This window comes from Pseudomonas sp. GP01-A4, from assembly GCF_058780865.1.
The window spans coordinates 1-94,116 of sequence record NZ_JBYSWF010000020.1 but is presented as its reverse complement, the minus strand read 5'-3'; the positions used below and the strand labels follow the sequence as shown (position 1 = coordinate 94,116).

93 protein-coding genes, 2 tRNA genes, 1 pseudogene and 1 riboswitch are annotated in these 94,116 nt (G+C 59.4%); of the genes and pseudogenes, 51 read left to right on the top strand and 45 right to left on the bottom strand.

Annotated elements, in window-relative coordinates; all coding sequences use genetic code 11:
• Nucleotides 1-98 precede the first annotated feature (98 nt).
• From AC3WKX_RS14405 to gntR, 6 genes are all read right to left on the bottom strand, one after another.
• Nucleotides 99-608 carry a hypothetical protein gene (locus AC3WKX_RS14405; protein ID WP_008431614.1) on the bottom strand — a complete coding sequence of 170 codons (510 nt, stop codon included), beginning with the start codon at nt 606-608 and terminating at the stop codon, nt 99-101.
• Between the two features lie 135 nt (nt 609-743).
• Entirely contained in the window at nt 744-2,153 is a 1,410-nt protein-coding gene (locus AC3WKX_RS14400; RefSeq protein ID WP_003213083.1) for an MFS transporter, read from the bottom strand.
• 11 nt (nt 2,154-2,164) lie between these two features.
• Nucleotides 2,165-2,902 (bottom strand): NAD-dependent epimerase/dehydratase family protein, encoded by a 738-nt coding sequence (locus AC3WKX_RS14395; RefSeq protein WP_102369751.1) that lies wholly within the window; start codon nt 2,900-2,902, stop codon nt 2,165-2,167.
• Nucleotides 2,903-2,918: 16 nt separating this feature from the next.
• Nucleotides 2,919-3,551, bottom strand: a complete 633-nt coding sequence (locus AC3WKX_RS14390; protein WP_102605213.1) for a glutathione S-transferase family protein — start codon at nt 3,549-3,551, stop codon at nt 2,919-2,921.
• Nucleotides 3,552-3,750: 199 nt separating this feature from the next.
• Complete coding sequence (locus tag AC3WKX_RS14385) at nt 3,751-3,987, bottom strand: DUF6124 family protein (protein WP_003213089.1); 237 nt, start codon at nt 3,985-3,987, stop codon at nt 3,751-3,753.
• A gap of 337 nt (nt 3,988-4,324) precedes the next feature.
• Nucleotides 4,325-5,356, bottom strand: a complete 1,032-nt coding sequence (gntR, locus tag AC3WKX_RS14380; protein WP_173883063.1) for an HTH-type transcriptional regulator GntR — start codon at nt 5,354-5,356, stop codon at nt 4,325-4,327.
• A 212-nt stretch (nt 5,357-5,568) separates the two neighbouring features.
• Here gntR and AC3WKX_RS14375 point away from each other — a divergent pair, with 212 nt between their 5' ends.
• Both AC3WKX_RS14375 and AC3WKX_RS14370 read left to right on the top strand, forming a co-directional pair.
• Nucleotides 5,569-6,102, top strand: a complete 534-nt coding sequence (locus tag AC3WKX_RS14375; RefSeq protein WP_008431624.1) for a gluconokinase — start codon at nt 5,569-5,571, stop codon at nt 6,100-6,102.
• A gap of 84 nt (nt 6,103-6,186) precedes the next feature.
• Complete coding sequence (locus tag AC3WKX_RS14370; RefSeq protein WP_003213094.1) at nt 6,187-7,542, top strand: GntP family permease; 1,356 nt, start codon at nt 6,187-6,189, stop codon at nt 7,540-7,542.
• Nucleotides 7,543-7,676: 134 nt separating this feature from the next.
• Here AC3WKX_RS14370 and alaC read toward each other — a convergent pair whose 3' ends face one another.
• A complete protein-coding gene (gene alaC / locus AC3WKX_RS14365) occupies nt 7,677-8,894 on the bottom strand; it encodes an alanine transaminase (protein ID WP_102605211.1) in 1,218 nt (405 codons plus the stop codon).
• A 196-nt stretch (nt 8,895-9,090) separates the two neighbouring features.
• Here alaC and AC3WKX_RS14360 point away from each other — a divergent pair, with 196 nt between their 5' ends.
• Nucleotides 9,091-9,576, top strand: a complete 486-nt coding sequence (locus AC3WKX_RS14360; RefSeq protein ID WP_003213098.1) for a GyrI-like domain-containing protein — start codon at nt 9,091-9,093, stop codon at nt 9,574-9,576.
• 46 nt (nt 9,577-9,622) lie between these two features.
• On the opposite strand, the gene AC3WKX_RS14355 is transcribed toward AC3WKX_RS14360, so the two are convergent.
• Both AC3WKX_RS14355 and AC3WKX_RS14350 read right to left on the bottom strand, forming a co-directional pair.
• A complete protein-coding gene (locus AC3WKX_RS14355) occupies nt 9,623-10,228 on the bottom strand; it encodes a pyridoxamine 5'-phosphate oxidase family protein (protein WP_063027754.1) in 606 nt (201 codons plus the stop codon).
• Nucleotides 10,229-10,248: 20 nt separating this feature from the next.
• Nucleotides 10,249-10,733: pseudogene (locus AC3WKX_RS14350) on the bottom strand (GNAT family N-acetyltransferase).
• Nucleotides 10,734-10,879: 146 nt separating this feature from the next.
• Here AC3WKX_RS14350 and AC3WKX_RS14345 point away from each other — a divergent pair.
• From AC3WKX_RS14345 to AC3WKX_RS14330, 4 genes are read left to right on the top strand one after another with little or no spacing between them, the layout of a single operon-like run.
• The gene (locus AC3WKX_RS14345; protein WP_003213104.1) at nt 10,880-11,299 is read left to right on the top strand and encodes a YybH family protein; all 420 of its coding nucleotides are present in this window, start codon (nt 10,880-10,882) and stop codon (nt 11,297-11,299) included.
• Nucleotides 11,300-11,341: 42 nt separating this feature from the next.
• Nucleotides 11,342-11,686 (top strand): YciI family protein, encoded by a 345-nt coding sequence (locus AC3WKX_RS14340; protein WP_003213107.1) that lies wholly within the window; start codon nt 11,342-11,344, stop codon nt 11,684-11,686.
• 29 nt (nt 11,687-11,715) lie between these two features.
• Nucleotides 11,716-12,198 carry an SRPBCC family protein gene (locus AC3WKX_RS14335; protein ID WP_003213108.1) on the top strand — a complete coding sequence of 161 codons (483 nt, stop codon included), beginning with the start codon at nt 11,716-11,718 and terminating at the stop codon, nt 12,196-12,198.
• Between the two features lie 2 nt (nt 12,199-12,200).
• Nucleotides 12,201-13,412, top strand: a complete 1,212-nt coding sequence (locus AC3WKX_RS14330; RefSeq protein WP_102370297.1) for an RNA polymerase sigma factor — start codon at nt 12,201-12,203, stop codon at nt 13,410-13,412.
• Between the two features lie 138 nt (nt 13,413-13,550).
• Here AC3WKX_RS14330 and AC3WKX_RS14325 read toward each other — a convergent pair whose 3' ends face one another.
• Nucleotides 13,551-14,276 carry an SDR family oxidoreductase gene (locus AC3WKX_RS14325; protein ID WP_008431641.1) on the bottom strand — a complete coding sequence of 242 codons (726 nt, stop codon included), beginning with the start codon at nt 14,274-14,276 and terminating at the stop codon, nt 13,551-13,553.
• A 111-nt stretch (nt 14,277-14,387) separates the two neighbouring features.
• Between AC3WKX_RS14325 and AC3WKX_RS14320 the strand changes: the two genes are divergently transcribed.
• A complete protein-coding gene (locus AC3WKX_RS14320) occupies nt 14,388-15,230 on the top strand; it encodes a LysR family transcriptional regulator (RefSeq protein ID WP_008431643.1) in 843 nt (280 codons plus the stop codon).
• A gap of 135 nt (nt 15,231-15,365) precedes the next feature.
• Here the strand turns inward: AC3WKX_RS14320 and AC3WKX_RS14315 are convergent, their stop codons facing one another.
• The gene (locus AC3WKX_RS14315) at nt 15,366-16,220 is read right to left on the bottom strand and encodes a LysR family transcriptional regulator (RefSeq protein WP_087693158.1); all 855 of its coding nucleotides are present in this window, start codon (nt 16,218-16,220) and stop codon (nt 15,366-15,368) included.
• A gap of 89 nt (nt 16,221-16,309) precedes the next feature.
• Between AC3WKX_RS14315 and AC3WKX_RS14310 the strand changes: the two genes are divergently transcribed.
• Entirely contained in the window at nt 16,310-16,747 is a 438-nt protein-coding gene (locus tag AC3WKX_RS14310) for a multidrug/biocide efflux PACE transporter (RefSeq protein WP_102605210.1), read from the top strand.
• Nucleotides 16,748-16,804: 57 nt separating this feature from the next.
• Here the strand turns inward: AC3WKX_RS14310 and AC3WKX_RS14305 are convergent, their stop codons facing one another.
• Both AC3WKX_RS14305 and AC3WKX_RS14300 read right to left on the bottom strand, forming a co-directional pair.
• Nucleotides 16,805-17,713, bottom strand: coding sequence for a LysR family transcriptional regulator (locus AC3WKX_RS14305; RefSeq protein ID WP_102605209.1), 909 nt, complete (start codon nt 17,711-17,713; stop codon nt 16,805-16,807).
• 57 nt (nt 17,714-17,770) lie between these two features.
• A complete protein-coding gene (locus AC3WKX_RS14300) occupies nt 17,771-18,529 on the bottom strand; it encodes an SDR family NAD(P)-dependent oxidoreductase (protein WP_003211435.1) in 759 nt (252 codons plus the stop codon).
• A gap of 111 nt (nt 18,530-18,640) precedes the next feature.
• On the opposite strand from AC3WKX_RS14300, the gene AC3WKX_RS14295 reads away from it, so the two are divergent.
• Nucleotides 18,641-19,612, top strand: coding sequence for a LysR family transcriptional regulator (locus tag AC3WKX_RS14295; protein ID WP_102605208.1), 972 nt, complete (start codon nt 18,641-18,643; stop codon nt 19,610-19,612).
• Here the strand turns inward: AC3WKX_RS14295 and AC3WKX_RS14290 are convergent.
• The gene (locus tag AC3WKX_RS14290) at nt 19,533-20,450 is read right to left on the bottom strand and encodes a LysR family transcriptional regulator (protein ID WP_017475938.1); all 918 of its coding nucleotides are present in this window, start codon (nt 20,448-20,450) and stop codon (nt 19,533-19,535) included. The genes AC3WKX_RS14295 and AC3WKX_RS14290 overlap by 80 nt on opposite strands.
• A gap of 232 nt (nt 20,451-20,682) precedes the next feature.
• On the opposite strand from AC3WKX_RS14290, the gene AC3WKX_RS14285 reads away from it, so the two are divergent.
• The 3 genes from AC3WKX_RS14285 (at nt 20,683) to AC3WKX_RS14275 (ending at nt 23,367) form a co-directional block, all read left to right on the top strand.
• Entirely contained in the window at nt 20,683-21,441 is a 759-nt protein-coding gene (locus AC3WKX_RS14285; protein WP_003211441.1) for a 5-oxoprolinase subunit PxpA, read from the top strand.
• A 76-nt stretch (nt 21,442-21,517) separates the two neighbouring features.
• On the top strand, nt 21,518-22,396 hold the full coding sequence (locus tag AC3WKX_RS14280; RefSeq protein WP_008432967.1) for a 5-oxoprolinase subunit B family protein: 879 nt from the start codon (nt 21,518-21,520) through the stop codon (nt 22,394-22,396).
• Nucleotides 22,393-23,367, top strand: coding sequence for a 5-oxoprolinase subunit C family protein (locus AC3WKX_RS14275; protein ID WP_102605206.1), 975 nt, complete (start codon nt 22,393-22,395; stop codon nt 23,365-23,367). Before AC3WKX_RS14280 ends, AC3WKX_RS14275 begins: the two co-directional genes overlap by 4 nt.
• 123 nt (nt 23,368-23,490) lie before the next feature.
• Here the strand turns inward: AC3WKX_RS14275 and AC3WKX_RS14270 are convergent, their stop codons facing one another.
• The 4 genes from AC3WKX_RS14270 to AC3WKX_RS14255 all read right to left on the bottom strand — a co-directional run bounded on the left by AC3WKX_RS14270 (nt 23,491) and on the right by AC3WKX_RS14255 (nt 28,114).
• Nucleotides 23,491-25,107, bottom strand: coding sequence for an inorganic phosphate transporter (locus AC3WKX_RS14270; RefSeq protein WP_008432964.1), 1,617 nt, complete (start codon nt 25,105-25,107; stop codon nt 23,491-23,493).
• Between the two features lie 217 nt (nt 25,108-25,324).
• A complete protein-coding gene (locus tag AC3WKX_RS14265; RefSeq protein ID WP_102369741.1) occupies nt 25,325-26,347 on the bottom strand; it encodes a transporter in 1,023 nt (340 codons plus the stop codon).
• Nucleotides 26,348-26,447: 100 nt separating this feature from the next.
• On the bottom strand, nt 26,448-27,623 hold the full coding sequence (locus AC3WKX_RS14260) for a GAF domain-containing sensor histidine kinase (protein ID WP_102369740.1): 1,176 nt from the start codon (nt 27,621-27,623) through the stop codon (nt 26,448-26,450).
• Between the two features lie 185 nt (nt 27,624-27,808).
• On the bottom strand, nt 27,809-28,114 hold the full coding sequence (locus AC3WKX_RS14255) for a PepSY domain-containing protein (protein WP_102605205.1): 306 nt from the start codon (nt 28,112-28,114) through the stop codon (nt 27,809-27,811).
• Nucleotides 28,115-28,254: 140 nt separating this feature from the next.
• Between AC3WKX_RS14255 and AC3WKX_RS14250 the strand changes: the two genes are divergently transcribed.
• Nucleotides 28,255-29,184, top strand: a complete 930-nt coding sequence (locus AC3WKX_RS14250) for a sterol desaturase family protein (protein ID WP_102605204.1) — start codon at nt 28,255-28,257, stop codon at nt 29,182-29,184.
• Here AC3WKX_RS14250 and AC3WKX_RS14245 read toward each other — a convergent pair.
• Together AC3WKX_RS14245 and AC3WKX_RS14240 are read right to left on the bottom strand one after the other, a co-directional pair.
• Nucleotides 29,125-29,802 carry a helix-turn-helix domain-containing protein gene (locus AC3WKX_RS14245; protein WP_102605203.1) on the bottom strand — a complete coding sequence of 226 codons (678 nt, stop codon included), beginning with the start codon at nt 29,800-29,802 and terminating at the stop codon, nt 29,125-29,127. The genes AC3WKX_RS14250 and AC3WKX_RS14245 overlap by 60 nt on opposite strands.
• Nucleotides 29,803-30,930 carry a glycerophosphodiester phosphodiesterase gene (locus AC3WKX_RS14240; protein ID WP_008432958.1) on the bottom strand — a complete coding sequence of 376 codons (1,128 nt, stop codon included), beginning with the start codon at nt 30,928-30,930 and terminating at the stop codon, nt 29,803-29,805.
• 232 nt (nt 30,931-31,162) lie between these two features.
• On the opposite strand from AC3WKX_RS14240, the gene AC3WKX_RS14235 reads away from it, so the two are divergent.
• Nucleotides 31,163-31,486: a DUF2025 family protein gene (locus tag AC3WKX_RS14235; protein WP_008432956.1), complete on the top strand. Its 324-nt coding sequence runs from the start codon at nt 31,163-31,165 to the stop codon at nt 31,484-31,486.
• 294 nt (nt 31,487-31,780) lie between these two features.
• Here the strand turns inward: AC3WKX_RS14235 and AC3WKX_RS14230 are convergent, their stop codons facing one another.
• Complete coding sequence (locus AC3WKX_RS14230; protein ID WP_102605202.1) at nt 31,781-32,104, bottom strand: antibiotic biosynthesis monooxygenase family protein; 324 nt, start codon at nt 32,102-32,104, stop codon at nt 31,781-31,783.
• The gene (locus AC3WKX_RS14225; RefSeq protein ID WP_102605201.1) at nt 32,101-32,796 is read right to left on the bottom strand and encodes a CTP synthase C-terminal region-related (seleno)protein; all 696 of its coding nucleotides are present in this window, start codon (nt 32,794-32,796) and stop codon (nt 32,101-32,103) included. Before AC3WKX_RS14225 ends, AC3WKX_RS14230 begins: the two co-directional genes overlap by 4 nt.
• Before the next feature lie 79 nt (nt 32,797-32,875).
• Here AC3WKX_RS14225 and AC3WKX_RS14220 point away from each other — a divergent pair, with 79 nt between their 5' ends.
• Nucleotides 32,876-33,760, top strand: coding sequence for a LysR family transcriptional regulator (locus tag AC3WKX_RS14220; protein WP_087693145.1), 885 nt, complete (start codon nt 32,876-32,878; stop codon nt 33,758-33,760).
• 38 nt (nt 33,761-33,798) lie between these two features.
• Here the strand turns inward: AC3WKX_RS14220 and AC3WKX_RS14215 are convergent, their stop codons facing one another.
• From AC3WKX_RS14215 to AC3WKX_RS14200, 4 genes are all read right to left on the bottom strand, one after another.
• The gene (locus AC3WKX_RS14215) at nt 33,799-34,314 is read right to left on the bottom strand and encodes a DUF1003 domain-containing protein (protein WP_003211469.1); all 516 of its coding nucleotides are present in this window, start codon (nt 34,312-34,314) and stop codon (nt 33,799-33,801) included.
• 80 nt (nt 34,315-34,394) lie between these two features.
• Complete coding sequence (locus tag AC3WKX_RS14210) at nt 34,395-35,714, bottom strand: methyl-accepting chemotaxis protein (RefSeq protein ID WP_102605200.1); 1,320 nt, start codon at nt 35,712-35,714, stop codon at nt 34,395-34,397.
• Nucleotides 35,715-35,953: 239 nt separating this feature from the next.
• Entirely contained in the window at nt 35,954-37,012 is a 1,059-nt protein-coding gene (locus AC3WKX_RS14205; protein WP_003211472.1) for a diguanylate cyclase, read from the bottom strand.
• A gap of 188 nt (nt 37,013-37,200) precedes the next feature.
• Complete coding sequence (locus AC3WKX_RS14200) at nt 37,201-37,821, bottom strand: TetR/AcrR family transcriptional regulator (protein ID WP_003211473.1); 621 nt, start codon at nt 37,819-37,821, stop codon at nt 37,201-37,203.
• Nucleotides 37,822-37,945: 124 nt separating this feature from the next.
• On the opposite strand from AC3WKX_RS14200, the gene AC3WKX_RS14195 reads away from it, so the two are divergent.
• The 3 genes from AC3WKX_RS14195 to AC3WKX_RS14185 all read left to right on the top strand — a co-directional run bounded on the left by AC3WKX_RS14195 (nt 37,946) and on the right by AC3WKX_RS14185 (nt 41,510).
• Entirely contained in the window at nt 37,946-39,004 is a 1,059-nt protein-coding gene (locus tag AC3WKX_RS14195) for an MBL fold metallo-hydrolase (RefSeq protein ID WP_003211475.1), read from the top strand.
• 123 nt (nt 39,005-39,127) lie between these two features.
• The gene (locus AC3WKX_RS14190; protein WP_102605199.1) at nt 39,128-39,892 is read left to right on the top strand and encodes a hypothetical protein; all 765 of its coding nucleotides are present in this window, start codon (nt 39,128-39,130) and stop codon (nt 39,890-39,892) included.
• 235 nt (nt 39,893-40,127) lie between these two features.
• Nucleotides 40,128-41,510, top strand: a complete 1,383-nt coding sequence (locus tag AC3WKX_RS14185; RefSeq protein WP_256579803.1) for an amidase family protein — start codon at nt 40,128-40,130, stop codon at nt 41,508-41,510.
• Nucleotides 41,511-41,516: 6 nt separating this feature from the next.
• Here the strand turns inward: AC3WKX_RS14185 and AC3WKX_RS14180 are convergent, their stop codons facing one another.
• Nucleotides 41,517-42,311, bottom strand: coding sequence for an SDR family NAD(P)-dependent oxidoreductase (locus AC3WKX_RS14180; protein ID WP_008432939.1), 795 nt, complete (start codon nt 42,309-42,311; stop codon nt 41,517-41,519).
• A gap of 116 nt (nt 42,312-42,427) precedes the next feature.
• Between AC3WKX_RS14180 and AC3WKX_RS14175 the strand changes: the two genes are divergently transcribed.
• A complete protein-coding gene (locus AC3WKX_RS14175) occupies nt 42,428-43,366 on the top strand; it encodes a GlxA family transcriptional regulator (protein WP_008432938.1) in 939 nt (312 codons plus the stop codon).
• Nucleotides 43,367-43,383: 17 nt separating this feature from the next.
• Here the strand turns inward: AC3WKX_RS14175 and AC3WKX_RS14170 are convergent, their stop codons facing one another.
• Together AC3WKX_RS14170 and AC3WKX_RS14165 are read right to left on the bottom strand one after the other, a co-directional pair.
• The gene (locus AC3WKX_RS14170) at nt 43,384-43,764 is read right to left on the bottom strand and encodes a helix-turn-helix domain-containing protein (protein ID WP_008432936.1); all 381 of its coding nucleotides are present in this window, start codon (nt 43,762-43,764) and stop codon (nt 43,384-43,386) included.
• 103 nt (nt 43,765-43,867) lie between these two features.
• Nucleotides 43,868-44,638 (bottom strand): AraC family transcriptional regulator, encoded by a 771-nt coding sequence (locus tag AC3WKX_RS14165; RefSeq protein WP_102605214.1) that lies wholly within the window; start codon nt 44,636-44,638, stop codon nt 43,868-43,870.
• Between the two features lie 115 nt (nt 44,639-44,753).
• On the opposite strand from AC3WKX_RS14165, the gene AC3WKX_RS14160 reads away from it, so the two are divergent.
• The 3 genes from AC3WKX_RS14160 (at nt 44,754) to AC3WKX_RS14150 (ending at nt 46,701) form a co-directional block, all read left to right on the top strand.
• Nucleotides 44,754-45,560 carry a sulfite exporter TauE/SafE family protein gene (locus AC3WKX_RS14160; RefSeq protein ID WP_102605196.1) on the top strand — a complete coding sequence of 269 codons (807 nt, stop codon included), beginning with the start codon at nt 44,754-44,756 and terminating at the stop codon, nt 45,558-45,560.
• 78 nt (nt 45,561-45,638) lie between these two features.
• The gene (locus tag AC3WKX_RS14155) at nt 45,639-46,001 is read left to right on the top strand and encodes a hypothetical protein (RefSeq protein WP_003211495.1); all 363 of its coding nucleotides are present in this window, start codon (nt 45,639-45,641) and stop codon (nt 45,999-46,001) included.
• Nucleotides 46,002-46,044: 43 nt separating this feature from the next.
• Nucleotides 46,045-46,701 (top strand): DUF6933 domain-containing protein, encoded by a 657-nt coding sequence (locus tag AC3WKX_RS14150; RefSeq protein ID WP_023659241.1) that lies wholly within the window; start codon nt 46,045-46,047, stop codon nt 46,699-46,701.
• 12 nt (nt 46,702-46,713) lie between these two features.
• Here AC3WKX_RS14150 and AC3WKX_RS14145 read toward each other — a convergent pair whose 3' ends face one another.
• From AC3WKX_RS14145 to argH, 6 genes are all read right to left on the bottom strand, one after another.
• Entirely contained in the window at nt 46,714-47,664 is a 951-nt protein-coding gene (locus AC3WKX_RS14145; RefSeq protein ID WP_102605195.1) for a hypothetical protein, read from the bottom strand.
• Nucleotides 47,665-47,728: 64 nt separating this feature from the next.
• Nucleotides 47,729-48,898, bottom strand: coding sequence for an MFS transporter (locus tag AC3WKX_RS14140; protein WP_102605194.1), 1,170 nt, complete (start codon nt 48,896-48,898; stop codon nt 47,729-47,731).
• A gap of 147 nt (nt 48,899-49,045) precedes the next feature.
• Entirely contained in the window at nt 49,046-49,867 is an 822-nt protein-coding gene (locus tag AC3WKX_RS14135) for an ABC transporter substrate-binding protein (RefSeq protein WP_102605193.1), read from the bottom strand.
• A 25-nt stretch (nt 49,868-49,892) separates the two neighbouring features.
• The gene (locus AC3WKX_RS14130; RefSeq protein ID WP_003211502.1) at nt 49,893-50,657 is read right to left on the bottom strand and encodes an amino acid ABC transporter ATP-binding protein; all 765 of its coding nucleotides are present in this window, start codon (nt 50,655-50,657) and stop codon (nt 49,893-49,895) included.
• 23 nt (nt 50,658-50,680) lie between these two features.
• Nucleotides 50,681-51,559, bottom strand: coding sequence for an amino acid ABC transporter permease (locus AC3WKX_RS14125; RefSeq protein ID WP_003211504.1), 879 nt, complete (start codon nt 51,557-51,559; stop codon nt 50,681-50,683).
• Nucleotides 51,560-51,829: 270 nt separating this feature from the next.
• Nucleotides 51,830-53,257 carry an argininosuccinate lyase gene (gene argH, locus AC3WKX_RS14120; protein ID WP_102605192.1) on the bottom strand — a complete coding sequence of 476 codons (1,428 nt, stop codon included), beginning with the start codon at nt 53,255-53,257 and terminating at the stop codon, nt 51,830-51,832.
• A gap of 262 nt (nt 53,258-53,519) precedes the next feature.
• On the opposite strand from argH, the gene AC3WKX_RS14115 reads away from it, so the two are divergent.
• The 3 genes from AC3WKX_RS14115 (at nt 53,520) to vapC (ending at nt 55,427) form a co-directional block, all read left to right on the top strand.
• Nucleotides 53,520-54,479, top strand: a complete 960-nt coding sequence (locus AC3WKX_RS14115; RefSeq protein WP_087693116.1) for a LysR family transcriptional regulator — start codon at nt 53,520-53,522, stop codon at nt 54,477-54,479.
• A gap of 284 nt (nt 54,480-54,763) precedes the next feature.
• Nucleotides 54,764-55,003: a type II toxin-antitoxin system VapB family antitoxin gene (gene vapB, locus AC3WKX_RS14110; RefSeq protein ID WP_003211510.1), complete on the top strand. Its 240-nt coding sequence runs from the start codon at nt 54,764-54,766 to the stop codon at nt 55,001-55,003.
• Nucleotides 54,996-55,427 carry a type II toxin-antitoxin system tRNA(fMet)-specific endonuclease VapC gene (gene vapC, locus AC3WKX_RS14105; protein WP_003211512.1) on the top strand — a complete coding sequence of 144 codons (432 nt, stop codon included), beginning with the start codon at nt 54,996-54,998 and terminating at the stop codon, nt 55,425-55,427. Before vapB ends, vapC begins: the two co-directional genes overlap by 8 nt.
• A 14-nt stretch (nt 55,428-55,441) precedes the next feature.
• Here vapC and AC3WKX_RS14100 read toward each other — a convergent pair whose 3' ends face one another.
• The 3 genes from AC3WKX_RS14100 to AC3WKX_RS14090 form a co-directional block, all read right to left on the bottom strand.
• Nucleotides 55,442-56,083: an HAD-IB family hydrolase gene (locus AC3WKX_RS14100; RefSeq protein ID WP_003211514.1), complete on the bottom strand. Its 642-nt coding sequence runs from the start codon at nt 56,081-56,083 to the stop codon at nt 55,442-55,444.
• Nucleotides 56,084-56,156: 73 nt separating this feature from the next.
• Nucleotides 56,157-56,873, bottom strand: coding sequence for an HNH endonuclease (locus tag AC3WKX_RS14095; RefSeq protein WP_102605191.1), 717 nt, complete (start codon nt 56,871-56,873; stop codon nt 56,157-56,159).
• 99 nt (nt 56,874-56,972) lie between these two features.
• Complete coding sequence (locus AC3WKX_RS14090) at nt 56,973-57,503, bottom strand: BRO-N domain-containing protein (protein WP_102605190.1); 531 nt, start codon at nt 57,501-57,503, stop codon at nt 56,973-56,975.
• 492 nt (nt 57,504-57,995) lie between these two features.
• Between AC3WKX_RS14090 and AC3WKX_RS14085 the strand changes: the two genes are divergently transcribed.
• From AC3WKX_RS14085 to AC3WKX_RS14070, 4 genes are read left to right on the top strand one after another with little or no spacing between them, the layout of a single operon-like run.
• Nucleotides 57,996-59,099: a DNA adenine methylase gene (locus AC3WKX_RS14085; RefSeq protein ID WP_102605189.1), complete on the top strand. Its 1,104-nt coding sequence runs from the start codon at nt 57,996-57,998 to the stop codon at nt 59,097-59,099.
• A 2-nt stretch (nt 59,100-59,101) separates the two neighbouring features.
• Entirely contained in the window at nt 59,102-59,827 is a 726-nt protein-coding gene (locus AC3WKX_RS14080) for a hypothetical protein (RefSeq protein WP_102605188.1), read from the top strand.
• A complete protein-coding gene (locus AC3WKX_RS14075) occupies nt 59,820-60,797 on the top strand; it encodes a beta-ribofuranosylaminobenzene 5'-phosphate synthase family protein (protein ID WP_158244090.1) in 978 nt (325 codons plus the stop codon). The genes AC3WKX_RS14080 and AC3WKX_RS14075 overlap by 8 nt, the downstream gene beginning before the upstream one ends.
• Nucleotides 60,790-62,472: a non-canonical purine NTP pyrophosphatase gene (locus AC3WKX_RS14070; protein ID WP_146014439.1), complete on the top strand. Its 1,683-nt coding sequence runs from the start codon at nt 60,790-60,792 to the stop codon at nt 62,470-62,472. The genes AC3WKX_RS14075 and AC3WKX_RS14070 overlap by 8 nt, the downstream gene beginning before the upstream one ends.
• A 113-nt stretch (nt 62,473-62,585) precedes the next feature.
• Here AC3WKX_RS14070 and AC3WKX_RS14065 read toward each other — a convergent pair whose 3' ends face one another.
• From AC3WKX_RS14065 to AC3WKX_RS14045, 5 genes are all read right to left on the bottom strand, one after another.
• A complete protein-coding gene (locus AC3WKX_RS14065) occupies nt 62,586-63,836 on the bottom strand; it encodes a ribonucleotide-diphosphate reductase subunit beta (protein ID WP_102651166.1) in 1,251 nt (416 codons plus the stop codon).
• Between the two features lie 470 nt (nt 63,837-64,306).
• A complete protein-coding gene (locus AC3WKX_RS14060; protein WP_003214355.1) occupies nt 64,307-65,590 on the bottom strand; it encodes an ABC transporter substrate-binding protein in 1,284 nt (427 codons plus the stop codon).
• A gap of 37 nt (nt 65,591-65,627) precedes the next feature.
• Nucleotides 65,628-66,884 (bottom strand): DUF1479 domain-containing protein, encoded by a 1,257-nt coding sequence (locus tag AC3WKX_RS14055; RefSeq protein WP_003214353.1) that lies wholly within the window; start codon nt 66,882-66,884, stop codon nt 65,628-65,630.
• Between the two features lie 127 nt (nt 66,885-67,011).
• The gene (locus tag AC3WKX_RS14050) at nt 67,012-67,875 is read right to left on the bottom strand and encodes a helix-turn-helix domain-containing protein (RefSeq protein ID WP_003214350.1); all 864 of its coding nucleotides are present in this window, start codon (nt 67,873-67,875) and stop codon (nt 67,012-67,014) included.
• A gap of 143 nt (nt 67,876-68,018) precedes the next feature.
• On the bottom strand, nt 68,019-68,288 hold the full coding sequence (locus AC3WKX_RS14045; protein ID WP_003214348.1) for a DUF2790 domain-containing protein: 270 nt from the start codon (nt 68,286-68,288) through the stop codon (nt 68,019-68,021).
• Between the two features lie 394 nt (nt 68,289-68,682).
• Here AC3WKX_RS14045 and acs point away from each other — a divergent pair, with 394 nt between their 5' ends.
• The 14 genes from acs to astE all read left to right on the top strand — a co-directional run bounded on the left by acs (nt 68,683) and on the right by astE (nt 84,889).
• Nucleotides 68,683-70,638 carry an acetate--CoA ligase gene (acs, locus tag AC3WKX_RS14040; protein WP_003214346.1) on the top strand — a complete coding sequence of 652 codons (1,956 nt, stop codon included), beginning with the start codon at nt 68,683-68,685 and terminating at the stop codon, nt 70,636-70,638.
• A gap of 683 nt (nt 70,639-71,321) precedes the next feature.
• A complete protein-coding gene (locus tag AC3WKX_RS14035; protein ID WP_003214343.1) occupies nt 71,322-72,107 on the top strand; it encodes an ABC transporter substrate-binding protein in 786 nt (261 codons plus the stop codon).
• Nucleotides 72,108-72,198: 91 nt separating this feature from the next.
• Nucleotides 72,199-72,888: an ABC transporter permease gene (locus AC3WKX_RS14030; protein ID WP_003214341.1), complete on the top strand. Its 690-nt coding sequence runs from the start codon at nt 72,199-72,201 to the stop codon at nt 72,886-72,888.
• Nucleotides 72,885-73,583, top strand: a complete 699-nt coding sequence (locus AC3WKX_RS14025; RefSeq protein ID WP_008435252.1) for an ABC transporter permease — start codon at nt 72,885-72,887, stop codon at nt 73,581-73,583. Before AC3WKX_RS14030 ends, AC3WKX_RS14025 begins: the two co-directional genes overlap by 4 nt.
• Nucleotide 73,584: 1 nt before the next feature.
• The gene (locus tag AC3WKX_RS14020) at nt 73,585-74,697 is read left to right on the top strand and encodes a succinylglutamate desuccinylase/aspartoacylase family protein (RefSeq protein WP_008435255.1); all 1,113 of its coding nucleotides are present in this window, start codon (nt 73,585-73,587) and stop codon (nt 74,695-74,697) included.
• Nucleotides 74,698-74,724: 27 nt separating this feature from the next.
• Nucleotides 74,725-75,489, top strand: a complete 765-nt coding sequence (locus AC3WKX_RS14015; protein WP_003214336.1) for an ABC transporter ATP-binding protein — start codon at nt 74,725-74,727, stop codon at nt 75,487-75,489.
• Nucleotides 75,490-75,737: 248 nt separating this feature from the next.
• On the top strand, nt 75,738-76,718 hold the full coding sequence (locus AC3WKX_RS14010; RefSeq protein ID WP_003214334.1) for a GlxA family transcriptional regulator: 981 nt from the start codon (nt 75,738-75,740) through the stop codon (nt 76,716-76,718).
• Nucleotides 76,719-77,027: 309 nt separating this feature from the next.
• Entirely contained in the window at nt 77,028-78,248 is a 1,221-nt protein-coding gene (locus AC3WKX_RS14005) for an aspartate aminotransferase family protein (RefSeq protein WP_003214332.1), read from the top strand.
• Nucleotides 78,249-78,493: 245 nt separating this feature from the next.
• Nucleotides 78,494-79,513, top strand: coding sequence for an arginine/ornithine succinyltransferase subunit alpha (aruF, locus tag AC3WKX_RS14000; protein ID WP_003214328.1), 1,020 nt, complete (start codon nt 78,494-78,496; stop codon nt 79,511-79,513).
• Nucleotides 79,514-79,562: 49 nt separating this feature from the next.
• On the top strand, nt 79,563-80,588 hold the full coding sequence (gene astA / locus AC3WKX_RS13995; RefSeq protein ID WP_102606423.1) for an arginine N-succinyltransferase: 1,026 nt from the start codon (nt 79,563-79,565) through the stop codon (nt 80,586-80,588).
• Nucleotides 80,585-82,054, top strand: a complete 1,470-nt coding sequence (astD, locus tag AC3WKX_RS13990; protein WP_168197533.1) for a succinylglutamate-semialdehyde dehydrogenase — start codon at nt 80,585-80,587, stop codon at nt 82,052-82,054. The genes astA and astD overlap by 4 nt, the downstream gene beginning before the upstream one ends.
• Nucleotides 82,055-82,212: 158 nt before the next feature.
• Nucleotides 82,213-83,559 (top strand): N-succinylarginine dihydrolase, encoded by a 1,347-nt coding sequence (astB, locus tag AC3WKX_RS13985; protein ID WP_102606410.1) that lies wholly within the window; start codon nt 82,213-82,215, stop codon nt 83,557-83,559.
• Between the two features lie 23 nt (nt 83,560-83,582).
• On the top strand, nt 83,583-83,873 hold the full coding sequence (locus tag AC3WKX_RS13980; protein ID WP_003214319.1) for a hypothetical protein: 291 nt from the start codon (nt 83,583-83,585) through the stop codon (nt 83,871-83,873).
• 11 nt (nt 83,874-83,884) lie between these two features.
• Nucleotides 83,885-84,889, top strand: coding sequence for a succinylglutamate desuccinylase (astE, locus tag AC3WKX_RS13975; protein WP_003214315.1), 1,005 nt, complete (start codon nt 83,885-83,887; stop codon nt 84,887-84,889).
• A 130-nt stretch (nt 84,890-85,019) separates the two neighbouring features.
• Here the strand turns inward: astE and AC3WKX_RS13970 are convergent, their stop codons facing one another.
• The gene (locus AC3WKX_RS13970) at nt 85,020-85,529 is read right to left on the bottom strand and encodes a 6,7-dimethyl-8-ribityllumazine synthase (protein WP_003214313.1); all 510 of its coding nucleotides are present in this window, start codon (nt 85,527-85,529) and stop codon (nt 85,020-85,022) included.
• A gap of 111 nt (nt 85,530-85,640) precedes the next feature.
• Nucleotides 85,641-85,810, bottom strand: a riboswitch (FMN riboswitch).
• Between the two features lie 190 nt (nt 85,811-86,000).
• Between AC3WKX_RS13970 and ltaE the strand changes: the two genes are divergently transcribed.
• The 7 genes from ltaE to mgtE all read left to right on the top strand — a co-directional run bounded on the left by ltaE (nt 86,001) and on the right by mgtE (nt 93,602).
• A complete protein-coding gene (gene ltaE / locus AC3WKX_RS13965) occupies nt 86,001-87,005 on the top strand; it encodes a low-specificity L-threonine aldolase (RefSeq protein ID WP_102606409.1) in 1,005 nt (334 codons plus the stop codon).
• 146 nt (nt 87,006-87,151) lie between these two features.
• Nucleotides 87,152-89,770 (top strand): alanine--tRNA ligase, encoded by a 2,619-nt coding sequence (gene alaS, locus AC3WKX_RS13960; RefSeq protein WP_102606408.1) that lies wholly within the window; start codon nt 87,152-87,154, stop codon nt 89,768-89,770.
• Between the two features lie 95 nt (nt 89,771-89,865).
• Nucleotides 89,866-91,107 (top strand): aspartate kinase, encoded by a 1,242-nt coding sequence (locus AC3WKX_RS13955; RefSeq protein WP_003214308.1) that lies wholly within the window; start codon nt 89,866-89,868, stop codon nt 91,105-91,107.
• 186 nt (nt 91,108-91,293) lie between these two features.
• Nucleotides 91,294-91,482: a carbon storage regulator CsrA gene (gene csrA, locus AC3WKX_RS13950; protein ID WP_002554426.1), complete on the top strand. Its 189-nt coding sequence runs from the start codon at nt 91,294-91,296 to the stop codon at nt 91,480-91,482.
• Between the two features lie 62 nt (nt 91,483-91,544).
• Nucleotides 91,545-91,635, top strand: a tRNA-Ser gene (locus tag AC3WKX_RS13945).
• Between the two features lie 108 nt (nt 91,636-91,743).
• Nucleotides 91,744-91,820, top strand: a tRNA-Arg gene (locus tag AC3WKX_RS13940).
• A gap of 339 nt (nt 91,821-92,159) precedes the next feature.
• Nucleotides 92,160-93,602: a magnesium transporter gene (mgtE, locus tag AC3WKX_RS13935; RefSeq protein WP_003214265.1), complete on the top strand. Its 1,443-nt coding sequence runs from the start codon at nt 92,160-92,162 to the stop codon at nt 93,600-93,602.
• Between the two features lie 103 nt (nt 93,603-93,705).
• On the opposite strand, the gene AC3WKX_RS13930 is transcribed toward mgtE, so the two are convergent.
• Nucleotides 93,706-94,032: an Arc family DNA-binding protein gene (locus AC3WKX_RS13930; protein WP_003175643.1), complete on the bottom strand. Its 327-nt coding sequence runs from the start codon at nt 94,030-94,032 to the stop codon at nt 93,706-93,708.
• Between the last annotated feature and the right edge of the window lie 84 nt (nt 94,033-94,116).

Below are 94,116 nucleotides of genomic sequence, written 5' to 3'. Positions count from 1 at the left end.
GGCTTGCTCGCGAATGCGGTGTGTCAGTCAGCACATGGATTGACTGACACACCGCATTCGCGAGCAAGCCCGCTCCCACATTTGGTTTGTGGTGTGGCTTAGATCGCAGCCAGGGTCTCTTTCACGTTCTGCGCCTGCGGGTCAGCGGTCTTCGCCGCTACCTGCTGCGCCTGCTGCTCCTTCAGGCGTTCTGCAACTTCCTTGGAAATAGCATCCTGCTTGTCCTGAGGCATGTTCTTCACATCATCCTCGGTCAAACCCTGTTCCTTGAGCAGTTGCTCGCGGATGCGCTCAGCCGGGCTTTTCTTCATGTAGTCGGTGAAGTCACTGCGGGCCGACGTGGTGGAGTCAGTCTTGGCCGTATCGGTGGTCGAGGCGGTTGCGGTGGTGGCTTGCAACTGCACACGGGTCTTGGCGAAGGCGGCATTGATGTTGTCGGCAGTGGCGTCGGCCGCTGCCTGTGTGGTCGATACAGTGGTAGTGCCCTGTTGCACGTTTTGCGCAGCACCGCTGTACAGCGCGCTGGCCGCGGCGTTGGCCGGGTCCATGTCTGCGCGCTTGATGCGTTGGATCGTCGACTGAGCCTGGGGGTTGTTGTTGATCAGCATGATCAGGACACCTGTGGATGTGGGCGGTGCCACAGGTGGAGCAATTAGCGTGCCCAGTGGTATGGCCCCGTGTTTACGGGGCTTTGGGCCGCTACCGTCGGCAAGCGTTGGCGTGCCGCCGGCCATTGTTTGCCGCTAGTGGGCAATGTTCTCCAGCGCCAGGTTGCGGGTGCGCGGGCCGAACCAACTGATGGTGATCATCACGATCAACATGCTGCTGGCGATAAACGCCAACACGCCGGGCGTGCCGAGGTGTTCGAGGATCACGCCGATCAACAGGCTGCTGAACACCGTCGACAACCGGCTGAACGAATAGCAGAAACCCACCGCCCGGGCGCGGATGTTGGTGGGGAACAGTTCGCTCTGGTAGGAGTGATAACTGAAACTCAGCCAGGCGTTGCAGAAGGTGATCATCACTCCGCAGATCACCAGGCCCACGGCGGTGGTTTGCAGCGCGAACAAACTGCCGAAGATCACGGCGCCGAGCGCCGAGCCGACAATCTGCCATTTGTTCTCAAACCGGTTCGCCACCTTCACAAACAGCAGCGGCCCCAGCGGGTAGGCGAGGGTGATGATGAAGGCATAGCCCAGGCTGTGAGTGACGCTCACGCCCTGGCCCGAGAGCAGCGCCGGCAGCCAGTTGCCGAAGCCAAAAAAACCGATGGCCTGGAACACATGAAACACAATCAGCATCAACGCCCGGCGCCGGTACGGCGGTTGCCAGATATCGGCGAAGCGCCCTTGGCCCTGCACGCTGACGGCTTGCGGTTCCGGCTCATCGAGTGGCTTGCCGTGGTCTTTCCGGCAGCGCGCTTCGAGGCTGTCCATGATCTGCCCGGCTTCGTCGAAACGGCCTTTTTGTGCGAGCCAGCGCGGCGATTCCGGCAGGCGCTTGCGCAGTTGCCAGATAAACAGCGCAAACACCGCACTGCTCACCACTACCCAGCGCCAGCCGGAAATCCCGAACGGTGCCTGGGGTACCAGCCACCACGACATCAACGCCACCGCCGGCACCGACAGGAACTGGATGAAAAACGCAAAGGCAAACGCCGAGCTGCGCATGCGCTTGGGCACCAGTTCCGAGAGGTAGGCGTCGATGGTCACCAGCTCGATGCCCAAACCAATGCCCACCAGGAAGCGCATGCAGATGATGCCCAGGGCGGAGGTCTGGATACCCATCAACACGGTGGCGACGGTGTACCAGATCAACGCAAAGGTGAAGATCGCCCGGCGCCCGTAGCGGTCGGCAATCGGGCTGAGCAGGCTGGCGCCGAGGAACAGGCCGAGAAAGGTCGCCGAGGCAAAGGCCGCCTGGTCGGAGAAGCCGAATACGCCCTGGCTGCCGGTGTGGAAAATTCCGTCACTGATCAGGCCGGGGCTGATATAGGCAGTCTGGAACAAGTCATACAGCTCGAAAAAGCCGCCAATCGACAGCAGCGCCACCAGGCGCCAGACGGTGGCGACGGCGGGCAACCGATCAATGCGCGCGCTGATGTGCGCGGCGCGGATCGGGTCGATACCGTCTGCAAGAGAGGGTGAAGACATGGGCAGAAGACTCAATAAGTGATCGGGATCTCGAATTCCTGGAACGCATCATCCACCGGTTGGTAACCCAGCACACGGGTTGTTTCGCTGAGGTCCAGGCGTTTGAAACGGTTATTGGAAATGCCATGGGCGATCAGGTGTTTCACCCCGATGGTTTCCACCGAGCGTTGCAGCAGTTGCACGGCGTCGCGGGGGCTGAGCCAGGCGCTGAGGTCGCGGGCGTTGTTCAGGTCGTGGGTTTCGGGGAATTCAAACGCACCGATGCGCAGGGCGATGGTGGAGAGCGGGGTTTTGGCCGCGTAAAAACCGCACAGGGCTTCGCCGTAGCATTTGCTCACGCCGTACAGGTTGGCGGGCAATACAGGCATGCCCGGCGTGATCTGCCGGTCTACCGGGTAGCCTTCGATGGTCTGGGCGCTGCTGGCGAACACCAGGCGCTTCACACCTGCGGCCACGGCGGCTTCGAACAGGTAGGTGGTGGCCAGGATATTGTTGGGCAACAACTCGTCGAAGGTCGCGCTGGCGTGGGGGATGCCCGACAGGTGCACGATCACGTCAATCCCGTCGAGCAGGGCGGCGAGGGCGGTTTTGTCGCTCAGGTCGGCGGGGATGAAACGGTGTTCGCCGAGGGCGAAATCCGGCTCGATGCGGTCGGTGAGGGTGAAGCGGTAGCGGTCTTTCGAGGCTTGGAAAAACGTCTTGCCGATGCGGCCGCAGGCGCCGGTGAGTAGTACGTTGAGTCCGTTCATTGGGTAGTCCTTGTTTTTAGTTGTGGCCGTCGAGGGCGAAGGTTTTGAAGCCGGGGCGTTGGCTGAGGGTTTCGTAGTAGGCGCTGACCGCCGGGTAGGACGGATGCTCCATGGGCGTCATCCACCAGCGGTGCACCGACAGGCCGATGAGGATGTCGGCGAGTGTGAAGTTGTTACCGGCGACGTAGGCGCCGGTTTTGATCAGTTGCTCTTCAAGCAGGCCCATCTTGTCGTTCCAGTTTTTTACCCCGGCTTTGATGCGTTGCGGGTCCTGGTAGTCCGGGTTCTTGCGTACCAGAGCGTGGAAGGCGTAGCCCCACGACGGGTTGAGTTCGGTGGCTTGCCAGTCCATCCATTGCTCGACCCTCGCACGGGCGACCGGCTCGGTGGGCAACAGGTCGTGGCGTTGGTGCAGGCCCACGAGGTAGCGGCAGATGGTATTGGATTCCCACAGCACGCCGTTGTCGTCGATGATCACCGGGACTTGGGCGTTGGGGTTCAGGGCCAGGAATTCGGGGGACTGGGTGGAGGCGAAGCCGATGCCCCAGTCTTCGCGGTCGTAGGGGATATCCAGTTCCTGGCAGGTCCACAGGACTTTTCGCACGTTGATGGAAGAAGTGCGACCGAGGATTTTCAGCGAATGGCCCATGGTGCTTTCCTGACGAGGGTGAGAAGGCAGGGGGCAATTTAGCAGGGGCCAGAAGGCACGGCGAGGTTGTTAAGTGGGCAGGATCAAAAATGTGGGAGCGGGCTTGCTCGCGAATGCGGTGTATCAGTGATGGAAAGCTCGGCTGACACACCGCATTCGCGAGCAAGCCCGCTCCCACAGTTTGACCGCGTGCGGTCTGTTAGATCAGTGGTGATTCCTGGTCCATCAGCTTGCCCATCAGCAATACGCCCAACTCACTCAACTGGTGAATCGCCAATGCGGTGTCGCGGTCTTTGCCGGTGAGTTCATCAGACAGGTCGAGCAATAACGTGCTGACCGAGGAAAACGTCTCGTAGCTGTTGGCGATCAGGCTTTCGCTGCTGGCGTCGGGGCTGACGGTGAATAAGGCGGGAGGATTTGGAGTTGCTTTGAACATAGTAAGTGCCCGGTATTAGGCCACCCCCATATCGCTACTAAACAATAAAGGAGGCAGCTGCGCGCAGGTTAGTAGACCGGTGGACACTCATAGCCGGCGCACCCGAAGGTGCCCTACGCACAGCCGCCATCAAGCACAGACAAAATCGTCTGACAGATGAAGCTCATGCACTAAGAGTGAACCAGTTCGGGCTACTAAACCCGATCACTGAGAAATTCAGCGACCGGGCAACCTTAGAGAGCCCTACCCAGGCGCACAAGCCGGCGGATTCTGACGTACCTGTAGGTAACGGAGCAAGGCGCTGCCATCAACACCAGCCACTTCCTACAGCTACCGCCTAGGTACTCTCGCGCACCTTCAACTCAAACCCCATGTCCACCACCGGCCGGGCGATCTTGTTGCCGGCCATCACCGTCAGCAAATGCTCTGCCGCGCGCCGGCCAATGGCTTCACGCGGCGTACTGATGCTGCTCAGTCGCGGCACCATGAACGAGGAGGAGGGCAGGTCGTTGAAGCCCAGCACCGAGATCTGGTCCGGCACCTTGATGCCATGGCGCAGCGCTTCCAGCAACGCACCCTGAGCCAGGTCGTCGTTGCCAAAGAAGATCGCGTCCACGTCCGGATGGCTGGCCAGCAGTTGCAGGAACAATTCACCACCCAGGCCCAGCGACGATGGCCGTGGCGTCAGCACTTCGAGTGCCGGGTCGTACAACCCCGCCTGCTGCAACGCCCGGCGAAAGCCTTCACCGCGCAACAACGTGCGCTGGTCCAGTTGCGCGCCAATGTAGGCCAGGCGCTTGCGACCCCGTGAGATCAAATGCGCGGCCGCCGTTTCCCCGGCGTTCAACTGCGAGAATCCTACGCAGTTCAGGCCAGCACTCGGGTCCAGGTCCATCATGTACACACACGGCACATTGCTCGATTCCACCATGCGCCGGGCGCTTTCCGTACGGTCAAACCCGGTCAGCAGCAGCCCCCGTGGCTGGTAGGCCATGTAGTTGCGCAGCAGGTCTTCTTCTTCGTCGCGGGAATAGTGGGTGTTGCCGATCAGCACTTCAAAGCCCTTGGGCCGCAGCACCTGGTGGATGGCTTCCAGGGTTTCGATAAACAGCAGGTTGGACAGCGACGGCACCAACACCACCACCGACTGGCTCTGGGCAGATGCCAGGGCACGGGCGGCCGGGTTGACCACGTAGCTCAGTTCGGCGGCGGCTTTTTGCACTTTTTCCACCAGTTCGGTGGCCACGGTGCTGATGCCGCGCAAGGCCCGGGAGGCGGTAATCGGGCTCACGCCAGCCAGGCGGGCCACTTCATTGAGGGTGGGGCGGCCCGTGGTGCGGGTATTTTTATCGTTCTTGGGAGTCATCAGGCGGCTTGCCAAACAAAAATCGAGGCACTAAGGTAGCGCTGTCTCCAAGACCCTGCAAATTCTTGAACGTCGGGATGCCTGTTCCCGTTCAAACCTTTGGAGCAGATGCACGCGTCACTCCATAAAAATGACAAGACGGCGCGGGAAAAGCCTGTTTTTGCACTAGCCTTACAGCGTGCAAAGGTAGCGCTATCTGCGTCTTGAGGTGTTTCATGAGTCAACCTGTTACTGCCCTCGTGATCATGGGTGTTTCCGGCTGTGGCAAGTCCAGCGTCAGCGAGGCCCTGTGCCTGCTGAACGGCGCCACTGCCATCGAAGGCGACAGCTTTCACCCCGCCGCGAACATCGAGAAGATGAGCGCCGGCCATCCCCTTAACGACGAAGACCGCGCCGGCTGGCTCGACATCCTGTGCGATGAGCTGCGCCGCTCGCTCAAGGCCGGCGAGCATCCGGTGCTCACCTGTTCGGCCCTGAAGAAGAAATACCGCGACCACCTGCGCGAAGCCGCGCCGGGCCTGGGGTTTGTGTTTCTGGAGCTGACCCGCGAAGTCGCCGCCGACCGTGTATCCCATCGCCCCGGCCATTTCATGCCGGCCAGCCTGATCGACAGCCAGTTCGCCACTCTTGAATCGCCGGTGGGCGAGCCGTTGACCCTGGCCCTCAACGCCAGCGTAGACAGCGTCGAGGAACTGGCCGAGCAAACCAATGCCTGGTGGCTCGAACACGGCTTTGAACCAAACAAATAATTTTTTGCCGGACAAGATAGCGCTGTCCGCCTGCACTGAATTTTTTACCGGCTTTAATAACAACAACAAACAGGAGAGACCCCCATGTTTGGCTTGTCCCACGATACCTATCTGCTGCTCGATGCAGTGGTGACCATCATCGGCCTGATCGTGTTGATCACCCGGTTCAAAGTCCACCCGTTCATTGCCCTGATCATCGCCGCAGGCTTTCTCGGCCTGACCTCGGGCATGCCCGTGGACAAGATCATCAAGGCCTTCCAGGACGGCTTCGGCGGGGTGCTCGGCTTTGTCGGGATTATCCTCGCGCTGGGTACGATGCTCGGCAAGATGATGGCCGATTCCGGCGGTGCCGATCAGATCGCGCAAACCCTGGTGCGAGCCTTCGGCAAGGAGAAGGTGCAGTGGGCAATGATGTTCGCCGCGTTCCTGGTGGGCATTCCGCTGTTCTTCGAGATCGGTTTTGTGTTGCTGATCCCGCTGGTGTTTATCGTCGCGCGCCGTACCGGTGTGTCGCTGATCAAGATCGGCATTCCGCTGCTGGCCGGCCTGTCGGCGGTACACGGCCTGGTGCCACCGCACCCGGGCCCGCTGCTGGCGATCGGCGTGTTCGGTGCCGACATCGGCAAGACCATTCTCTACGGCCTGATCGTCGCGCTGCCTACGGCGATCATCGCCGGCCCGCTCTACGGTTCGTTTATCGCCAAGTACATCCCGGGCAACCCGTCCCAGGAACTGGTAGACCAACTGGCCAGTGAGCAACCGGAATCCAAGACCCTGCCGAGCTTCAGCATCACCCTGATCACCGTGCTGTTGCCGGTGTTCCTGATGCTGCTGAAAACCTTCGCCGACGTCGCCCTGCCGGACGGCCACGTGATCCGCAACTGGATGGACATGATCGGTCACCCGATCACCGCCTTGCTGCTGGCTTTGCTGCTGTCGCTGTACACCTTTGGCCGTCGCCAGGGCATCGGCTCCAAGCAAATCCTCAAGCTGCTCGACGCCAGCCTGGCGCCGACGGCTGCGATCATCCTGATCATCGGTGCCGGTGGTGGTTTCAAGCAGATGCTGGTGACCAGCGGCGTAGGTGATGTGATCGGCCATATGGCGGTGACCGCGCAGATCAACCCGATCCTGCTGGCCTGGCTGGTAGCGGCGGTGATTCGTGTGGCTACCGGTTCTGCCACCGTGGCGACCATTACCGGTGCAGGCATTGTGGTGCCGGTGGTGGGGATGATCCCAGGGGTGAACCGCGAGTTGCTGGTATTGGCGACGGGGGCGGGCTCGCTGGTGCTGTCTCACGTCAACGATGCGGGGTTCTGGCTGGTGAAGCAGTACTTCAATATGACCGTAGCCGAGACGTTCAAGACCTGGACGGCGATGGAGACCATCCTGTCGGTGGTGGCGTTGGGCTTTATCATGTTGCTGTCGCTGGTGGTCTAGGCGGTAAGTGATCGTTCCCACGCTCCGCGTGGGAACGCATCCTGTGACGCTCCGCGTCACAAGCGGACGCAGAGCGTCCAAGGCGGCATTCCCACGCAGAGCGTGGGAACGATCATTCCTGCCGTTGGATCGGGTCAGGCGTCAGCTTTCTTGACCAGCCCATCCGCCCGGAACATCGCCCGGATGCCCCGCACCGCCTGGCGAATCCGGTCCTGGTTTTCGATCAGTGCAAAGCGCACGTGGTCGTCACCATACTCACCAAAGCCAATCCCCGGCGACACACACACCTTCGCCTCAAGCAGCAGCTTCTTGGCAAACTCCAGCGAACCCATTGCGGCGTACGCCTCGGGGATCTTTGCCCAGACGTACATCGACGCCTTCGGGTTCTCCACCATCCAGCCCAGCTCATGCAGGCCTTTCACCAGCACGTTACGGCGCTGGCGGTACTGCTCGGCAATGTCTTTCACGCACTGCTGATCGCCTTCCAGCGCCGCAATCGCCGCGACTTGCAGCGGGGTGAAGGTGCCGTAGTCGTGGTAGCTCTTGATCCGCGCCAGGGCGTTGACCAGTTCCGGGTTGCCCACCATGAAACCGATGCGCCAGCCGGCCATGTTGTAGCTCTTGGACAGGGTGAAAAACTCCACCGCGATGTCCTTGGCCCCCGGTACTTGCATGATCGACGGAGCTTTCCAGCCGTCGTAGACGATGTCGGCGTAGGCCAGGTCATGCACCACCAGCACGTCGTACTGCTTGGCCAGGGCGATCACCCGTTCGAAGAAGTCCAGCTCCACGCACTGTGCGGTGGGGTTGGACGGGAAGCCGAGAATCATCATCTTCGGCTTGGGGATCGAGCCACGAATCGCACGTTCCAGTTCAGCGAAGAAGTCCACCCCCGGAATCAGCGGCACCGAACGCACCTGGGCGCCGGCAATCACGGCACCGTAGATGTGAATCGGGTAGCTGGGGTTGGGCACCAGCACCGTGTCGCCCTGGTCCAGGGTGGCCAGCATCAAGTGCGCCAGGCCTTCCTTGGAACCGATGGTCACGATGGCTTCGGTTTCCGGGTCGATGTCCACTTCGTAGCGGTCTTTGTACCAGCGCGAAATCGCCCGGCGCAGCCGCGGAATGCCTTTGGAAGTGGAGTAACCGTGGGTGTCTTCGCGTTGGGCAACGGTGACCATTTTTTCCACGATGTGCGGTGGAGTGGCGCCGTCCGGGTTACCCATGCTCAAGTCGATGATGTCTTCGCCGCGCCGACGCGCAGCCATCTTCAGCTCGGCAGTGATATTGAACACGTAAGGGGGGAGTCGATCTATGCGCGCAAAGCGGCGCGGCGAATGGGGTTCGGCCATTGTTGCCTCGAAATACGTAAGCGCCCGGAACCGTCCGAGCGACGTCGGCCACTGCGGTGGCCTGCGGGGCAGACAATACGGTCGGTGATGGCCAATTGTCCAGATGCTGTGGGAAAAATTTCTGCTTGGAGTGCGACGGGGATATGCCCCTATACTCGACGCGGGTTTGTTCCCTCATAAGAAGGAGACTGTTCAGATGGATCAACAGACAAAACTGCCGTTACAGCCGCGCATGGAAGAGGGCAAGGCCCTGGTGATCGCGGGTGTGCAAGGGCGTTATTCAAAGGCCACGATTGGCGATATTCCCAAGTTGTGGGAGCTGTTCGACAGCTGCTTCAAAGAGATCAAGAAACGCGTCGGCGGCGTGACCTATGGCGTGTGCTACAACGCCAAACACGATGAATTTGACTACCTGGCCGGCGTTGAAGTCCCGGCCAAGGGCGATGTACCGAGCAACTTCCAGTCGATTGAAATCCCGGCCCATCGCTATGCCGTGTTCCCGCATTTTGGCCCGGTGCAGGCGCTGGCGCAGACCTATGAACGCATCATGTTCGAATGGCTGCCGGCCTCCGGGTACAAGGTGGTCGGGGCTGATTTTGAGCGCTACAGCGCCGATTTCGATGTGGGTAAAGGCACGGGCTCCGTGGAAATCTGGATCCCCATCAACGCCGAATCCGCCTGACCGCGCCACCGGCAGGAGCGAGCACGTTCGCTCCTGCAGTGGCCTCTCAATACAGCGTGGCCTTGACCCGCTCCGGCATCTCGCGGTCATAGGCTTCGGCGTCGAACGCCCCATCATTCAAGCGCTTGTGAAACGCCCCGGCGGAGGGCAGTGCCGAGCGATCCAGATGCTTTTCCGGGTTCCAGCAATCGGAGCGCACAAAGGCTTTGGAGCAATGGAAATACGCCGCCTCTACCTGCACCAGAATCACCGAACGGGCCGCTTTGCCATTTACCGCAAAGCTCTCCAGCAACTCAGGCTCGATGGAAATCTGCGCCCGGCCATTGACCCGCAACGTCTCGCCAATGCCCGGGATGATGAACAGCAACGCTATGCGCGGGTCCACCACCAGATTGCGCAGGGTGTCGAGGCGGTTATTCCCCGGCCGATCCGGAATCGCCAACGTGCGCTCGTCGATAATTCGTACAAAACCTGGAACATCGCCACGGGGCGAACCGTCGATGCCGTCCGGGCCGGATGAACTCACCACTACCAAGGGTGACGCGCGGACCATGGCCTGGTAATCCTCGTTGAGAAACGGGATTTCCTTGCGCACGGCCCGTTCGTGGGGCAGGCCGTAGAGGGATTCGAGTTGTTCCAGGGTTGTTAGCATCTTCACCAGCTCCTTATTGTTTAAAACACCCACGCCAACCGGCGCTCATACCCAATCCGCCCCTTATACGCCTCCCCCTGTCCACCCAGCCCTGCTGCAAATACAGCCCCATCGCCGCCACATTATCCGTGTCCACCGACAGCTCCAGCGCCTTGATCTGCGGCCAAACCAGGCGCGCGGCGGCGGGGAGGGCTTGCAGGCAGGCTTTGCCAAACCCCAGGCCTTGCTGATGGCGATCGACTTGCAACGCGTGCAGCGTGGCGCTGTGTTCATCCGCCCAATGGGGCAGGCAGGGTGGGCGTTTGAGCAGCAGGAAGGCCACGGGAATCTCGTCGGCGAGTAACGCAAAGCCTGCCACGCCGGGATTCGGATTGACCAGCAGGGTGTTCAGCGCACAGTAGATATCGCCGGAAAAACCCAGTTGTTCGGGATGCACTTCCAGGGCGTTGAGTTGCTGTTGTTGCAGGGCAGTCAACATCTGATAGGCGACGAGGCGGGTTTCCATCGGCGTAGCATCCGAAATCCTACAAAGAAGCGCGGATTCTAGCGGGTTTGCGGTAGTCGCAATTATTTTTTGCGGGACTGTCGATTGGCCCGGGGCTCAGTCGACTAAGGGGGTCTTCAGTGATTTTTCCCGCAAGGAGTATTGCCATGAGCACCGCAATCAGCAGCTTGATCGAACAATGGAAACAGGCGGTCACCGCCAAGGATGTCGAGAAGATTGTCAGCTTTTACGCCGACGATATCGTCGCGTTCGACGCCGTCAGCGCCCTGCAGTTCAAGGGCAAGGCCGCCTATCAGGCGCACTGGAAGGCGTGCATGGAGTTCTGCCCGGGCCCAGGGGTCTTTGACTTCCATGAGATGCGTATCGTCGCCGGCGATAACAGCGCCTTTGCCCACTGGCTCGCGCACTGTGGCGGCACCGGGCCCGACGGCGTACTCAAGACCTGCTGGATGCGCGTCAGCGCCGGCTACCAGCGCGTTGGCGGCGAGTGGAAAGTGGTGCATGAACATTGGTCGGCACCGTTCGACATGGAAACCGGCGCCGGTCTGTTCGACCTGAAACCTTGAGCGCCGCGAACTATAGTCAGTTGTCCGAAAACGGAGAATCCCATGAAATACCTCTGCCTGATCTATAGCAACGAACAGGTGCTGCACGATTCGCCCGACAGCCCCAAGGACCCGGAATGTTTCGCCTATGGCCAGTCCGTGCAGGCCAGCGGGCGCATGCTCGCCGCCGAACCGCTGGAGTCGGTGAGCACCGCCACCACCGTGCGCATGCGCAACGGCAAGTTGTCGATCACCGACGGGCCGTTTGCCGAAACCAAGGAGCAGCTCGCCGGGTTTTACCTGATCGAAGCCAAGGACCTGAATGAAGCGATCCAGGTGGCCGGTGGCATACCGGCGGCCCGGGTCGGCAGTGTGGAAGTGCGCCCCGTGCGTGAATTGAATCTCTGATCACAACAATAAAACCCAGGAGGTTTCCCATGAGCATTCAACCCAAACCCGCCGAATTTGAACTGTCCATCAGTCGCTTGATCGATGCCCCTCGCAGCCGCGTGTTTCGCGCCTGGACCGAGCCGGCCTTGTTGCAGCAGTGGTGGGGCCCACACGGCATGACCACTCCCGAGTGCGAAATGGACCTTTGGGTGGGTGGGCAATTTCGCACGCTGATGCGCGCGCCGGACGGCAGCGAATACCCGACCCAGGGCGTATTCCTGGAGATTACCGCCCCCAGTCGGCTGGTGTTTACCGACGCCTTCACCCCCGGCTGGATCCCTTCGGGCCAGCCATTCATGACCGCAGAAGTTACCTTTGAAGACGTCGACGGCAAAACCCTCTATACCGCCCGCGCCATGCACTGGAGCGCCGAAACCAAGCAGGCCCACGAAGCCATGGGCTTTCACGAAGGCTGGGGGCAGAGCCTCGACCGGCTGGTGACGCTGGTGACCGAAGGCCTGCGCGATTGACGGTGCAGGCTCGGGTTGAAGCGGTTTATCGCAGCGAATCGCGGCGCATCCTGGCGACCCTGATTCGCTTGCTTGGCGATTTCGACCTGGCTGAAGAAGCCTTGCACGAGGCGTTCTTCGTCGCAGTCGAGCGCTGGGGGCAGGACGGTGTGCCGGATAACCCCCGGGCCTGGCTGGTCTCGACCGGGCGCTTCAAGGCCATCGACCGTTTACGTCGCCAGGCGCGTTTTACCCCGTTGTTGCAGGCGCAAGCTGATGCGCTGGAAGCGGCAGACTGGAGCGTTGAAGACGTGGAAGACGACCGCTTGCGCCTGATCTTCACCTGCTGCCACCCGGCGCTGGCGGCGGATGCCCAGGCGGCGCTGACCTTGCGTGAGATCTGCGACCTCACCACCGAGGAAATCGCCCGGGCGTTTCTCGCCACGCCCACTAGCATCGCCCAGCGCATCGTGCGGGCCAAGGGCAAGATCCGCGAAGCGAAGATCCCCTATCAGGTGCCATCCCTGGCGGAGTTGCCCGAGCGCCTGGACAGTGTGCTGCGGGTGATTTACCTGGTGTTCAACGAAGGCTATTCGGCGTCAATGGGCGCCGACCTGACCCGTGAAGACCTGACCCGCGAAGCGATTCGCCTGGGCCGCTTGCTGATGGAGTTGTTGCCGGAGCCGGAAGTGATGGGCTTGCTGGCGCTGATGTTGCTCCACCAATCCCGGCGCCCGGCACGCACTTCGGCCGGCGGTGAGTTGGTGTTGCTGGATGAGCAGGACCGTTCGCTGTGGGATGCGTCGTTGATTGCTGAAGGATGCGCCCTGGTGGAGAAATCCCTGACCACACGCCGCTTCGGGCCCTACAGCCTGCAGGCAGCGATTGCGGCGGTACACGCTGAAGCCGTGAGCGCCGATGAGACTGATTGGCCGCAGATCGTCGGGCTGTATGACGTGTTGCTTGGAGCGATGCCATCGCCGGTGATCGAGCTGAATCGCGCGGTGGCCGTTGCGATGCGCGATGGAGCGCAGGCCGGTTTGCAATTGGTGGACGGCATTCTGGCGCGGGGGGAGTTGGTGGACTATCACCTGGCGTACTCGGCGCGGGGCGAGTTTTGTCGGCGATTGGGCCGAGTGGAGGACGCGCGGCGGGCGTTTGAACGGGCGCTGGCATTGACCCAGCAAGTGCCCGAAAAGCGCTTTATCGAGCGGCGATTGGCCGAACTCAAATAGTGCAGGCGCCGGAGATCCAAATGTGGGAGCGGGCTTGCTCGCGAATGCGGTGTGTCAGTCAACATTTCAGTGACTGATCCACCGCATTCGCGAGCAAGCCCGCTCCCACATTTGTTCGATGTTGTCTTGATGAATGAGTTACGGCTGCTGACGCGTCGCCGCCAACACGATCTCGCGAATGCACACATGCTGCGGCTGCTGGTAGGCATAGGCAATCGCCGAAGCCACATCATCGGCGCTCAGCACGGTGCCGCCCATGTCCTGTTTCCACGCCTGGTAGCCGGTCTTGATGGCTTCGTCGGTGGTGTGGCTCAGCAGTTCGGTTTCCACCGCGCCCGGCGCAATGGTGATCACGCGCACGTTGTGTGGCGACATTTCTTCCCGCAGGTTTTCCGAAATTCCATGCACGGCGAACTTGGTGCCTACATAGGCGACGTGGTTGGGGAAGGTCTTGCGCCCGGCCACCGAGCTGACGTTGATGATGGTGCCACCCTTGCGCTCGACCATGCTGCCGGCCACCGCATGGATGCCGTTCAGCAGGCCCTTTACGTTGACGTCGAGCATCTGCTCCCACTGTGCCGGGTCCTGTTCGCTGACCGCGCCCAGCAGCATCACGCCGGCATTGTTGATGAGTGCATCGGCCGGGCCGAATTGCGCTTCGGCTTCTTTCACCGCTGCCACCAGCGCAGCGCGATCGGTGATGTCGACACCGCGACTCAAGGTGTTCGGCAACTCCAGCGCATTCAGCCGGTCGATGCGGCGGGCCAGCAGCAACAGCGGGTGGCCGGCGGCCGACAGCAAGCGCGCAGTCGCTTCGCCAATGCCCGAACTGGCACCGGTGATGATGATCAATGGCTTGCTCATGGTGGAACTCCTGAAATAAGAAAAACAAATAACTGAACGTGGAGCGCAGTATATTTAGCCCTCGGCTGGCTGAAAAATGCCTTATTCCTCTGTCTGTCATCGGTATTAACTATGGATGTGCGTCATCTCAAGGCGTTTCTCGCGGTATTCGAGGAACGCAATATCACCGCCGCCGCCCAGCGCCTGTTCATCAGCCAGCCGACGTTGTCGGTGACCATCAAGCAACTGGAAGAAGAACTGGGCGTGGCGCTGTTTCTGCGCCAGCCTCGTGGGGTCGAGGTCAGTGACGAGGCGCGGGTGCTGTACCCGCAAGCCCGGCGCATGGTGGCCGAGGCCGATGCGTTGAGCCGCTTGTTTCGCGGGCGCGAAAACCGCATCGCCCTGGAACTGGGTGTGGAAGGCGATATTGCCGACAGCCAGATCGAAACCTTCCTGCGCATGGCGCACCAGGGCCTGCCGGGTTTGCTGCTGACCTTGCAGGAAGGCTGCGAAGGAGAAGGGCGCCTGGCGGTAGAGGAAATGTGCTGCGAGGACGAATTATTCCTGCCGCTTTGGGAAGAGTCCTACGTGATGGCACTGCCGATTGCGCACCCGATGGCGGCGGGCGGCAAGGAGCAGGCCTGGGCGCCGATCGAAGACTGGATCACCTGCCCGCAGCATGATTCCCACCAACGGCTGATGGCCTTGTACGGCCGCTCGCCCCAGGCGGTGGCCGGGCATGCCGGTTCGTTGACCCAGGCATTGCACATGGTGGCGGCCGGTGTCGGCGTGGCGATGTTGCCGCAGTCGCTGGCGACGGAGCGGGCCGGGGTGGTGATTCGCCCTTGGCACCTGCCGGCACCGACGCGCCGGGTGGGGTTGTGCTTTGCCGCCCAGGCCCTGGAGTTGCCGGCGTTGCGGGCCTTGCATGAGTATTTCCAGAACAACCGCCCGCCGCAGATTGAAGCGGCCTGACGGCGCCTTTGAATTCACCGCAAATTCAATGTAGGAGCTGGCTTGCCTGCGATAGCGGTGGTGATTGACACCGCTATCGCAGGCAAGCCAGCTCCCACATTTGATCTTCATTGTTGCGAATAGTGTGTTCCGCCGTTATTCCAGCATCTTGCCCAGCAACCAACTGCCGGCCGGGCCGGGCGGATGCTGGCGTGACCACAACGCGTCCACCGCCACCGAGCGCGGCCAGCCCCGGGCCTTGATTTCACACAGGTGGTCGCCGCCGAACCGCTCCACCAGCCAGCGCGGCAGAGGTGCCCAGCCAAAACCCAGCTGCGCCATTTCCATCAGCATCAGGTAACTGGGCGCTGACCACACTCGGCCCAGGCCGCGGGTTTCATTCGGGTTGATGATGCTCGCCAGGCGCAGTTCGCGGTGTTGTTCCAGGGTTTGCTGGTCGATGTCCGCAAGGTTCGCCAGCGGATGTCTGGGTGAGACAAACAGCGCGATTTCCGTGCGCTCTTCCACGGTGGTGCTGGTGAGGTCCGGCGGGTAAACCTCCTGCATCTCGATAAACGCAATCTGCGCCCGGCCACTTTGCACCAGGGCGATCAAGTCCTCGCATTCGGCGATCAGGCATTCCAGTTCCAGGTCCGGGTAGCGCTGCTCGAAGGCGCTGAGGGCGGTTTCGAAACGGTCCGACTGGTACGTATCGGACATCGCGATACTCAACTTCGGCTCCAACCCCTGGGATAACTGGCTGGCCGCCAGCTCCAGGCGGCTGCTGGCTTCCAGCACCTGCTCGGCGCGTTGCAGCAGCACATGCCCGGCCGGGGTCAGCGTCGGCTTGCGGCTGCTGCGATCAAACAGCACCACATCCAGGTCAATCTCCAGGCTGGCCACCGCCGCGCTGACGGTGGACTGGCTCTTGCCCAGCTTGCGCGCCGCCGCTGAAAACGAACCGTGGGTCGCCGCCTGCACAAACGCCTGAAGCACTTCGTGGGATGCCATGACTATCGCCTTGATCGATGGTTACTGGTTATGAAGTATCGAGTCAAAGGGTAATGATGGCAACCATCGTCACTCACGGAGAACGGGTCATGACACCCACCAAGTCGATTACTGAACGCGTTTGGCAGGCCATTGGTTTTGAAGGTTTGGCCTTGTTGATCTGTACACCGCTGCTGGCGTGGATCATGGATAAACCGGCCCTGGAGATGGGCATGGTGACCTTGGCCATCAGCCTTATGGCGCTGGCCTGGAACGTGATTTTCAACGGCCTGTTCGACCGTCTCAAGGCGCGCCTGCAACTGTCCGGCGGGGTGTGGACCCGCGTGCTGCATGCGTTGATGTTTGAAGGCGGCCTGGTGGCGATCTGTGTGCCGCTGATTGCCTGGTGGCTGAACATCAGCCTGATGCAGGCGTTTATCCTCGACATCGGCGTGTTGCTGTTTTTCCTGCCGTACACCTATGTGTATCACTGGGGGTATGACGCGGTGCGGGAGCGGAGCATGCAGAAACGGATGCGCACCGCGTAGGAGTCCGGCTTGCCGGCGATGGCGATTTTGGATACGTCATCGCCGGCAAGCCAGCTCCTACAGGGGTTGTAGGGCGGCCACAAAATCGAGGAACGCCCGCACCTTGGCCGCTGGCAAGTGCCGCGACGGGTAGAAGGCATACAACGGGAAGCGCTCGTCGGGCCAGTCGGGAAACAACTCGATCAACGCGCCGGATTCCAGCGCCGGTGCCAGCCCAAGGTCGAGCATTTGCGCCACTGCATGGCCGTGTTCGCACACGCTGTACAAGGTCCCGGCATCGTTGACCACCAGCCGCCCGCTGGTGGCGATGTTGACCTGCTCGCCCGGCCGGTGGAATTCCCAGCCAAACGGCCGGCCGGTCTGGGAGTCGCGAAAGTCGATGCACACGTGCTGGCCGTCTTCCAGGTCCTTGGGGTGTGAAGGGCGACCATGCCGCTCGAGATAAGCTGGCGAGGCCAACGTCAGCACCCGCACTTCCATCAGCTTGCGGGCGATCAGCGAGGACGATTGCGGAATGCCAAAACGGATGGCCAGGTCAAAGCCATCCGCCACCAGGTCCCCGAGTTGATCCCGCGTGTGCAGGTCCAACTGCAGCTGCGGGTATTGGCTCATGAATTCACCCAGCACCGGCCCCAGCACCAGCCGCGAAAAGTACGGGTCGATGTTCACCCGCAACCGCCCGCGAACCGTCAGGGCGCTGTCGGCCGCCGAGCTGGCGGCTTCTTCCAGGCCGGCCAGCAGCGGGGCGATTTCCTGGTAGAAACGCCGGCCCTCGTCGGTCAATTGCACCGAGCGGGTGGTGCGGTCGAACAGGCGGATTCCCAGGCGTTTTTCCAGCCGCGAAATGGCCCGGCTGACCCCCGAAGGCGTCATCTCCAGGCTGTCGGCGGCGCGGGCGAAACTGCCGCTGTCGACCACGGCGGCCAGTACGCCCATGCCACCGGCCAGTCCTGGATCAAAACTCATGGGTGATTGCCTGTCAGGTATCCGAAAGCATTGATGCTAGCGGAGAATCCGAGCGCGTTACAGAAACATCCCGCCCGAGGCCTCGACCCGTTGCCCGGTGATCCAGTTGCTGCCGTCGGCCAGCAGGGTGGAAATCGCCCCGCCGATATCATCCGGCAAGCCTGCGCGACCGAGGGCGGTGTTGTTGGCGACCATCGCGTTCACGTCCGGATTGTCGCGCACCACGCCGCCGCTGAAGTCGGTGGCGATCGCGCCGGGGGCCAGGGTGTTGACGGTGATGCCACGGGCACCCAGTTCCTTGGCCTGGTAGCGGGTCAGCACTTCCACCGCGCCTTTCATCGAGGCATAGGCCGAATAACCCGGCAGGCTGAAGCGCGCCAGGCCGCTGGAGATATTGATGATGCGGCCACCGTCGCTGATCAGCGGCAGCAGTTTCTGGGTCAGGAAAAACGGGCCCTTGAAGTGGATCGCCACCAGTTGGTCGAACTGCGCTTCGGTGGTGTCGGCGAAGCTGGCGTGGGCGCCGATCCCGGCGTTGTTGATCAGGAAGTTGAAGTGCGCCTGGCCGAACACGTCCTTCAATACCGAGCCGACCTGGGCGGTGAACGCCTCGAAGGTGGAACTCTGGCTGACGTCCAGTTGCAGCATGGCCGCCTTGCCGCCCAGCGCTTCGACTTGGGCGACCACGGCCTGGGCTTCGTCCGCTGCGCTGTTGTAGGTACCGATAATGTCGACGCCTTGTGCCGCCAGGTGCAGCGCAGCGCTTTTGCCCAGGCCGCGGCTGGCGCCGGTGATGAGTGCGATTTTACGGGTCATGGTGAAGTCCTCGAGCGTGTGATGGTTCGTGGGACTGAGTGTATTTGTCCGGCCATAACGTGATAAACAGAGCTATGCCGGAATCACTGGCCGGATAAGGCGAACAATCCCATGAACAAACTAGAGTTGCTGCGTACCTTCGTGCGCGTTGCCGAACTGTCGAGTTTCACCCAGGCGGGCGAGAGCCTGGGCTTGCCGCGCTCCACGGTTTCCGAGCATGTGCAGGCGCTGGAAGAGTTGCTGGGCGCGCGCCTGTTGCAGCGCACCACGCGCAAGGTCCAAGCGACCCAGGACGGGCGCGTGCTGTATGAGCGCAGCAAGGATTTGCTGTCGCACATGGAAGAGCTGGAAGGCTTGTTTCGCCAGGATGAAGCGCAGCTGGCGGGGCGCATTCGGGTGGACATGCCCAATGTCATGGCCCGGGAATTGATCCTGCCGCGCCTGCCCGAGTTCATGGACCTGCACCCGCTGATCGAGCTGGAAATCAGCAGCACCGACCGCCAGGTTGATTTGCTGGCGGAAGGTTTCGACTGCGTCTTGCGCGTCGGTGCGCAGCCGGACCAGTCGGTGGTGGCCCGCTTGTTGTGCAGCATGCCGATGATCAACTGCGCCAGTGCTGCGTACCTGAAGCGTTACGGCGTACCCAGGACGCTCGCTGATTTGGCTCACCATCAACTGGTGCATTACGTACGCCCGCTGGGCTCACGCTCCCCAGGGTTTGAATACGTACAAGGCAACAAGGTGCAGCGGATTCCCATGGCCGGGCGCGTCACGGTCAACAGCACCGACGCTTACCGGGCGGCGTGCATCGGTGGCTTTGGCCTGACCCAGGTGCCCGCCCTGGGCATTCACGATCAACTGGCCAGCGGCGAGTTGGTGGCGGTGCTGCCGGACTATCCGGCGCCGGCACTGGACGTGTCCCTGCTGTACGCCGGCCAACGGCATTTGCCGCTGCGGGTGCGGGTGTTCATGGATTGGCTGGCCGCCACCTTGCAGGCTGCTTTCAACGCCGGGCAGACAACTGCTGCGGCGCCAGGAATGCATCATGGAAGTAATCCCGAAACGCCTGCATCGCCGGAGTGAAATCGCGCTCGCGGTGCCAGGCCAGGCCGACGCTCATGGGCGTGACCTTGTCGGTGACGCTCACGGTTTCGATGCGTTTGCCTTCCAGTGACCACGGGCGATGCACCAGGTCTGACAAGATCGCCACGCCGCTGCCGTTGGCGACCATGCTGCGCACTGCCTCCACCGAACTGGTGCGCAGCCGCACCTTGGGGGTTTGCCCGGCCTGTTCCCAGTAGCGCATGGCGCTTTGTTCGGCTTCGTCGACGGTGAGGAAAATGTACGGCTCCCTGGCCACATCGGCGAGGCTCACGGCGGGGCGTTCGCACAACGGGTGATGGCTGGGCAGCCACAGGCGGCGTTCGGAGTTGAAGAGGATTTCCGAGACGATGTCCGGGTGGGTGAGGTTGGCGGTGAGCACCACGGCCATGTCGAACTGGCCGTTGAGCAGGCCGTGTTCGATGGCCTGGCGTTCCTGTTCGAACACCTCGATGGTCACGTCCGGGTGCCAGTGTTCCATGCGCTGCAAGTGGTGCGGCAGGAAGTAACCGAGCACGGTGTAGCTGGCGGCCACCCGCAATACGCCGCTGGCGCGGTAGTCCGGCAGCGGGCTGTTCAGGGCATCGTCGACGCTGCGCACAATCACATACGCCCGGTTGAGGAAATGCCGCCCGGCGTCGGTCAGGCTCATGCCCTGGGCCGAGCGCACGAATAGCTGCGCGCCGAGCATCGCTTCCAGCTCCTTGATCGCGGTGGTCACCGCCGATTGGGAGATGTTCAGGTGAATCGCCGCCTGGGAGATCTGGCCGATTTCGGCGGTGGCGACGAAGTAGCGGATTTGGCGCAGGGTCAGGGACATTGGTTTCTCCGCTCGTTCCCACGCTCTGCGTGGGAACGCATCCTGTGACGCTCCGCGTCACGATTTTAAAAGCGGACGCAGAGCGTCCAGGGCGGCATTCCCGCGCGGAGCGTGGGAACGATCAGTATCGTGTATCTGATTTTCAGAAGATGGGCCATCTGATAATAGATCTTCCCAAGGGGTCAAGCCGCAGCCTAATTTCCATCGCAAGAACTTCAACGGAGCGACCCCGATGCAGGCAGTGGATTTCAATTCGGACATGGGCGAAGGCTTCGGCCCCTGGACCATCGGCGACGGCGTCGACAGCGAACTGATGGCCTACATCAGCTCGGCCAACATCGCCACCGGCTTTCACGCCGGCGACCCGGGCACCATGCGCCGTACCGTCGAACGCGCCAAGCAGTTGGGCGTGGCGATTGGCGCGCACCCGGGTTTTCGCGACCTCGTCGGTTTCGGCCGACGCCATATCAACGCCCCGGCCCAGGAGCTGGTGGACGACATGCTCTATCAACTCGGCGCCCTGCGGGAAATCGCCCGGGTGCAGGGCCTCACGCTGCAACACATCAAGCCCCACGGCGCGCTGTATATGCACCTGGCGCGGGATGAAGAAGCGGCGCGGCTGCTCGTGGAAAACCTGCAACGGCTGGAGCCGACGCTGCTGCTGTATTGCATGCCGAATTCGGTGATCTGGCGTATCGCCAAGGAACTCGGCCAGCCGGTGGTGCGGGAGTTTTATGCCGACCGTGAGTACGATCTCACCGGCTCCATCGTGTTTACCCGCAATGTGCGGGCGCTGGATCCGGCAACGGTTGCGGCGCGTGTCCTGCGTGCCTGCCAGACCGGCCTGGTGCGCACGGTTGAAGGCGAAGACCTGTTTATCGAATTCGATTCCATTTGCCTGCACAGCGACACCCCCGGCGCCCTTGAACTGGTGGAAGCCACCCGTGAAGCGCTGGATCAGGCGGGCATCGAAGTACGCACACCCCGCTGACCGACACCGGTGCGCAGACACCGGGTCTGATTGATTTTTTGCCTGCCTTTCTACAATGATTCCAAGAGGAACAGACATGGCTGAATCTTCCCCGATCCGCTACAGCTTTGGCGGTGATGAACACCTGTTTGCCGAGGTCAGCGAGAGCATGTCCCTGGAGGCTTTCTTCAAGGGCATGGCCGTCACCCGCGCGGTGGAACGCCTGGCCCTGGACGGTGTGCTGGACGTCTGCCTGGCAAATGCCTCGTTCCAGATTCGTTTCGACCCGGACCGCATCGCGCCCCACGTGCTGCTCGACGCGGTACAAAGCGCCGAAGCCCAGGCCGTGGCCGAACGCACCTTGCACACCCGCATCATCGAAATCCCGGTGCTGTACAACGACCCCTGGACCCATGAAACCCTGATGCGCTTTCGCGACCGTCATCAGGACCCGACCGGTACCGACCTGGAATACGCAGCGCGGATCAACGGCCTGGCGGATGTGGACGCGTTTATCGCGGCCCACAGTGGCGCGCCGTGGTTTGTCTCGATGGTGGGGTTTGTGGCGGGCTTGCCGTTCATGTTCCAGATGGTGGAACGCGAGCGGCAGTTGCAGGTGCCCAAGTACCTGCGCCCACGCACCGACACGCCGAAATTGACCCTCGGCCACGGCGGCTGCTTCGGCTGTATCTATTCGGTACGCGGCGCCGGTGGCTACCAGATGTTCGGCGTCACCCCGGCGCCGATCTACGACCCGCAACAGCAGTTGGCCTACCTGAAAGAGCACATGGTGTTCTTCCGCCCCGGCGACATCGTGCAGTTCAAACCCATGGACCGCGACGCCTATGACCTGGCCGTGGCAGAAGTGGACGCAGGGCGCTTCGACCTGCGCATCCGCCCGGTGGAGTTTTCCCTCGACGCCTTTCTCGCCGACCCCATCGGCTACCCGAAAACCTTGCAGGAGGCGCTGGCATGATCAAGGTACTCAAACCCGGCCTCGCCACCTCCGTGCAGGATCTTGGCCGCGAAGGTTATTACCACCTCGGCATCCCGCCATCCGGCGCCCTGGACCAATACGCGTTGAGCGCGGCCAACCACCTGGTGGGCAACCCCATCGGCGCTGCCGGGCTGGAATGCACGTTGATCGGGCCGGAGCTGGAGTTTCAGCAGGATGCGTTGGTGGCGTTGTGCGGGGCGCTGATGTCGCCGCGCCTGGACGGCGTGGTGGTGCATCAGGACACCGCGTTTGAAGTGCGGGCCGGGCAAGTGCTGCGCTTTGAATTTCCCAGGGCCGGCGCGCGGACTTACCTGGCGGTGGCCGGTGGCATCGATGTGCCACTGGTGTTGGGCAGTCGCTCGACTTACACCCTCGGCGCATTGGGCGGGTTTCAGGGGCGGCGGCTGGTGGAGGGTGATGAACTGCCCGTGGGCGAGCCCAGCGGCAAAGGCCGGGCGGGGAACAGTTTGCCCATGGCGTTGCGCCAATCGGTGGGTGGGGACGTGACCCTGCGGGTGGTGCCGGGGCTGTACTACGAGCGCCTGACGCCCGCCGCCAAGAGCAGCTTTTTTGCCGAGCCCTGGACGGTAGGGTCGGAGGCCGACCGCATCGGCTATCGCTTCAAGGGCGGCAATGCCTTGAGCTTTCAGCCACGGGAACAGCCGTTTGGCGCCGGGTCCGATCCGTCGAACATCGTCGACAGTTGCTACCCCATCGGTTCGATCCAGGTGCCGGCGGGTCTGGAGCCGATCGTGCTGCACCGGGACGCGGTGTCGGGCGGGGGCTACGCGATGATTGGCACGGTGATCAGTGCCGACCTGGATCTGATCGGGCAGATGCAACCGAACCAGCGGGCGGGGTTTGTGTCGGTGACGCTGGAGGAAGCGTTGGAGGCGCGGCGGGTGTACAAGAAGCGGTTGAAGCTGATGGGCGGGTTGTTTAGCACCTGAACTCACCACTGAACCCAATGTGGGAGCGGGCTTGCTCGCGAAAGCGGAGTGTCAGTCAATAAGTCTGTGACTGAGCCACCGCATTCGCGAGCAAGCCCGCTCCCACATTTTTATCGGGTTGTGTCAGAACAATTGGGTGAATAGCCAGTACAGGCTACCCGACAACAGAATCGCCGCCGGCAAGGTCAGCACCCAGGCCATCAGCAAGTTGCGGATGGTCTTCATCTGCAAGCCACCGCCGTTCGCCACCATGGTCCCGGCCACACCCGACGACAACACATGGGTGGTGGACACCGGCAAGCCATACATGTCCGCCGCGCCGATGGTCAGCATTGCCACCATCTCGGCGGATGCGCCCTGGGCGTAGGTCAGGTGGGTCTTGCCGATCTTCTCGCCCACGGTCACCACGATACGTTTCCAGCCGACCATGGTGCCGAGCCCGAGGGCGATGGCCACGGCGATCTTGACCCACAGCGGGATAAACCGTGTGGCGTTGTCGATCTGTTGCTTGAACAGTTGCAGCTTGTTCTGGGTGTCGGCATCGAAGTTGCCGACCTTGCCCTTGTCCATCAGGCGGATGGTTTCGCTGGTCAGGTACATGTCGTTACGCACGTTGCCCACGGCCTCGGCCGGAACGGCGGCGAGGGAGCCGTAGCTCTTCACTTCCTCACCGATATGCCCGGTGATGGCGGCCAGGGCGGGCACCAGTTCCGGGGTGGCTTCCTTGGTGCGTACGTAGGTCGACAAGGTGCCGCGAGAGTCGGCGGGGGCCAGTTGCGGCGCCGCTTTTACCAGGGCTGCCTGGGTGACTTCGGCCACCGCGGCAAACTGCAACGACTCACCGGCCGGCATGGTGCGGTTCAACGCGTAGGCCATCGGCAGGGTGCCCACCAGGATCAACATGATCAGGCCCATGCCCTTCTGGCCATCGTTGGAACCATGGGCAAACGACACACCGGTGCAGGTGGCGATCAGCATGCCGCGAATCCACCACGGCGGCGGGGTATCGCCTTTCGGCGCTTTGTACAGCGAGCGATTTTTCACGAAGGCCCGCAGCGCCAGCAACAGCAGGGCAGCGAAGGCGAAGCCGATCAGCGGCGACAGCAGCAGCGCATAACCGATCTTGATCGCCTGGCCCCAGTCCACACCGCTGGTGCCGTCGCGGCCATGCATCAGTGCGTTGGCCACGCCCACGCCGATGATCGAGCCGATCAAGGTGTGGGACGACGACGCCGGCAACCCCAGCCACCAGGTGCCGAGGTTCCACAGGATCGCGGCGATCAACAGCGCGAAGATCATCGCAAAGCCGGCGGAGGAGCCGACCTGCAAAATCAGCTCTACCGGCAGCAGGGCGATGATGCCGAACGCCACCGCGCCGCTGGATAGCAGCACGCCGAGGAAGTTGAAAAAGCCCGACCACACCACCGCGAAATGCGGTGGCAATGAGTTGGTGTAAATCACCGTGGCCACCGCGTTGGCGGTGTCGTGGAAGCCGTTGACGAACTCGAAGCCCAGGGCGATCAACAGCGCCACGCCCAGCAGCAGGAACGGCGTCCAGGTGGTGACCACCGTGCCCAGCTCGTGCATGTCGTGCATCAGGCTGTAGGCGGTGAACAACAGGCCCATGGCGAGTACGGCGAAGAAAATGATCACCGTCACCAGGCCCGGTTTTTTGTCCAGGCGCGGTTTGGGATCGTTGGTGACGGAGGCGGTGGAGGCGGTCAGCGAAGGGGTTGCCATGCCGGAACATCCAGTGTTGAGGGAGGATATCCGTCATGATCGTTGCAGAATGTTACAGAGATGCTGCGGTAAATCAGTGTTTAGGGAATTGAAGTTGCCGCCGGTCTATAAAACACCGCCGATAAAATGTGGGAGCTGGCTTGCCTGCGATAGCGGTGTATCAGTCACCACCGCTATCGCAGGCAAGCCAGCTCCCACACTTGATCGCATTTCAAATTCAATAATCCTTGCGCTTGCGAAACGCCCAGCGTCCGGCAATCAGGGTGAATGTCGCCACCAGCGCCACCAGAATCCAGAAGCCTTCCGGGTCTGTGGAGAGCGGCACGCCACCAACGTTCATGCCAAAAAAACCGGCAATGATGTTGATCGGCAACGCCAGCACCGTGACCACGGTCAGGGTGAACAACGTGCGGTTGCTCTGTTCGTTGAGGTTGGCGGCGATCTCTTCCTGCAGCAGCTTGATCCGCTCACCCAACGCCATCAGGTCGTTGATGATCAGCGCAAACTCCTCGGTGGATTTGCGCAGCTCTTTCACGTCTTCCTTCTGCAGCCACTGGGGCGGACGATTGAGCAGCCGCAGCAACGAGCCGGGCTCCAGCGCCAGCAGCCGTTGCAGGCGCACCAGCACCCGGCGCGCGGCACCCAATTCGGCGCGGTTGGTGGACAGGCGTGACGACAGCAACTGGTCCTCGATCTGGTCGACGCTGAGGCTGGTCTTGCGCACGATCTGTGTCAGCACCTCGCCCTGGTCCCGCAGCAAATGCACCAGCAGTTCCAGCGGCGAGCGAAAGTGTTCACCGGCCTTAACCGACGAGCGCAGCTTGTCCACCGAATGCAGCGGTTGCAGGCGCGCGCTGATCAGCAGCCGACTGCGGGCGCACACCCATAAGGTGGAAATGTCTGAAGACACCATGCTGCTGAAGTTGAAGACCACGTCGTTGACCACCGCCAGCAAGGCTGAGTCCACGTGTTCGATGCGGGTGGAGCGTGAGCCTTCGTGCAAGGCTTCGAAGAATTCTTCCGGCAGGTTCAGGTGCGCCTGCATCCAGCGCTCACAGGCGGCGTGGGCCAGGTTCAAATGCAGCCAGAGAAATTCGTTGGGGTCTCCGGGTTGCTGCAAGGCCGCAAGGGCAGTGGCTGAATCTATCTGTTCGCCCTTTTCACCGGGGCGGAAACGAAAACCGTAGAGCAAGCCAAACAGGTCTGAGTCCTGGTGGCTGTGGTCGATGCTGTGGTTCATGGAGGCTCGCAGGGAAAGTGCCTGTAGGAAATTTCACAGGTTCACTTGAGCGCATCATGGCAACAGGATTTGACGGTTTTGTGACGGTTTGAGGTGGCCGTCAATCGCCTGCGGGCAAACTGAAGCTGAAGACCGTGCCGCCCTGCTCGCTGGAAGACACTTCCAGCCGCCCGCCATGGGCGTCGGCAATCTGTTTGACGATGTACAAACCCAGGCCCAGCCCGGCCTGGGGCAAGGCGCCCGTCGGTCGGGAGTAGGGCTGGAACAGCAGCGGCATGGCTTGCTCACTGATCAGCCCAAGGTTTTTCACCGTTAACTCAAACGTGCCGGCGTTGACCTGCGCACTGACCTCAACCGGCCCTTCGGGACTGCCGTGGCTGATGGCGTTGGCCACCAGGTTGGAGAGCAGTTGCGCCAGCCGCTCGCGGTCGCCTTTCACACCCTTGAGATTGCCGATGCGGGCGTGAATCAGCCGCTTTGGATGGACGTGCTGCACCTCTTCCACCACATGCTGCAAAGTGTCTTCAAGCCCAGTGCATTCACTGATGTTGACCGGGATGCCGCTGCCCATTCGCCCGCGGGCAAAGTCCAGTACGTCCTCCACCAGTTGCGAGGCGCGGCGGCCGCTGGCCAGCATGTGCCGCACCAGGGTGTCGGTGGCCGGGTCCGGGTGTTTGCGCAGCAGGCGTTCGGCGCCGACGTTGATGGCGAACAGCGGGTTGCGCAGGTCGTGGCCGAGCACGGCGATGAATTGTTCGCGCAGTTCGGCGGTTTCCCGCTCCTGCTGCAGGTCGGCTTCGGTCTGCTGGAGGCTTTCTTCGGCTTCGATCTGCAGCGACAGCACCCGGGCAAACGACTCCATGGTCGACTGGATGGTGCTGCTGCGCAGTTGCGCCGGGTTCGGGTCCAGGGCACAGATGGTTCCGAAGAAACGCCCGTCGGTGCGGAACACCGGCACCGAGATGTAGCTTTCAAAGTGGTAGATGCGCGGCGTGTGGTGGTCGCGGTACAGCGGGTCTTCGCTGGCTTTGTCGATCACGATCGAGACGTGGGAGTCGCGTATTTCGTGGCACAGGGTGGTGGTCAGGTCCAGCTCGCCACCCACGGGCAGGCCAAAGTCCAGTTGGTCGCGCACGGCGCAGGCGGTCCAGGAATCGTCGGTGACCCGGGCCACGGCCGCAAAACGCAAGCCGGTCATCTCGCTGACTACCTGGAGAATCGCCGGGACGGCGCTGATTCTGCCAATGGTGGCAATGTCGACGGCTTTTTGCCCCATGGCGAACGGTTCCGGTCCTGATGCTGCTGGCGTTGTGCCTTGGCTGATGGTTGGGATTCTAGCGAGCTTGGCGGCGTAAGGTACAAATTCGTTCACGCTAATTAGACTAATTGCTCTTCTGGGCGACGAGCGCGCATAAAAAAGCCGCGCGGCCCGAAGGCGGCGCGGCGTTTTTGCGGTTCAACTCAAGTGTCTTGCTTGTTTTCCAGGACTTCGCCGGTCTTGGCATCCAGCTTCACGTCCCACTTCACGTTGCTGGTGTCACGCAGTTCGGTCTCGTAGACCAGGCGGCCGGCTTTGTCTTCCAGTTCGGTGTCAACGATGGTGGCGCCTTTGTGCTGGGCCACGGCCTTGGCGTTGAGCTTTTCAAAATCCATCACGGCACCGGACTTGAGCAGGCTCGGAATCTGGTCCGGGCGAACATCGGCCTGGGCCAAACCGGCGGTAAGGGCCAAGGCGGCAGCAGCGAACAGAGCGGTCAGGTTTTTCATGGTGTGATCCTTTGGGGTGAGCTGTTTAAGTGGGATCAGGTTAACCAGCGCAACTTAACTCACCCTTAAGATTGCGCCGTTTGTTCAATCGGCGGCGAGTGCGGGGTTTCATGCTGGCGTCTCACTTACGGGAGGCACAGATGAAACAGTTAATGGCCTGGGTGTATGCGCCCTTGTTCTGGGCGGGGTTTATCGGGTGGGCGCTGTGGCTGGTGCAGAGGGATGCGCTGCAGTGGCTGGGGCTGGTATTTGTTCTGGCGGTGGCGGTGTCGTTTATCGCCGAGTGGTGGTTGCCCTATGAGCCGCAGTGGAATCGCAACCAGGGTGATCGTCGTCGCGACTTGATTCACGCGTTGGTCAATGAGGGCCTCAATGCGGTGGGCTTGTTGATCTTGCCGGTGCTGACCGCGCTGTTGGCCGTCGACGGTGTATGGCCGCGGGCGTGGCCGCTCTGGGCGCAATTGCTGCTGGCGATCTTCATTGCCGATGCGGGCATCACCTTGATGCATTACGCCAGCCACCGAGTCGCAGCCTTGTGGCGCCTGCACGCGGTGCACCACAGCGTGCAACGGCTGTATGGCTTCAATGGCTTGATGAAGCATCCGTTGCACCAGATGCTGGAAGCCACGGCCGGGTTGGCGCCGTTGGTCCTGCTGGGCATTCCCACGGAGGTGGCGCTGCTGCTGGCCCTGGCGATTGCCGTGCAGCTGCTGTTGCAGCATTCCAATGTCGACATGCGCCTGGGGCCGCTGCGCTGGGTGTTCGCCTGGGCGCCGGTGCATCGTTTTCATCACATGAAATATGGCCGGGCTGGGGATGTGAATTTCGGCTTGTTTTTCAATCTGTGGGATTGGCTGTTGGGCACGGCGTTTTACAGCCATGACTATCGAATGGGGCAGGGCGACTTGGGGATTGGCAGCCGGCCGGATTTTCCGCGGGAGTATGTGGCGCAGTTGCGCGATCCGTTCAGGACGGTGCGCTTGAGCAAGGAGCCGCCGGTTCCAGTCCGTCTAGTCGAGGATTCGTACGTGCAGGTTGCGCAACGACGCCCCGGCCGTGACGCCGAATAGTTGCTTCATGGTCCGGGAAAAGTGCGCCGAATCGGCGAACCCGGCGCCATGTGCAGCCTCGGTCAGGGTGCTGCCGCCGAGCGCCAGTCCCAGCGCCACTCGCAAGCGCCGCCACAACACCAGGCGACGCACGGGCAAACCCAGTTGGTTGGCGAACAAACGTTCCAGCTGGCTTAACGAAACGTGCGCCGCCTTTGCCAGGGCTTGGGCCGAGACCTTGCCACTCAGTTGCTGATCCAGCGCCGACAGCGCGCGCTCCACCCTGGCATCTTCCAGTGCGCGTCTCGGCAATTGGCGCAGCGTGCGCTCGAGTGCTTCCAGGGACCGTTCACTGTCGGCCAGGGCGGCCTGCAAAGGGGCGATATCAAAGGCGCCGGGTTCGGCATACACCATCAATACCTCACCGTGGGTGTGGAGGATGGCGTGGGGCATTCTGGACGGGATAAACAGGCGATGGGCCGTGGTGGCACGGCCATCGAGGCTGGCCGTGACCGGCCCGCCCGCGGAGAACATCAGCTGATGGGCATAGTGTGCGTGGGGCGCGGTGCGCCCCGGTATGCTTTGGATCAGCCCGTAGTCAGGCCCCAGCCACAGGCGACCTGACCATTCGGGGCTCACTCAGTAACCGTTGTCCTGCAGCAGGTCGGCCACACTCGAGGATGGCCAGCGCTTGTAGTACTTCAGCAGTTCGGCAGCGCGGTTGGTGAAGATGCCATCGACGCCGGCTTTCATGACCTTGTCGAAGTCCACCGGCTCATCCACGGTGTACACGTGCACCAGCAAGCCCTTGTCGTGGGTCAACTGGTTCATCTCGGGTTTGACCAGGTCGGAGTAGCTCTGGTCGCCCAGGTTGGTCAGTTGTGCCGAAGGGCCGGTACCGATGGCGCCCAGGCTCTTGGCCTCGTCGATCCATTTTTCGAACTCGGCGGCGTCCTTCGGCTCCTGCTTGGCGTAGTAGGCGGCTTTGCTCGGCTCGCCGGACTCGGCGAAGGGCACCTTGGATTTCGGTTCGATGCTGCCTTCACCTACCCACAACAGCAGGATTTTCGGGGTGTTGGGCATCTCTTTTTGCAGTTCTTTCAGGCTGTCTTTCTCAAAGGTTTGCAGCACCACGCGGCCCTTGCCCTGGCCGACGCCGATGTTTTTCTGGGCCTGGTTGGAGCCGGTGGAACTCAACCAGCCTTTATCCAGCAGTTTGTTCTTCAGGTCGGCCTCGATGCCCGGGAATTGCTTCGGCTCCTTGGTTTCGATGTACAGGCCGGGTTTGTGCTGCGGGTTGCCTTCGGCGATCTTGATGATTTCGTCCAGGCTGAGGATTTTCAGGCCGACGAAGCCCGGGCGGGCACGGTCCGGGTAGGCGGCGTTGAACCAGCTGCCGGCGTCCAGGGTTTTAAGCTCGGCCCAGGTGAATTCGTTGGCCGGGCTGTCCTTGCGCTCCGGGAACTTGGTGGCGACGTCGGTGGTGCGTTGCAGGTTGTTGTCATGCAGGGCGAAGAGTACGCCGTCCTTGCTGCGCTGCAGGTCCATTTCCAGGTAGTCGGCACCCAGGTCGCGCGCGACTTTGTAGGCGGCGGCGGTGGATTCCGGTGCATCGAAGGAGGCGCCACGGTGGGCAATCACGGCGGGGTGCGGAATGCCTTCGTTGGTGGCCAATTCGGTAGGGCTGATCGGGCTTGCCGCCTGTGCGTGGCCAAGGCCCAGCATCAGGGCCAGCAGCAGGGCACTCTTGGTAAACGTGACAGGCATATGCGAAGTCCTTTCGTGGAGGTAACTTTGAGAAGGGCTCCTTTTTAACAATTGCTTGCGAATGGCGCTATCACCAAACCGACATTAACGTGTTCACCGGCCATTTTTCTGCACTTTTGTGCGGTGCGATGCAGTACTCTTGCCTTGAATTGCCCCATCAGAGGGCAGATTTTCCTGCCACGCGTGTAAACCATCTTTCCAGTCCAAGTAGGACTTTTCAGTGAGGTTTACCATGCGCATCACCTCCGAGCTTATCTGCCAGGCCGCCGACCAACTCCAGGGTTTTGTCGGCCTGAACCGCAAGACTGGCCAGTACATCGTCCGTTTCAGCGAAGACTCCTTCGGCATGGACGTGGCCGATGACGGCATTATCCCAACCGCCGAGTTTGTCTGGCTGCCGGTCGACGGGCAGGCCATGACCTTGTCCCGCGAGCGGATCCAGTTGTTGCTGGACCAGAACATCGACGATCGCATCAACATCACGGAACCGCTGCGGGTGTACATGCGTCGGGTGGAGATTCCACAGATCAGTGCGGTGCGCAGTCTGGTCAGTTGAGTGCCGCATAGCCCTGCGGCTGGAGCGCTTTTTGTAGCTAGGGAGCTTGCTGTGGCAGGGGGCTTGCTGTGGTGAGGGAGTTTGCTGTGGCAGGGAGCTTGCTGTGGTGAGGGAGCTTGCTGTGGCGAGGGAGCTTGCTCCCGCTGGAGTGCGCAGCGCTCCCAAGATTTTGGGGCCGCTTCGCAGCCCAGCGGGAGCAAGCTCCCTCGCCACAGCAAGCTCCCTCACTACAGCAAGCGCCCTCACCACAGAGCCTCCCTTGTCCACATTAAGTGTTTTACACGGGCTGAGGTTTCAGCGCTCGAACGCGTAAGACCGCTCCACCTTGCACACTCGTGTATGGCACGCCAAGTACCAGGTGGCGCGGCCCTGTTCGCGCACCTCAGTGTGTTCGGCGTGCTGCTTCCAGGCCAGGATCTCCGCTTCGCTGCTCCAGTAGGACACCGTGATGCCCAGCCCGTCGTCCCCGCGCGCCGATTCCACGCCGAGAAAACCGGGTTGTTGCCGGGCCAGTTCCAGCATGCGGTCGGCGGCTCGTCCGTAACCGTTGTCACCTTCAGTGCGCAATGAACTGAACACCACGGCGTAGTACGGCGGTTTGGGTGTCTTGGCGATCATGCGCAGGCCTTCAGCAGCGCAATGGCCAACGGCGGGGTGACGCCTTTAAGCGCCGCACGTTCCGGCTGGAACAGGGTGGCGACAAAAAACGGATGGCCCAGCAACTCCACCGCCCGCAGATCGCCCGCCGAGTCATGGCCGCTGGCAATCAGGTCGGCTTCCAGCAATGCACTTTCGAACGCTGGATTGATGCCATAGCGGCAACGGTAGCCTTCATGGATATCGAGGGTGGCGTAGGCCTCGGCGATGCGGGTATAGGCCATCAAGCGGATGGTGTCGGTCGCTTCCACCAGCGCGCAGGCCAACGGTGTCAGCACTGCACGCGGCGAGTCGGGGGCCAGTTCGCCATGCTCGGCGTCGGCCCAGCCCAGCACGTTGCGGGCATATTCCAGCACCGCGTGTTGAAAACCGCCGCAGGTGCCGAGGAACGGGCGCTTTTGTTCACGGGCATACCGGATGGCCAGCAGCGCGCCGTCAAGGTCTCGGTAGGGGCTGGCGGGGACGCACCAGAAGCCGTCGTAGTGCTGCAGTTGTTCGGTGGATTTGATCGTGTCGGTGGCCAGCCAGTCGAACCGCACCGTCAGGCCCAGCGCCGCGCCGGCCTGTTGCAACGCCAGGGGAATGGCCTGGTGGGCGGTGACCTGTGCATCGTAGTCGCCGATCAGGGCCAGGTGCAGGGTGGTTTTATTCATCGAGGGTATCCGTGGCTTGTTGAGTCCTGGCGCTCACTATAGATTGGCGCTCACGCAATCAATATTGGCGTTAACACACATGTTCAATGCAGCGGTGCACTATCAGATCGACTACCCCGACCTTTCCCTGATCCTCGCCCTGGTGCGCGGCGGCACGCTCGCGCGGGCGGCGGCGTTGCTGCGGGTGGACGTGTCTACGGTGTTTCGCGCGGTGCGGCGGCTGGAGACGGCGCTGGGCCAGACGCTGTTCGAAAAGAGCCGCGCCGGCTACCTGCCCACCACCTTGGCCACCACCCTCGCCGAGCAGGCCGAACGTGCCGAACAGGCGCTGGAGGCAGCACGGGTGGGAGTGGAGCAGGGCGGTGAAGTGATCAGCGGTACGGTGCGCCTGACGTGCACGGACTCGGTATTGCAGTCACTGTTGCTGCCGGCCCTGGCGCAGTTCATGCCGGGCTACCCGGCGTTGACCCTGGAGCTGAGCACGTCCAATGACTTCGCCAACCTCAGCCGCCGCGATGCGGATATCGCCCTGCGCCTGACCAAGGCACCGCCCGAGCATCTGGTAGGACGTTGCCTGGGCACGGTGTCGTATCGGGTGTGCGCCAGTGCCGACTATGCCCGCCAGCATGCGGGGGAGGAACTGGCGGCCCTGAACTGGATCGCGCCGGATGACTTCCTGCCGGATCACCCCACCGTCACCTGGCGGCGCCAGCATTTGCCGGGAGTGATGCCGGCCTATCGCTGCAACAGCATGGTTTCGGTAACCGAGCTGGTGCGCGCGGGACTGGGCGTGGCCGCGTTGCCGGATTACCTGCTGGGCGCGGACCTGCAACCGTTGAGCCCGCCGCTGGTGGGGCACGACACCGCCCTGTGGCTGCTGACGCGCCCCGATTGCCGGGCCTTGCGCTCGGTGGTGACGTTATTTGATCAGTTGGGCCAGCATGTGCGTTTGCCGGTGAGATAACTGTGGGAGCCAGCTCCCACACGGGATGCGTGGGAGGGTCAGGTCTTGCGCACGAATTGGTCGTGCATTTCGCTGGTCAGCCCTTCGATGCGTTCGGTCAGTTGTTTGGTCATCTCGGTGAGCTTGGTGTTCTGCTCCAACAGTTCCAGCAGTTGCTTGGTGGTCTGCGCGGCCTGGGCCTGGCGTTCGGTGTTGGCCACGGCCAGGGCTTCGCGGTGCTGGGCGTCGGCGTCGGATTGGGCCTTGTCCCGTGCGGCCTGGCGGGTCTGGGCGAGCAAAATCAAGGGGGCGGCATAGGCCGATTGCAGGCTGAACGCCAGGTTCAAGAGGATGAACGGGTAGACGTCAAAGTGCGTGATGCCGGTCATGTTGAGCACGACCCACAGAATCACGATTGCCGTTTGCGCCCCCAGGAACGTCGGGGTGCCAAAGAAGCGCGCGAAGGCTTCGGCTTTCAACGCAAAGGTGTCGTTGCCAAAGGTCGGCGCGAGATGGGCGTGTTTACGATGAAAGCGCAGGTGGTCAACGTTGGCTTCAGGTTTATCCGGGGTCATGGCGGGCTCGAATCCGTGGCGTAAGACAAGCCACCACTATAGACCGAGCCCTCGGCCTGGCACATGAAGAAGCCTGTCGCTTACCTGTTGCCCCGTTCATTGGCAAACGCACTCACAGCCTGCACCGCCTCGCTGGCGCCTTCGCGAATCTGCAGGATCACCGTACCCGCCTGGTTGGCCAGCTCCACGCCCTGGGCGGCGCGGTCGCGGGTACCGTCCATGCTGTCGATGGCCTGGCGGGTTTCGGTCTGGATCATCTCGATCATCGACGAAATCTCGGCCGTTGAACCGCTGGTGCGCGCCGCCAATTGCCGCACTTCATCGGCCACCACCGCAAAGCCACGCCCTTGTTCGCCGGCGCGTGCGGCTTCGATGGCAGCGTTCAATGCCAGCAGGTTGGTCTGGTCGGCAATCCCGCGAATGGTGTTGACGATGGCGGTGATCTGCTGCGAACGCTCGCCCAGCTTGGCGATCAGCGCGGAAGAACCGTCGATATTGGCGGCAATCTCACGCATGCCGGTGGCGGTCTGCTGGATCACCTCGGCGCCTTTTTCGGCGATGTCCCGGGTTTGCAGCGAGATGTGATAAGCCTGGGTGGCGCTTTGCGCGTCGGCCGCGTGTTTCTCCACCATGGCCGTGACGTCGGAGGCGTATTTCACCACCTTGCACAGGCGCCCGCTGGCGTCGTACACCGGGTTGTAGTTGGCTTCCAGCCACACCACCTGGCCGTTTTTGTCGATGCGTTCGAATTGGCCGTTGAACAGCTCACCCTGGTTCAGCCGTCGCCAGAAATCGCTGTAGGCGCTGCTGTTGGCCAGCTCCGGTGTGCAGAACATGCGGTGATGCTTGCCCTGCACCTGCGCCAGGTTGTAGCCCATGCGCTGCAGGAAATTCTGGTTGGCGCTGATGATGGTGCCGTCGAGGTTGAACTCGATCACCGCCATGGCGCGGTCGATGGCCTGCAACTTGGCGTTGGCTTCACTCTCGGCCTGCATTTTCGGGGTGACGTCCATGGCGTACTTCACCACTTTCACCACGCTGCCGGACTCGTCGCGCACCGGGTTGTAGCTGGCCTCCAGCCAGATCGGCTGGCCGCCGCTGGTCACGCGCTCAAAGGTGCCGGACTGGAATTGGCCGTTGCGCAATTGCGTCCACAGTTGGCCGTACTCGGCGCTGCGGGCAAAGGCCGGGGTGCAGAACAGGCGGTGGGACTGGCCCACGACTTGGTCGGCGGTGTAGCCCATGGCCTTGAGGAAATTCTCGTTGGCCCGCAGGACTGTGCCTTGCAGATCAAATTCAATCACCGCCATGGAGCGGTCGATGGCGTCGAGAAGGCTGGCTTGCTGGGCAAGGGTGGCTTGCAGGGTACTGATGGTTTTTTTATGGGCGTTGAATAGCATGGTCGTGTGCTCGGGGGAAGCAAGCGTCAGGGGTATCCATGGGGGCGCCTGCCACCGTAAGGCCTGGCCATACGGCAAACGTGCTCATTGCCAGCTTCCTTGTGCTGGCAGCGGGGTGGAACAGCGGGTTCTGAGTCGTATGGCCGGCAAGAAGTTCTATGCCAGTCGACCAATGGCGGCATTATGCTATCGGTCGGCGACGGGCGCGTTTAATTCAGACGAGATGCAGAGGGCGGGATTCAGGCGGAATGGGCGACCACGTAGTCGCTGATATTGACTCGGTTACGGCCGGTGTCCTTGGCCGCGTACAGCGCGCGGTCCGCTGCGTTGAGCCACATGGCCGCGTCGGTGAAGGTGCTCTGGAAAGACGCCAGGCCAATGCTCAGGCTGACCCGCAGTTCGGGGATTTCCGGGTTGCGGTAATTGCTGAACACCTCGCGCATGCGTTCCATGACTTGCGCGGCCTGTTCCATGGGCATGTCAGGAAGAATCACACAGAACTCGTCGCCGCCGTATCGCCCGGCCAGGTCGTTTGCCCGCAGGTTGCGTCGAAGTTCCAGGCTTAGTTGGCGCAGAACCTGGTCACCGATGATGTGCCCATAGCTGTCGTTGATCTGCTTGAAATGGTCGATGTCGATCAGTGCGATGGTGGCGTTCCCATGTTGTTGCTGGCACTTGTGAAACTTCAGGTGCAGCAGGTCTTTCCACGAACCATGGTTGAGCAGGCCGGTGAGGCTGTCGGTGCGGCTCAGGGCGCTCAGGGCGCGTTTGTGTTCCGACAATTTGATCGCCAGGCGGTAGCAGACCATGCCCAGTGCCATGGGATACAGGGTCAGCATCGGCAGGCAGGCGTAGACCTGGACCAGGCTGACGTCGGGATTGAAGTGGATGCCAAACAGCAGCCAGGACACGCCGATACCTGCCAGTTGCGCCACGATGCCGTGGAGGAACAGGCGTTTGCCGCCGGCGGCGACGTTGTTCATGGTCATCATCGACAGGATGGTCACGGCCGTCAGCGGCGTGAACTGTGTAGTCGCCGCCCAGAACCCGCCGAGCAGCGAGTCGTAGAGCAGGTTTCGCCGTTCCGCCTTGTAGGGGAAATCGGAGCGGGTCGAAAGTTGATAGGCCAGGTGCGCCCAGCCAAAACCATTGAACAGCAGCAACGCCCAGACCCAGCCTGGCATTTGCAGTGGGTAGAGCGCGGCGATGACGCTGATGCAGCCGATGCCCAGGCCGATGATCCTTGGCCTGTAGATACGTCTGGCAAATGACAGCCCTTTGCCTCGTTGGTTTTCCATAGATTCCTGGGTCGATTCTTTTTTTGCAGGTACGACGGCACACGTGATCGGGAAAACCACTGGTCGGATAATACGTGTGAATATTGTCAGTTATTCGCGTGGGAATAATCAGTGTCCTTCCAGGCCATTTGCAAAGGACACGCGGCGAATCAGATAAAAACGACCTTGGATGTCGTTCCTGCAACAGGTCAGTGCTGCGGCACGACCTCATAGCCTGCGAGGAACAGGTCGATGGCCGACTCGATGACGTTCGCTTGGGCGTCGGCGTCCAGGGTCGGCTGGCCGAGGGTGATCTGTGGCCAGAAGGCAAAGGCCTTGAGCAGGCTTTGCACCTGGTGGGCGGCGAAGCATGGGTCGGTGCAGCTCAGCCGGCCGTCTTCCTGGGCGGCGCGTACCCATTGGGTGAAGCCTTCTTCACGCTTGCTCAGGCGGTTGACCATGTCCTGGGCACGTTCCGGCGAGTGGATGGTGGCGGCAATCGCGACCCGGGCCAGGTCGAGGAAGTTGGCGTCCGACATCATCGTCATCTTGGCCTGCAGCAACCCGCGCAGTTGCTCTCGCAGCGGGCGGTCGCTGGCGTAGCTGACGTCCAGTTGCGCAACACTGCTGGCCCACAGTTGATGCAGGATCTCGGCGAACAGCTCTTCCTTGCTCGGGAAGTGGTTGTACACCGTGCGCTTGGAAACACCCGCCGTGGCGGCAATCTTGTCCATGCTGGTGACCTCGAACCCGTTGTCACGAAACTCGGCAATGGCGGCTGCCACGATGGCTTCGCGTTTACGGTCGGTGAGGCGCAGGGGTACAGTCATGGTGGGAGTTCGGCTCTGAAGGGAAACTTACACTCGGTAGTTTACTTGCTCCCGGTTTTGTTGCAATCTAGAAACTACACTGTGCAGTGTAATTTTTAGAGCAGTCTGCAGGAGTTCCTCGGTAATGGCCACGATCTCAACCCGTCTCGACAGTTCTTCTACAGCGCCCAAGTCTTCCGAACAGCATCAAGGTCACTTCACCAATCAGAAGCCCATCCAGCATGGCGGCTTGGGCAAGACCCTGGGCATCATGTGGAAGATGCTCTTCCAGAAGCCCCGCAGCACGCGCCCGGTGGGTGAGATCCCGGTGCAGCCGCTGACTCGCGAGCAACTGTTTGCCGCCCCGGACCATAGCGTTTTCCGCCTCGGCCATTCCACCGTGCTGCTGAAAATGCGCGGCAAGTTCTGGCTGACCGACCCGGTGTTCGCCGAGCGTGCTTCGCCGTTCAGTTGGGCGGGCCCCAAGCGTTTCCATCAGCCGCCGATCAGCCTTGAGGACCTGCCGCCGATCGAGGCGGTGATTCTTTCCCACAACCACTACGACCATCTGGACCACAAGGCGGTGGTGCAACTGGCGGACAAGACCCGCTATTTCCTCGCGCCGCTGGGTGTGGGCGATACGCTGGTCAAGTGGGGCGTGGATGCCAGCAAGGTGCGGCAGCTGGATTGGTGGCAGGGCACTGAAGTGGACGGGATTCGTTTTGTGTCCACGCCGGCCCAGCACTTTTCCGGGCGCGGCCTGTTCGATGGCAACCAGACGCTGTGGTGTTCGTGGGTGATGATCGACGGCTCACGGCGAATTTTCTTCAGCGGTGATACCGGCTATTTCGAGGGCTTCAAGCGTATCGGCGAGCAGTACGGCCCGTTTGACCTGACCCTGATGGAGACGGGTGCCTACAACGTCGACTGGCCCCACGTGCACATGCAACCGGAAGAAACCCTGCAGGCGCACATCGACTTGAAGGGCCGCTGGCTGCTGCCGATCCATAACGGCACGTTCGACCTGGCGTTTCATGCATGGCACGAACCCTTCGACCGCATCATGGCGCTGGCATGGGAGCGTAACGTGTCGATCACCACACCGGCGATGGGGCAGGCGTTCATGCTCAACCAGCCGGAGCGCGGGCAGGCCTGGTGGCTGGAAGTCGAGCATCAGGGCAGTGAAGCGCACGTCAGCGGATAATCACCGTCTGATCGCGCGCTCAGGGATTTTGAACGAGCCATAACCAGCCATTTCCGACAGACATCCACCTCGCTGAAGGGATGCAATCACGCCTCGAAACTTTATTCCGGGGCGTGGGAGTGTATGGACGATAAGAGTAGGAAGGTCACGGGGCCGGGCGTGCGCTGCCTGTTCAAGCCTTCAGGATCGGGGGACAGTTGTACTCCCCAGCCTTGCGCCCCCGCTGCCAGCCAGGGCGTCGTGTTTGGCAGTCATGCGGCCGGTACGATCGTCAATTCGGCCACTCACCAGGGCGGCCTGGAGTTCGGCTCCACGGGCGGTTACGGCCCCAGGCTCGACCTCCCTGGCCCCATGATGCACAGCGTGCGCGATCCCGCGTTATCACTGATTGCCCTCAGCGGTGTCGACCCCGAGGGGCGGGTGATGGTGGAGATTCCACCCGTCGCTGATCCGGGTCATCTGATCAACACACCGCCCCTGGCTGGCAGCCGTATTGGTTTTGCCAGCGAGTACGTTACCGGTGATGTGCGCAAACCCGCCAAACACAGCCCGCACTTTGCCCGGGTACTGGACGTACTGCGTGCAGCCGGTGCGCAATTGGTGCCTGTGACGGCGCAGGTGACCGATGACACACGTCACTTCACCCTGGACCCCGGGAATGAGATTAACGACCGGGTCACGGAAAACCGCCTGGATGGGGTGGTGGCGGATGCGCAAGGTGTTGCTTTCCACAAAGCAGCGACTGCCGATAACCCACGCTTCAGCGTGCCCGCGGGCACCGACGTCGACGGGGTGTCGAGGGTCGTCTGGTTCTATGGTGCGCACTGGTCCAGAGATCGTCTGGCGGCGTTGGTGCGAGGTTGTCAGCAGGTTCTAGGGCGGCTTTAAGGGCCTACGCCATGGGGAGAGTGATCGTACGCCGCGGTAAGAGTTGCCCCCGAGTCATCGAGTATTTCGCTTCTTAGACTGAGGCAGGGATATCGAACGGTATTCCCAACATTCAGGCAGGCGGGGAGTATTTATGATCGGACCAGGTTTGGGCGCGGGATGGGCAGCGGGGCTTTTCGATGCAGTGGTGAACCCGCCACAGGCCTACAGGAGTGCCGACGATTTGGCGGCGGCCATGACCCGGCCCAATGGGGCCAGTTCCGATTCGGTGGTGAGGGATTCGCTGAAGCTGATCGCCAACATGGACAAGGGCTTGCAGGGCGGCAATGCGTTCATTGAAATCAATCCTGACGCTCGTTTGAAAGCCCGTGCGCTGGATCTGGAACGGGCCGAAGGCAAAGTGCGCGGGCCTTTGCATGGCGTTCCGATAGCGCTCAAGGATGTGTTCGAAACCGGCGACAAGATGCAGACCAGCGGTGGCTCCATGGCGCTGGTGGGCAGGCCCGCTTCAAGGAACGCCAAGGTGGTGGACAACCTGCTGAAGGCTGGCGTTGTGATTATTGGAAAAACCAACATGAGCGAATTGTCCAATTTTCGCTCTGAGGCGCCGGTTGATGGCTGGAGCTCCAGGGGCGGCTTGACCCTCAACCCGCATCGGCTGGATGGCCAGGCGGCGGGCTCGAGTACGGGCTCTGCGGTAGCCGTTGCTCAAGGGATTGTGCCCTTGGCATTGGGGGTCGAAACCAATGGTTCAATCATTACGCCGGCGGCTTACAACGGTGTTATTGGTTTCAAACCGACCGAAGGATTAGTGAGTACCGAAGGGGTGATGACCAGTTCCCGCCAGGACACGGTGGGCACCTTCACCCGTAACGTGCGTGATGCGGCGCAAGCACTGGATGCGATGACGGATACCAACCGCTACACCCAGGGAATCAAGCCTGACGCCTTGGTGGGCAAGCGCATCGGCTATACGCCGTTGCCTGAGTTATCAGCAGAAGATGCCAACGACCCGGCGAAAATAGCCGACAGGCAGCACTTCGAGGATGCCATTACGTTGCTGCGGGGCAAGGGCGCGACATTGGTACCCGTGGGTCAACTGGGTGAGGGCGTCCCGTACGAAACCCATGAACAATATAACGACGCGTTGTTATCGGACGTTAAACACCAGCTTGAAGCCTACCTGGCCGGACGGGCAGGCTTGCCGGTGAAGTCGCTGGCTGAGCTGATTGAATTCAACGAGCGCAACAGCGGTCCGGGTGTGCCGGATCAACAGATGCTCACCATGATCAACGGGATGGATATCAGTGATCAGGCGCGCAATGAGTTATGGACTGCCATCGGCCCGATTTTCAAAAGCACCATCGATAAGCCGCTGGCCGAGCATAAGCTTGACGCAATAGTGTCCAATTTTCACTCGTACAGTTACTACTACTCGGCAGTGGCCGGTTATCCCGGTATCTCGATGCCATCGGGAATGGACGATGAAGGGATGCCAACGGCCGTTCACTTTTATGGGGCAAATTTGAGCGAAGCCACGTTGCTGTCGGTAGCCTACGGGTATGAGCAGGCCTCCGATGCAATCAGGAAGCCTGCGTTTACACCCGGCCTGCGCTAGTCCGGATTACTTCAACCCATAACGAGCGGCGGGTTCACGGTGCGACAGGTTCGGGCCCAGGGCCAGCCGTGCGCTTTCGTAGGTGTCCCAATCGGCGCTGTCCGGCAGGGACGGAATCGTCACGGCTTCGCCCTGGGCGAGGCCTGCCAGCGCGGCGTCCACCAGGTTTTCGGTGGTCATCACCATGGCTTCCGGCAGGTTGTTCACAGGCAGGCCGGCGATGTCCCAGAACTCCGTGGCGGTAGCGCCTGGCAGCACCACCTGGACCACTACGCCCTTGTCACTCAGCTCATGCTGCAGCGATTCGCTGAACGCCTGCACGAACGCTTTGGTACCGCCATACACGCCGTTCAGCACTTTGGGAGCGAGAGCGACAATCGAGCCGATATTGATAATCGTGCCACGGCCCTGGGCGACAAAGTTGGTTGCCGCGGCTTTGGCCAGGCGGGTCAGCGCCAGTACGTTCAGCAGAATCATCGCGTCCATTTTGTCGGCATCCGACTCCAGCAGCGAAGCCGTGGCGCCCACACCGGCGTTATTCACCAGCAGGCTGATACGGCTGTCTTCGTGCGCGATCCGGGCGATTCGCGCCAAGTCGGCTGGCAGATTGAGATCGGCCGCTATCACCTGCACGTCACGCTGGGTATTGGCTTTCAAGCGTGTTGCCAACTGCTCCAGACGTTGCTGGTTGCGGGCCACCAGAATCAGATCGTAGCCGGCACGGGCCAGGCGGTCGGCATACACCGCACCAATTCCTGACGAGGCACCGGTAATCAGGGCATAACCTTTGTGTTGCGACATGGCAGTTGCTCCAAATGGGCCGGGGAGGGGATCGGCCTTGTTGGAACCAAGATTATGGGTGTAATGTGATGGCTGCAATGTCATATATCCCTCCTTTAGAGACATGAGGTTTGGCCATGGTGTCCGTCGGTATTCTGCTTTTTCCCGGTTTCCAGGTGCTCAGCCTGTCCACCAGCAGCGTGTTCGAATTTGCCAACTTCGTGGTGGGGCGACCGTTCTACCGCGTGGACTTGTTGTCGGAGCATGGCGGGCCGATAAAAAGCTCCATGGGCTTTGCCATTGATAGCCTGGCGTTCGGGCAGCAGGTCTACGACACGATCCTGGTGCTGGGGGACAACGAACTACTTGAGCCCACTCCTGGCATGGTGGAGTACCTGCAAGCATCATTGACGGCGTCGCGCCGGGTTACATCGGCCTGCACCGGTTCGTTCCACCTGGCAGCGGCCGGCCTGCTGGAAGGGCGCAAGGCAACCACCCACTGGTACCACGCCATGACGTTTCGCCAGCGCTACCCCAATGTGAAGCTGGAGGAAGACCGGATCTTCACCGTCGATGGCCCGCTCTGGACCTCTGCCGGGATGACCGCCTGCATCGACCTGGCCCTGGCCCTGGTCGAGCACGATTTGGGCGTGGAAGTGGCCCGCGACGTGGCGAAAAAACTGGTGGTTTACCATCGCCGTGCCGGTGGCCAGTCACAGTTCTCGGCGTTGCTGGAACTGGACCCAAAGTCTGACCGCGTACAAACCGCCCTGGCGTGGGCCAAAGGGCACTTGCACGAGGACCTCTCGGTAGAACAACTGGCGCAAGCGGCACACCTCAGCCCGCGTCAGTTCAGCCGACTGTTCCGCGCCGAAACCGGGCAATCGCCGGCCAAGGCGGTAGAACACCTGCGCATTGAAGCCGCCCGGTTGATGCTCGAATCCGGCAGCCACTCCATCGACGTTGTCGCCCGGGAGACGGGCTTCGGTGACCCGGAGCGCATGCGTCGAGCCTTCCTGCGAGCGTTTGGCCAACCGCCACAAATGATCCGTCGGGCGCTGCAGTTGCAGGCGTGAGTTGATGGCCTTGCGCGCTATGCACCATTGGGCTGAGGTGTTGTTGGGTCAATGGACGCCGCTGTTGAATCCAGAAACCTTGAGATGATCCCTTTGGCGGCCGGTTGTGCCGGAGTGCTGGCGCGGCCCCGCACATTCATCCCCCAACCCGGCGCAAAGCCCGGGAAAAACACCAACCCTTCAGCCTCCAGGCGAAACGCCACACTCAGGCGGACAGCATCGTCCACGTCGCCATGGCTTTCAAAACGTTGAAGGGCGTCCACTTCCACATCCGCTTCCCGGGCCAGGTCTTCCCGGCTCCAGCCCAGCATCAGGCGGGCCTGGACGCTGTGCCGTGGGGTGAATTGATGAAGGACGATCTGCTGTTCTACAGTGCTGCTCATTGCCAGAGAGGACATGGACTTTCTCCAGGTTCGACGGGGGAGGGCAAACTATACTGTGTTTTTGTACAGTTGTTTTGACCGCTCATCAACTGGATTTTCCGATAGCGCCGCCGCCGCTCTATTTCGCCCCTTCCAGGTAGGTGCTCGGTGACTGCCCAAGCACCCGGCGGAACATGCTGGAAAATGCCGCCGGGTTTTCATAGCCCAGGTCCAGGGCGATCCGGGTGACGCTTTCACCGCTGGCCAACCGCGCCAAGGCCTGCACAACACAGGCTCGCTGGCGCCACTGCACGAAGCTCAGGCCGGTTTGTTGGCGGAAATGCCGGCTGAAGGTGCGCAGGCTCAGGTGCGATTGTTGCGCCCATTGAACCGGTGACTGGTGCACGTCCGGCCGCTGCAGAAACGTCAGGCACAGCTCAAGCAGCCGTGGTTCCTCCGGCAGCGGGATATGCAGGGGCAAGTGCGTGGCGCGTGCCAGTTCATGCAACAGCAGGCTGACCAGCGCACCGTCGCGCCCGGCCTCGTCGTATTCCAGCGGCAGCTCCACCGCCTCCATCAGCAGCTGGCGCATCAGGGGGGAAACGTTGATGACGTGGCAGTCGGTGCCCAAGTCGGTGACGGCGTGCGGTTCGATATACAGGCTGCGCGTCGACACGCCGAGCATCAGCACTTCATGGGGCACTTGGGCGGGAATCCACACCGCGCGCTGGGGCGGCACAACCCAGTTGCCTTGCTGGGTGCTGACTTGCATCACCCCGGTGGCGCCATACAACAACTGGCCGCGCCGATGGCTGTGGCGCTTGAGCAGATAGCCGTGGGGATAGTCGGTGCCGATTGCCACGACCGTTCGCGGGGTCAGGTCGAGCTGAGCGATGGAAACGTTGCGCATGGAGCTGATTCCGAAAGTGGCAATATCTCGCACATTATTGGCCGACATGCGCAAGCGGGCCAAGCCTTGAGTCTCTATCGTCGACAGCTCTCCCTGATACTGAAGGCGATTCTCGATGTTCTATCTATTACTGGCACTGTTCGGCTGCATGACCGGCGTAACCGCTGTGCTGTTCGGCTTCGGTGGCGGGTTCGTGGTGGTGCCGTTGCTGTACGGCATGCTCAAGCTCAGCCACGACGCGGGCGTGAGTGGATCAGCGATGCATATCGCGGTCGCCACCTCGACCTGCGTGATGATCGTCAACGCGCTGCTTGCCACCGGAAAACACCAGCGCAAAGGTAATCTGATTCGCCATTACCTGTGGCCGTTGGGCGGGTACATCGGGGTCGGCGCCGTGCTGGGCGCAGGGGCTGCAATGTTCGCCAGCGGTGATTTCATGCGGTACGCCTTTATCGCCTACCTGGCCATTACCATTGTCGATTGCCTGTTGCGCAGGGGCTTTCTCAGCCAGGACGACAGGCTCCAGCCACGACGCCTGAGCGGCGCGGAAGTGACGGGCGGCGGCATCGCGATTGGCCTGATCGCGACCTTCCTGGGGGTGGGCGGCAGCGTGATGACCGTGCCGCTGTTACGCCGTTGTGGCTTGAGCATGTCCCAGTCCACGTCCATGGCCAACCCGCTGAGCGTACCGGTGGCGCTGGCCGGTACGTTTACCTACATGCTCATGGCAGGATTCGCCAAGGTGGAATTGGGCGCGTGGTTTGTCGGCTATGTCGACTTGCTGGCGTTTGCCATCCTCACCCTGGGTTCGCTGCTGGGCATTCGCCTGGCCACACCGTGGATCGGCCGCATCCCGGATGCACTGCATGCGCGGGTGTATATCGGGTTGTTGGGCGTGGTGATGGTGAGCATGCTGGTCTGACGCAAGTGGATTTTGCGTTCTTTTAGCCGCAGGCTAGGGTTACTTCTCTATTCAAAAGAAAGTGACCGGGGGAATGTCATGTCCATTTCCGAAAGCGATTGGCAGAAGTTCAAAGTCCTCAGGGCATTGGCGCTTGAACGCTTTTACCTAGGCGTACTGGCTGATGCAAAGACCATCAGCGAGCGCGAAACGCTTTCTGCCGAGGCTCGGTACAGGACGCTGTATAGCCTCACCAGGGATCGCGATAACGATGTCGTCCGAATGTTTGATCTCTACAGTCGTTCGAAAGCCCGCGAGAGCCTTGCGCAAATGATCAGGCATGATTTGTTGAGTGATTCAGAGTTGTCGGTATTAAGCGAAGAGACATTGAGCGCTATCGGCTACGCGGTCAGGCAGCGTTACGAAATCGAGTGGGTTGCTGCACACGTACAAGGCGACTGAGTCTTGTCTTAGACTTCAGTCAGAATGTTCAGGAAATATCTTGATGCTTAGTTTTAATTGTACGCAGGCGGCTGGTAATTTTTTTAGCCGGGTTCACAAAGGCAAAAAAATTACCCCGGTTCAAAAACCGCCGACACAAGAGCGCCAGGGCGATGACCTGTACGCCGACCCTCATCAGTGGCTGGTCCATGCCGCGACGGTGCAACGTAAACATGTGCTGTTGGCGATACATCTGAAAACCCGCTATTGCATGCTGTTTTTTGATATGAAAAAAGCCGACGCCGATGGCTTCGTGCGCACCTTTATTAATCGGTGGATGAGTGGTGTTTTGGATCTCGCCTTAAAGTCTGATGTTTTGGATTTGGTTGATCCGTCTGTGCCTGAACAGCAATTCGTCAGTTTGGTCGAGTCGTACTCTCTACAGCAGCGGGGTGATCGGAGTGCGCAGACTCAAATCAACGAAATATTGCGGAGTTTTGAGATGGACGCAGAAGGCGTGGATCTTGTTGCAATGCCTTGGAGCGCTCTGCATTACGACGCTCGAATCAACCATACGCCTCGAAGCTTGAAAGATGTGAAGGGGCTTCATTTACCGGATGAGGAAATGCTGATTCACTGGTTGGTCACGGTAGGCGGCTTGGACCCTGCGGGCGCCGCACTTGCACGTGAAAAGTACCGTTTATTCAGCCGAAGGGCCTGACCTGGAATCGCATTACCGTTCTCCCAACCCCGGCGCCTCGCGAATAATCAGGTGATCCAGGTTCTCGATATTGGCACTGAACACCCCGAACGTCTGCTCGGGGTTTTTCTTGCTTGGCACCTGTTTCAGCTCCGGTGTCACCCCGTAGAAGAAGCAATACAGCGCTCGATCACTGTCCACCGCGGCCTTGATCTGCTCCAGGAACGCCTTGCGCTTGCGGTAGTTCTCGATCAGTTTTTTGCTCAGGTAAACGTTGATGGAATAGGGCTTTTTGTCGAGCCAGGCTTTCTTTTCGAAGTCGATGCGAAAGCTGCTGGTGTAGTCCTTGATCTCCTTGATCTTGCCCCAGTAGATCAGGCCTTTGTTGTCCTGCAGGTATTCGATCTTCTTGAAAAACGTCCAGTAGGTCGCGGTGTGCTCGCCGATCTTCAAGGGCATGCTTTTGAGCTTGTCCTTGTCGCCGATATTGGACACGTAGCATTCCACCGGGTGGGCAAAGACGCTGGTCTTGTCCGGGGTGGTGTCGCTTGAGCTGTGAGACAAGGCGTTGCGGGTTGTCGGCGTTTTCGGCGGCTCTTGTGCGGTGCCACCCTCAGCACCGATGACCGGCGTTTTGCGTTCGTACTGGCGCCGCGTCAGGACAAATTCCGACGGAAAGTTTTCCTCCGGCCCATCCTCAGATTCGCCTTTTCCGGCAGGGCGACTGGCGTAACGGCAACCCTCGATATGCCGGGTGCTGGGGATGTTCTTGAAGTGGGGCGTACGCAGGTAATTGACGTTTTTTGCATTGAACGTGCCCAACACATTGCCCGCCGCAAACGCCGCCCGGCATTCGTCGTTGGGGCACAGGAAACTGTCCTTGTCGGAATCGAAGGCGGCGGTTTCGTCGAAATTCAGGTCGCGCACGTCATAGATCGACAGCTTGTCGTCGAGACTCAGGCTGTAGGCCGTGTCGAATTTCATGGGGCTCGGGTCCGTGAGAGATTTCGCTATTAATAGCGGGATATCGAGCAAATATCAGTAGAAATTACGCACGGACCACCACACGCCGGCCACTCAGGAAACACAAGGTGCCACCCACTGCCGTCAACCCGCTCAGTACATAGAACATCGAGGCGGGGGATGCATTGATCAGCAGGTAGCCGCAGATTACCGGGCTCAAGGCGCCGCCAAATGCCGCCAGGTTTTGTGCGCCGTAATAACTGCCGCGCAGGGCGTCCGGGGCGATGGTGTCGATAAACAGGAACTCGGACGGGTAGATGATCATCTCCCCGAGGGTGAACACAAACATCGCGACACACCACGACACCAGGCCGTCCGCCATGCTGAAGCCGATCAACCCGGCAATAAACAGTGAGGTGCCGAGCACGATCCAGTAGCGCAGTTGTTCACGCTTGAGGAAGCGGCCGATCTGGTACTGCATCAGGATCACCGTGATAGCGTTGCACGCCAGCACCGCAGAGAGGATTTTCAGCGCGTTCTCCGGCTTGTAGGCCACCAGCAGAAACTGCGACAGATACAGGGTGTAGCGCCCGTGGACAATGGTGCTCAACAGGCTGCCGCTGGTGAACAGGATCAAGGTGCGATCGCTGCGCAGGGTCCTCAGGGTGCTGAGAAAACTTAAGGGTTTGTTGCTGTCGTCGCGCTGGGTCGGTGGGATGCCGATCATCAGGAACAGGCTGCCAAAGGCAATCGCGCTGGCGATCAGGAACGGTGCCAGGGGCATCTGCCCGGCAATCACCACGCCGAGCATCGGGCCGGTGGCGTAGCCGACATTGGTCAGGGTGTAGCGCAGGGAAAACACCTTGGCCCGCTGGCCCACCGGCAGGTTCTCGCTGATGATCGCCTTGGAGCCGATCAGGAACAGCGCCGAAGCGGCTTCGGTGATCACCAGGGTCAGGGTGGTCAGGTACAGGTTGCTGGCTAAGGTCAGCAACAGAAAACCGATGGAACTGGAAAGCATCGCCAGGATCAGCAGCTTGCGTTTTTCCAGGCGGTCGATGATGTAGCCACCATAGAGGCCCAGCAGGGTGGCGATGAACACGGCGATGCCCATCAGCAAGCCGATGTCTTGCTGGTTGAGGCCCAGGCGGGTGCTCAGCAACAGGGCGAGCAATGGGCTGGTCATGGCGCGGCTGACGACGATGGTCACCGAGCAGATCATCAGGCGGCGGATTACCAGGGAGTACGTGGCCACGGTGGGGCGGATGTCCTTATTCTTTTTTCAAGGCGATGAAGATCCAGTGTGGGAGCGGGCTTGCTCGCGAATGCGGTGTGTCAGTGCCAACTGTACTGGCTGATCCACCGCATTCGCGAGCAAGCCCGCTCCCACATTTAGATCGAGTTACTGGCCGGCATTGATGCTGATTTTTTCCACCGCACCTTGCTCCAGATCCCACTTCTGCAGAATCTTGCCGTAGGTCCCATCATCAATCATGCCCTGCAACGCCTCACTGATGGCCGTGACCAACTCGGTATTGCTCTTCTCAATCCCAAGCCCGGTGAACTGCTTGGAAATCGCCAGGCCCACTGGCTTGTACTTACCCTTGTCCAGCGACATCAGGTAAGGAATGGTTTCACTGCCTTGCATCGCCGCATCCAGACGGTTCTGCTGCAACTGTGCCCGCGCATCCGCCGAACCCTCAGTGCCAATCACTACGATGGCTGGCTTACCGGCCTTCTCGCAGTTTTCCTTGCTCCATGCGGCAATTTCCGACGGCCAGGTCGTACGTCGGCTGGTGCCGACTTTTTTACCGCACAGGTCAGTCAATTCCTTGAGGTCTTCACGCTTGGCCAGGGTGTACAACTGCGGGCCGCTGGTGAAGTAGTCGATAAAGGTCACCGCCTTCTGACGCTCGGCAGTGTCGGTCATGCCCGACAGCACAATGTCCACGCGCTTGGTGGTCAGGCCGCTGAGCATTTGTTCGAAGCCGGTTTCCTGCCACTTGATCTTCACCCCCAAACGCTCGGCCAGGGCGTTGCCCAGGTCAAAGTCCAGGCCGGTGAGCTTGTTGGTGGCGGTGTCCTTGAAATCCATCGGCGGGTAGTTCGGCACGATGGCCGCGCTGATCTCACCCTTGTCCTTGATCGCTGCCGGCAATGCCGCCAAAACCGAAGTGGAGGCCATCAGGCCTACGAGCAAACTTGGAAGAAACAGATTTTTCATGGGGGCGTTCTCGTTAGTTTTTTAGTTAAGTGCGAACGGCAGAAATAAAGCTTTGGGTACGCGGGTTTTGTGGGCTTATTAGAATTTCTTCCGGGCTGCCGGCTTCCACAATCTGGCCGGCATCCATAAACACCATGCGGTTGGACACTTCGCGGGCGAAGCCCAACTCATGGGTGACCACAATCATGGTCATGCCGGTGGTGGCCAAATCGCGCATCACCGACAGCACTTCTCCTACCAGCTCCGGGTCGAGGGCTGACGTGGGTTCGTCAAACAACATCAGCTTGGGGCGCATCGCCAACGCACGGGCAATTGCCACACGTTGTTGCTGGCCGCCGGACAACTCCACCGGGTAGGCATTGCGTTTGTCCGCCAGGCCGACGCGGGCCAGCAACTCCAGCGCGTCCTCGGTGGCTTCCTTGGGTGAACGCTTGAGCACCTGGCACGGGCCTTCGATGATGTTCTGCAACACGGTCATGTGCGGGAACAGATTGAAGCGCTGAAACACCATGCCGGTGGCCAACCGCTGACGGGCGATCTGTGATTCATTTAATTCGTGCAGCTTGTTGCCGACGACCCGGTAACCCACCAGTTCGCCGTCGACCCACAGGCCGCCCTTGTCGATTTTTTCCAGCTGATTGACGCAGCGCAGCAGGGTACTTTTGCCGGAACCGGACGGGCCGATGATGCACAGCACTTCGCCTTGTTCGACTTCCAGGTTGATGTCCTGCAACGCGTGATACTGGTCGTAATACTTGTTCAGGTTCACGGCCTTGACGATGCTTCTCATGGGCAAATCTCCTCAGTCAGGGCTTACGAGCGCTTGCCGGCGCCGCGGGCAAAACGACGCTCGAGGCGGCTCTGACCGAATGAAAGAACAGTCACCACCGCCAAGTACCAGATGCCGGCAACAATCAGCAGCTCCATGACCCGGGCGTTGGCGTAGTAGATGTTTTGCGCGTTGTGCAGCAGCTCCGAGTACTGGATCACACTCGCCAGGCTGGTCATTTTCACCATGCTGATGAACTCGTTGCCTACAGGCGGAATGATCACCCGCATCGCCTGGGGCAGAATCACCCTACGCAGCGCCTGAAGGCTCGGCATGCCGATCGACTTGGCGGCTTCGTACTGACCGGTGTCCACCGACAACAGGCCGGCGCGCACCACTTCAGCGGTGTAGGCACCCTGGTTGATGCTCAGGCCGAGGAGGGCGGCCACGAACGGCGTCATCAGGTCCACGGTGTCGATGCTGAACAGCCCGGGAATCGCGATCACCGGGAAAATCAGCGCCAGGTTGAACCACAACAGCAGTTGCAGAATCAGCGGCGTACCCCGGAACAGCCAGGTGTAGGTGATGGCCACGTAGCGCAGGATCGGGTTGGCCGACATGCGCATGATCGCCGTGATCACCCCGATCACCACGCCCAGCGCCATCGCCAGGATCGACATGATGATGGTGTTCACCAGGCCCCAGATGATCGCCTCGGACGTGAGGAACTGACCGATGTAGGACCATTCGATCTGACCGTTGGCGAATGCACGCAGCAAGGCAGCCAGTGCGATCACGATCAACGTGGCAAAAAACATCCGCCCGTAATAGCGACGGGGCACGTGCTCGTACTGGGTGATATCGAACTGGTTCTCGGTCTGCTGGCGCTCGGCTTGCAAGCGCTCTGCCGGGGTTTGTTTCATGGTGACTCTCCAAAACAACTGAATACACTGATGATCGTTCCCACGCTCTGCGTGGGAATGCATCCCGTGACGCTCCGCGTCACCACCTGCATTGGCGGCAGGACGCGGAGCGTCCAAGGCGGCATTCCCACGCAGAGCGTGGGAACGATCTTTAACCCTGTAGGAGCGAGCTTGCTCGCGATGGTCGTGAACGATAACGCTGGAAACCTGACACCCAGCGGCGTTCTTGAGTTTTTCGCGAGCAAGCTCGCTCCTACAAGTGAAGCTGTCTCAAATCCGAAAACCGGTGTAACTCTGTGCCCACTCTTGCTGCACAGCCAACGCAGTCTTCAACCGCCCAATCTGCTCCCTTACCCGCTCCGGTGCCGTCCCACCCCAACCATTGCGCGCCGCAATCGCCGCTTCCAGGGTCAGGCACTCACGCACTTGCGGCGTCAGCCGCGTATCCACGTCTGCCAACAACGCCGGCGAGGCTTCCCACAATTCAATTTCATGCTTCTCACAGGCTTGCACCAAGGCACCGGTAATCTCATGGGCCTCCTTGAACGGCACACCACGAGTGGCCAGCCAATCCGCCACCTCAGTTGCCAATGTGAAACCCATCGGCGCCTGACGCCGCAGCTCTTCCACCTGCACCTTCATCGTCGCGACCATCCCGGCCATCGCCGGCAGCACCAACAGCAAGGTATCCACGCTGTCCAACACACTGTGCTTGTCTTCACTCAAATCGCGGTTGTACGACAGCGGCAAGGACTTGAGCGTCGACATCAGCCCGGTCAGGTTGCCAATCAAGCGCCCCGCTTTACCCCGCGCCAATTCGGCAATGTCCGGGTTCTTCTTCTGCGGCATGATCGAGCTACCGGTGGCGTAGGCATCGTCCAACTGCACCCAGCGAAACTGCCGCGACGACCACAGGCAAAACTCCTCCGACAGCCGCGAAATATTCACCCCGAGCATGCCTGCCACAAACAGAAACTCCGCCACGTGGTCGCGACTGGCTACAGCGTCGATAGAGTTTTCGCACGGCCCGGCGTAACCCATCTCCTTGGCCGAATGCTCCGGCTGGCGAGCAATTGCCGAGCCGGCCATCGCCGCAGCACCCAACGGCGACAACGCCGTACGCGCATCCCAGTCCACCAGGCGCTGCACATCCCGCAGCATCGATTGCGCATGAGCCAACAAGTGGTGGGCGAACACAATCGGCTGAGCCTGCTGCAAGTGGGTGAAACCCGGGCATATGCTCTCGATATGCTGCTCGGCCTGGTCCACCAGCGCCTGCTGCAACCCCAGCACCTCGGTGGTGATGGTGCGCGCGTGGTCCCGCAGGAACAGGCGCAAATCGTTGGCCGTCTGGTCATTGCGCGAACGTCCGGCGCGCAACTTGCCGCCCAGGGCGCCCAAACGCTCGGTCAACACCCGCTCGATGAAGGTGTGCACATCCTCGTCATCCAGCGTCGGGTGCAGGCGGCCAGCGGCAAAGTCCTCACCGATGCGGTCCAGCGCTTCCAGGGTGCGCAAGGTTTCCGACTCATCCAGCAACCCGGCGCGCTGCAACTCACGGGCATGGGCCCGGGAGCCGGCGAGGTCGTAGGGCGTCAGGCGAAAATAGCGCTCGGGGCAACGGGACAGCGCCGCCAAAGCAGCAGACGGGCCGGACTTGAAACGAGCACCCCAGAGGCGATCGGTGGGCTGAGACATGGTGTTCCTCACGCTTGTTTTTAGAAGTGACAAGCCCGATGGACGTGGCTTGGCCTTATGGATTCGGAGGGCAGTAGCAAAACGAAAAGTCCTGATCGTAGTGTCAGGTTTTTAGGGGCGTTAAATCAGCCGGTAAAAGCTGTTCAACCCGCTATATTCAAGGTTGCCAAGGGCGGTTAAGTATGTTCATTATTGCCGCCCGGCGATGTTCATGGAGTAGGTCAAAGCCTGTTGAATATGGCACTTGAGGTCAACACGTATTATGGAAACCCCACTTTCCAATTCTGGAAACATACCGCCAAAACCCGGCACAAGACCGCCCCTGCAACTCAGCGGCCTGGACTTCAAATTGCTGCGGGTGTTCAAGGCTGTGGTCGAAGCGGGCGGCTTCAGCGCGGCGCAGAACGAGCTGAATGTGGGCCTGGCGGCGATCAGCAAGCAGATTTCCGACCTGGAAATTCGCATCGGCATGCGCCTGTGTACGCGAGGGCGGGAAGGGTTTGGCCTGACCGAAGAAGGCAAATTAGTCTATCAAGCGTCCATTGAATTATTTGCCTCGGTAGACAGTTTCAGAGACAAGCTTAGTTCGGCGCAGAATGAACTGATCGGCGACCTTAGTGTGGGCGTTATTGATAACACCGTCTCCGACGTTAATTCACCATTGATTAACGCGCTGGGAAGATTACATACAGAGTCGCCAAAAATAAGATTACGTCTACATGCCTCGCAACTGGACGAAGTTGAACGGGGCGTGGTGGAAGGGCGGCTGATTGTCGGCATCGTCCCGGTGTACCAGCGACGGGAAGAATTCGATTATTTCCCGCTATACGAAGAAAAGTCCCACGCGTACTGCGCCGTCGGGCATCCGCTGTTTGAAGCGAGTGACATCAACGCAGATGTGTTGCGCCAGCATGAAGTGGTCAACCATCGTTACGCGATCCATAGCGACAAGGCCAACTTCGTCAGCTACGACAGCCAGTCCGCCTCAGCCTCCCAGGTAGAAGCCGTGGCCATCCTCATTCTCACCGGCCGCTTCCTGGGCTTCCTCCCGGAACACTACGCCGCGCCGCTGGTGAAGGAAGGGCGCCTGCGCGTGTTATGCCCGGAGCAGATCCACCTGAGCACAGCGTTCAACCTTATCCTGCGCCACAACGCCCCACGAAGCCCGCTGGTCAAAGCCTTCGCAACGGCATTGGGCGTGGATCTGAAAGCGCCAATCTAATCCGCTCATCCAACCCTGAGGACATACAGAGACCCCCTGTGGGAGCTGTCGAGCCCCAGCGAGGCTGCGATGGGATCAACTCGGTCTACCCGCAGACCCTATCCACCCGCATCACCGCCGCAACTTGCCCAACTTCTTCTTCGCATGAAAATGCGCTTCCTGCGCCGCCACCAACAGCTACCTGTTCGGCTACGCTTGTCGGGTAGCTGCTATAGAGCTATGCAATAGAGCATCTGCAAACTATCATTCTTACCTGTCTTCCCATGCCTTGAGAGGTGTTCCTTATGTCTACTGGAACGATCTTCACCAATAACCGTACACAAAATATCCGCATCCCTGCTGACATGCGTTTTCCCGCTGGGGTGAAAACTGTAGAGGTGCGTGCCGTGGGGCGCGAACTGATTATTTCGCCGGTTGAAAACACTTGGGACAGCTTTTTCCTTGCAAGCGAATCGGTATCTGATGATTTTATGGAGGAGCGCGCCGACCAAATCCAGCAAGAGCGAGAGTCCTTTGATGATTAAGTACATGCTTGATACGAACATCGTGATCTACATCATCAAGCGTCGGCCTATGGAAATACTGGAAAAATTCAATGCGAATGTAGGTCGTATGGTGATCTCTTCGATCACCCTTGCGGAATTGATGCACGGGGCCGAAAAAAGCCAGTTTGTTGAGAGAAATACTCGGGCGGTGGAGGACTTCATCTCCCGGCTTGACGTCATTCACTACGATGACAAGGCCGCTTTTCACTACGGCTCGATCCGCTCCGATCTCGAAAAGAAGGGCACTCCAATCGGCGTAAATGACCTGCACATCGCGGGCCACGCCAGAAGCTCAGGATTGGTCTTGGTGACTAACAACGAAGGTGAGTTCAAGCGAGTGAATGGCTTGATCGTGGAAAACTGGATCGCCGCCTACGGCAGTCAATCCAGCGCACACAGATAGGTCGTCCAGGCGATTCAGCGTTGCTTGATTCGTTTCTTCTTCGCATGAAAATGCCGAAAATGCGCATCCTGCGCCGCCGCCAACAACTCCCGATCCCCGCGCGTATCACCCCAGGCCCTGAGCCGATACTCCCCCAGATCCCCATAAACCGCCTCAAGCCGAAGCACCTTATTCTCACACCGGCAATTATTCCCTGTGAGCTTGCCCGTCAATACCCCGTCAACCACCTCAAGCTCAGTGCCGATCAACCGGATCCCAAGCCGATCCGCAAACGGCTGCAACACCAACGCCGGCGACGCCGAACACAGCGTCACCACCGCCCCGGACTTCACCTCATCGGCCACCGATTGCAGCCCGGTTGGCCGCATCAACTTGTTCCAATAGGCCTGGCAATACGCTTCCGCTTTCTGCTGAACCCACGCCTTATCCACGCCGGTCATAAAGGTGCGGATCAACTGCGCCTTGAGCTCATCACGGCTGATGACGCGCAACAGAAACTGCGCGCCAGGCACCGCCAGCTTCACCATCCTGCGCACGAACTCGCCTTTACCAAAGGCGAACTTCAGGAACGGCACGAAGCTGTCGTGGTGGGTCAGGGTGCCGTCGAAGTCAAAGACGGAGAGTACTTTGGCATCCAAGGGGCCGGATTCGAGCATGTCTGGGTTCACGGGCGGGTCTCGGTCCTATCTACTATTTTTTGGAAGGTGCATCTGCTCTGACAGCAGGAGTTTACTCCGGTATCAATCTAATGATTTTGGAGTAAAGCCCTTTGGTGAAAACATCCCGGTCGCTCGACCGGTGACACCGCTGATGGCAGTTGGGGCACAAGGCTACAGCATTGGTGATGCGATCCGAACCCTTCTGGGCAAGGTGCTTGACATGATGCACTTCAAGAAATGGCTCGCCGTTGTCTAGCTTAAACGGGGCATCCAAGCCGCAACCTTCGCATTTGCCTTCCGCCTGCTGACGTATCCACGCCCGCACCACCGGATCGCGTACGTAGGATGTGCTGGTGGTGCTGACCTGTTGCGGCACAGCGATGCCTTCAGGTTCAGTCTTGATGGGTTTGCTTTGAAGCTTTGCCGCGCGCCGCTCAAGTGTCTCTTCATCAAACGTTGGGGCATTGTCTTCAGATTCAACGATTCCCCGCTCTGCGAGTATTCGACGAATACGAGAAACTATTCTTGAGCCGACATTGTGTGCAGCGGTGTAGCCAGTAATCGACTTTTGATTCAGCGTCTCAAACACGGCAGAAATATTGCGCATACGGTAGTCGACCGACGCTTTGGAACGAGCGCTCAGAGCACCGGCTAACAAAAGAGCGTGCTCCGCTGACTTTTTAAACGGCTGGCCAGCATTCTCCAGCTTTAACATTTTTAGATAAGCGTCGACGGAAGCTTCAAGCTCCTCATCGGTCCATCCGATATTGCCTTTTTGTGTGTCCATACAGCTGCCGAGGGTAGAAAACCCTCGGACGATACTGAGTGGCCATTATTACGTCTATGAAATTTCCTACGGCTCACTGGGATTCTGGTGTCGCCAATATCAGGAAGTTCGCTGCCTCATTCGGAGCGCCTGAGTGAACTTCCGCCACCACGGAGTCCTTGCTGACGCCTTTCGGTAGGTGGGATTCACCAACATATGCGGCATGTCCCGAAGCCGTATCCAGCCCTCATCTTGCCAGTGCAGCAGATTTAACGACATATCAGGCCAATCCAACATGCTCAACAGAGGCCGCTCCACCGTTCTTGGTTGGCGGTCGTCGCGCAAAGTCGGAACGACTTCATGAGTAAGCCAGCTACGCAGTAGGCGATTCCCCGGAGTGTAGTGATAGACCAGCAAAGCGTAAGCACCGGACTCGCTGATCATCAGCATTTCTTCCGGCTGACCGTGGAACAGTAGTTTTATGGTTTTTCGTTGATCTTCATCGAGCTTGCGAGTCGTTCGCTCATCTAGATACCACCCCATCAAACGCCCAAGATCGCGAGCGCAGAACCATGGTTGGTTTTCAAGAAGGAGGGCGTGCAGAGAGAGGTTTTGACGAATGAAGACAGCAGGAGCGAAAGGATCATGCATGGCCCACCTCCTTGATCGGAGGCGCTTGGAGGGTGGCGCTTACGTAGTAGATAGCCTTCGCGAGGAAGGTGAAAATTCTAGGCATTTCCATTACCTCTGTGTGATGTCAGCTTTCTTAGGGCTGGGTGCCGGGAGTTAAGAAACCCCACACAGAGGGCCGGACATATTCCCCTTTCGGGTCTTGTATTAGCCCACTCCCGGCATAACAGAGATTTTCGATGCCCACGGGGAAACCGTAGGCACAAAAAAGCCGCTACTGTCGGGTGCGGTCAGTCCGCTGTGTGAGGTGTTTCTTAGGCACCAACAGCTAGCGTATGGGCCTCATGGGGGAAGGTCAAGCGGATGGCACAAATGCTGAGAGCGAAAAGTGGGCATAGAAAAGTCAATCATGTGATGGCATTTTGCTTTGGTATGAGTAATATGCGATATCGATGGTAAATGCCGTCATGATGTAAAATTGTCGGCATCTAGCGAATTAGTGAAAATTTAAGAATGTTTGAAGAGAATAATCAAATTGCCACTGAGCAGAAATATACAAAAAAAAATCCCGGCGAAGTGGAGCAGGAATTTTTCTTTCCTACAACTCGATACTATGGCAGTAAAAAGAGACTTTTAAGCTGGATTTCGTCTGCCGTAGCTGATTTAGAGTTTGAAAGCGTTCTTGATGTGTTTGGTGGTACTTCGACAGTTTCATTGCTGTTCAAGTCACTAGGGAAAAAGGTTTTCTATAACGATATTCTATTGTCAAGTAGCTTGCAGGCTCGGGCTCTACTTTCAAATCAAAGTGCTGATAATATTGAAAATATCATAAGTGATTTTTGCTCTGGTGTTATTCCTTGTAATGGATTTATAACAGAAAATTTCAAGGATGTATTTTATACCAGAGAAGAGAACGAGTGGCTGGACGGAGCGATAAATTCACTTGAAGGGAAGAGAGGTACTTTAGAATACGCCGAAATTTTTTATTGTTTGCAGCAAGCTTGTATTCAGAAAAGACCTTTTAATCTTTTTCATCGCAAAAACTTATATATACGCTTGAATAACAATAAGGATACGAAGTTTGGTAACTGGGCAACTTGGGAGCGCAGCTTTACGGAACTGATGCTGCGAGCAGCTAAAGAGCTTAGAAGTACAAGATGGGCTTCTCGTTTCGAGCCAGTCATATTGGATAGCGCAGATGCTCTTAGTTTGACTCCTGGTTATGATTTGGTTTATCTCGATCCACCCTATGTACCTACAATGCGAAAAGATATTAGTTACTTGGAGCGTTATCATTTTCTTGAGGGGCTTGCGAGTCCTCAGTCGTGGGCAGAAAAGATAGATTGGGAGAAACCGTCTCGAGTATTTAGGAGGGTTGAGGAGATAGACCGATGGAATACAAAATCAAGCTTTAAAGAGAATTTGTTTGACTTAATTCTGCAGCACAAAAATTCTATTGTGGTGTTGTCTTACGTTGAGGGTGCGCATCCATCGCTTTCTGAGCTAGAAGATTTTTTTAATAAAGCTTTCTCCGTGTGTGTTGTACATAACAAGTCGCTGTCTCATGCTCTATCTTCGAAAACAAAAAAAGAGTTGTTAATCATTGGGAGACCATAGTTATGGACGAAGGGAATCGTTGGTTGAAAGTTAATGTTCACTGGCTGGTATTGATCGCGTTCTTGGTTTTGTTTTTATTATTTACTTGGGTTCATTACAGTTCAGATCCGCTCGCTGATCCAAAACTTTCTGCTTTTGTCGGAGGGTTGGCAGCTGCTTTTTTTGTCGCCTTTGTGCAGTTTGGGTTGCAAATGTATCAGCAAATGCAAATGGCAAAATTTAGAAAGCATGGAGTATTGGATTTTCTTGAAGATCGTACTGATAGAGAATTTTATAGAGGATTGATAAGGAGTGCGAAGAAAAATTCTAAGATCCAAGTTTTAGGCGTAACCTCTAATCGGATGCTTGGTGATTTTGCAAACTTTAATGAGGAGAAGTCGCAGGATCTAATACATGCTCTAGATAATGGCGTTGTTGTAGAAATACTTCTGCCAAAAATTTCAAGATTAAATGTAACTCAAGCAAGCGACTTTAAGAATAAGACATTGGTTACTGCTGATAAGCTTTCGGAAAGGTTTTCCGGGAGTTTTTCCATTAGGTATTTTGACTCGCCGGCCTCTCATAGTATGTTTAGTAGCGGGAGTAAATGTATTATAGGGCCAATATTTCCGGATAAAAGTAGTAAGGATACGCCTGCAATTGTGTTTGATAAGTTTGGGAGTTTTGTAGAGCCATATATTCAGAACTTCGATAGCCTGTGGGCAAGATCGGATGAGCGGTATGAGTGATTTTATCATTGTCGCTCCATCTAGAATTCATATGAATTTATTATCTATGGGCTATGAAGGGTATAGGCGAAATGGGGGGTTAGGGTTTGCCATAGATGGATGGGATACAGTTTTTAAGTGTTTCAAAAAAGGCAGCAATAAGGTTGTTGATCAGAGAGACTCAAGTTTGTGCTCGGAGGAGCTTGGAAAGCTCAGCGTTTACTTGGATACCTTGTATTTAGACTTGGGGTTGCAGAACAAGGTTGATGTTGTGATTTGCGCTGGGCCAAGACCGCACTCAGGGCTAGGTGTTGGTACAACCACTAAACTGGCTCTGGCCGAGGCCCTAATGTTAGCAAATGGTCGGAAATATGAACCGTTGGATCTAATTAAATTATCCAGGCGCGGAGGTACATCAGGAATAGGTATAAATACGTATTTTTCTGGAGGGTTCGTTTTAGACGTTGGTGTTACTGACAAGGACTTGGTTTTCGGTCCGTCGGCGAGCAGAGCTTCACTGAGTTTTTCATCTCCAAAAGTAATTATTAAAGCGCCGATGCCTGCTTGGGATATAGGGGTGTTGCAGTCTCCTAGTAGTAAAGAGATGTCAGGGAAAGATGAAGAGGAGTTTTTCTTAAAAAATACGCCTGTTGCGGTCCGTGATGTTGAAGCTGCTTGTTATCATGCGGTTATGGGAGTCGCATCGGCTGTTTTAGAAGGTGACTATGAGTGCTTTTCAGACGCTATTCGTAATACTCAGGTATTGAAATGGAAAAGCCTTGAGTGGGCAGAACAGTCTGGCGCTACTAATGATGCAAGGCGGTGGTTGGAGGCGCATGGGGCTATATCTATCGGTTTGTCTAGTTTTGGACCTGCGTTGTATTTTACTGGAAGTAAGTTGGAGGAGCTTCTAAGTCTAGATGTTCCTGGTGATTGGCAATTAAAAATTGTCAGGCCTAACAATGTCGGGCGAGTAGTTTCTTATGTTTAAAATCATATTTCTGACTTCTAGCAAGGTGAAAATATCACATTTTTCATATTTGCTTAGGGACTACGATGTCGAGCTTATGCCTCCTCCTGATTATGGAAAACCTTATATAGAGCCTCGAATATACGATAGGCAGAAGTTGCTCGAGCTTAGTTTAACTAGTGCTAATCAGCGCCTCGCTAGAAAAGCTGCGTTTAAGGATGAGTCTGATACAATTACTCTTCCAATTGACCTGAGTACAAGCGTAGAAAATTTTTTTATTCCATCTGATCATCAGAATAGAATTTTTTTTCTTGAGGATACTTCGGTTGTAATTGAGGCTTTAAGCCGAGGAAGAGAGTATCCAGGCGTCGATATTAAATACTGGATGCGTGATAATGACTTTGAAAGTGTAGATAAGCAGCTTAAGCGGAGAAAAAATAATCGTCATGTTTCCGTTCGCTCTGATTTGGTTTTGTATCTTCCTCCTGCTTTGCGAGATAAAAATGAGGGGGCAATATACAAAGTCTTTACCGGCAAAAGTGAGGGGTGTATAACGGAGGTTGAAGAGTCTTTTGAAGTTAATTCTCTATATCCATGGTTGGATAATAAAACATTTAACAAGTGGTTTGTTCCAGATGGTGAGGTTGATGTGATCAGCCGATTACCTATTGAAGTGGCTTTGAAGCACGATTTTCGTAAAAAAGCTTTAGACCAGATGCTGGAGTTTTTAGAGAGTAAAAAAGTTGTTAGAAGAACTGAGGTCGTACCACAGCAGGTGCCGTACTCGCAGATTGAATTGTTCCCCTCGTCTGACTTCATATTTTGTGGGCCCACATGTTCCGGTAAAACTGTACTTGCTTTCTTTATATCTAAAAAATTTGGCTATTTGCACATAGAGGCAAGTGATTTCATGAAAAAAGTATTTCATGAACGTCATGGATTAGATAGCTCTTTAGATATTCATATTTTTGCTAAAGAAACGTTGGTCTCTGATCCTGGGATTATTGCGAATCAAGTGGCAGACTATATTCTCAAAACGCAGCCTTATCGATTTGTTGTGACGGGATTTCGCAGCTCTGAAGAAATAAAAGTCTTACAAGGTCGATTAAATCGACAGGACATTAAGCTTGTTTATATTGATGCGCCGGTAGATGTGCGGTTTTTGCGTAACAAGGCTAGAGCCCGATCAGATGTAGCTGGCGATATTGATGAATTTATTGAGAGAAATGCTGTTCAGAATAGTATGGGGCTGTTGGGTATAAAAAAAATATCAGTCGTGGTTGAGAACGACAGCACGTTGTTTAGATACTTGCGGAGTATGATCAGACGGTTTGTTCCTTCTGAGTCACATATAGATAATGTTAGGCATACGTTAGATGGAGTGAGTGCTTATCTTTCGCTTGAGAAAGTAATACTTATTTCATTGTTGTTAGAGGAGCAGTCTGGTAGAACCCCACTTACAACTTCAGAGATTGCGCGTTCCATCACTGCTAGCTTGCTTTGTCTGAGAGTAAAAGCTGATGGTGTAGTGGTTTTGGTAAATAAAAATAATGTGAGTCGTTATTTTAATCAAAAATTTAGTGTGAATTTTAAAGTTGTGAAGGTTGATAAAGTTATTAGGTATCAACTTTCTCAGACAGGCAAAAGCGCGGCAGTTGCGCTTCTGAAAGAGCTTTCGGCTGGAGGTCGTAGATGACAGAGATTTTATATCGATTGATTTTGATTTTAAAAAAAAGGCCCTGAATCTGTCAGGGCCTCTGATTTTGTACTCTACGCTTTGCGCGAGAGATTTGCGGCTAAACTGTTGGGTTAATCCCAGCTCAGCGCACCACCAGTCTGATACTCGATCACACGAGTCTCAAAGAAATTCTTCTCTTTCTTCAAGTCCATGATCTCGCTCATCCACGGGAACGGGTTGGTGGTGCCTGGATACTCTTCCTTCAATCCAATCTGCGACAGACGACGGTTAGCGATGAACTTGAGGTAGTCCTCCATCATCGCCGCATTCATGCCCAACACCCCACGCGGCATGGTGTCACGCGCGTATTCGATCTCCAGCTGAGTCCCTTGCAGGATCATCTGGGTCGCTTCTTCCTTCATCTCGGCATCCCACAGGTGCGGGTTTTCGATTTTGATCTGGTTGATCACATCGATACCGAAGTTCAGGTGCATCGACTCATCCCGCAGGATGTACTGGAACTGCTCGGCCACGCCGGTCATTTTGTTGCGACGGCCCATGGACAAAATCTGGGTAAAGCCGCAGTAGAAGAAGATGCCTTCCAGTACGCAGTAGTAGGCCACCAGGTTGCGCAGCAGCTCTTTGTCAGTCTCAACGGTACCGGTTTCGAACTTCGGATCGGAGATCGAACGGGTGTACTTCAAGCCCCAGGCAGCCTTTTTGGCGACCGATGGAATCTCGTGGTACATGTTGAAGATCTCGCCTTCATCCATGGCCAGCGATTCGATGCAGTACTGGTAGGCGTGGGTGTGGATCGCTTCTTCGAAGGCCTGGCGCAGGATGTACTGGCGGCACTCCGGGTTGGTGATCAGGCGGTACACGGCCAGTACCAGGTTGTTGGCGACCAACGAATCCGCAGTGGAGAAGAAGCCGAGGTTGCGCATCACGATGCGACGTTCGTCGTCGGTCAGGCCTTCCGGATTTTTCCACAGGGCGATGTCGGCGGTCATGTTGACCTCTTGCGGCATCCAGTGGTTGGCGCAGCCGTCGAGGTATTTCTGCCAGGCCCAGTCGTACTTGAAAGGTACGAGTTGGTTGAGGTCGGCGCGGCAGTTGATCATGCGCTTTTCGTCAACGGCGACGCGGGCGGCGGAGCCTTCGAGTTCGGCTAGGCCTTCGGCGACGTCGAGTTTGTCGAGGGCGGCCTTGGCCCGGATGATCGCGGCGGAGTCATTGGCGGTGACGGCGCGGGCTTCGATGGCGGCAGCAGCGCCGGCACCGTCGAGGCGGTCCATGTTGGCTTCGGTGGCGTGGCCGGCGTTGGCGCCTTTGGCAACTACTTCGCCGTCTTCTTCTTTGTCGAATTCGTCCCAGCTCAGCATGACGTGTCGTCTCCTGCGTGAGGGCTCTAAGGTGCCCGTGTGAAACCGGATGGTGGGGTGTTCACACGGCCCAAAGGCCGCGGTGGATCTTAAGGAATCGTTTGTTGCAGCTAACGCACGCATTAAACGGAATCAGGGTTACGGGTGTTCTGCTTGAGGCTTGAGGGGCGGAGCAATGCTTACTGGCTCCAGCGGGGGCCTCAGGTCTGGCTCTTCGTCCCAGTGTAAAGGGATATTGCAGGCCCGATTTACCCGCGCATTATAGGGAAAAATTCGACTTTGTGTTGCGGCGGATGGTCTCGGTGAGCGGCCAAAATGGTGGTGTTTGCAGCCAAGGTCCGGGTTTACAAGGCTTTGCCTGGCTTGGATTTTTTTGACGGGCGGTAGGCGTTTGTTTCAGCGCGCCGAACTGGGGCAGATTCGGTCTGGAAGTTCTTGCGCCGTTTGGCGCAAGAACGGGTCGCGGGGGGTTACTGGGCTGCGGCTTTGATGCTGGCAAACATCTGCTTGCCAGCCTTGGCGGGGTCCGCGTCTTTATTGCTCATGAAGTTGCTGACCACATCAAACACCGCCCCTTGCACCGCCTGGGACGTGGACATGTTGAAGGCCATGCTCGGCTCCAGCGTGCCGGCGTTCTCGGCTTCGGCGAAGTCCTTGGCGGAAGCCTGGGCACAGCTGTCGAACTGGCTCATGTCCAGGCCCTTGATCACCGGGATGGAGCCTTTGTTCTGGTTGAACACGCTCTGGAATTGCGGCTCCAGGGCGATCTTGGCCAGGTCGTCGCGAGCCGCGTTGTTGCCCGGCGTATCATTTTTACTGGACGGTTTGAACATGGCCAGTGAGTCGATGGTGTAGCTATAAATGCCTTGTGAGCCGGGGAAGGGCACGCATTCATAATCGGCCCCGGCTTTTTTACCCGCCGCGGTCCACTCACTCTTGGCCCAGTCCCCCATGATTTGCATGCCGGCCTGGCCATTGATGACTTTGGCGGTTTCCATGTTCCAGTCCTGGCCTGCGCCGTTGGGGTCCATGTAGGTCTTCAGCTTGCGCAGCGCGACGAAGACTTCGGTCATTTTGGGGCCGGTGAAGGTGGCTTCGTCGTTGTCGATAAAGGCTTTCTGGAAGCCATCGGCGCCCAGGATGCTGAGCACCAGGCCTTCAAATACGGTGGTGTCCTGCCAGGGTTGGCCGCCGTGGGCGATGGCGATGAAGCCGGCGGCCTTGAGTTTGTCGCCGGCGGCGTAGAGTTCTTCCAGGGTGGCCGGGGCTTTGGACACGCCGGCTTTCTTGAGCACCTCGGGGTTGATCCATAACCAGTTGATGCGGTGGATGTTGAGCGGTACGGCGACGTAGTGGTCGTCGAACTTCATCAGTTGCGCAATGCTTTCGGGCAGCAGGCTGTCCCAGTGATTGGCCTTGGCGACGTTGTCGACGCTGGTCAGCAGGCCCAGCTTGCCCCACTCCTGAATGTCCGGAGCTTTGATCTGCGCGGCAGAGGGCGGGTTGCCGGAGACGGCGCGGCTCTTGAGGACGGTCATGGCAGCAGCGCCACCGCCGCCGGCCACGGCACTGTTTTGCCAGATGAAGCCGTCTTTCTCGATCAGTTGTTGCAGCACCTGTACAGACTTGGCTTCCCCGCCCGAGGTCCAGTAGTGGACGACTTCAACAGTGCCTTTGCTGTCGGCTGCGTGAGCGGCGAACGTGCAAAGGCTGGCGAGGGAGATGGCAACGGCAAGGCGATGGGGGATTTTCATGTGGGATAACCCTTTTTGTTGTTTTGGGGAGCGGTGCTTATTCCAGCCCCAGCCCTTTGCGGCCGAGGGTGTTCAGTTGCGGCGTCATGAAGCGGTCTTTCCACTCTTTCTCGTAGTCCTCCCGGGCGAAATCATCCGGTGAGGCCCCTTGCTCGAACGCCCTGAGCACATCCTTGGCGTACCGCAGGTTTTTCGGGCACATGGGCGCGGCGGGCACGTACATCACGTTGCCCCAGCCCTGTTGATTTTCGACGGGGGCGACGCTGTGGATCACGTCGCAGTGCCACCACACCGAATCGCCGGCCTGCACGTCCGGAATCGGGGTCATGCCCTGGACCAGCAGCGGGTGCCATTTCTCTGAAACTGGCAGCACCTTGCCCGGCGCAACGCCGCACAGCTCATCTTCGGGGACATCGTCCAGCAGCGGGCGCAGCAGCATGTAGGCCATGGCCTTGGGGATCGGCAAGGTATGCAGCACGCCCTGGTCGGCCTGCATGTCGCACAGTGCGGTCCAGCCCTGGAAGGTGCGGAAGGCCGAGCATTTCACCGTGTCCTTGTAGGCGTATTCATCGACTTCGGTGCGATGGGCGGCGTCCCAGGGGTCGTAGGACTTGAAGTCGTTGCGGTAGATCTTGTCGAACACCTTGAGGTAGGCGGGGTGCAGCCAGCGTTCCAGGGCGCCCGAGTCGGTGTGCGGGCCAAGCCCTTTGGAGCTGGTGCCCGGTGGGCGGCGGCGGACGCGGTCGGGGTATAGCGCATTGATGTCTGGGTCGAACCATTGCCGGCCTTGGGAATCGTAGGTCCACAGGCGATTCAGGAACGACTGCGCGGCGCCCATGCGCTCGTGTTGGCGCAGTTGCATCTGGGCGTCGGACCAATAGATCGGGAATATCTCCGGGCGCGAGGCTTCGAGGTTACCGAAGAAATTGTCGGCCGGGCCGCGATACACCTCGTCGAAATGGTTGTGGTCGAGGTAGTCCAGCAGGCTCTTGTCCCACCCCAGCACTTGTTCCCTGGGGAAGTGGTTGCGGATCACCAGGCAGCCCCTGCGCTTGATGATTGCCCGTTGTGCTTCGGTGACCTGGCCGTTGGCGATGGTTTCAAAGTCAAGCTCGGGCCAGGCGGACTGCTGTGCCTTGATCGAGGCGATTTCAGTACTGATGAACTCGCTGACCTCGGCGAACAGCGTAGGCACATCGCCGATCTGCGCGCGCAGGGCCTTTTTCATCGCGACGATGCTGCGCTTGTAGTCGTCCGGCAGCTCGGCGCATTCGAAGGCGTGGTAGTTGCTCATGGGGTGACCTGTCTTGTTGTGTGCATACAGGTATGGAATCACCCCGGCCCGCCTGGGCGGCAGCCTGATTTGGCGCGTTGAGCAGTACGATTGTGGCGTTTGTTGTAAGGCGTATAGAAGAATCGGCTTATTGAAAGTGATGCCCGTGTTGAAGCCGAAACTGTGACGGCGTCATGCCCTTGTGCGCCTTGAACTGCCGATTGAACAACGCCTGGGAGGCATAGCCGACCTGTTCGGAAATCGCGCTGACCGCCAGGTTGCCCTGCATCAATAAAGCGCAGGCATGTCCGATGCGTAGCCGGACGATGTAGTCCAGCGCCGTGCAGCGTGTGTGTTTGCGGAACATGCGATGGAAGGCTGAAACGCTGACGCAGGCCATTTGCGCCAGCTCGGGAATGCCGACAGGTTGCGCATAGTGGCCGTGCAGGTAGTCCAGGACGCGGCGGATGCGCGCGTCTTCAACGATGTGAGGGGCGGCGTTTTCCGTCGCGATGCGCTGCGCGGCGATATCCCGGGACAATGTGTTGAGCACGGTAAGCAACGAGATCAGTCGCTGGGAAGCGTCTTGCTCGACCATGGCTTCGATCACCGGGCGCAGCGCCCGGGACGTAGCATCACTGAAACTCAACGCCTGTCGCGCAGCAGCCAATAGCGCGCGCGTCGACCCCATCTCCGGAAACAGTTGCACCAGCGAGTCCGCCCAGGCCTCGGAAAACCAGATGACCAGGGCAATGTGCGGTTTGGCGGGGTCGATCAGCTCGGCGGAAGACCAGCTATGGGGCACGTTCGGGCCCACCAGCACCAGGTCGCCGTCATCGTACAGCGCCACATCGTTGCTGATATAGCGGTGCCCGCGGCTGTTGAGGGTCAGGGTCAGTTCGTATTCGGGATGGTGATGCCATTCAAACGGAATCGCTTCCGGTAGACGCCTGTTCAGCAGGGTCCAAGAGGTGTTCGCCTCGGTGGGGATTTTTTCGAAACTGGCTCGCATGAATGCATCCTGCCTTGCAGGTGAGGTGGCGGCGCCACAATCGTAGCATTCGATTCAAGCGGTAGGGGATAAGCCGGCTCTTTGCCGCAAGAACGATTTCTTGCGGCGAATAAGATCAGGTTCAGTTCAAACTAACGAAGTTATTATCCGTTAGAGCAACCGTTACCCATGACCTGATATTGAAGAATATGACGCTGACCTTGTGAGTCTTCATATTCCATCTTTACCGGTACTACTTGGCATACATCCGGGACTTCACTCATGGACACTACTTTGGCGACGTCCAGATGGGTGCTGTAAGTGTAATCCTCAACAATCGGGGTGCTCTGGCTGGCTACGTCAGTCGGGGCTTCGTCGGCCAGGGCGGCGGTGGCGCACAAGCTGCTAAGGGCCATAACTAATAACGCTTTCATTTGACTATTTACCTTTTGGCGGTCGAAAGGGGTCACGGGGCCCTTGTGAGGCCACGTGTGTAACTTGATTGGGAAGTTCGGATTAACGTTGCCTTCGTGGGGGCTGTTACGTTGTTAATCACAGTGCCTTGATGGCGAGGTTGATTTTAGGCGTCCGAGTTATATTCATATACCCGTGCTTTTGATAAACACTATTGGTGGTTTTTGTAACAATCCCGAAATGAAGGTTTTTTCAGAAACCTGCAAAGCGCCACGGGCCGCGGGCCAGAGCGCTGCCAGGGGATAGGTGGGCAATTTGTAGGGGCTTGTTACTACCATCGTCGAATGGTTCTATAGGTCCGGCCCGGCTACAACAGGGCCATACAACAACAACTATGTCACCGAGGTAAGAAAGATGAGTGCGGCTTCTCTGTACCCCGTTCGCCCCGAAGTAGCAGCCAATACGCTGACCGATGAGGCGACCTACAAGGCCATGTACCAGCAGTCGGTGGTCAACCCCGACGGTTTCTGGCGCGAGCAAGCCAAGCGCCTTGACTGGATCAAGCCTTTCACCACGGTGAAGCAGACCTCCTTCGACGATCACCATGTCGACATCAAATGGTTTGCCGACGGCACCCTCAACGTTTCCTACAACTGCCTGGACCGCCACCTCGCCGAGCGTGGCGACCAGCCAGCAATCATCTGGGAGGGCGACGACCCTGCCGAAAGCCGCACCATCACCTACCGCGAGCTGCATGAAGAAGTCTGCAAGTTCGCCAACGCCCTGCGCGGCCAGGATGTGCACCGCGGCGACGTGGTGACTATCTATATGCCGATGATTCCCGAAGCCGCGGTCGCCATGCTGGCCTGTGCCCGGATCGGTGCGATTCACTCGGTGGTGTTTGGCGGGTTCTCGCCAGAGGCCCTGGCCGGTCGGATCATCGACTGCAAATCCAAGGTGGTGATCACCGCCGACGAAGGCATTCGTGCCGGCAAGAAGATTTCCCTGAAGGCCAACGTCGACGACGCCCTGACCAACCCGGAAACCAGCAGCATCCAGAAAGTCATCGTGTGCAAGCGCACCGGTGGCAACATCAAGTGGAACCAGCATCGCGACATCTGGTACGAAGACCTGATGAAAGTGGCGGGCACCGTGTGTGCGCCGAAAGAGATGGGCGCCGAAGAAGCGCTGTTCATCCTTTACACCTCTGGCTCCACCGGCAAGCCGAAGGGCGTGCAGCACACCACCGGCGGCTACCTGTTGTACGCAGCCCTGACCCACGAGCGCGTGTTTGACTACCGTCCGGGCGAAATCTACTGGTGCACCGCCGACGTCGGCTGGGTCACCGGCCACACCTATATCGTCTATGGCCCACTGGCCAACGGCGCGACCACGCTGATGTTCGAAGGCGTGCCGAACTATCCGGACATCACCCGGGTGGCGAAGATCGTCGACAAGCACAAAGTGAACATCCTCTACACCGCACCGACCGCGATCCGCGCCATGATGGCCTCCGGCACCGCCGCCTGCGAAGGCGCCGATGGCAGCAGCTTGCGCCTGCTGGGTTCGGTGGGTGAGCCGATTAACCCGGAAGCGTGGGACTGGTACTACAAGAACGTCGGCCAATCCCGTTGCCCGATCGTCGATACCTGGTGGCAGACCGAGACCGGCGGCAACATGATGAGCCCGCTGCCGGGCGCCCATGCCCTCAAGCCGGGTTCGGCGGCGCGCCCATTCTTTGGCGTGGTACCGGCGCTGGTGGATAACCTCGGCAACCTGATTGAAGGCGTAGCCGAGGGTAACCTGGTGATCCTGGATTCGTGGCCGGGCCAGGCACGTACGCTGTATGGCGACCATGACCGGTTTGTGGACACCTACTTCAAGACCTTCCGTGGCATGTACTTCACCGGTGACGGTGCGCGCCGTGACGAGGATGGCTACTACTGGATCACCGGGCGGGTGGATGACGTGCTGAACGTCTCCGGCCACCGCATGGGCACCGCCGAGATTGAGAGCGCCATGGTTGCGCACCCGAAAGTCGCGGAAGCGGCGGTGGTGGGGGTGCCTCATGACATCAAGGGCCAGGGCATCTATGTGTATGTCACGCTGAAAAACGGCGAAGAGCCGAATGAAGCGTTGCGCCTGGAGTTGAAAAACTGGGTGCGTAAAGAGATCGGGCCGATTGCTTCACCGGATGTGATCCAGTGGGCACCGGGCTTGCCGAAGACCCGTTCGGGGAAAATCATGCGCCGGATCCTGCGCAAGATTGCCACCGCTGAATACGACGGGTTGGGCGATATCTCCACCCTGGCGGATCCGAGTGTGGTGGCGCATCTGATCGAAACGCACAAGACCATGAACGTCGCGTAAGGCGGTTTGTGGGACAAAGCCCCATCCGGCGTAGGCCGGGTGGGGCTTTTTTGTGCGATCGGACAGGCGACCTATAACCCCTGTGGGAGCGGGCTTGCTCGCGAAGGCGGCGTGTCAGCCAGCACATCACCCACTGACACACCGCCTTCGCGAGCAAGCCCGCTCCCACATTTTGATTGCATTCCAAGATTGGTCATTCAGTGGCGCGACTTACACAAGGCCAATAAATATCGGATTGTGTTGTAGGAAGTTTCTGAATGTTACCGAACCTAGCAAATGTGTAACCCCACGCCCAAACATGAGGCAAAGTGCTACGCCGTTGCCCCGAAAACCCGCGTCTTAGACGCCCTGAAAAATTAGATCCAACGCTACACTTGCCGTGCTAGAAGGGTTTGCGAATAATAGGCCCGCAACTTGCAGCGTTAACAGGTTTAATATCTTTTGCCTCTGCATAAAATCAAGAGGCTGTCAATGTGCTGGAACCGCTTTCTCGGTGCTTCTGTAAATTGTTGTCGCATTGAGGAAATATCGGCTTCCGGCCTGTCGTTAGAATGCCGATCACTCGCTCGTCGTCGCCGATGCTGAACTGGCGCAGGACGCAGCACCGCTATTCGGTTTCACTCATTCGCATCGTGGGCCCTGGCTCATACTGCTGTTTTGCCCTATACCGATGGAGTCCCAAGATGAAGAAACTCGTGCTGTTGGGCGCCCTGGCGCTGTCCGTGCTGTCCATGCAGGCTTTCGCCGAAGGCAAGCCACTGAAGATTGGTATTGAAGCGGCTTACCCTCCGTTTGCCTCCAAGGCACCGGACGGCAGCATCGTCGGTTTTGACTACGACATCGGCAACGCCCTGTGTGAGCAGATGCAGGTCAAGTGCACCTGGGTCGAGCAGGAATTCGACGGCCTGATCCCGGCGCTGAAAGTGCGCAAGATCGACGCCATCCTGTCCTCGATGTCCATCACCGACGATCGCAAGAAGTCCGTGGACTTCACCAACCGCTACTACCTGACCCCAGCTCGCCTGGTATTGAAGGAAGGCACTGCCGTCAGCGACAGCCTGGATGAATTGAAAGGCAAGAAAATCGGCGTGCAGCGCGGTTCGATCCACGACCGTTTCGCCAAGGAAGTGCTGGCTCCCAAAGGCGCCACCATTGTTCCTTACAGCTCGCAGAACGAAATCTACCTGGACGTAGAAGCCGGTCGCCTTGATGGCACCGTAGCCGACGCCACCCTGTTGCAGGAAGGCTTCCTCGACACGCCAGCCGGTAAAGGCTACGCGTTCACCGGCCCGGCCTTCACCGACGCCAAGTACTTCGGCGACGGTATCGGCATCGCGGTACGTAAAGGCGACAAGGAAAACCTGGACCGCATCAACGCTGCAATCGCTGCGATCCGTGCCAACGGCAAGTACAAGGCAATCCAGGACAAGTACTTCAACTTCGACATTTACGGCCCAGAAGCCAAGTAAACCGTCGCAGCTGTCTGTCCAGAATGGCGCAAGCACCAGGATCTCTGAAGTTTGCGCCATTTTTTCATCCCCCTTTTCGAGGACCTGAATCATGTTGAAAGGCTACGGGGCTGTCATCCTCGATGGCGCATGGTTGACGCTTCAGCTCGCCTTGTCGTCCATGGCCCTGGCCATTGTTCTGGGTCTGATCGGGGTCGCGTTGCGCCTCTCGCCGGTGCGCTGGTTGGCCTGGCTGGGCGACCTGTACTCCACGGTGATCCGCGGGATCCCCGACCTGGTGCTGATCCTGCTGATTTTCTACGGCGGTCAGGACCTGCTTAACCGCGTTGCGCCGTTGCTCGGCTACAACGACTACATTGACTTGAACCCCTTGGCCGCCGGTATCGGCACCCTGGGTTTCATCTTTGGCGCCTACCTTTCGGAAACCTTCCGTGGCGCCTTCATGGCCATTCCCAAGGGCCAGGCCGAAGCCGGCCTGGCGTATGGCATGAGCCCGTTCCAGGTGTTTTTCCGGGTGATGGTGCCGCAGATGATTCGGCTGGCGATCCCCGGGTTTACCAACAACTGGCTGGTACTGACCAAGGCCACCGCATTGATTTCGGTGGTGGGCCTGCAAGACATGATGTTCAAGGCCAAGCAGGCGGCAGACGCCACCCGCGAACCTTTTACCTTCTTCCTCGCAGTGGCGGCGATGTACCTGGTGATCACCAGCGTGTCGTTGCTGGCCCTGCGTCATCTTGAGAAGCGCTACTCGGTAGGCGTAAAGGCGGCTGATCTATGATCTTCGACTACAACGTCATCTGGGAGGCCATGCCGCTGTACCTCGGCGGCTTGCTGACCACCCTGAAACTGCTGGCCATTTCGCTGTTCTTCGGTTTGCTCGCGGCCTTGCCCCTGGGCCTGATGCGCGTGTCCAAGCAGCCGATCGTCAACGGTGTTGCCTGGCTCTACACCTATGTGATTCGCGGCACGCCGATGCTGGTGCAGCTGTTCTTGATCTACTACGGCCTGGCCCAGTTCGAAGCGGTGCGCGAAAGCTTCATGTGGCCACTGCTGTCCAGCGCGACCTTCTGCGCGTGCCTGGCGTTTGCCGTGAACACCAGCGCCTATACCGCCGAGATCATCGCCGGCAGCCTCAAGGCCACGCCCCACGGCGAGATCGAGGCAGCCAAGGCCATGGGCATGTCGCGCTACAAGCTGTACCGCCGGATCCTGCTGCCATCGGCCCTGCGCCGGGCGCTGCCGCAATACAGCAACGAAGTGATCATGATGCTCCAGACCACCAGTCTTGCGTCCATCGTCACCCTGATCGACATCACCGGTGCCGCACGCACGGTGAACGCCCAGTACTACTTGCCGTTCGAAGCCTATATCACTGCGGGTGCGTTCTACCTGTGCCTGACCTTCATCCTGGTGCGCCTGTTCAAGTTGGCCGAAGGCCGCTGGCTGAGCTACCTGGCTCCACGGAAGCATTGATATGGAACGTATCGATCACCTGTTGCCCTGGGGTCACCTGGGCTGCGAACGCCAGCTGACGGTGTTTCGTTTCGGTAGCGGCGAGCGCAAGGCTTATATCCAGGCCAGCCTGCACGCGGATGAATTGCCCGGCATGCGCGCCGCCTGGGAGCTGAAAAAGCGCCTGACGGAACTGGAACAGCAAGGCGCCCTCAACGGCGTGATCGAGCTGGTCCCCGTCGCCAATCCGATGGGCCTGGGGCAACTGCTGCAAGGCAGTCACCAGGGCCGTTTCGAGATCGGCAGCGGCAAGAATTTCAACCGCGACTTCGTTGAGTTGAGCGAGCCGGTTACCGAGTTGCTCAACGGCAAGCTGGGGGATGATCCTCACGCCAATGTGCGCTTGATCCGCCAGGCCATGAGCGATGCGCTCAATGCGTTGCCGGCGCCGAGCAGCCAGTTGCAAGGCATGCAGCGGGTGTTGCTGAGCCATGCCTGCACCGCCGACGTGGTCCTCGACCTGCATTGCGACGCCGAAGCCGCGTTGCACATGTACGCGCTGCCGCAACACTGGCCGCAGTGGCGTTCGCTGTCGGCGCACCTGAATGTGAAGGTCGGCCTGCTGGCGGAAGATTCCGGCGGCAGTTCGTTTGACGAAGCCTGCTCGCTACCGTGGCTGCGGCTGTCCCGGGCGTTCCCCGAGGCGCAGATTCCCCTGGCGTGCCTGGCGACGACTCTGGAGCTGGGTGGCCAGGCCGATACTGGCCGTGACGAAGCGATTTTCCACGCTGAAGGCATCCTGGCGTTCCTCGCCGAGCAAGGCCTGATCCGTGGTGAATGGCCCGCGCCGCAGCACGAACCCTGTGAAGGCCTGCCTTTCGAAGGCACCGAGTTGTTGTTCGCGCCCCACGCCGGCGTGATCAGCTACCTGCGTAAAGCCGGTGACGTAGTCGAAGCCGGCGACCCGATATTTGAAGTGATCGATCCCTTGTCCGACCGCGTGAGCATTGTTTGCGCGGGTACGCCTGGGGTGTTGTTTGCCGTTGAACGGCTACGTTATGCCCAAGCGGGTTTCTGGCTGGCCAAGGTGGCGGGGCGCGAAGCGCTGCGGCACGGGCGCTTGCTCAACGACTGACCAACTGTTTTTGTGAGAACCGACCGCATGTACAAACTTGAAGTCCAAGACCTGCATAAACGCTATGGCAGTCATGAAGTGCTCAAAGGTGTGTCCCTGGCCGCCGCGGCCGGTGATGTGATCAGCATCATCGGGTCCAGTGGCTCGGGCAAAAGTACCTTTTTGCGCTGCATCAACCTGCTGGAGCAACCCCACGCCGGCAAGATTCTGCTCAATAACGAAGAGCTGAAACTGGTGGCCAACAAAGACGGCGCCATGAAGGCTGCAGACCCGAAACAGCTGCAACGCATGCGTTCGCGACTGTCGATGGTGTTTCAGCACTTCAACCTGTGGTCCCACATGACCGCGCTGGAAAACGTCATGGAAGCACCGGTGCACGTCTTGGGCATGTCGAAAAAAGACGCCCGGGAAAAGGCCGAGCACTACCTGGCTAAAGTCGGTGTGGGCCATCGTAAGGATGCGTTCCCTGGCCACATGTCCGGCGGTGAACAGCAACGCGTGGCGATTGCCCGTGCCCTGGCGATGGAGCCTGAGGTGATGCTGTTCGACGAACCCACTTCGGCCCTCGACCCGGAGCTGGTGGGCGAAGTGCTGAAGGTGATGCAGGACCTGGCCCAGGAAGGCCGGACCATGGTGGTGGTGACCCACGAAATGGGCTTTGCCCGTGAAGTCTCCAACCAGTTGGTATTCCTGCACAAAGGCATCGTTGAAGAACGTGGCAACCCGCGCGAAGTGCTGGTCAACCCACAGTCCGAGCGTTTGCAGCAGTTTCTTTCCGGCAGCTTGAAGTAAACAGAACTGCTTTTATGCACTGAATTAGTGCAAGCTTCACAATCCTGAGGTTGCCCCAATCCCCTGTGGGAGCGGGCTTGCTCGCGAAAGCGGTGTATCAGTTGATACATCCGGTGACTGATCCACCGCATTCGCGAGCAAGCCCGCTCCCACATTTGGATCTTCACCCGCTTTAGAGATTTGTGTTGGTTTACCGGCTAGCATTGGCCTTTGTCTTCATTACTGTTACTCGCTTCGGATAGCACTCCATGACTGCCCATCGAATTGGTTTCCTGATTTGGCCCAGCACTAAAGCACTGACGCTTGCGCTGGCTGAGGAGGCCTTGCGCGTTGCTCAGCGGGTGCATCCGGACGTGGTGTACGAACTCTCGTTTTTGCAGGCCGAACCGCCAATCGACGGCGCCTGGCAACTGCCGGGTGAGCCCTGGGCTGGCAAGCTGGAAGGTTTCCAAAAGCTGTTCCTGCTGGCCGATGAGCCACCGACCGTCATCGCCTCCCAGCTCAGCACCGCCCTCAAGCAACTGGTGCGTGCCGGGTGTGTGATCGGCGGCCTGTCGGCCGGTGTGTATCCGTTGGCCCAACTCGGTCTGCTCGACGGCTATCGCGCCGCTGTGCACTGGCGCTGGCAGGACGATTTCGCCGAGCGTTTCCCCAAGGTCATCGCCACCAGCCATCTGTTCGACTGGGACCGTGACCGCCTGACCGCCTGCGGTGGCATGTCGGTACTCGACCTGCTGCTGGCAGTGCTGGCCCGTGACCACGGCGCCGAACTGGCCGGGGCAGTCTCGGAAGAGCTGGTGGTAGAGCGCATCCGTGAGGGCGGCGAGCGCCAGCGCATCCCACTGCAAAACCGTCTGGGTTCCAGCCATCCAAAGCTGACCCAGGCCGTGTTGCTGATGGAGGCCAACATCGAAGAGCCGCTGACCACCGACGAAATCGCCCAGCATGTGTGCGTGTCCCGACGACAGCTCGAGCGGATCTTCAAGCAATACCTCAATCGTGTCCCCAGCCAGTACTACCTGGAACTGCGCCTGAACAAGGCCCGCCAGATGCTCATGCAAACCAGCAAGTCGATCATCCAGATCGGCCTGTCCTGCGGCTTCTCCTCGGGGCCGCACTTCTCCAGCGCCTACCGCAACTTCTTCGGCGCCACCCCTCGTGAAGACCGCAACCAGCGCCGCAGCAGCAGCCCGTTCGAATTGTCGTCGGTGCCGTCCGAGCGCGGCTAGGCATCAGTGCTCGGCCGGCATCTCCAGGCATGACGCTGTTCCTGTGCGCGGATGAGATCAACAGCAGACCAAAACGGCCATCGGCGACGGCATTGGATAGTTGTGCCTCACCGACCGCCCAAAACCGACCCGGGCGGTTTAAACTGCGCCATTGCGATGCTATTTGTCGCATTGGCGTAAACCCGCGAAAATCGCGGGTTGGCGCTATAAGAAGTTGTCGCTTGGCGGCAAGGCCGCGCTGAAAACTGTCCTTACAATCCCTGCATCGCCCGCCAGTTTCAGGCAGGCGTTCCTCTTCAGGAGACTCCGATGTCCGTTGAGCAAGCCCCGGTGCAACGTGCCGATTTCGACCAGGTCATGGTTCCCAACTACGCACCTGCCGCTTTCATCCCCGTGCGTGGCGCAGGTTCGCGCGTATGGGACCAGGCGGGCCGAGAGCTGATCGACTTTGCCGGCGGCATCGCGGTCAACGTATTGGGCCACGCCCACCCGGCGCTGGTCGGTGCACTGACCGAACAGGCCAACAAGCTGTGGCACGTGTCCAACGTCTTCACCAATGAGCCGGCCCTGCGCCTGGCCCATAAGCTGATCGACGCCACGTTTGCCGAGCGTGTGTTCTTCTGCAACTCCGGCGCCGAAGCCAACGAGGCCGCCTTCAAGTTGGCCCGTCGTGTCGCGTTCGACCGCTTCGGCACCGAGAAATACGAAATCATCGCCGCGCTGAACAGCTTCCACGGCCGTACCCTGTTCACCGTGAACGTGGGTGGCCAGTCGAAGTACTCCGACGGCTTCGGTCCGAAGATCGTCGGCATCACCCACGTGCCTTACAACGATCTGGAGGCGCTGAAAGCCGCCGTCTCGGACAAGACCTGCGCCGTGGTGCTGGAGCCGATCCAGGGCGAAGGCGGCGTGCTGCCGGCAGAACTGTCGTACCTGCAAGGTGCCCGCGACCTGTGCGACGCGAACAACGCGCTGCTGGTGTTCGACGAAGTGCAAACCGGCATGGGCCGCAGCGGCGAGTTGTTCGCCTATCAGCATTACGGCGTCGTGCCGGACATCCTCACCAGCGCCAAGAGCCTGGGCGGCGGTTTCCCGATCGCGGCCATGCTGACTCGCGAAGACCTGGCCAAGCACCTGGTGGTCGGCACCCACGGCACCACCTACGGCGGCAACCCGCTGGCGTGCGCGGTGGCGGAAGCGGTGATCGACGTGATCAACACCCCGGAAGTGCTGGCTGGCGTTAATGCCAAGCACGACTTGTTCGTTTCCCGTCTGGAGAAGATTGGCCAGCAATACGGCATCTTCACCGAAGTGCGTGGCCTGGGCCTGCTGCTCGGTTGCGTGCTGAGCGATGCCTGGAAAGGCAAGGCCAAGGACATCTTCAACGCCGCCGAGCGCGAAGGCTTGATGATCCTGCAAGCCGGCCCGGATGTGGTGCGCTTCGCCCCGAGCCTGGTGGTGGAAGATGCCGATATCCAGGAAGGTCTGGACCGCTTCGAACGTGCGGTGAAAAAGCTGACGCAAGCCTGATGGACCGTTGGGTGCCCGGCGAGTCGGGCGCCCAACACAAATTTTGTATGCCGGACTCTTTAGTTGAAGCTGTGAAGATCAAATGTGGGAGCGGGCTTGCTCGCGAATGCAGTGGCTCAGTCACCTGAAATGTTGAATGACACACCGCTTTCGCGAGCAAGCCCGCTCCCACACTTGACCTCACTGATTTCAAGATCGTGTCCGGCATTTTTTCCTGTGAGTTTTTCGAGTTAAGGAGTGACACCATGCTGGTGATGCGCCCCGCGCAAATGGCTGATCTGGGCGAGGTACAGCGTCTGGCTGCGGACAGCCCGATTGGTGTCACCTCCTTGCCGGATGATGTCGAACGCCTGAGCGACAAGATCGCTGCGAGCGAAGCGTCCTTCGCCGCCGAGGTCAGCTTCAACGGTGAAGAAAGCTATTTCTTCGTCCTGGAAGACACCGACGCCGGCAAGCTGGTGGGCTGTTCGGCCATCGTTGCCTCGGCCGGCTACTCGGAACCGTTCTACAGCTTCCGTAACGAGACCTTCGTGCATGCGTCCCGCGAGCTGAAGATTCACAACAAGATCCATGTGCTTTCGCAGTGCCATGACCTCACCGGCAACAGCCTCCTGACCAGTTTCTACGTGGTGCCGGAGCTGGTGGGTTCGCCGTGGTCGGAACTCAACTCCCGTGGCCGCCTGCTGTTCGTGGCCGGCCACCCGGAGCGCTTCGCCGATTCGGTGGTCACCGAGATTGTGGGCTACAGCGACGAGAACGGTGATTCGCCGTTCTGGGACGCCATCGGCCGCAACTTCTTCGACCTCAACTACGCCGCTGCCGAGCGCCTGTGCGGGTTGAAGAGCCGGACCTTTCTCGCCGAACTGATGCCGCACTATCCGATCTACGTGCCGCTGTTGCCCGACGAAGCCCAGGAAGCCATGGGCCAGGTGCACCCGCGGGCGCAGATCACCTTCGACATCCTGATGCGCGAAGGCTTCGAGACCGACCATTACATCGACATCTTCGACGGCGGCCCAACCCTGCATGCGCGCGTCTCGGGCATTCGCTCGATCGCCCAGAGCCGTGTGGTGCCGGTGAAGATCGGTGAGATGGTCAAGGGTGTCGGCCGCCAGTACCTGGTGAGCAACGGCCAGTTGCAGGATTACCGCGCGGTGATGCTGGAGCTGGACTACGCGCCGGGCAAGCCAGTGACCCTGGACCTGGAAACCGCCGAAGCCCTGGGCGTCGGCGAAGGTGCCAGCGTTCGACTGGTAGCGGTTTAAGAATGAGTTTCGCGGGTGGCTTGCAAGGCGGCCCGTTTGAGGAGATAGCATGATCGTTCGTCCCGTACGCAGCAGCGATTTACCGGCCCTGATTGATCTGGCGCGCAGCACCGGCACCGGCCTCACCACCTTGCCGGCCAACGAAGAGCGCCTGACCCATCGGGTCGGCTGGGCTGAAAAGACCTTTCGCGGCGAAGCCGGGCGCGGTGATGCGGACTACCTGTTCGTGCTGGAAAACGACGAAGGCCGCGTGGTGGGGATTTCCGCCATCGCCGGTGCAGTCGGCCTGCGCGAGCCCTGGTACAACTTCCGGGTCGGCCTGACGGTCAGCGCCTCCCAGGAGCTGAACATCTACCGTGAAATCCCGACGCTGTTTCTGGCCAACGACCTGACCGGCAACTCCGAGCTGTGCTCGTTGTTCCTGCACGCCGATTACCGCAACGGCCTTAACGGCCGCATGCTGGCCAAGGCGCGCATGCTGTTTATCGCGGAATTCCCGCAGCTGTTCGGCAACAAGATCATCGCCGAGATGCGCGGCATGTCCGACGAAGCCGGGCGCTCGCCGTTCTGGGAAAGCCTGGGCCGGCACTTCTTCAAGATGGAATTCAGCCAGGCCGACTACCTCACCGGCGTGGGCAACAAGGCGTTTATCGCCGAGCTGATGCCGAAGTTTCCGCTGTACACCTGCTTCCTGTCTGAAGACGCGCGCAACGTGATCGGCAAGGTCCACACCGACACCGAGCCGGCCCTGAGCATGCTCAAGAGCGAAGGTTTCAACTACCAGGGCTACGTCGACATCTTCGACGCGGGCCCGGCGGTGGAGTGTGAAACCACCAAGATCCGCGCGGTACGTGACAGCGAAGCGCTGGTGCTGGCGATTGGTACGCCGGGCGACGACGCCACGCCGTTCCTGATCCATAACCGCAAACGTGAAGATTGCCGCATCACCGCCGCACCGGCGCGGTTGGCTGCGGGCACCCTGGTGGTCGATCAACAGACCGCCAAGCGCCTGCAACTGATCGCCGGTGATCAAGTGCGTGCCGTACCGTTGTCCGCTGCCCGGGAGTCGAAATAATGAATTCGCTATACATCGCAGGTGAATGGCTGGCTGGCCAGGGTGAAGTGTTTGAGTCGCTGAACCCGGTGACTCAGCAGGTGGTGTGGTCGGGTAATGGCGCCACCGCCGAGCAGGTCGAGTCCGCCGTCCAGGCTGCACGCCAGGCGTTTCCGGCCTGGGCCAAGCGTTCGTTGGAAGAGCGCCTGAGCGTGCTGGAAGCCTTCGCCGCCAACCTGAAGAGTCGTGCTGACGAACTCGCCCGCTGCATCGGTGAGGAAACCGGCAAGCCTTTGTGGGAATCGGCGACTGAAGTCACCAGCATGGTCAACAAGGTCGCGATCTCGGTGCAAAGCTACCGCGAACGTACCGGCGAAAAGAGCGGCCCGTTGGGCGACGCCACTGCCGTATTGCGCCACAAGCCCCACGGTGTAGTGGCGGTGTTTGGCCCCTACAACTTCCCGGGTCACTTGCCTAACGGGCATATCGTGCCGGCCTTGCTGGCGGGTAACACCGTGCTGTTCAAGCCGAGCGAGCTGACCCCGAAAGTTGCCGAGCTGACCGTGCAATGCTGGATCGACGCCGGCCTGCCGGCGGGCGTGTTGAACCTGCTGCAAGGCGCACGGGAAACCGGGATCGCCCTGGCGGCGAATCCGGGCATCGACGGTCTGTTCTTCACCGGCTCCAGCCGCACCGGCAACCATCTGCACCAGCAATTCGCCGGGCGCCCGGACAAGATCCTGGCGCTGGAAATGGGCGGCAACAACCCGCTGGTGGTGGACGAAGTGGCCGATGTGGATGCGGCCGTGTACACCATTATCCAGTCGGCGTTTATCTCCGCTGGCCAGCGTTGCACCTGTGCCCGTCGCCTGCTGGTGCCGGAAGGCGCCTGGGGCGATGCGTTGCTCGCACGCCTGGTGGCGGTGAGCTCGACCATCGAAGTCGGCGCATTTGACCAGACGCCGGCGCCGTTCATGGGCTCGGTGATTTCCCTCGGTGCTGCCAAGGCGTTGATGGATGCCCAGGAATTGCTGTTGGCCAATGGCGCCGTGGCGCTGTTGGAAATGACTCAACCCCAGGCCCAGGCTGCGTTGCTGACGCCGGGGATTATCGATGTGACCGAGGTTACGGAACGCGCTGACGAAGAGCTGTTCGGCCCACTGCTGCAAGTGATCCGCTACGCTGATTTCGAGGCGGCGATTGCCGAGGCCAACAACACTCAATACGGCTTGGCGGCCGGGTTGCTGTCGGATTCCGAGGCGCGTTACCAGCAGTTCTGGCTGGAAAGCCGCGCCGGGATCGTCAACTGGAACAAACAGCTGACGGGTGCTGCGAGCAGCGCGCCATTTGGCGGAGTAGGGGCTTCGGGCAACCATCGCGCCAGCGCCTATTACGCGGCGGACTATTGCGCGTACCCGGTGGCCTCCCTTGAGACCCCGAGCCTGGTGCTACCGGCGACGTTAACCCCGGGTGTAACGCTGATCTAAATGTGGGAGCGGGCTTGCTCGCGAAGGCGGTGTGTCATTCAACATTTCAGGCGACTGAACCACCGCTTTCGCGAGCAAGCCCGCTCCCACACTTGATTTGTGGTGTGTTCAAGTAATTTGATGCCTATAAAAATACAGATGTTCGTGGAGCCTCGCCGATGAAATCCTGTGAAGTCAATTTTGACGGTCTAGTGGGGCCGACCCATAACTACGGCGGCTTGTCCTACGGCAACGTCGCGTCCCAAAGCAACAGCCAGCAGTCCTCCAACCCGAAGGAAGCGGCGCTGCAAGGCTTGGCGAAGATGAAGGCCCTGATGGAAATGGGCTTTGTGCAAGGTGTGCTGGCGCCCCAGGAACGTCCGGATGTGGCCGCCTTGCGCAACCTCGGTTTTGCCGGCACCGACGCACAAGTCATCCAGCAGGCCGCCAAGCAAGCCATGCCGCTGCTGGTTGCCAGTTGCTCGGCGTCGAGCATGTGGGTGGCCAATGCCGCGACCGTCAGCCCGAGCGCCGACACCTTTGACGGCCGCGTGCATTTCACCGCCGCCAACCTCAACTGCAAATACCACCGCAGCATCGAACACCCGACCACCAGCCGCGTGCTGGGGGCGATGTTTGCCGATGGCAAACACTTCGCCCACCACGCCGCGTTGCCGGCGGTGGCGCAGTTTGGTGACGAAGGCGCGGCCAACCACACGCGTTTCTGCCGGGACTATGGCGAGGCGGGCGTAGAGTTTTTCGTGTTCGGCCGCAGCGCGTTCGACACCCGCTACCCGGCGCCGCAAAAGTACCCGGCGCGCCAGACCCTCGAAGCCTCCCAGGCGGTCGCGCGCCTGCATGGCCTGCGGGAAGACGGTGTGGTTTACGCGCAGCAGAACCCGGCGGTGATCGATGCCGGTGTGTTCCACAACGATGTGATCGCGGTGGGCAATGGCGAGGTGCTGTTCTATCACGAGGACGCGTTCCTCAATACCGATCAGATGCTCGGCGAATTGCAGGGCAAGCTCGGCAAGCTCGGCGGCAATTTCCAGTCGATCTGCGTGCCACGGGCCCAGGTGGGTGTTGAAGACGCGGTGCGTTCCTACCTGTTCAACAGCCAGCTGCTGACCCGCGCCGACGGTTCGATGCTGCTGATCGTGCCGGAAGAATGCCGCGCCAACGAGCGTGTCTGGCAGTACCTGCAAGGCCTGACGTCCTCCGGCGGGCTGATCCGTGAAGTCAAAGTCTTCGACCTCAAGCAAAGCATGCAGAACGGCGGTGGCCCGGCGTGCCTGCGCTTGCGTGTAGCCTTGAATGAAACCGAACTGGCGGCGGTCAACCCAGGGGTTATCATGACGGCGCCGTTGTACGACACGCTGACCCAATGGGTCGACAAGCACTACCGCGACAGCCTGCGGGAAACCGACCTGGCTGACCCGCAATTGCTGCTTGAGTGCCGGACGGCACTGGATGAACTGACGCAAATCCTTAAACTGGGCTCGGTTTATCCTTTCCAGATCAATTAACGCCGCACGGCTGAGAACTATTTATGACCACCGACACCCTGAAACTGATCCTTGAAGATACCGACGGCACCCAGCTGGAAACCTCCTGCACCCGCGTCGCCGTGGTGTGGCAGGGCAAGGAGATCTGGATCCAGCACGACGGCCGTGGCCAACTGCTGATCGGCGTGGACGTGGAAGAAGGCGACGCGGAATACGCCAACCTGCTGATGCGCCCATTGGCCACCAACCTGATGAGCCTGCAACTGGAAATGGAACCGGCCGACGTTGAAGGTGATGACGACGATCACGTCCACGGTCCTGGCTGCAACCACTAAGGAAGCTGCGTATGCTCGCCCTCGGCAAACTGCTTGAACTGACCCTCGCCGGTCGCGAACCGGCGCAAAAAATTCAACTGACTGTCGACGGCGTGCAACTGCGCTGGCTCAGTGAGGGCGCGCTGGAAGTGCGGCCTCCTGAGGCGCGGGACAACGGCAGCGACGTACTGCTGTCGTCCGGCATCCATGGCAACGAAACCGCGCCAATCGAATTGGCCGACCGCTTGCTGCAGGGCATCGCCCGTGGGGAGATCAAGCCCCGCACCCGTATCCTGTTCCTGTTCGGCAACCCCGAGGCCATGCGCCGCGGCGAGCGTTACCTCGAACTGGACGTCAACCGGCTGTTCAATGGCCGTCATGAACAAAACATCGGCCCTGAAGCCATGCGCGCCGCCGAGCTTGAACAGTTGGCCCGCACCTTCTTCAGCGTGCCTGGGCGTAGCCGTTTGCACTACGACCTGCACACCGCCATCCGTGGCTCGAAGATCGAGCAGTTCGCACTGTACCCGTGGAAGGACGGTCGCCAGCATTCACGTCGTGAACTGGCGCGCCTGCGAGCCGCCGGCCTGGAGGCGGTGCTGTTGCAGAACAAGACGTCGATCACCTTCACGGCGTTTACCTATGAGCAGCTGGAGGCCGAGTCCTTCACCCTGGAGTTGGGCAAGGCCCGGCCGTTCGGGCAGAACCAGGGCGTGGACGTATCGCGCCTGGAAACCCGCCTCACGCAGATCATCGAGGGCAACGAGCCGGCCACCGAGAGCCTGGATGGCCTGCAGCTGTTCAGCGTCTCCCGGGAAGTGATCAAGCACAGCGATACCTTCGTCCTGCATTTGCCGGCGGACGTGGAAAACTTTTCGGAGTTGGAGAAGGGTTATCTGCTGGCCGAGGACATTGCCAAGACCCGCTGGGTGATCGAGGAGGAGGGCGCGCGCATCATCTTCCCGAACCCGAAGGTCAAGAATGGCTTGCGAGCGGGGATATTGATTGTGCCGACTACGGATGCCGGCCTGGCCTGAACCCCGAGACCGACTCGGTCAAATGTGGGAGCGGGCTTGCTCGCGAAGGCGGTGTATCAGTCAGACATGTATTGACTGACACTCCGCTTTCGCGAGCAAGCCCGCTCCCACATTTGCTTTGCAGTGTTGCTTAAACCGCGAGAGCCCGTGGCTCATTGCGACGCAGTGCGCGAACCTTGTGCAGGGTGTCGGCGCAGGTGCGTGCCGCTTCCTGGCCCTTGTGCACGAAGTGCTCATAGAAGAACGTATGGTGCTCGCTGCCCGCGTGGAAGTGGTGCGGGGTCAGGGATACCGAGAACACCGGCACTTCGGTTTCCAGCTGGACCTGCATCAGGCCGCTGACCACGGACTGGGCCACGAACTCGTGACGGTAGATCCCGCCGTCCACCACCAGGGCGGCCGCGACGATACCGGCATAACGGCCGGACTTGGCCAGCAGCTTGGCGTGCAGGGGCATTTCAAAGGCGCCGCCGACTTCGAAGAAATCGATGTCCGATTCCTGGTAGCCCTGGGCGATCATTTCGGCGAGGAAACCTTTACGGGATTGGTCGACAATATCCTTGTGCCAGCAGGCCTGGATAAACGCGACGCGCTCGCCGTGATGGTTTTTGCTTTTGCTGTCGATTGCGGTGGGTTGCATGTTCTGACTCCTGTTTAAGAAAAAAACAGGGCGTTATGAATCGAATGGGATTTAAGGGTACGCACAGCGGGCTCATGTGAACATGACGTCAGCGCGGCCCTTAGGTGCCAATCCCGTTCTCTCTTCATCCGGACTATGACCGTCGGCCCCGGGATCACACCGGGTCTGCTGACCTTGTCGCCGTCCTGCCGAGGCAGTTCGAGGCGCCAAGCGCTCGCGGGCTATGCACGTTGCGTGCAATTACCGCCGGTGGGGAATTACACCCCGCCCTGAGAACGTTGCCGCCAGAACCCTGGCGGCGGAGAGTTTTTATCATGGTTTTTCAGAAACTGCACGGTTGGTTTATCGATAACCTATATCGGTTTGTTTGGTTGGTATTCGATTGTGCAAGCACGGGGCTTGATATTCCGCGGGTTTGCCCGCAGTAATCGTTAACACAAGAAACGCTCCAATCCGCTAGAGGCTAGTTTGATGAACGTGATTGACCTGCGCAGCGACACAGTGACCCAACCGACCCCTGGCATGCTCGAGGCGATGGCCACTGCCGCCAGCGGCGACGACGTCTACGGCGAGGACCCGAGCGTCAATCGCCTGGAAGCCGAACTGGCCAGGCGCCTGGGTTTTGCCGCCGCGTTGTTCGTGCCCACCGGCACCATGAGCAACCTGCTGGCATTGATGGCGCACTGTGAGCGTGGCGAGGAATACATCGTCGGTCAGCAGGCCCACACCTACAAATACGAAGGCGGCGGCGCGGCGGTTCTCGGCTCGATCCAGCCACAACCCCTGGAAGTGCAGGCCGACGGTTCCCTGAACCTGGAGCACGTGCTGGCGGCGATCAAGCCGGACGACTTCCACTTCGCCCGCACCCGCTTGCTGGCGCTGGAAAACACCATGCAGGGCAAGGTCCTGCCGCTGGAATACCTGGCGGCCGCGCGAGCCTTTACCCGGGAACACGGACTGGCCTTGCACCTGGACGGCGCGCGGCTCTACAACGCGGCGGTCAAGCTGGGTGTGGATGCACGGGAGATCGCCCAGCACTTCGATTCGGTGTCGGTGTGCCTGTCCAAGGGCCTGGGCGCGCCGATCGGCTCGGTGCTGTGCGGCTCCACCGCGTTGATCGCCAAGGCCCGTCGTTTGCGCAAGATGGTCGGTGGCGGCATGCGCCAGGCCGGTTCGCTGGCGGCGGCGGGGCTGTACGCCCTGGATCACCAGGTGCAGCGCCTGGCCGACGACCACGCCAATGCCCAATGGCTGGGGGATGAACTGCGCAAGGCGGGTTATACGGTGGAGCCGGTGCAGACCAACATGGTCTACGTCGACATCGGTGATCGAGCCCAGGCCTTGAAGGCGTTTGCTGCCGAGCGCGGGATCAAGTTGAGCGCGGCGCCGCGCCTGCGCATGGTCACGCACCTGGACGTCAGCCGGGCGCAGATCGAGCAAGTGCTCGCGACATTTGTCGAGTTTTCCCGGAAATGACAGTGCAGACCGTCTAATTGACTGTTTCTATCACATAAACACGCTGTACCACGGGCAAAGGGCCGATATAATGCGGCCCTTTGCCGTCGCTCCGTCTGATGACGTTTAGCACTGGCCTTTGGCCGCAGCCTCCGTGGAAGAACCTAATGAAAAGCGCAGAAATCCGTGAAGCCTTCCTTCGCTTCTTCGAAGAGCAAGGTCACACCCGTGTCGCCTCCAGCTCCTTGATCCCAGGCAATGACCCAACCCTGCTGTTCACCAACGCGGGGATGAACCAGTTCAAGGACTGCTTCCTGGGCCAGGAAAAGCGCGCCTACACCCGCGCCACCAGCAGCCAGAAGTGCGTACGCGCCGGCGGCAAGAACAGCGACCTGGAAAACGTGGGCTACACCGCCCGCCACCACACATTCTTCGAGATGCTGGGTAACTTCAGCTTCGGCGACTATTTCAAGAAAGACGCGATCACCTTTGCCTGGACCTTCCTGACCGGCGTGCTGAAGCTGCCGAAGGAAAAACTCTGGGTGACCGTCTACGCCACCGATGACGAAGCCTACGACATCTGGACCCAGCAAATCGGGGTGCCAGTCGAGCGCATGATTCGCATCGGCGACAACAAGGGCGCGCCTTACGCGTCCGACAACTTCTGGACCATGGGCGATACCGGCCCGTGCGGGCCGTGCACCGAGATTTTCTACGATCACGGCGCCGACATCTGGGGTGGCCCACCGGGCTCGCCGGAAGAAGACGGCGACCGCTACATCGAAATCTGGAACAACGTGTTCATGCAGTTCAACCGCACCGCCGATGGCGTGTTGCATCCGTTGCCAGCGCCGTCGGTGGACACCGGCATGGGCCTGGAGCGGATCAGTGCGGTGATGCAGCACGTTCACTCCAACTACGAGATCGACCTGTTCACCAACCTGCTGAGCGCTTCGGCCGCGGCCATTGGCTGTGCCAACGACAACCAGTCGTCGCTCAAGGTGGTGTCGGATCACATCCGTTCCTGCGGCTTCCTGATCGCCGATGGCGTGCTGCCGTCGAACGAAGGCCGTGGCTATGTGCTGCGCCGCATCATCCGTCGCGCCTGCCGTCACGGTAACAAGCTGGGCGCCACCGGCAGCTTCTTCTACAAGATCGTTGCCGCGCTGGTGGCCGAGATGGGCGATGCCTTCCCGGAACTCAAGCAGCAGCAAGCCAACATCGAGCGCGTGCTCAAGGCTGAAGAAGAGCAGTTCTCCAAGACCCTGGAGCACGGCCTGAAGATCCTCGAGCAGGACCTGGCGGAGCTCAAGGGCACCGTGGTGCCGGGCGACGTCGTGTTCAAGCTGTACGACACCTACGGTTTCCCGATGGACCTGACCGCCGACATCGCCCGCGAACGCGAGCTGACCATCGACGAGGCCGGGTTTGAGCGTGAGATGGAAGCCCAGCGCGTCCGTGCCCGTTCCGCCAGCTCCTTTGGCCTGGACTACAACACCCTGGTAAAGGTTGATGTGGCGACTTCGTTCATTGGTTACGAAGCCACCGTTGGCTCGGCCAAGATCGTGGCTATCTATAAGGATGGCAAGTCGGTCGACGTGCTGAACGAAGGTGACGAGGGCGTTGTGGTCCTCGACCAGACCCCGTTCTACGCTGAATCCGGTGGCCAGGTTGGCGACTGTGGTTTCCTGAGCTCCACCTCCGGTCGTTTTGAAGTGCGCGACACCACCAAGACCGGCGGTGCGTTCCTGCATCACGGCGTGCTGGTGCTGGGCAACCTGACCGTCGGCGCCCCGGTGGACACTCAGGTAGATGCCGACGTACGGCATGCAACTGCCTTGAACCATTCTGCCACTCACTTGCTGCACGCTGCGTTGCGTCAGGTGCTGGGTGAGCATGTGCAACAGAAGGGTTCGTTGGTCGATAGCCAGCGCCTGCGTTTTGACTTCAGTCATTTCGAGGCGATCAAGCCTGAGCAGTTGAAGGCCCTGGAAGACATCGTCAACGCCGAGATTCGCAAGAACACCCCGGTGGAAACCGAAGAAACCGATATCGAGAGCGCCAGGAAGAAAGGCGCCATGGCGCTGTTTGGCGAGAAGTACGGCGACGAAGTGCGCGTATTGAGCATGGGCGGCAGCTTCTCGGTGGAGCTGTGTGGTGGTATTCACGCCAGCCGTACCGGCGACATCGGCCTGCTGAAAATCATCAGCGAAGGCGGCGTGGCTTCCGGCGTACGTCGTATTGAAGCGATCACCGGTGCTGCGGCCCTGGCCTACCTCAATGCGGCAGAAGAACAACTCAAGGAAGCGGCCGGCCTGGTCAAGGGCAGCCGCGACAACCTGATCGACAAGCTCTCCGGCGTACTGGAGCGCAACCGTCAGCTGGAGAAACAGCTGGAGCAGTTGCAGGCCAAGGCGGCCAGCGCGGCGGGCGACGATCTGTCGGCTTCCGCCCTGGACGTCAAGGGTGTGAAAGTGCTGGCCGTACGCCTGGACGGTCAGGACGGCAAGGCGCTGTTGGCCTTGGTCGATCAGTTGAAGAACAAGCTCGGCCGCGCAGTGATCCTGCTCGGCAGTGTCCATGAGGAAAAGGTCGTTCTGGTTGCCGGTGTAACCAAAGACCTGACTGGCCAACTCAAGGCCGGTGATTTGATGAAGCAAGCCGCCGCGGCAGTGGGCGGGAAGGGCGGTGGTCGTCCGGACATGGCGCAAGGCGGTGGTGTTGACGCCGGCGCCCTGGACGCGGCCCTGGCCCTGACCGTGCCGTTTGTCGAGGCAGGTATTTAAGACGCTGTTAATGAGCCCGTGGTCTAGTCGCGGGCTCAGTCAGTGCTGGTTGATTGAATAACAGGCGCCCCTTTACGGGCTGAGGCGGCTTAGAAATGGCTTTGATCGTACAGAAATTTGGAGGCACCTCGGTCGGCTCTGTCGAAAGAATCGAGCAGGTCGCCGACAAGGTTAAGAAATTCCGCGATGCCGGCGATGACCTGGTGGTGGTGCTGTCGGCCATGAGCGGCGAGACCAATCGCCTGATCGATCTGGCCAAGCAAATCAGTGGCGATCAGCAACCGGTTCCCCGTGAACTGGACGTGATCATTTCCACCGGGGAGCAGGTGACCATCGCATTGCTGGCCATGGCGCTGAACAAGCGTGGTGTGCCGGCGGTGTCCTACACTGGCAACCAGGTCCGCATTCTTACGGATAGCGCGCACACTAAAGCCCGCATCCTGCAGATTGATGACCAGAAGATTCGCGCTGACCTGAAAGCCGGTCGTGTGGTCGTTGTCGCCGGTTTCCAGGGCGTCGACGAGCACGGCAACATCACCACCCTCGGTCGTGGCGGTTCCGACACCACTGGCGTGGCCCTGGCGGCAGCCCTGAAGGCTGACGAATGCCAGATCTACACCGATGTGGATGGCGTCTACACCACTGACCCGCGGGTCGTGTCCGTGGCTCAGCGCCTGGACAAGATCACCTTCGAAGAGATGCTGGAAATGGCCAGCCTCGGTTCCAAGGTGTTGCAGATCCGTGCCGTTGAGTTCGCCGGCAAATACAACGTTCCGCTGCGCGTACTGCACAGCTTCAAGGAGGGTCCGGGCACCCTCATTACTATTGATGAAGAGGAATCCATGGAACAGCCGATCATTTCCGGTATCGCTTTCAACCGTGATGAAGCCAAGCTGACTATCCGTGGCGTGCCAGACACCCCGGGCGTGGCTTTCAAGATCCTGGGCCCTATCAGTGGCGCGAACATCGAAGTCGACATGATCGTGCAGAACGTCTCGCACGATAACACCACCGATTTCACCTTCACCGTGCACCGCAACGAGTACGATGCGGCGGAGCGGATCCTGCAGAACACTGCGAAGGAAATCGGCGCCCGTGAAGTGGTCGGCGATACGAAGATTGCCAAGGTGTCGATCGTGGGTGTGGGCATGCGTTCCCATGCGGGTGTTGCCAGCCGCATGTTCGAAGCCCTGGCCAAGGAAAGCATCAACATCCAGATGATCTCCACATCGGAAATCAAGGTGTCGGTGGTGATCGAAGAGAAGTACCTGGAACTGGCTGTACGCGCACTGCATACCGCTTTTGAGCTGGACGCTCCGGCCCGACAGGGCGAGTGATGCGTTGCCAGGAAGGCGCGGTTATCCGCGCCTTTCATTTTTTTGTCGGGTGTGTGGTTAAGACCTGTTCTTTTACCTGCGCTCGACAATACTTAGGCGTGTAGGGCTATGGCCATTTGGTTGTAGGTCGAATGCCTTTTTTTTGCAGACTGTTGTTCCCGAAATGAAATGCGTGAGGAGAAAGGTATGCTGATTCTGACTCGTCGATGCGCAGAAAGCCTGATTATTGGTGATGGCGAAATCACCGTGACCGTGCTCGGCGTCAAAGGCAATCAAGTGCGTATCGGGGTTAACGCTCCGAAAGAGGTGGCTGTCCACCGCGAGGAAATCTACCTGCGGATCAAGAAAGAGAAGGACGAAGAACCAAGCCATTAATTTTTATCGTTTTTTATGTTTGCAAACGGGGATGAAGCTGGTTAATATACGCCCCGTGTTGCGGAGAGCTGGCCGAGTGGCCGAAGGCGCTCCCCTGCTAAGGGAGTACACCTCAAAAGGGTGTCGGGGGTTCGAATCCCCCGTTCTCCGCCATTATTTGCTTAGTACGTTGCAATCTGGTTTTTTCGCTAAGTTGTTGAAACTAAACGAAAAAATAGCTTTACATAGAGATTGAACGGCCTATAATGCGCGGCAACAAATGCACTCGTAGCTCAGCTGGATAGAGTACTCGGCTACGAACCGAGCGGTCACAGGTTCGAATCCTGTCGAGTGCACCAAACAACAAAAAGCCCGCCTAGTGCGGGCTTTTTGCCGTCTGGGGTTTTTATTTCCCGGGGCGCCTTTTTCTCCCGCCCATGTGTTTTCCTTTCAAGCTGCGTCGTCGCAGTTCATATGTGTGGCCAATGCTCAGCTTTGTGTCGCAAGCGCTTGTTCTTTCCAGTTTTTTGACGTTAAACGCGGCCGCCCGGTGTATCATTGCGCCCGTCAGCCCCGCCGGGGCTTGTGGAACGCCTCCATGGACTTACCCAGTAGTTACTCAGTACCCCGTTTTACCAATCATGAATTGACTGATTGATCCTTCCGGCGTGCCCCGCTGCTGGGAGTGGAGTTCGCCTATGACCGAAGTTGAAGTAAAGAAAACACAAGAAAGCCTGCAGGATCGCCTGGCTCAAGTCGTCGAGCTGCTGCAGCGCCAGCGCGTGGTCGAAGACCTGACGCATCGCCAGGAAGGCGCGAACAATGACCGGGTCGAGAACCTGGTCCACCGGCAAAACCTTGTCGAGCTGCAACGCAAGCTCGATGACCTGCACTCCGCCGACGTTGCCTACATCCTCGAAGCCTTGCCGCTGAATGACCGCCTGACCCTTTGGCAGTTGGTCAAGGCTGACCGCGACGGCGACATCCTCCTCGAAGTATCCGACTCGGTCCGTGAAACCCTGATCGCCGACATGGACGATCACGAGCTCCTGGCGGCCGCCAAGGACATGGATGCCGACGAACTCGCTGACTTGGCTTCCGAGCTGCCGCGTGACGTCGTCCATGAGCTGATGGAAACCCTCGATGGCCAGCAGCGCGAGCGTGTGCGCTCGGCGTTGTCCTACGACGAGGAGCAGGTCGGTGCGTTGATGGACTTCGAGATGGTCACCATCCGCGAAGACGTCAGCCTGGAAGTGGTTCTGCGCTACCTGCGCCGGTTGAAAGAGCTGCCAGGCCACACCGACAAGCTGTTCGTGGTCGACTACGAAGGGATCCTCAAGGGCGTACTGCCGATCAAGCGCCTGCTGGTCAATGATCCGGACAAAAAAGTCGCGGACGTCATGGCCAGTGACCCGGTGAGTTTCCATCCTGACGAAGACGCTTACGACGCGGCCCAGGCGTTTGAGCGTTATGACTTGATCTCGGCCCCGGTGGTCGACAAGAACGGCAAGCTGATCGGCCGTCTGACCATCGATGAAATGGTCGACCTGATTCGTGAGGAGAGCGAAAGCGAAGTCCTCAACATGGCCGGTCTGCGGGAAGAAGAGGATATTTTTGCGTCGGTCTGGAAGTCCCTGCGTAACCGCTGGGCCTGGCTGGCGGTGAATTTGATTACCGCGTTTATTGCTTCACGAGTGATCGGCCTGTTTGAAGGCTCCATCGAGAAGCTCGTGGCCCTGGCTGCACTGATGCCGATTGTGGCGGGTATTGGCGGTAACTCGGGTAACCAGACCATCACCATGATCGTCCGCGCCATGGCGCTGGATCAGGTGGGGACCGGGCATGGCAAGCGTTTGATGCGCAAGGAGCTTGCGGTCGCGCTGATCAACGGCCTGGTGTGGGGCGGTGTCATCGGTATCGTGGCGTACCTGCTGTATGGCAGCTGGTCGCTCGGCGTGGTCATGACGGCGGCCATGACGCTTAACCTGCTGCTGGCAGCGTTGATGGGTGTTCTGATTCCAATGACCCTGGTGCGCCTTGGACGAGACCCGGCGATGGGCGCCAGTGTGATGATCACGGCCATGACCGACAGTGGTGGCTTCTTCATCTTCCTGGGCCTGGCAACCATCTTCCTGCTTTGATCCTTTCCATGGATCGGGGGCATTTGCCCCTTGATCCTTTCCTGACCAAATCCCGGGCAAAAAAAAGCCAGCGCATGGCTGGCTTTCAGCTTTCAGTTGCCAATCAGTTGGCTTCTGCAGCTGCCTCAACGTCGTGGGCGATCAGCGAGACGAGAGCATTTTGCTGGCGGTGGGAGAGCTGACGAAAACGCTGCAGCAGTTCGCGTTCGTGCAGTGACAGCTCGGGGCTGTCCAGGCGCATGCTCAGCTCGTCGCCCAGCGCACCTTCCTGAATCAGGCTTTGTTCCAGGCGTGCGATGATTTCGGAGTTCATGCTGCGGTGATGATTGCGAGCCACCTCGGCAATGCGTTCCCGCATTCCGTCTGGCAGACGTACGACGAACTTGTCAGCCGTACGGCTGGAATAAATTGCCTGTTTCAATGGGCGCATATATTTATGCGGATTCCACGCCATTCGGACACTCAGCCCACGCTGATCCGGACACCTGTTCCACGCTCATTCGGACAGGCAGTC

Coding starts and splice junctions, on each gene's coding strand:
- AC3WKX_RS14150 (WP_023659241.1), top strand. CDS start 46,045: ATGCTTAGTTTTAATTGTACGCAGGCGGCTGGTAATTTTTTTAGCCGG.
- AC3WKX_RS14170 (WP_008432936.1), bottom strand. CDS start 43,764: ATGTCCTCTCTGGCAATGAGCAGCACTGTAGAACAGCAGATCGTCCTT.
- csrA (WP_002554426.1), top strand. CDS start 91,294: ATGCTGATTCTGACTCGTCGATGCGCAGAAAGCCTGATTATTGGTGAT.
- AC3WKX_RS14125 (WP_003211504.1), bottom strand. CDS start 51,559: ATGAAACAAACCCCGGCAGAGCGCTTGCAAGCCGAGCGCCAGCAGACC.
- AC3WKX_RS14065 (WP_102651166.1), bottom strand. CDS start 63,836: ATGCTGAGCTGGGACGAATTCGACAAAGAAGAAGACGGCGAAGTAGTT.
- AC3WKX_RS14115 (WP_087693116.1), top strand. CDS start 53,520: ATGGAAACCCCACTTTCCAATTCTGGAAACATACCGCCAAAACCCGGC.
- AC3WKX_RS14160 (WP_102605196.1), top strand. CDS start 44,754: ATGTTCTATCTATTACTGGCACTGTTCGGCTGCATGACCGGCGTAACC.
- argH (WP_102605192.1), bottom strand. CDS start 53,257: ATGTCTCAGCCCACCGATCGCCTCTGGGGTGCTCGTTTCAAGTCCGGC.
- AC3WKX_RS14190 (WP_102605199.1), top strand. CDS start 39,128: ATGGACGATAAGAGTAGGAAGGTCACGGGGCCGGGCGTGCGCTGCCTG.
- AC3WKX_RS14050 (WP_003214350.1), bottom strand. CDS start 67,875: ATGCGAGCCAGTTTCGAAAAAATCCCCACCGAGGCGAACACCTCTTGG.
- AC3WKX_RS14175 (WP_008432938.1), top strand. CDS start 42,428: ATGGTGTCCGTCGGTATTCTGCTTTTTCCCGGTTTCCAGGTGCTCAGC.
- AC3WKX_RS13930 (WP_003175643.1), bottom strand. CDS start 94,032: ATGCGCCCATTGAAACAGGCAATTTATTCCAGCCGTACGGCTGACAAG.
- vapB (WP_003211510.1), top strand. CDS start 54,764: ATGTCTACTGGAACGATCTTCACCAATAACCGTACACAAAATATCCGC.
- AC3WKX_RS14045 (WP_003214348.1), bottom strand. CDS start 68,288: ATGAAAGCGTTATTAGTTATGGCCCTTAGCAGCTTGTGCGCCACCGCC.
- AC3WKX_RS14095 (WP_102605191.1), bottom strand. CDS start 56,873: ATGGACACACAAAAAGGCAATATCGGATGGACCGATGAGGAGCTTGAA.
- AC3WKX_RS14165 (WP_102605214.1), bottom strand. CDS start 44,638: ATGCGCAACGTTTCCATCGCTCAGCTCGACCTGACCCCGCGAACGGTC.
- AC3WKX_RS14400 (WP_003213083.1), bottom strand. CDS start 2,153: ATGTCTTCACCCTCTCTTGCAGACGGTATCGACCCGATCCGCGCCGCG.
- AC3WKX_RS14075 (WP_158244090.1), top strand. CDS start 59,820: ATGAGTGATTTTATCATTGTCGCTCCATCTAGAATTCATATGAATTTA.
- AC3WKX_RS14255 (WP_102605205.1), bottom strand. CDS start 28,114: ATGAAAAACCTGACCGCTCTGTTCGCTGCTGCCGCCTTGGCCCTTACC.
- AC3WKX_RS14340 (WP_003213107.1), top strand. CDS start 11,342: ATGAAATACCTCTGCCTGATCTATAGCAACGAACAGGTGCTGCACGAT.
- AC3WKX_RS14280 (WP_008432967.1), top strand. CDS start 21,518: ATGGCTGAATCTTCCCCGATCCGCTACAGCTTTGGCGGTGATGAACAC.
- AC3WKX_RS14195 (WP_003211475.1), top strand. CDS start 37,946: ATGGCCACGATCTCAACCCGTCTCGACAGTTCTTCTACAGCGCCCAAG.
- astB (WP_102606410.1), top strand. CDS start 82,213: ATGAAATCCTGTGAAGTCAATTTTGACGGTCTAGTGGGGCCGACCCAT.
- AC3WKX_RS14325 (WP_008431641.1), bottom strand. CDS start 14,276: ATGAGCAAGCCATTGATCATCATCACCGGTGCCAGTTCGGGCATTGGC.
- AC3WKX_RS14225 (WP_102605201.1), bottom strand. CDS start 32,796: ATGAATAAAACCACCCTGCACCTGGCCCTGATCGGCGACTACGATGCA.
- ltaE (WP_102606409.1), top strand. CDS start 86,001: ATGAACGTGATTGACCTGCGCAGCGACACAGTGACCCAACCGACCCCT.
- AC3WKX_RS14295 (WP_102605208.1), top strand. CDS start 18,641: ATGAACAAACTAGAGTTGCTGCGTACCTTCGTGCGCGTTGCCGAACTG.
- AC3WKX_RS14030 (WP_003214341.1), top strand. CDS start 72,199: ATGTTGAAAGGCTACGGGGCTGTCATCCTCGATGGCGCATGGTTGACG.
- AC3WKX_RS14130 (WP_003211502.1), bottom strand. CDS start 50,657: ATGAGAAGCATCGTCAAGGCCGTGAACCTGAACAAGTATTACGACCAG.
- AC3WKX_RS14275 (WP_102605206.1), top strand. CDS start 22,393: ATGATCAAGGTACTCAAACCCGGCCTCGCCACCTCCGTGCAGGATCTT.
- AC3WKX_RS13970 (WP_003214313.1), bottom strand. CDS start 85,529: ATGCAACCCACCGCAATCGACAGCAAAAGCAAAAACCATCACGGCGAG.
- AC3WKX_RS14060 (WP_003214355.1), bottom strand. CDS start 65,590: ATGAAAATCCCCCATCGCCTTGCCGTTGCCATCTCCCTCGCCAGCCTT.
- AC3WKX_RS14265 (WP_102369741.1), bottom strand. CDS start 26,347: ATGAACCACAGCATCGACCACAGCCACCAGGACTCAGACCTGTTTGGC.
- AC3WKX_RS14360 (WP_003213098.1), top strand. CDS start 9,091: ATGGATCAACAGACAAAACTGCCGTTACAGCCGCGCATGGAAGAGGGC.
- AC3WKX_RS14395 (WP_102369751.1), bottom strand. CDS start 2,902: ATGAACGGACTCAACGTACTACTCACCGGCGCCTGCGGCCGCATCGGC.
- AC3WKX_RS14180 (WP_008432939.1), bottom strand. CDS start 42,311: ATGTCGCAACACAAAGGTTATGCCCTGATTACCGGTGCCTCGTCAGGA.
- mgtE (WP_003214265.1), top strand. CDS start 92,160: ATGACCGAAGTTGAAGTAAAGAAAACACAAGAAAGCCTGCAGGATCGC.
- vapC (WP_003211512.1), top strand. CDS start 54,996: ATGATTAAGTACATGCTTGATACGAACATCGTGATCTACATCATCAAG.
- AC3WKX_RS14285 (WP_003211441.1), top strand. CDS start 20,683: ATGCAGGCAGTGGATTTCAATTCGGACATGGGCGAAGGCTTCGGCCCC.
- alaS (WP_102606408.1), top strand. CDS start 87,152: ATGAAAAGCGCAGAAATCCGTGAAGCCTTCCTTCGCTTCTTCGAAGAG.
- AC3WKX_RS14390 (WP_102605213.1), bottom strand. CDS start 3,551: ATGGGCCATTCGCTGAAAATCCTCGGTCGCACTTCTTCCATCAACGTG.
- AC3WKX_RS14205 (WP_003211472.1), bottom strand. CDS start 37,012: ATGGAAAACCAACGAGGCAAAGGGCTGTCATTTGCCAGACGTATCTAC.
- AC3WKX_RS14100 (WP_003211514.1), bottom strand. CDS start 56,083: ATGCTCGAATCCGGCCCCTTGGATGCCAAAGTACTCTCCGTCTTTGAC.
- AC3WKX_RS14355 (WP_063027754.1), bottom strand. CDS start 10,228: ATGCTAACAACCCTGGAACAACTCGAATCCCTCTACGGCCTGCCCCAC.
- acs (WP_003214346.1), top strand. CDS start 68,683: ATGAGTGCGGCTTCTCTGTACCCCGTTCGCCCCGAAGTAGCAGCCAAT.
- AC3WKX_RS14025 (WP_008435252.1), top strand. CDS start 72,885: ATGATCTTCGACTACAACGTCATCTGGGAGGCCATGCCGCTGTACCTC.
- AC3WKX_RS14290 (WP_017475938.1), bottom strand. CDS start 20,450: ATGTCCCTGACCCTGCGCCAAATCCGCTACTTCGTCGCCACCGCCGAA.
- AC3WKX_RS14300 (WP_003211435.1), bottom strand. CDS start 18,529: ATGACCCGTAAAATCGCACTCATCACCGGCGCCAGCCGCGGCCTGGGC.
- AC3WKX_RS14230 (WP_102605202.1), bottom strand. CDS start 32,104: ATGATCGCCAAGACACCCAAACCGCCGTACTACGCCGTGGTGTTCAGT.
- aruF (WP_003214328.1), top strand. CDS start 78,494: ATGCTGGTGATGCGCCCCGCGCAAATGGCTGATCTGGGCGAGGTACAG.
- AC3WKX_RS14090 (WP_102605190.1), bottom strand. CDS start 57,503: ATGCATGATCCTTTCGCTCCTGCTGTCTTCATTCGTCAAAACCTCTCT.
- astA (WP_102606423.1), top strand. CDS start 79,563: ATGATCGTTCGTCCCGTACGCAGCAGCGATTTACCGGCCCTGATTGAT.
- AC3WKX_RS14260 (WP_102369740.1), bottom strand. CDS start 27,623: ATGGGGCAAAAAGCCGTCGACATTGCCACCATTGGCAGAATCAGCGCC.
- AC3WKX_RS14155 (WP_003211495.1), top strand. CDS start 45,639: ATGTCCATTTCCGAAAGCGATTGGCAGAAGTTCAAAGTCCTCAGGGCA.
- AC3WKX_RS14370 (WP_003213094.1), top strand. CDS start 6,187: ATGTTTGGCTTGTCCCACGATACCTATCTGCTGCTCGATGCAGTGGTG.
- AC3WKX_RS14185 (WP_256579803.1), top strand. CDS start 40,128: ATGACCCGGCCCAATGGGGCCAGTTCCGATTCGGTGGTGAGGGATTCG.
- AC3WKX_RS14235 (WP_008432956.1), top strand. CDS start 31,163: ATGCGCATCACCTCCGAGCTTATCTGCCAGGCCGCCGACCAACTCCAG.
- AC3WKX_RS14020 (WP_008435255.1), top strand. CDS start 73,585: ATGGAACGTATCGATCACCTGTTGCCCTGGGGTCACCTGGGCTGCGAA.
- astE (WP_003214315.1), top strand. CDS start 83,885: ATGCTCGCCCTCGGCAAACTGCTTGAACTGACCCTCGCCGGTCGCGAA.
- AC3WKX_RS14200 (WP_003211473.1), bottom strand. CDS start 37,821: ATGACTGTACCCCTGCGCCTCACCGACCGTAAACGCGAAGCCATCGTG.
- AC3WKX_RS14250 (WP_102605204.1), top strand. CDS start 28,255: ATGAAACAGTTAATGGCCTGGGTGTATGCGCCCTTGTTCTGGGCGGGG.
- AC3WKX_RS14305 (WP_102605209.1), bottom strand. CDS start 17,713: ATGAGTTTTGATCCAGGACTGGCCGGTGGCATGGGCGTACTGGCCGCC.
- AC3WKX_RS14145 (WP_102605195.1), bottom strand. CDS start 47,664: ATGAAATTCGACACGGCCTACAGCCTGAGTCTCGACGACAAGCTGTCG.
- AC3WKX_RS14010 (WP_003214334.1), top strand. CDS start 75,738: ATGACTGCCCATCGAATTGGTTTCCTGATTTGGCCCAGCACTAAAGCA.
- AC3WKX_RS14210 (WP_102605200.1), bottom strand. CDS start 35,714: ATGCTATTCAACGCCCATAAAAAAACCATCAGTACCCTGCAAGCCACC.
- AC3WKX_RS14345 (WP_003213104.1), top strand. CDS start 10,880: ATGAGCACCGCAATCAGCAGCTTGATCGAACAATGGAAACAGGCGGTC.
- AC3WKX_RS14215 (WP_003211469.1), bottom strand. CDS start 34,314: ATGACCCCGGATAAACCTGAAGCCAACGTTGACCACCTGCGCTTTCAT.
- AC3WKX_RS14005 (WP_003214332.1), top strand. CDS start 77,028: ATGTCCGTTGAGCAAGCCCCGGTGCAACGTGCCGATTTCGACCAGGTC.
- alaC (WP_102605211.1), bottom strand. CDS start 8,894: ATGGCCGAACCCCATTCGCCGCGCCGCTTTGCGCGCATAGATCGACTC.
- AC3WKX_RS14405 (WP_008431614.1), bottom strand. CDS start 608: ATGCTGATCAACAACAACCCCCAGGCTCAGTCGACGATCCAACGCATC.
- AC3WKX_RS14220 (WP_087693145.1), top strand. CDS start 32,876: ATGTTCAATGCAGCGGTGCACTATCAGATCGACTACCCCGACCTTTCC.
- AC3WKX_RS14035 (WP_003214343.1), top strand. CDS start 71,322: ATGAAGAAACTCGTGCTGTTGGGCGCCCTGGCGCTGTCCGTGCTGTCC.
- AC3WKX_RS14015 (WP_003214336.1), top strand. CDS start 74,725: ATGTACAAACTTGAAGTCCAAGACCTGCATAAACGCTATGGCAGTCAT.
- AC3WKX_RS14375 (WP_008431624.1), top strand. CDS start 5,569: ATGAGTCAACCTGTTACTGCCCTCGTGATCATGGGTGTTTCCGGCTGT.
- AC3WKX_RS14385 (WP_003213089.1), bottom strand. CDS start 3,987: ATGTTCAAAGCAACTCCAAATCCTCCCGCCTTATTCACCGTCAGCCCC.
- AC3WKX_RS14080 (WP_102605188.1), top strand. CDS start 59,102: ATGGACGAAGGGAATCGTTGGTTGAAAGTTAATGTTCACTGGCTGGTA.
- AC3WKX_RS14335 (WP_003213108.1), top strand. CDS start 11,716: ATGAGCATTCAACCCAAACCCGCCGAATTTGAACTGTCCATCAGTCGC.
- AC3WKX_RS14085 (WP_102605189.1), top strand. CDS start 57,996: ATGTTTGAAGAGAATAATCAAATTGCCACTGAGCAGAAATATACAAAA.
- AC3WKX_RS14055 (WP_003214353.1), bottom strand. CDS start 66,884: ATGAGCAACTACCACGCCTTCGAATGCGCCGAGCTGCCGGACGACTAC.
- AC3WKX_RS14315 (WP_087693158.1), bottom strand. CDS start 16,220: ATGGCATCCCACGAAGTGCTTCAGGCGTTTGTGCAGGCGGCGACCCAC.
- AC3WKX_RS14320 (WP_008431643.1), top strand. CDS start 14,388: ATGGATGTGCGTCATCTCAAGGCGTTTCTCGCGGTATTCGAGGAACGC.
- AC3WKX_RS14240 (WP_008432958.1), bottom strand. CDS start 30,930: ATGCCTGTCACGTTTACCAAGAGTGCCCTGCTGCTGGCCCTGATGCTG.
- AC3WKX_RS14070 (WP_146014439.1), top strand. CDS start 60,790: ATGTTTAAAATCATATTTCTGACTTCTAGCAAGGTGAAAATATCACAT.
- AC3WKX_RS14135 (WP_102605193.1), bottom strand. CDS start 49,867: ATGAAAAATCTGTTTCTTCCAAGTTTGCTCGTAGGCCTGATGGCCTCC.
- AC3WKX_RS14270 (WP_008432964.1), bottom strand. CDS start 25,107: ATGGCAACCCCTTCGCTGACCGCCTCCACCGCCTCCGTCACCAACGAT.
- AC3WKX_RS13955 (WP_003214308.1), top strand. CDS start 89,866: ATGGCTTTGATCGTACAGAAATTTGGAGGCACCTCGGTCGGCTCTGTC.
- AC3WKX_RS14310 (WP_102605210.1), top strand. CDS start 16,310: ATGACACCCACCAAGTCGATTACTGAACGCGTTTGGCAGGCCATTGGT.
- AC3WKX_RS13980 (WP_003214319.1), top strand. CDS start 83,583: ATGACCACCGACACCCTGAAACTGATCCTTGAAGATACCGACGGCACC.